This is a genomic window from Bacteroides sp. RTP21281st1_H5_RTP21281_210402 (assembly GCF_040918965.1).
Lineage (GTDB): Bacteria > Bacteroidota > Bacteroidia > Bacteroidales > Bacteroidaceae > Bacteroides > Bacteroides congonensis.
In genome coordinates, this window is sequence record NZ_JBCOWR010000002.1 from 242,835 (window position 1) to 356,797 (window position 113,963).

Genomic DNA, 113,963 nt, shown 5'->3' on the forward strand with positions numbered 1-113,963 from the left:
AGGCGGTTCAAATCTGTTATTTCATATTCTCCACGTGCCGAAGGGCAGAGAGCCGCCGCTTTTTCCGTCACACTGGCATCATAAAAGTAGAGTCCGGGCACGGCATAATTGCTTTTAGGCACTTCCGGCTTTTCTTCCAAAGAAATCACATTTCCCTGTCCGTCGAACTCCACGACACCATAAGCGCGCGGGTCTTTCACGTAATAACCGAAGATACAAGCCCCTTTCTCCGTACTGGCAGCCCGACGAAGCATAGCGGAAAATCCCTGTCCGTAGAACATATTATCACCCAGAATCAAGCATCCCGCTTCACCGTCCAGAAAGTCGGCCCCCAGGACGAAAGCCTGTGCCAGTCCGTTGGGCTGTTCCTGAATCTTATAAGAGAAGGACATTCCCAACTCCTCACCCGTTCCCAGCAAGTCGCGGAACATCGGCAAGTCACGCGGAGTCGAGATTATCAACACCTCACGTATTCCCGCCAACATCAATGTAGACAATGGATAATAAATCATCGGTTTGTCATACACAGGCATAATCTGTTTGGAAATCGCTTTAGAAAGCGGATAAAGACGGGTGGCACTTCCCCCGGCGAGAATTATTCCTTTCATGTTCGTCTGAGTTAAATCATTAACTGCGTGCAAAGGTCGGAAAGAAATCTGAAATGACAAAAATAATGAGCCAATATTTCAATCTGCCGACCTGCCTATTTACTGTCTTGTCGTTTAATCGGACAGCATCACATTGGTGAATTAACACATTATTTATCCGCCAGTTCGACAACTTCCAGGTCACTGAACGCCCCTTGGTCGATTACAAACCGCACCAACGTCCGCACCTTATGAAAGCCGGACATCCCTGCCGCCCCCGGATTGATATGCAACATGTCGAGCGTCTTGTCATACTTCACCTTTAATATATGCGAATGTCCGCTGATAAAAAGTTTTGGCGGACGCGCCATGAGACTGCCGATTATCGAAGGGTCATACTTCCCCGGATAACCGCCGATATGCTTTATCAGCACCTCCGCGCCATCCACCGTAAAACGGTTCACCTGTGGAAACAGCTTCCTGATTTCCTGCCCGTCTATATTTCCATATACCGCCCTGAACGTCCGGAACGCCGCCAACTTCTCCGCAACTTCCACTGAACCAATGTCTCCAGCATGCCAAATCTCGTCGCACGGCTCGAAATATTCCAGGTATTTCTCGTCCCAGTAAGCGTGAGTATCTGATAATAATCCAATTCTTGTCATAAAATTCTTTGTTTAATCCCACAAAGATACTATATTTGGAAAAATCTTAAAGCACATGGAAAGCAAATATAATTATTTTAAGCGAGATATCAGTTGGCTATCATTCAACTACCGCGTATTGATGGAGGCTTTGGACGAGCATCTCCCGCTCTACGAGCGCATTAATTTCATTTCCATCTACTCTTCCAATCTCGAAGAATTTTACAAAATCCGTGTGGCCGACCATAAAGCGGTCGCTTCGGGAGCTACGGAAAGCGACGAAGAAACCGTACAATCCGCCCGCGAACTCGTAGAAGAAATCAACCGGGAAGTCAATCGGCAACTGGACGACCGTGTGCTTATCTACGAGCAAAAGATACTGCCCGCCCTGCGCAAAAACCATATCATATTCTATCAGGACAGACATGTAGAACCGTTCCACCAGAAATTTATCAAAGACTTCTTCAAAGAAGAAATCTTCCCCTACCTGCAACCGGTACCCGTATCCAAAGATAAAATTGTTTCCTTCCTGCGAGACAACCGGCTTTATCTTGCCATTCGTGTCTATCTGAAAAACGATACCGACAAGGCAGACACCCCAAAAGAAAACGCCCAACGCATCCCCTACTACTTCGTCATGAAGCAACCGTACGCCAAAGTCCCCCGCTTCATCGAACTCCCGTCTCACGAGAAGAACCACTACTTGATGTTCACCGAAGACATCATCAAGGCGAACCTCAACCTCATCTTCCCCGGCTACGACATCGACTCGAGCTACTGCATCAAAATCTCCCGCGATGCCGACATCCTGATTGACGACACCGCCAGCAGTGCCGACCTCGTAGCCCAACTGAAGAAAAAAGTAAAGAAACGCAAGATAGGCGACGTATGCCGTTTTGTCTACGACCGTGCTATGCCGCAAGACTTCCTTGACTTCCTCGTAGATGCCTTCCACATCCACCGTGACGAACTCGTCCCCGGCGACAAGCACCTGAACCTGGAAGACCTGCGCCATCTCCCCAACCCGAACAAATCCCTGCACACGGTTGAGAAACCGAAGCCGATGAAGCTCACCATCCTTGACGAAAAGGAATCCATCTTCAACTATGTCGCCCAAAAGGATTTGCTCTTATATTACCCTTATCACTCTTTCGAGCACTTCATCCACTTCCTCTACGAAGCCGTTCACAACCCGGAAACCCGTGAAATCATGGTGACGCAATACCGCGTAGCCGAAAATTCCGCCGTCATCAACACCCTGATAGCCGCCGCCCAAAACGGCAAGAAAGTCACCGTATTCGTAGAACTGAAAGCCCGTTTCGACGAAGAGAACAACCTCGCCACCGCCGAAATGATGCAAGCCGCCGGCATCAAAATAATATACAGCATCCCCGGCCTGAAAGTCCACGCCAAGGTAGCCCTCATCCGCCGCCGCAGCCTGAACGGCGAAAAGCTCCCCAGCTACGCCTACATCAGTACCGGCAACTTCAACGAGAAGACCGCCACCCTCTACACCGACTGCGGACTCTTCACCTGCCGCAAGGAGATAGTGAACGACCTCTACAACCTCTTCCGCACGCTCCAAGGTAAGGAAAGCCCGAAGTTCACCACCCTTCTCGTCGCCCGCTTCAACCTCATCCCCGAGTTGAACCGCCTCATCGACCGTGAAATCTCCCTTGCCGACGAAGGCAAGCAGGGCCGTATCATCCTCAAAATGAACGCTCTCCAAGACCCCACCATGATAGACCGCCTCTACGAAGCATCCGAACACGGCGTACAAATCGACCTCATCGTCCGTGGCATCTGCTGCCTCATCCCCGGCCAGTCATACAGTCGTAACATCCGTGTCACCCGTATTGTAGACAGTTTCCTCGAGCACGCCCGCATCTGGTACTTCGGCAACAACGGCAACCCCAAAGTCTTCATGGGCTCGCCCGACTGGATGCGCCGCAACCTCTACCGCCGCATCGAAGCCATCACGCCCATCCTCGCCCCCGACCTGCGCGACAGCCTGATTGAAATGCTCAATATCCAACTCGCCGATAACCAAAAAGCCTGCTGGGTGGACGACCGCCTGCAAAACGTATTCAAAAAGAGAACACCCGGCACCCCCGCCGTCCGGGCGCAATATACCTTCTATGACTGGTTAAATAAAAAATAGCAAACACCCACATCCCCCATAACTAAAAAAATAATCTCCCCCGGAAGACCATCCCACCCGAATGGTCTCCCGGCCTACTTTTTTCTCCGTCAAGCGAGTACCCGTAACGAAGCGTTAAGAAGGGCAGACTGTTTGAGCGCAGCGAGTTTCTGCCCTTTAGCGTAGTGCAGGAAGCGAGCAGGAGAAAAAAGTAAGCCTTGAACTTTTCTTTGGTTCTTTCTTTTCTTTCAAGAGAAAAGAAAGAACACTCCCCATTGTAACACAAATGTAACACATATGACACCTCCCTGCAACCTGAAATCCCGTCCTTTGTCCCCGAATAAAGTAACATACACACATATATTATTTATGGAGACAATTTATTTATGCATTATCATCTTCCTCTTCGTCCTCGCCGTGTTCGACCTCATCGTCGGCGTGAGCAATGACGCAGTCAACTTTCTGAACTCCGCGGTGGGCGCCAAAGCAGCCTCGTTCAAAACCATCCTGTTCATAGCCGGCATCGGCATTTTCATCGGCGCCGCCCTGTCCAACGGAATGATGGACATCGCCCGTCACGGTATCTACCAACCCGAGCACTTCTACTTTGCCGAAATCATGTGTATCCTGCTCGCCGTCATGCTGACCGACGTAGTACTGCTCGACGTATTCAACTCCATGGGCATGCCCACTTCCACCACCGTCTCCCTCGTCTTCGAGCTTCTTGGCGGAACGTTCGCCCTCTCCCTCATCAAAGTACACAACAGCGACACCCTCGGCCTGGGCGACCTCATCAATACCGACAAAGCCCTCTCCGTCATCATGGCCATCTTCGTGTCCGTAGCCATCGCCTTCTTCTTCGGAATGCTCGTTCAGTGGATAGCCCGCGTCATCTTCACCTTTAACTATAAGAAAAAGATGAAATACAGCATCGCCCTCTTCGGCGGTATCGCTGCTACATCCATCATCTACTTCATGCTCATCAAAGGACTGAAAGACAGTTCCTTCATGACCCCCGACAACAAACTCTGGATACAAGAAAACACCTGGCTTCTCATTGCCACGTTCTTCGTATTCTTCACCATACTGATGCAAGTGCTCCACTGGCTCAAAGTCAACGTCTTCAAAGTCGTCGTCCTCATGGGCACGTTCGCCCTTGCCCTCGCCTTCGCCGGCAATGACCTCGTCAACTTCATCGGTGTACCCCTCGCAGGTTTCTCCTCCTTCATGGACTATACCGCCAACGGGGCAGGCAACGCCAACGGCTTCCTGATGACCTCACTGCTAGGCCCCGCCAAAACCCCGTGGTACTTCCTCATCGGCGCTGGTGCCGTCATGGTCTACGCCCTCTGCACCTCCAAGAAAGCCCACGCCGTCATCAAGACATCCGTCGACCTCTCCCGCCAGGATGAAGGCGAAGAAACCTTCGGAAGCACCCCGATAGCCCGCACCGTAGTGCGCATCAGCATGACAATGGCCAACAGTATCTCCCGCATCATGTCTTCAGGCACAAAAGAATGGTTCAACTCCCGCTTCCGCAAAGACGAAGCCATCATCGCCGACGGAGCCGCCTTCGACCTTGTCCGCGCATCGGTCAACCTCGTACTGGCAGGTCTGCTCATCGCCCTGGGAACTTCACTGAAACTTCCCCTCTCCACTACCTACGTCACCTTCATGGTAGCCATGGGTACCTCGCTTGCCGACCGTGCCTGGGGACGCGACTCCGCCGTCTACCGCATCACCGGCGTACTTAGTGTCATCGGTGGATGGTTCATCACCGCCGGAGCAGCCTTCACCATCTGTTTCTTCGTCGCCCTCGTGCTCCACTACGGTGGCAACATCTCCATTATCGCCCTTATCGCCCTCGCTGTATTCATCCTGATACGTAGCCAGGTGATGTACAAGAAACGCAAAGCGAAAGCCCAAGGCAACGAAACCCTGAAACAACTTATGCAGACCTCCAACTCCGAAGAAGCCCTCCAACTGATGCGCAAGCACACCCGCGAAGAGCTCGCCAAAGTACTGGAATATGCAGAAACGAACTTCGAACTCACCGTCACCTCCTTCCTGCACGAGAATCTCCGCGGACTGCGCCGTGCCATGGGTTCCACGAAGTTCGAGAAGCAACTCATCAAACAGATGAAACGCACAGGAACCGTAGCCATGTGCCGTCTCGACAACAACACCGTACTCGATAAAGGACTCTATTACTACCAAGGCAATGACTTCGCCAGCGAACTGGTGTACAGCATCTCCCGTCTCTGCGAACCGTGTCTGGAACATATCGACAACAATTTCAACCCCTTGGACGCTATTCAGAAAGGCGAATTCAGCGATGCCACCGAAGACATCACCTACCTGATACAGCAATGCCGCAAGAAGTTGGAAAACAACGAATACAACAATCTGGAAGAAGAAATCCGCCGTGCCAACGACCTCAACGGTCAACTCTCCCTATTGAAACGCAAGGAACTCCAACGTATCCAGAGCCAACCGGGAAGCATCCGCGTGAGCATGGTCTATCTGACAATGGTTCAGGAAGCGCAGAACGTAGTGACTTACACCATCAACCTGATGAAAGTAAGCCGCAAGTTCCAGATGGAAAACGAAATGCCATAGAGCCCACCGGCTATATCCTGAACAGACAGATACTAAAAAAAGTCATAGCGAACGAATCCTTGATTCGTTCGCTATGACCCAAAAACAAAAGAACATAATGTACGCTACATGAAGTAATATTTACTCCCCCTCTTGTTTTTCGCCAATTTATTTCGTATCTTTAGTGTTTCCCGTCTTTTCCAAACAATCAGTCCTTCTGCATAGTGACAAATAGCACCTTATAAAGTGACATTTATCACCTTATAAGATGACAATAGTCACATTGCAAGGTGACAACTTCCCGACTACATAAAAGATTATAGTTTACTGCACTGAAAATTCTTGTTCACTGCACTGAAAACGCTTAAACATAATTATGGGATTGTAGTACAGAAACAGATGAAACCATGTATCAGAATTACCTAAGTCTCCTACACCATTTACCTGAACGTAGTACTTGTCACCATCAAGTCTTCTACATATTGTTTCATAGTCAAGTAGGTGTTTTCCTCCTCAAGAAAAGCAATATTTTGCCCTTAGCCATTCCAACCAACCGGGTAGAATCTCAGCACCCGTCCACAAAAAGCAAAAAGGAGACAAGACTACTCATATCACAAGAGCATGAAGTGCCAGTTTCAGTAATAGAAAACAAGATGGAATGTTAAATTGCGGAATACGAAACAGAAAAGCTGATTAACAATAAGATAGAGAAAATCTGAAAGAAGAATAGAGAGAAAAAAGGCTAATAAGTCTTAGAAGAACTTGGTACATTGTTGATTGTAAACTTACCGTCAATATCAGTGATAGTGCCGAGGGTAGTGCCATTCACCAATACTGAAGCACCTACGACAGGCTGCCCATCTTCTTCAGAGGTTACCAAACCGGTAACTTTGGACGTTTGCGCTGTCATCAGACCTATGCCTATAAAAAGGAAGGTCATTAAGAACATCAATTTTCTTTTCATAAATTCTCTCTTAAATTTAACCTATAAACAGATTTATCGTCTCTAACAGGTTGCAAAGATAACACAAATTATGAAAAACCAAAAAAAGTGTTACGCTTTTAACTAAAAACTATCAGACTGTAAGCGCAAGAATACCGTAGAACGTCATTTTAAAACTAAACGTTTTTAATTTAGCAACTTTTAAAGCATCTTCACCAACATAGAGAAAGTATTAAAAAGAGGAATTTTAAAAACAAAAACAACAAAAAAGTCCCATTTGAATGACTTTTCGTCATTTTACGCTTGCAAATACACTAAAGGATTATTAATGATAGTGAAAGCGGAAAGTACGATTACCAAGTTCTTCTAAGACTTTGCGCGTTTCTTATGTAGGAATGGTTTCACAAGATGTGGCCATCAAACCGGGAATCATCAAAGTAGTATTAAAGAGTGACGCCAAAGCGCTGGACGAAGTGGTAGTCACCGCTCTGGGTATCAAGAGAAGTGAGAAAATACTGGGTTATGCAGCCTCTACGGTAAAGAGTGACGACCTCGTTGCCGCCAAATCCGGTTCGGTGATGTCGGGACTTTCGGGTAAGATAGCGGGCGTCAGCATCTCCAACTCGGGAACAGCAGGCAGTTCGCAGAAAGTTATCGTGCGTGGTTACTCATCTTTCGCAAGTAATCAGCCACTATACGTCATCGACGGTGTGCCCATGTCCAACAACACCAGTCTTTCCAATGACCTCGGCAACGGCGTAATCGACGCCAGTGACGCTGTCGACTTCGGTAACGGTGCCAATGACGTCAACCCGGACGACGTAGAATCTGTCACTGTACTGAAAGGCGCGTCGGCTACCGCCCTCTACGGTTCGAGAGCAGCCAACGGCGTAGTGATGATTACCACCAAGCGCGCCAAACAAGAAAAGCTGACCGTTTCTTACGACGGTTCATTCATGGCATCCAACGTACTGCGCGTGCCGCAGGAACAAGACAAGTTCGGACAGGGATGGGGCATCTGGGATAGCGCCGAGAATGGCTCATGGGGGCCTGCACTGGACGGCAGACTCCACGAATGGGGTTCTTACAACCTCAGCACTCCAATGAAGAAGAACTTCTCGGCAGTGAAAGACAACCTCCGCAATTTCTACACTACCGGATTCGAAATGAACAACAACGTCAGCATACGTACCGGTAACGAGAAGATGGGATTGATGCTCTCCTACGGTAATACCTCTTCCAATGGTGTATTGCCCGACAACGCCGACAAATACGAACGTAACACGTTCTCTTTCCGCGGAAACATGAACTTCGGCAAGTTCAGTGCCGACGCAAGCATCACCTACATCCGCAAGGATATGACGAAAGCAGCCGCCGGACAAGGTAAGGCCGGAGCAACCATGCAACAGGAACTCATCCAGCACCCGATAGACATCGACTACTCGGCCATGAAAGACTTCAACGACGAGCGCTATAACGCCGACAACTATTACACATGGTACGCGCAGAACCCGTACTGGGTACTCGCCAACAACAAGAACAACTATCAGGACGACCGTATCTACGGTAAACTGGAACTCTCATACGAAGTAATCCCCGGACTGAAAGCCGTGGGACGTCTCGGTGGCGACTTCACCAACTCACGCCAGAAACTGCGCACGGCAAAACTGACTTATGCCGACGACTCTTACAGCGCCGACGGCGGCAAGTCCGAAGAAAAAGGTACTTACACCGAACGTACGGACAACTACGACCAGATAGACGCCACGTTATTCGTGAACGCCAATTACAACATCGGTTCGGACATCACCTTGGGCGGTACTGCCGGATGGAACCTCAACCAACGGAAATCGTCGTACCTCAAGTCGTACCTCGAAGGGCTGTTCATGGAAGGATGGTACAACCTGCAGAACGGCATCGACAAACCAATCAGCACCAACTACAGAGACTTGCGCAGAACAATCGGCGCTTTCGCACAGGTAGAATTCGGGTACAAGAATTTCTGGTTTGTCAACCTCTCCGGACGTAACGACTGGTCATCGACCCTGCCTATCAACAACAACAGTTTCTTCTACGGCGGCATCAACACGTCCCTCATCCTGACCGACATGTTCCCCACACTGAAAAACAACGTGATGGACTTCCTCAAAGTGCGTGCCGCATGGGGACAGACCGGTAACGACGCCGACGTGTACAGAACATTGGCATACTACATCCCCGACCATATCTCCGGCGGATACGGCTATCTGGACACTCCCCTGAACGGAGCGCTGGGACTGACCGAATACAACCGTCAGCCCAACAACAACCTGAAACCGGAAAAGACTTCCGAATGGGAACTCGGATTGACAGCCAACTTCTTCAACAACCGCATCGGCATCGACGTGGCCTACTATGACAAGCTGACCAAAAACCAGATTATCTCGGCAGACGTCGCTCCGGAAACCCGCTACACGACAGCCGTGCGCAACGTAGGCGAGATTTCGAACAAGGGTATCGAACTGGCGCTCAACTTCACCCCGATTCGTACCAAAGAAGTGGAATGGGATTTAGGTGTAACATTCAGCAAGAACTGGAGCGAAGTGAAGAAGCTATGGAACGAAGGCGACAAGCCCGTGACAGAATACGTGCTGCAAACGGCATACAGCGTGAACTTCGTAGCCAAAGTGGGCGAACCTCTCGGTGTATTCCAAGTGCCCGCCATAGCAACCGTACAGGACAAGAACAGCCCGCACTACGGAAAAACGATTGTCGACGCCAACGGTATCCCGACTACCAGCAACAGCGAAATGAAAACCATCGGTTCTTCATCTCCGGACTTCACGATGGGCTTCAGCACAAGCCTCAAATACAAGGGATTCACCCTTTCGGCAGTGGCCGACTGGCGTAAAGGCGGCTATATGTACTCATACACCGCACAGTTGATGCACTTCGTGGGTAACACCACCCGCTCGGTATTCAACAACCGCGACCCGTTCGTTGTGCCCAACTCCGTTGTCTCTCTTCCCGGTGGCGGATATGCCGAAAACAACAATCCGGTGACAAGCGACAACATGAGCAGCTATTACAGCGACTCGTACTCAAGAAGCCAGTTTGAAAATTTCGTAATCCCCAAAGGTTACTTTAAACTGAGAGAACTGGTTCTTTCTTACTCACTGCCTAAAGTGTGGATTTCAAAACTCGGCATCCGCCAGTTGGACGTAAGTTTCATCGGACGCAACCTCTTCATGCTGACTCCGAAAGCCAACAACTACGTTGACCCTGAAATCACCAACTACGGTAATGACATTACCTCCGAGCTCGGAGAGTTTGCCGCTCTTCCCTCCACACGCAGTATAGGTGGTGGTATTAAAGTTGTATTCTAAAAGACGATTGAAGATGAAAAAGATTAAATACTTATACATAGGTGTATTAAGCACCATCCTGTCCGGTATGTTCACTTCCTGTGAGAACTATCTGGATGTCAACGAAAACCCGAACTATCCGGGTGAATCGCAAGTTACTGTATCATCCCTGCTTCCGTCCGCATTCACCGGTTCGGCAGCCGTGATGGGTTACCTTTACCAACTGTATGGCGGAATGTGGTCGCAGCACTACACGCAGAACCCTTCGTCAAGCCAATACATCACGCTGGTGAACTACGCCATGACTTCCTCCAGCGACCTCCGCCTTTGGAGAATCCCTTACGCTGACGTGTTGCCTGACCTCGACCTCGTGATAAAGAAATCCGAAGCCGAAGGTGCATGGAACTACTGGGTGGTAGGCAAAATCATGACTGCTTTCACCTATCATGTACTCACCGATGCCTACGGAGACATCCCGTTCACCGAAGCACTGCAAGGCCAGAACTGCAAATATGATGACAGCAAAACCGTTATATACCCGGGCATCCTCAAAATGCTGAATGACGCAATCGCCAAAGAAGCGGACGCATCCGAAACGGGACTCCGCGCCATGGGCGTAGAGGACTACGTGTTCGACGGTGACATCTCCAGTTGGATTAAATTTGCCAAGACGCTGAAGCTCAAATTACTGATGAGAGACTTCAACGCCAACAAGGCCGAAATTCAGACAATGCTTGCCGCAGGCGGATTCCTGACAGAAGAGGATGCGACAGTACATTGTTTCGAGGACATCGTGAACAAGTCGAATCCGTTCTACGAGAACGACCGTCGCCAGTTGAACACCACGAACAACGTGCGTGCTTGTACTACATTGGCTCTTTTCCTGTCTGAGAACGACGACCCCCGTATTCAGGACTTTTATGACAAAGCGGCTGCCGACGGTTCTTACAGAGCTATTCCTTACGGAAACAGGACGTCTACCGTCTACTCCATCCGTACAACTGCCCGCGCCACTATCGGTGCCCTCGACCCCGTTTATTATATGTCAGCTGCCGAAGCTGAATATTTGTTGGCAGAGTGTTACGCACGACTGGCTGACGCGGGGAATGCTAAAACTCATTATGACAACGCTGTGCTACTTTCATTTGAAAGATGGGGACGCGACGGAAGCTCATTCATAGCAGCCGGTGGCGCATACGAATTTGACAGCGACAATGAAAGCAGTATGTTGAAGTGCATCCTTACTCAGAAATGGGTTGCCAGCACACGTTGCCAGGCCTGGGACACATGGTTCGACATCAACCGTACGGGAATCCCCGCAGTGGGAACAGTGACTACGGACAATCCGGCTTATGTATTGGGAACGTTGGCATACAACGAGAACAGTTCTTTGGCCAGCGGACAATATGCTCACCGCTTCATCTACTCCAGAGAGTCATTGGACTACAACACCAACGCTCCTACGGTAATTCCAGGCATCACGGAAGCATTGTGGTGGCACAAATAAGCCAAGGATTTTTTGAACTTACAATAAAAAGAAAGGATATAATATGAAACCTATTAAATATTTATTTTTCATGATGTTCGCTCTGGTAGCTTTGGCTTCATGCGACACTTATGGAGATTATGATCAGGAGTTTTCCCCTACTTACCCGCTGGGCGGACAGTACTACGTGAAAGTGTACGACTCGAACAATCAGGAGATGCCCATGCATACAGCTTCAGGCAGCAACGTATACGGTACGTATCTGTATCTGTACAACACTGCAGACAATGACAAGGATAAACTCTGGATCAAGTTGCCAAGCGACATCTTGTTTGATGCCGGAATCCTTGGCAAAATAAGCTGTGATGTGAATGCCCGCACTTTCAGCGGAACAGCCGGCAATCTGGAAGCTGACGGCAATACGGCTGTGGGAGAGTTTACCGTCACTTCGGGACTCATGACGGAGCAAGGCGCGACAACACCGAGCAACGGTAAAGCCGATGCCATCGAAGTGAAGTACACACTGAACGGAAAAACGTACACCGTGAAAGGATTCCGTTGGACGGGATGGCCTGAAGACGAAGTATGGTAATTTCATTTGGTAATTTACACACCCTCAGACTTTACATCTCTCAAAGGAGAGACTTTACATAGCGTCGTTTCTGAACTCTAACAAATTAACAGAAGCGAACAAAAATAGGCCAACCGTGAGGTTCGCCTATTTTATTTTTGTGATACCGTTTTTCTACTATCCGATATTTTTTCCGCCCGTCTACCCTATTTATTTTTTTTAAATATCTATTCTACCATTGCAAGTCAGGCAGGTATTTACTCAGTGTAGTGCGGAGAATTCCCAAAGTAATCGGCTTCACCAGCACTTCCGTCGCTCCCGCGTTCATCGCGTTCTCCTTATCGGAGCTGAAAGCATAGGCTGTCTGCATGATAATGGGAATTTCCGTATTGGACTCACGGATTATTTTCGTTGCTTCCAGTCCGTTCATCACGGGCATCTTGATATCCATCAGCATAGCTTTGACTTTTTCGTGGTGCTGCTTGAACAACTGCACCATTTCTTCTCCGTTTCTAGCCCATTCAATATCACATTTTTTACCTATGATAGCCTTTATTAATTTGAAGTTGCTGTCATCATCCTCAGCCACCAGAATCAGTGGACGGAATTCATTAGTTTGTACGCCTTCCATATTGTTTTACTATTGTTATTTTATCTGTTTTTAAAGGTTGCATTCCTTTTCAGCCCGCAAGTTATAAAAAAGATTCATATATTTCGCTATCTTTGCGCTTCAATTTAAAAGAATAGTATGATTTCTGTTGACGGATTGGCCGTAGAATTTGGCGGCACTACTTTATTTAGTGACATTTCCTTCGTAATTAATGAGAAAGACCGCATCGCCCTGATGGGTAAGAACGGGGCCGGTAAAAGTACACTGCTGAAGATTCTGGCAGGTGCGCGGCAACCTACCCGCGGCAGGGTTTCGGCTCCCAAAGATTGCGTGGTGGCGTATCTGCCGCAGCACTTGATGACGGAAGACGGACGGACGGTGTTTGAAGAAACGGCACAGGCGTTCGCTCATCTGCACGAAATGGAGGCGCAAATCGAGAGGTTGAACAAGGAATTGGAGACGCGGACGGATTACGAGAGCGACAGTTACATGGCACTGATTGAGGAAGTCTCGACATTGAGTGAGAAGTTTTATTCGATTGATGCCACGAATTATGAGGAGGATGTGGAGAAGGCTTTGCTCGGACTGGGTTTCAAGCGGGCTGATTTCCAGCGTCAGACGAGTGATTTCAGCGGCGGATGGCGGATGCGTATCGAGCTGGCAAAGTTGCTGTTGCAGAAACCGGACGTGTTGTTGCTCGATGAGCCGACGAATCACTTGGATATCGAGTCTATCCAGTGGTTGGAGGATTTTCTGATAAATAACGGCAAGGCGGTGATTGTGATTAGTCATGACCGCAAGTTTGTGGATAATATCACGACGCGTACCATCGAGGTGACGATGGGGCGTATCTATGACTATAAAGTGAATTACTCGCAGTATCTGCAACTGCGCAAGGAACGCCGGGTGCAGCAACAGAAGGCGTATGACGAGCAGCAGAAGTTTATCGCCGAGACGACGGAGTTCATCGAACGGTTCAAGGGTACGTATTCGAAGACGTTGCAGGTGCAGAGCCGCGTGAAGATGCTGGAGAAGCTGGAGTTGCTGGAAGTGGACGAGGAGGATACTTCGGCATTGCGGTTGAAATTCCCGCCTTCGCCACGGTCGGGCAGTTATCCGGTGATAATGGAGAATGTCGGGAAGACGTATGGTGAGAAGACAGTGTTCCGTAACGCGAATCTGACGATTGAGCGCGGGGATAAGGTGGCTTTTGTAGGCAAGAACGGTGAGGGTAAGTCTACGCTCGTGAAGTGTATCATGCGGGAAATAGAGCATGACGGTACGCTGACGCTGGGACATAATGTGCAGATTGGATATTTCGCGCAGAATCAGGCTTCGCTGATGGATGAGAATCTGACGGTGTTTCAGACGATTGATGATGTGGCGAAGGGCGAGATTCGGAACAAGATTCGGGATTTGCTGGGTGCCTTCATGTTTGGCGGGCCGGAAGAGTCGATGAAGAAGGTGAAAGTGTTGTCCGGTGGCGAGCGCACGAGGTTGGCGATGATTAAGTTGCTGTTGGAGCCGGTTAATCTGCTGATTCTCGATGAGCCGACGAATCATCTCGACATGAAGACGAAGGATATTCTGAAACAGGCGCTGCTCGATTTTGACGGCACGCTGATTGTCGTTTCGCACGACCGTGACTTCCTCGACGGACTGGTGACGAAGGTGTATGAGTTTGGCAATCAGAAGGTGACGGAGCACCTTTGCGGCATCTACGAGTTCCTCGAAAAGAAGAAAATGGATTCGCTGCAAGAGCTGGAAAAGAAATAATATTTTTTCAGACAGAAGAACATAAGAACAAAAATTAAAACAGTAGTTAAATAAACAGCAGGAATAATTTTCTAAGCGCAACTCTTATGTTCTTTTGTTCTTATGTCCGAACTTATCAACTTTGAACACCCTAATAAATAATAAAAAGAGGGTGACGGCTAGAAGAGGAAAGAAAAGTATTTGTATATTTGTGCACATTAATATAGCAGGACTTGGAGAAAATGGATGAAGCAAAGCAGTTATACATTATAAGTGGATGTAACGGGGCTGGTAAAACCACCGCTTCTTATACTGTACTACCTGAGATTCTGCTATGTAAAGAGTTTGTCAATGCAGACGAGATTGCCAAAGGTTTATCTCCTTTTAACCCGGAAAGTATGGCGATAGAAGCTGGACGTCTAATGTTGAAACGCATTGATGAACTATTAGCCGCCAAAGTTAGTTTCTCTATTGAGACTACATTGGCAACGCGCTCATACACCCGGCTCATCAACAGAGCACAGAGTGACGGATACAAGGTCAGTTTGATTTATTTTTGGCTGAACTCACCGGAACTTGCTGTCAACCGTGTGTTGCAACGGGTCAATGAAGGAGGGCACAACGTGCCTATGGACGTTATCTACCGCCGTTATCAGGCAGGCATCAACAATCTGTTTCAGATATATATGCCACGTGTAGACTATTGGTTGCTAGTTGATAACAGCTTTCTTCCCCGAGTGATTGTAGCTGAAGGCTCCCGACACAGTGAGGAACGGATATATGAACTTGAACTTTTTAAACGCATTAAGAATTATGTCAAATAATGAAATGCAAGAATTGAGCGATAAATTACGACGTGGACTTGAAATTGCAGAAAGACGATTTCTGGAAAAAAGCGCACGTAACGGCAAACTCCTGAGTCAGGGGACACCGGATGGAAAAGTTATTTATGTCTCGGCAACCGAATTACTGGAACGCTTGCAGGAAAAGGAAAAAGAACCACTAAAAAAATAATTTCTCTAAAAGAAAGGATGAAAGGGAAGAAACGAATTATAGTAACTCTGCTGTTTTTTATCAACATTATCATGTTGGTGGCGGCAGTTATTCCCCATCATCACCACCCCAACGGAATGATTTGCATGAAACAGGACTTGCCGGTCGAACAGCAGTGTCCCATGCATAATCACCATCACCACCAAAACCATCAGCCCGGAAGCGATTCCTGCTGCAACAGCGAATGCCTGACAAGGTTTCAATCGCCTATCCCATCCATACACACTGACAGCGGCCCGGATTACGTATTCATCGCTACCTTGTTTACGGATGTAATCATAGAACATTTACTGCGACCGCAAGAGAGACGGGTCAAGAACTACTACGTCTACCGAGACTCTCTGCATGGTACGGATACTCCCCGTGCCACTTCCCTTCGCGCCCCTCCCTACTCTGTTTTTGCGTAAAAACGTGAATGCAAATCTGTTGCATCCGCGTTACTTTATCTTTGTAGCGTAAATCAAAAACAGTAAAATTTAGTAGGAAAATATCATTTATGAAGAAATTTATTTTTATCGGAGTCCTGGGACTGTTCGTCTTGGGGGCTTGTAATAGCACCGTCACACACACACACAACGAGCATGACCACGAAGCGGAGGGACATAATCATGCGACAGAGGGTCATAATCATGCGGCGGAAGGTCACAACCATGAAGCTGAAGGCCACGACCACAGCGCCCACGGCGGCGAATGTAGCGGCGATCACAGCCACGGAGCAACCGCCAGTCACAAGGAAGGCGCAGAAGCCCACAGTGATGAAATTATTCTTCCGAAAGCGAAAGCCGACGCAGCCGGAGTGAAGGTAAGTACCGTTGAGCCTGCCCCTTTCCAACAGGTGATTAAGACGAGCGGACAGGTACTGGCTGCCCAGGGAGACGAATCGGTTGCCGTAGCTACGGTAGCCGGAGTTGTTTCTTTCCGTGGAAAGGTTACGGAAGGAATGAGCGTCGGCAACGGTACTCCTCTCGTCACGATTTCTTCGCACAACATTGCCGACGGCGACCCGGTGCAGCGTGCACGTATCGCCTACGAAGTGTCGAAGAAGGAGTACGAACGCATGAAGGCGCTTGTCCAAAACAAGATTGTATCCGACAAGGATTTTGCGCAGGCTGAACAGAGTTACGAAAATGCACGCATCAGCTACGAAGCCCTCTCCAAGAACCATTCGGCTATCGGACAGAATATCACCGCTCCTATTGCCGGATACGTGAAAAGTATTCTCGTGAAAGAAGGAGATTACGTGACTATCGGCCAGCCGTTGGTAAGTGTGACGCAGAACCGTCGTCTGTTCCTTCGCGCGGAGGTATCGGAGAAGTATTACACGTATCTTCGTACAATTAGTTCGGCAAACTTTCAGACACCTTATAATAATCAGGTGTACGAACTGAAGGCATTGAACGGCAGACTGCTTTCTTTCGGAAAGGCTGCCGGAGATAATTCCTTTTACGTGCCTGTCACGTTCGAGTTTGACAATAAAGGAGAGGTGATTCCCGGTTCTTTTGTAGAAGTATTCCTGCTTTCTTCGCCGATGGAGAATGTGATTTCGCTTCCGCGCACTGCGCTGACAGAGGAACAGGGCATTTATTTCGTATATCTGCAACTGGACGAGGAGGGTTATAAAAAACAAGAAGTTACGATTGGTGCCGACAATGGCAAGAGTGTGCAAATTCTTACAGGTGTGAAGCCCGGCGACCGCGTGGTGACCGAAGGAGCTTATCAGGTGAGATTGGCAAGCGCAAGCAATGCGATTCCCGCACACAGCCACGAACATTAAGCGGCAACGTGCCGCAGCCGGATTTTCTTACGGCGCATCTATCCTTTTTTATAACTCAACGAATGAATTATCATGCTTAATAAAATTATACATTACTCCCTGCACAACCGGTTGGTCGTGCTCTGTGCGGCTATTCTCCTGCTCATCGCAGGGACATATACCGCCATACATACGGAAGTAGACGTATTCCCCGACCTCAACGCTCCCACAGTGGTCATCATGACCGAAGCGAACGGCATGGCGGCCGAGGAAGTTGAACAACTCGTCACTTTCCCTGTTGAAACTGCTGTAAACGGCGCTACCGGTGTACGCCGCGTGCGTTCTTCTTCTACCAATGGTTTTTCTGTTGTGTGGGTGGAGTTCGACTGGGGAACGGATATTTATCTTGCCCGCCAGATTGTGAGCGAAAAACTGGCGGTAGTCAGCGAATCGCTGCCTGTCAACGTCGGCAAACCGACTCTCGGCCCACAATCTTCTATCTTGGGCGAGATGCTTATCGTCGGGTTGACTGCCGATTCGACTTCGATGCTTGATCTCCGGACGATTGCCGACTGGACAATCCGTCCCCGTCTGCTGTCTACCGGTGGTGTGGCGCAGGTGGCTGTGCTCGGTGGAGATATTAAAGAATATCAGATTCAGCTAGACCCGGAACGGATGCGCCACTATGGCATCTCGATGGGCGAAGTCATGGCCGTGACGCAGGACATGAACCTGAACGCGAACGGTGGTGTGCTCTATGAGTTTGGAAATGAATATATTGTACGTGGCGTACTGTCCACCACGCAGACCGGACAGCTCGGTAAGGCGGTGGTTAAGACGGTGAACAGTTTCCCTGTCACGCTGGAAGATATTGCGAATGTGACCATCGGCCCGAAAGCCCCGAAACTGGGTACGGCTTCGGAACGTGGCAAACCGGCGGTGCTAATGACCGTTACCAAGCAGCCCGCCACCAGTACGCTGGAGTTGACGGATAAATTGGAGACTTCGTTGAAAGACCTTCAGAAGAATCTGCCGCCGGATGTAAAGGTATCAACGGACATTTTCCGTCAGAGCCGTTTTATCGAAAGTTCTATCGGCAATGTGAAGAAGTCGCTTTTGGAAGGAGGTATTTTTGTCGTTATCGTCCTGTTCCTGTTCCTGGCGAATGTGCGGACTACGCTGATTTCGTTGGTGACATTGCCGCTTTCGTTGTTGGTTTCCATATTGACGCTGCATTACATGGGTCTGACTATCAATACGATGAGCCTTGGCGGTATGGCGATAGCTATCGGTTCACTGGTGGATGACGCGATTGTCGATGTGGAAAATGTGTACAAGCGGCTACGCGAAAACCGATTGAAGGCGGAAGCGGAAAGGCTGAGTACAATCCAAGTGGTTTTCAATGCTTCGAAAGAGGTACGTATGCCGATTCTTAATTCGACGCTGATTATTGTGGTCAGCTTCGTGCCGTTGTTTTTCCTGAGTGGCATGGAGGGCAGGATGCTCGTGCCATTAGGGATTGCTTTTATCGTGGCGCTGTTTGCTTCTACAGTGGTTGCGCTGACGTTGACTCCGGTGCTTTGTTCGTATCTGTTGGGAAGCAACAAGACAAATAAGGAACTGAAAGAATCTTTTGTAGCGCGTTGGATGAAAGGTATTTACGGGAAGGCGCTGACTTGGGTGCTGGCACACAAGCGGGTGACATTGGGCGGAACGATTGCGCTCTTTCTCATCGCGTTAGGGGTGTTCTTTACGCTGGGACGCAGTTTCCTTCCTTCCTTCAATGAGGGTTCGTTTACTATTAATATCAGTTCTCTGCCGGGTATTTCACTGGAAGAGAGTAATAAAATGGGGCAACGTGCGGAAGAGTTGTTGATGACGATTCCTGAAATACAGACGGTGGCCCGCAAAACGGGGCGTGCCGAGTTGGATGAGCATGCGCTGGGCGTGAATGTGTCGGAGATAGAGGCTCCGTTTGAATTGAAAGACCGTCCGCGCGGTGAATTGGTGGCAGAGGTGCGCGAGAAGTTGGGGACGATTACGGGAGCGAATATTGAAATCGGTCAGCCTATCAGCCATCGTATCGACGCTATGCTGTCCGGGACGAAGGCGAATATCGCGATTAAGCTGTTCGGGGATGATTTGAACAAGATGTTCTCGTTGGGTAATCAGATAAAAGAGGCTATCAGTGATATTCCCGGTGTGGCGGATTTGAATGTGGAACAGCAGATTGAGCGTCCGCAGTTGAAAATTCAGCCGAAACGGGAGATGTTGGCCAAGTTCGGGATTACGTTGCCGGAGTTTTCGGAATATGTCAATGTGGCTTTGGCGGGAAAGGTGATTTCGCAAGTTTACGAGCAGGGGAAGAGTTTCGACCTGATTGTGAAGGTGAAGGATGATGCTCGTGATGAAATGGAGAAGATTCGCAATCTGATGGTGGATACGAATGATGGCCGCAAAGTTCCTTTGAGTTATGTGGCGGAAGTGGTATCGGCCATGGGCCCGAATACCATCAACCGCGAGAATGTGAAACGGAAAATCGTGATTTCTGCCAATGTAGCCGACCGTGACTTGCGCAGTGTGGTGAATGATATTCAGAAAGAGATTGATTCGTCGGTGCAGTTACCCGAAGGGTATCATATCGAGTATGGCGGACAGTTCGAGAGTGAACAGGCGGCCAGCCGGACGTTGGCGCTGACTTCGTTTATCAGTATTGCTGTCATTTTCTTATTGCTTTACCATGAGTTCCGCAGTGTCAAGGAGTCGGGAGTTATTTTGCTGAATCTGCCGCTCGCGTTGATTGGCGGTGTTTTCGCACTGGTGATTACGACAGGTGAGGTCAGTATCCCCGCCATCATCGGTTTTATCTCTCTCTTTGGTATCGCGACTCGTAACGGTATGTTGCTGATTAGTCATTACAACCATCTGCAACAGGAAGAGGGGCTGAATGTCTACGACAGTGTGATTCAAGGCTCTCTCGACCGTTTGAATCCGATTTTGATGACGGCTTTGTCTTCCGCGCTGGCATTGATTCCGTTGGCTTTGGGTGGTGATTTGCCGGGCAACGAAATACAGAGTCCGATGGCCAAAGTTATCTTGGGCGGACTGTTAACGTCTACATTCCTGAACGGTTTCATCGTCCCGATTGTTTACCTACTAATGCACCACCGGCGTAGCGCCGGAGCAAAGTTTCCTTGCGGCACCGATGGAGCCAGCGTAGTGCTGGAGCAAAGTTCCCCTGCGGCACCAAAGTAGTCAGCGTAACGCTGAAGCAAGATTTCCTTGCGGCATGAAGGCATTTCAGGCACGGATTACACGGTTGTTTTATAAACCGCATTTCCTAAAACCGTGAAATCCGCGTAATCCGTGCCTAAAAATTATCATTTAACGTGATATATAATAAAAAAACAAGAAAGTATGAAACGAATTATCATTATAGGCTCTTTCGCTGTCACTGTGTTCTTTGCCCTGACAGGCAATATGCAGGCGCAGAGCAGCATAGACCAAGTTTTAAAAAATATAGAAACAAATAATAAGGAGTTGCAGGCGAACGGGCAACTGATTCAGTCACAAAAACTGGAAGCTAAAACGGATAATAATCTGCCGGATCCTACACTTTCCTATGCGCATCTTTGGGGGGCGAAGGATAAGAGTGAGACAATCGGTGAACTGGTTGTTTCACAGAGCTTCGATTTTCCGAGTTTATACGTGACACGCAATAAGTTGAACCGCTTGAAAGCAGGGGCTTATGACAGTCAGGCAGATGTTTTCCGTCAGGAGAAGTTATTACTGGCAAAAGAACTTTGCTTGGATATTATTATGCTCCGTCAGCAAAAGAATATTCTGGAAGAACGTCTTCGCAATGCGGAAGAGCTTGCGAAGATGTATGCCAAACGTCTGCAAACAGGGGATGCGAATGCGCTCGAGACGAACAAGATTAATCTGGAATTGCTGAACGTCAAGACGGAAACGTCGCTGAACGAAACGGCACTTCGCAATAAATTGCAGGAGCTGAATACGTTGAACGGAAATATTCCGGTAGTTTTCGAGGAAAACCAATACCCGTCTGTACCTTTCCCGTCTGACTATCAGATTCTGAAGTCCGAAATGATGTCCGCAGACCGCACGTTGATGGCTCTCGGCAACGAAAGTTTGGTTGCCCGCAAACAGATTGCTGTCAATAAGTCTCAATGGTTACCGAAGTTGGAGTTGGGTTACCGACGGAATACGGAAACGGGAGTACCGTTCAATGGCGTGGTAGTCGGCTTTTCTTTCCCGCTTTTCGAGAACCGGAATAAGGTGAAGATTGCCAAAGCGCAGGCGCTGAATATCGACTTGCAAAAGGATAACGCAACATTGCAAGTGGAATCCGAACTGGCACAGCTTTACCGCGAAGCCAAGGCATTGCACGCTTCGATGGAAGAATACAGCAAGACTTTCCAGTCACAACAAGACCTGGCATTGTTGAAGCAGGCGTTGACCGGCGGACAAATCAGCATGATTGAGTACTTCGTAGAAGTATCTGTAATCTACCAAAGCCACCAGAACTATCTGCAACTGGAAAATCAGTACCAGAAGGCGATGGCACGGATTTACAAGAGTAAACTATAACGTTTTTATCTCATCCGGTAAATATCCGCTACGGATACGCCACTCTTGTGGATAAAGATTATTTGCACGGTTGCCGATATTCTTTACGAAGCCGAGAGGAATATTCCGATAGGTAAGTAAAACATAACCGCGAGGGGCTGTTGCCGATAAGGTAATGGCCTCTTTTCGTAAGTAGGCAATCGCTTGTTCGTAAGTTACTTCTTCGGTCGCAAAAGCTTCGCGGCGCAACAGTGTGGAACTCATTGCCAAAGCATGGCCGGGAATTAAATCTTTTCCTTTCACCTCTCCCACTCCGACACCTGCCGACACGATTTTCAGGCTTTGCTTCATGGCCGCCAGTTCGTCAGCGTATTGTTGCGGAAAGATTTGAATAGTTGTTCCTTCTGTGGATAACAGATAACCGGCGGATTTTTCTTCATCCAACCAGTTCTTAGCCATATTCAGATGTTCTTTGGTGACAAGTGACGGCGTTGCTCCGCCTTTCCTGTCCTTTTTCTTTGCAGTTTTGCCTTTAGTAAAAGAAAAGGCGGGTGTGGCGTCTTCTTCCGTTTCCGGTTTGCGAAGGGCGGCTAAGAAAAAGCCTTCGCCTTTTGTTTTATGAGGGAAAAAATGATAGACCGGTGCTTCTTGCGCAGAGTTCTCAGAATTGTTAGATTCGTCCCGCAAAAGATTTCCTGTAATATTCCAGTCCTTCCCTACCTCAAGAGCCAACGGTTCTGCCCCAAATTCTTGCTGAATCCAACGAACATTTTCTTCGTCTTCTTTTGTATTATAAGTACATGTACTATATATAAGGATTCCACCGGGCTTCAAGCTAGGCCAGATGTCTGCGATAATTCTCCGTTGTCGTTGCCAGCATATCGCTACATTTTCCGGACTCCATTCTTCAACCGCCACCGGGTCTTTGCGGAACATACCTTCGCCCGAACAGGGAACATCAGTCAAAATCACGTCAAAGAAAGAGGGCAAAGATGAAAAATCAGCAGGGTCATTATTAGTTACAACGACATCCGGGTGTCCCCACTTAGTCAGATTCTCCGCCAAAATCTGCGAACGGTTTCTGATAACTTCATTGGCAACCAGCAGACTTCCTTCAGGAAGCACACTGCGGGCATGAGTCGATTTTCCACCGGGAGCAGCGCATAAGTCCAGCATCACCACCGGTTCTGTGACGTATTGCCGAAGCACCTGTTCTACAAACATGGAAGAGGCTTCCTGAACATAATAGCAGCCTGCATGAAACAAAGGATCGAACGTAAAAGTAAGACGCTCATCGAGATAAAATCCCTCAGATGACCAGGGAACCGGGAGAAGTTGAGAGTCCATTCTCAACTTATTCAACCTTATGCTGACAGGCGGTTCCTGTTGCAAGGCAGCAGCCAGTTTGTCGTATTCTTCGTCGCCCAATAAAGAGCGGGTGTAATCTATGAAAGAAGCGGGTAAATTCATTTTCGTTTATTAATTTTCGCAAATATCAAAAATATTTCGTCTCTTTGCAACTTTCCTGGATATTAACTACGTCTAACAGACAAAGAAACAAATAAAAAAACTATTTATATGAAAAATTTTCTACTTGCATTGATGGTCGTACTGACCACTTGCACATTGGCTATCGCCCAAAATAATACGACTGTCGTACAAGATTCTGTTGGAAACGTGAAAATCAGTGTAAAGAAAAGCAGCAAAGCAAACGCGAATAACACTGCTGTAACAGTGGTCGGCGTAGACGCTATGGACGCTGATTCCACCGACATTGACGCCGACTCAAGCAGTGTGAGTCACGGTAGCGCCAGTTTCTCAATCAATACGGATGACGATGACTTTCCATTCTACGATTTCGAAAATGCCGTTAGCGGCCTTTTAATACCGATCATAGCTATAATCTCTGTATTCGGCTCGCCAGTATTAATCCTGTTCATAGTCTTCTTCTTCCGCTACAAGAACCGGAAGGCACGCTATCGCCTTGCCGAACAGGCACTTGCGACAGGACAACCGTTGCCGGCAGACTTTATCCGGGAAAACAAACCTGCCGACCCATGCTCACAAGGTATCAAAAACACATTTACCGGTATCGGACTTTTCATCTTCCTTTGGGCAATTACAGGAGAATTCGGAATCGGAACTATCGGACTGCTAGTTGCATTTATGGGCATCGGGCAATGGATTATAGGTTACAAGCAGAAGCAAAATCCGGAAGCATCCGATGCATGGATGCGCAATATCAATAAAAGCGAAAATCAAAACGACAACATCAAAACCGACAGTTCCAATATCTTCTCCCCCGAATCCGAAAACAAAGGTAATGGGCTGAATGAAGGAAAGAACGAAGAAGAAAAATGAGCCAACTCAATGACATATCGCTAGTCGCGCAGGTCGTGGTGTTCAAGAACACCAGGGCCTTCGACCAGTTGGTGGGGAAGTACCAGTCGCCTGTCCGGCGGTTCTTCCTGAATCTGACTTGCGGCGACAACGAATTGAGTGACGACTTGGCACAAGATACATTCATCAAGGCGTATACGAATATTGCTTCTTTCCGAAACTTATCAAGCTTCTCCACGTGGCTGTATCGTATTGCGTACAATGTTTTTTATGATTATATTCGCAGCCGGAAGGAGACGGCTGACTTGGATACAAGGGAAATAGACGCCATCAACAGTACCGAGCAGGAGAATGTCGGTCAGAAAATGGATGTCTACCAGTCGCTCAAGACGCTCAAAGAAGTGGAAAGAACCTGCATCACGTTGTTTTACATGGAAGATGTAAGCATCGACAAGATTGCGGGGATAACAGGAATACCGGCAGGGACGGTGAAAAGCCATCTGTCGCGTGGTAAAGAGAAATTGGCAACGTATTTAAAACAAAACGGTTATGAAAGAAGTAGACAATGATAAGCTCTTGCGCGATTTCTTCGCAGAAAACAAGCAGGAAATAGCGGACAACGGATTCAGTCGCCGTGTCATGCACCACTTGCCCGACCGCAGCTATCGGCTGGCACGTCTTTGGAGTGCTTTCGTAATGGCGATTGCAACTGTACTTTTCGTTTGGTTGGGCGGTTTGGAAGCTGCTTGGGGAACCATCAGGGAAGTGTTTATCGGTATGATTAATCATGGCGCTACAAGCCTTGACCTGAAATCAATTATTATCGCTACCGTCGTCCTGTTGTTTATGGCGACGCGTAAAGTGGCTTCGTTGGCATAAGCGCCATCAAAAGGATATATAATTACAATCCCGGAATTCTGTGTATCTCCGGGATTTTTTTATTCTTTAGACAAAGAAATTCTTATGAGCCGTTCCATCTGTTAAACAATAATAAATCTACCCTTTATTCCAAGTCGCCCCAAACTTAGATGTTGTATCTTTGTTGTTCTGTAAACTAAAATAGAGAGAAAAGTTTTGAAACTACGTATATTTATTTTATTTCTGTTTTTGTCTTTATTACGCGCCCAGGCGGATGTCATCGACAGTTTGATGACGCATCCACGGGACTCTATCGGACTAACAAGTGATTCTCTAGTATTACATTTCCTGCAAGAATCAGGTATTCCCATCTCCGATAACAATAAAGTCAAGCTGCTGAAAAGCGGACGGGAGAAGTTTATCGATTTATTTGAAGCCATACGGGAAGCCAAACACCATGTTCACCTTGAATATTTCAATTTCCGCAATGACTCCATCGCCAATGCTTTATTCGACCTCTTGGCCGAAAAGGTAAAAGAAGGCGTTGAAGTGCGGGCTATGTTCGACGCCTTCGGCAACTGGTCGAATAACAAGCCGCTCAAAAAGAAACATCTCAAGAAAATACGTGAACGGGGCATCGAAATTGTCAAGTTCGACCCGTTTACCTTCCCTTACATCAACCACGCCGCCCACCGCGACCACCGGAAGATTGCCGTCATTGACGGAAAAGTGGCTTATACGGGCGGAATGAATATCGCCGATTATTACATCAACGGTCTGCCCAAAATCGGAACCTGGCGGGATATGCACACGCGCATCGAAGGGGATGCCGTCAACGACCTGCAGGAAATATTTCTCACGATTTGGAACAAAGAGACGAAACAGAATATAGGCGGGGAAGCTTATTTTCCGCAACATGCGGGACAGACGGACAGCACCAATATTGTAGTCGCCATCGTAGACCGTACTCCGAAGAAGAACAGTCGTATGTTGAGCCACGCATATGCGATGAGTATTTATTCGGCGCAAAAGAATGTACACATCGTCAATCCTTATTTCGTGCCGACTTCTTCCATCAAGAAAGCACTGAACCGCTCCATTGACCGGGGAGTGGATGTGACGATTATGGTTTCTTCCGCTTCTGATATTCCGTTTACGCCGGATGCCGCGCTTTATAAGCTGCATAAGTTGATGAAAAGGGGAGCTACCGTTTATATGTACAACGGCGGATTTCATCACTCGAAAATCATGATGGTCGACGACCTGTTCTGCACAGTCGGCACTGCCAACCTAAACAGCCGGAGCCTCCGATACGACTACGAGACGAACGCTTTCATCTTTGACAAGAAAACGACAGCCGAACTGAATACGATGTTCCATGAAGATATCGAACACTGCACCCAACTGACACCTGAATTTTGGAAAAAGCGTTCACCTTGGAAGAAGTTCGTCGGATGGTTTGCTAATTTATTCACACCATTTTTGTAATTTTGCACAAGTGTGTAGTTCTCCGTGAATACACCAATGATTTGAAAATTTATTCATTATGAAACAATACCTGGATTTGCTCAACCGTGTACTGACGGAAGGCACGGAAAAAAGTGATCGCACCGGAACGGGAACCATCAGCGTTTTCGGCCATCAAATGCGTTTTAACCTCGAAGACGGTTTTCCCTGTCTGACAACGAAGAAGCTGCATCTGAAATCAATCATATACGAGTTGCTTTGGTTTCTGCAAGGAGACACTAACGTGAAATATCTGCAAGAGCACGGAGTGCGTATTTGGAATGAATGGGCGGACGAGAACGGTGACTTAGGTCATATCTACGGTTACCAGTGGCGTTCGTGGCCTGACTACAACGGTGGATTCATCGACCAAATCAGCGAAGTGGTAGAGACAATCAAGCATAACCCGGATTCACGCCGTATCATCGTGAGTGCCTGGAACGTGGCAGACCTGAACAAGATGAATCTCCCGCCCTGCCATGCTTTCTTCCAGTTCTACGTAGCGGACGGACGATTGAGCCTGCAACTTTACCAACGCAGTGCCGATATCTTCCTCGGCGTTCCTTTCAACATCGCTTCTTATGCATTGTTATTGCAAATGATGGCGCAAGTAACGGGATTGAAAGCAGGTGACTTTGTTCATACGTTCGGTGATGCCCACATCTACCTGAACCACCTGGAACAGGTGAAACTGCAACTGTCACGCGAACCTCGCCCGCTGCCACAAATGAAAATCAACCCGGATGTGAAAAGTATCTTCGATTTCAAATTTGAGGACTTTGAATTAGTAAATTATGACCCGCATCCGCATATCGCAGGAGTAGTAGCCGTATAATTCCTATGAGTAAAGTATCCATTATCGCCGCCATAGACCAGCATATGGCAATAGGCTTTCAGAATAAACTTCTTTTTTGGCTGCCCAACGACTTGAAGCGTTTCAAGGCGTTGACTACCGGAAACACCATTATAATGGGCCGCAAGACTTTCGAATCTCTTCCGAAAGGTGCATTGCCCAATCGCAGAAACGTTGTACTGTCTTCCAATCCGGCTACGGAATGTCCCGGCGCTGAAGTGTTCCCATCTCTTGAAGCGGCCTTGCAAAGCTGCAAAGAAGAGGAACATGTGTATATAATCGGCGGTGCAAGCATTTACCGGCAAGCACTTCCTTTTGCTGACGAACTCTGCCTGACAGAGATAGACAGCACTGCTCCCGAAGCCGACGTATATTTCCCTGAAGTTTCTCCGGAGATGTGGCAAGAAAAAAGCAGAGAAACTCACCCTGCGGATGAGAAACATCTCTGCTCCTATGCCTTTGTAGATTACGTAAGAAAGTGAGATAAATTAATCTTCCTCGTCCACCTCGACCATGATAGGCATCTGCCTCTTAATGGCTTCGTGGAAGGAGATTAACGTTTCTGTACGCGCCAATCCCAGTGGTTGCAATTTATCATGGATAACACTCAACAAGTGGTGGTTATTCTTTGCGTAAATCTTGATGAACATATCATATTTTCCGGTAGTGAAATGACATTCCACTACTTCGGGAATAGCTTCCAAAGCCTTTGTTACCGAATCAAAAGATTCGGGATCTTTCAGATAGATACCGATGTAAGCACAAGTTTCATATCCTATTTTTTCGGGGTCAATGACATATTCTGAACCTTTGAGTATCCCTAAGTTAGTTAGTTTTTGAATACGTTGATGAATCGCGGCACCGGAAACATTACAAGCTCTCGCCACTTCCAAAAAAGGAATACGTGCATTGCCGGCAATCAGTTTCAGTATTTGTTCATCCAGCGTATCTAATTGATGATGTCCCATTTCTTAAATCAAATTGTTTTAATCAGTGAATCTTTTGTGCAAAGTTAGCGATTTTCCGGCAACAAATGCTATAAACTATTACTTTTATTTATACGAAGCAGTTAAATCAACAATAGTTTGTATCTTTGCAAAAAACATAAATATACCATTTATATGAGACAAATTTGCTGTATTGTTCTATTTTTCTTCACTTTTGTGGAAGGTTATGCACAGAACTTTGCCGATTATTTTCAAGATAAAACATTGCGGGTGGACTACATCTTTACCGGAGATGCCAGGCAACAGGCCATCTATCTCGACGAACTGTCACAACTTCCTTCCTGGGCAGGCCGCCAGCATCATTTATCCGAACTCCCACTGGAAGGCAACGGTCAAATCATCGTGAAAGACCTTGCTACCAAACGGTGCATCTACAAGACTTCCTTCTCTTCCCTGTTTCAGGAATGGCTCACCACGGACGAAGCCAAAGAAACGGCAAAGGGATTCGAGAACAGTTTTCTTCTGCCCTATCCCAAACAACCGATAGAAGTGGAAATCGTCCTGTATTCTCCGCGCAGGGAAGTGATGGTCAACTACAAGCATATCGTCCGCCCTGACGATATCCTGATTCATAAACGGGGAGTGTCACACGTCACTCCGCATCGCTATATGCTCCAAAGTGGCAACGAGAAAGAATGTATCGACGTCGCCATCCTTGCTGAAGGATATACCGGGAAGGAAATGGACTTGTTCTATCAGGATGCGCAAAACGCTTGTGAAAGCCTGTTTTCACATGAACCGTTCCGCTCCATGAAAGATAAGTTCAATATCATTGCCGTTGCCAGTCCGTCTACGGACAGTGGCGTCAGTGTGCCCCGCGAAAACCAATGGAAACAAACGGCCGTACACTCTCATTTCGATACTTTCTATTCGGATCGTTACCTGACTACCAGCCGGGTAAAATCTATCCATAACGCCTTAGCCGGCATCCCTTACGAACACATTATTATTCTCGCCAACACTGACGTATACGGTGGTGGCGGTATTTATAATTCGTATACGCTGACTACTGCCCATCATCCGATGTTCAAGCCCGTAGTGGTACACGAGTTCGGGCACAGCTTTGCAGGATTAGCCGACGAGTATTTCTATGAGGACGACACAATGACAGATACCTATCCACTGGATATTGAACCATGGGAACAGAATATCTCGACACGCATAGATTTCGCTTCCAAGTGGGAAAATATGCTCACCAAAGGTACTCCCATCCCCACCCCTGCCACCGAAAGGAAAAAATATCCGGTAGGAGTCTATGAAGGAGGCGGATACTCAGCCAAAGGCATCTATCGTCCTGCCTATGACTGTCGTATGAGAACAAACGGTTACCCGGAATTCTGTCCGGTTTGCCAACGCGCCATCCGCCGCGTGATTGAATTCTATATCCCTTAAAGGTTATATGGATACAAAAGGGTACAAAATATAATATCAATATAAAGAATACACTATTAGTACAAACTTAAAGCCCAAACCGTATGATTAGATTTCAACCGATTAGCACATCGGATTTCCAACATTACAAGTTTATGGAAGAGTTACTTATCGATGCATTTCCACCGGAAGAATACCGTGAGTTAGACCAACTCCGTGAGTACACTGACCGCATAAGTAACTTTTACAATAATATCATCTTTGATGATGACTTGCCTATCGGCTTTATCACCTACTGGGACTTTGACAGCTTCTACTACGTAGAGCACTTCGCAACCAACCCTGCCCTGCGAAACGGCGGATATGGAAAACGCACCCTCGAATACTTATGCAACTACTTGAAGCAACCGATTGTACTCGAAGTGGAACGCCCGGTAGAGGAGATGGCAAAACGCCGTATCGGATTCTATCAACGCCAGGGTTTCGTTTTGTGGGAAAAAGACTATTACCAACCGCCTTACAAGCCGGGAGACGATTTCCTGCCTATGTATCTAATGGTACACGGCAACCTCAACCCGGATAAAGACTACGAAATGATAAGGAAGAAACTTCACACAATCGTTTATGGAGTAAAAGAATAAAAGAAAATAAAGGATATTATTAGCAGAGCAGCAGTAGTAAAAGCCTTATTAGTAGTAGAAACAGCTAAAATAGAGATATTCCTAAATAAAGAAAGGGCTTCCAAATCATTTTGGAAGCCCTTTCTTTAATATATTGAATTAACTAATTATTTCTCACCACGTTTAGTAGCAGAATAGTTAATCTTCAAAGCGTAAGATTTTCTAAGAGCATTTTTTACGTCAGTAACAATACCCATCTTAGTCTTTTGGTCAACTTTCAGAGACACAGTCATTTTCGCTGCATCTCCCTCACTCATACTAGCACGTTCCTGGAAAATGAAGTCTTGTACTTCACCAACTTCAGCATAGCTGTCGTTAAGCTGAATACGACTTTCAGTACCCATTTTCGCACGATATTCCTGAGTAGGTTCACCTACATAAATGAATGTCACCAATGATTTCTTCTCCAGTTTTTCGAGTTCAGTACCTTGCGGAAGTGTAAACTGTACCTTTAATGTTACCTCACGCATTGTTGTTACAATCATAAAGAAAAACAACAATGTAAAGATAAGGTCAGGCAACGAAGAAGTATTCAATGCCGGCATTTCACGTTTACCAGTCTTATTAAATTTTCCCATTACTTACTTCTTTTTTTCTCCGTATTTTTTAGGTTCTGCCTCAGAAATTCGTTGCGGATAGATTTCACGGACTGCTTTCTGCTGTTCATCAGTCAACTCCGCATATTTCACTCCGAACTTTTCTGTAGCTAGTTCATCTCTCAATTCATTGTATGCAGCAACCAACTCATTCTGCACACTAATATATGCCTGATAAGAAGATCCACGGTCATTCTGCAAAGAAACCACATGCTTGTCACTAACAAGAGTTGTACCAAAAAATTCCACATTCTTTTGCGTCTTTTCAGGCATATTCTCTGCATTATTAACATTAGCAATAAATTCTTTTGCTTTATCTCTCAACTGATCAACGCTAATATAATCATTTCCACACATCAAGGCATCATCTTTATTCAGATACACCTGCAGAATGTTACGTTCTTTGATTTTATCAGCATCATCTTTTCTTTCATCTTCGGGTGGCGGTGGCAAAAGTCTTGCCAAACCACGGTCCGTATCCATTGATGTCGTAATCAAGAAGAAGATCAGCAACAAGAAAGCGATATCCGCCGTAGAACTTGAGTTAATATCAGGAACTTTTCTTTTTCCTTTTGCCATTGTAATTACTTATTTAATTGAGTATCCTCAATTGATTACGATAATTTTTTCTTTATACCACTCACAATGATTGCAACGATAGTCACAAACAACAGAATGTAAATAGAATAAAGGAACATATCAGTCAACTTCAGCCAAAAAGGAACATTGTCTGTACCGTCATAACCTTGGATTTGCATTGGTGTACCATCACCCATAGCCCAAGCAACAACTAAAACAACAACCAAAAGAACCAAGCCAAGTAAAGACTTAATTGCATTTGCCGGATTATCTTTTAAAGCTGCACCAAATTGGAAAACAGCACCGATGACAGTAGCAGCAATAGCAACGCCAAACAAAGCATACATCAAATAGAGTAAGGCGTCTGTTTGAGCAGGCTGCCACATTTCGGGATCAACTCCCGGTATCACTGCATCGCCACTAGCATCTCCCCCAAAGAAGAAAAGCCCCATAACGATCAGGATGATGGCAAACATCGCATAAAGTGCGTAATACGATGCTTTATATGTTAACTTACTCATCTTTATTATTTTTTGTATTTCAAGTTATATTTGATTACCATGTCAAGCAAAGAGATAGAAGAATCTTCCATTTCGCTTGTAAGAGCTTCAATCTTAGCAAGTACGTAGTTGTAGAATACCTGAAGAATCAAAGCAACGATCAAACCGAAGATAGTTGTAATCAAGGCTACTTTCATACCACCTGCAACAACCGTCGGAGAGATATCACCTACCTGTTGGATTTTGTCAAATGCCTGCACCATACCGATTACAGTACCCAAGAATCCGAGTGACGGAGCCATTGCGATAAACAGTGTAATCCAAGAACATCCTTTTTCAAGGTAACCGGCTTGTACACCACCGTAAGAAACAACTGATTTTTCAACCACATCGATACCCTGGTCAATTCTCATCAAACCTTGGTAGTAGATAGAAGCAACAGGACCTCTCGTGTTACGAGCAATGTCTTTAGCAGCTTCAACATCACCTTTTTCCAAAGCAGCTTCGATAGATGCCATGAATTTCTTTGTGTTGATTTCAGCCAAGCTCAAATAGATGATACGTTCGATACAGAAAGCCAAACCGATCACCAAAGCGATAGCTACCAAACTCATGAAAGATGCAGTACCTTCAATGAATTTAACTTTGATTTCCTTGTGAATACCACCTTCTTCTGCAGCAGGAGCAGCAGCTGTAGTTTCAGCGGCAGGAGCAACAGCTTGTTGTTCAGTTTGTTCTGCTGCAGGAGCATCTTGAGCCTGAGCAAGTTGAATAGAGCCAAATGTAAAGGCACCAATCACAGCAACAATTGCGAATAACTTTTTCATTGTGTGTCTAATTTTTAAGATTAATTAATTGATTATTATTATTGTTTTTACTTCTCGTTCCGTTTTCAATTCTGCGGAGAGACGGGGATTCGAACCCCGGATACGCTTTAGGCGTATACACGCTTTCCAGGCGTGCCTCTTCAACCACTCGAGCATCTCTCCTTATGAGTTTTCCGCATTTTCAGCTACAAATGTATCCTTTTTTTTCTTTTCGTGAAGCATTATCCCTTTTTTATCTTGAATAAATACTGCAAATTAATATATTTTAAAACCTTGCGAACATTATTTGCGGATTCCAAACACTTTTAGTGCATTTCCTGAAGTGACCTGAGACACGTATTCAGAGGGCATTCGATAAATTTCCGCCACTTTCGCAAGGGTATCTTTCACATTGGCACTTTCATTCCGCTTGCCACGGTTCGGCGCCGGAGTCAAATATGGCGAGTCGGTTTCGAGCACGATACGTTCCAAAGGGACTGTGAGCAATGTCTCCGGCAGAGTCGATTTCTTAAAAGTGACAACCCCGTTAATGCCTAGCATAAAGCCCTCAAACTCCAACAATTTCGCCGCTTCTTCCGGCGTTCCGGTGAAACTATGAAAAATGCCGGTGAGAGGGGTGTTTTTATAGGCCGACATTACCTTATATATATACTCGAACGCATCCCTTGAATGAATGACTATCGGCAACCGGTATTCGAGCGCCCACTCAATCTGCTTTTCAAAGACCAGCAACTGCTCTTTCAGGAAAGTCTTGTCCCAGTAGAGGTCAAGTCCGATTTCACCGATGGCGACAAACTGATTGTTCCCTGCCAACTGCTCGCGTACCACCGCCAGTTCCTGTTCATATGTTTCATTGACCGAGGTAGGATGCAATCCGATCATCGGATAGCAAAAGCCCGGGTAATCAGCACATACGGACAACATCGAATCAATTGTCGTGCTGTCGATATTCGGCATAAAAATATAGGAGACGCCGGCTTCGCGTGCGCGTTCCATCACTTGTGGCAAATCCTCGGAAAATTCTTCTAAAAAAAGATGGGAATGAGTGTCTATCAACATGATATTTCGTTTTCTTCTTTTACTTTTTCATTGGAGCGATAATAATATATCAGGCCGTAGTCACGGCATTTGTCCAAGCGAGCTTCATTGGGAGTGACGTCCTGAAACTTGGCTTCCACCTGATTCCATATATCCAGTATCAACTCATCGGCACGGTCACGCATGGAAGCCAGTTCGTCAAGGCTCCGGCTGGTCAATGCCTGATAATTCTTCTGCCGTTCGTAGCTGTCAAGAAAAATATCATAGTGCACTTTCACGCGTGCAATCGTAGGATTATAAATCGGTATGCCGCCCTGTGACGTTCTCCGCTGCTCACCTTCAATAATCTTCTTCCCCCACTCCACCAATGCGGCTTCGCTTAACAAATCCGGCACGGTATTTGCATTGGGCAGACCATATAATTCTTTGTGGGCTACCTTTATTTCATCACGGAGTACCGCCAAGTTGAGCACCTGGATGAAATGGGAAATATACAGCCGGGCGGTTTTCACATTTGCCTGATGTTTCCTGCTTGCCCGCGACTGATTTTCATAACATTGCGTATAATAAATTTGTGCCGCTTCAAACCTTTGCAGGAAATTGCGCGCTTCAAACAATGTCTTTAGTGTAATTGCCAGGTCGCGCACATTATACAGTTCACCCTTTTCGACCGCTGTTTTCAACGCCCGAACTCTTGCCTGGTCTGTATTTGGTAGTCGTCTGTATGGCATATTATCAAGAACTTAGTTACATTTCACGATACATCAGTACTTTCACCAGGTTCTTCAGTTCTTTTTTTCTGTCCTCTGCCACCGCTACTGCCGAAAGGCTTTCCATGGCGAGTGTATAATATTCGCGCATCTTGTTTTCGCAGATATTGCGAATATTCAGTTGATTGTACAGTTCTGTCACCGCAGCTATTTTTTCGGCAGGCTGATAAGTATCAGCATTGAGCCAACGATCCAGTTTTTCTCTTTGCTTCTCGTCCGCACGGTGCAGCGCCTTGATAAGCATATATGTTTTTTTGTTGCAAAGGATGTCACCGCCTATTTTCTTACCGAACACTTCCGGGTCACCATAGACATCCAGCAAATCATCCTGCAACTGGAACGCGACTCCTATCTGCATTCCGAAATTATAAAGATTATCGGCATCCTCAGCAGTCGCTCCTGCCAGAATAGCACCGATTTTGAGACTGCCTGCCAGTAATACGGCTGTTTTCAGGCGAATCATTTCAATATATTCATCCTCAGTGACATCGCAACGGGATTCAAATTCCATATCCAGTTGCTGTCCTTCACAAATTTCGAGTGTAGTCAGGCTGAACAGTTCCATCACTTCCTTGAGATGCTCCGACGGGCACGCTGTCATGTACTGAAACGCCAGAATCAGCATAGCGTCTCCCGAGAGTACGGCAGTGTTGTCATTCCAGACCTTGTGTACGGTCGGCTTTCCTCTGCGCATATCGGAACGGTCCATCAAGTCATCATGTAGCAACGTATGGTTGTGGTAAACTTCGATAGCGGTGGCAGGGTCGTAGATAGACGCGACATCCTCGCGATACAAGTTATACGCCATCAACATTAATACGGGACGTATCCGCTTCCCCCCTAAAGAAAGGATATATTCAATCGGTTCATAGAGTCCTTTCGGTGTCCGGGTAAACTGAATTTCAGAAATATGAGTGTTTATTTTATCAAGTAATTGAGAAGCTGTGAACATGATGGATGAAAAATATAAATGAATGAAAAAAGAGGCTGCCGTGAAGCAGCCTCTTAAATTATTGTGTTACAAATTACTGCAGTCTGAACATTACAGGAACCGTAAATTTAACACGTACCGGTTTACCACGCTGCATACCTGGTTTCCACTTCGGCATGGTGTTTATCACACGGAGAGCCTCTTTATCCAGATACGGGTCAACGCTGCGTACAACTTTCGCGTCTACAATACTACCGTCTTTGTTGACAACGAACTGTACGATAACACGTCCTTGAGTTCCGTTTTCCTGAGCGATAGTCGGATATTTGATGTTCTTAGCCAGATACTGCATCAAAGCTGCTTGTCCGCCCGGGAAGTCCGGCATGTTTTCTACAACTTCGAAAATGGTCTGTTCTTCCGGCTCTTCTTCAACAACTTGTACCGGCACGTATTTTACTTCTACCGGAGCAGCATTATCTTCATTGATAATGGTTGTTGTTTCATCAATTTCGGCCTTATCGTCGACAATCTCCAACAATTCGGCCACTTTCGGGGCTTCGGGTGGTGGTGGAGCTTGTTGTTCAGGGGTTTCGGTAATAGGAATGATTTCCTCTTCAAACACAACGTCAGCTACTGCCTGGCTTGTATCAATTTTCACGTCACGCTGGGTCCATTCGAACGCCACGAACATGAAAGCCAACACTACCACGTAACCAACGAGCAACCATGTAGACTTCTTGCCTTCCAGGTCTGCTTTGGGTGATTTTTTAACTTCCATAAAATAATTAATATAATAGATTAATAAAAAAAGTGTCTTCCTATGTGTCTTCGGGCAAATATAGTACATTTTCAGTTAACCGTCTGTTTCTTCCGGTCTTTTTATCCGGCTTTTTAACTTTTTTAATTCTTTCGTACTTGCCTGCTTCCTTTTAACGGCAAACATATGGCTGATTTTCAAAATAAGCGTATCTTTGGCGGACAAATTAGATGAACTGAATATGAAAAAGATAGTAATAGCAATCGACGGTTTTTCCTCTTGTGGAAAAAGTACTATGGCCAAGGATCTTGCCCGTGAAGTGGGATACATTTACATTGACAGCGGAGCCATGTATCGGGCGGTCACCTTATATAGTATGGAGAACGGAATTTTCGACGGAGATGTCATCGACACAGAGAAACTAAGAAATGAAATCAAAAATATCCATATTTCTTTCCGTCTGAACCCTGAAACGGGGCGTCCGGACACTTACCTCAACGGGGTAAATGTGGAAAACAGAATCCGCACGATGGAAGTCTCGTCCAAAGTAAGTCCTATCAGCGCGCTCGACTTCGTACGTGAGGCAATGGTGGCCCAACAGCAGGCGATGGGAAAAGAAAAAGGCATTGTAATGGACGGAAGGGACATCGGAACCACGGTTTTCCCGGACGCCGAATTGAAGATTTTTGTAACTGCCACGCCTGAAGTCCGTGCCCAACGCCGTTACGACGAACTGAAAGCGAAAGGACAGGAAGCGAGTTTCGACGAAATCCTGGAGAATGTAAAGCGACGGGACTATATTGACCAGAACCGGGAAGTAAGTCCGCTGCGTAAGGCTGATGATGCTTTGTTACTGGACAATACGGACTTGACAATCGAGCAACAGAAAGGATGGCTGTTCGAGCATTTTAATAAGGTGGGAAAGTAGTTTTTCCGTATAGTTTTAAGGAGTTTCTTATCTAAATTGAGGAGTTTTCTTTATGATTAAGGTAGAGATAGATGAAGGGTCAGGCTTCTGCTTCGGGGTAGTGACAGCCATTCACAAGGCGGAAGAAGAGTTGGCAAAGGGAGAAACGCTTTATTGTCTCGGAGATATCGTGCACAACAGCCGGGAAGTGGACAGGCTGAAAACGATGGGATTAATCACCATCAACCGCGAAGAGTTCAAGCAGTTGCGAAACGCAAAGGTACTGCTGCGGGCACACGGGGAGCCGCCGGAAACTTACATGATTGCCCGCGAGAATAATATTGAAATCATAGACGCGACTTGTCCGGTAGTATTGCGCCTTCAGAAGCGTATCAAGCAGGAGTTCCTGCAAGACGGAAATAAAGAAAAGCAAATTATCATTTACGGTAAAACCGGTCACGCAGAAGTGTTGGGACTGGTGGGGCAGACAGACGGAAAAGCGATTGTCATCGAAAAAGCCGAAGAAGCGAAGAAGCTGGATTTAAACAAGGACATCCGTCTTTTTTCGCAGACAACCAAGTCACTCGACGAATTTCAGGAAATTGTAGAGTATATCAAGAAGAATATATCTCAGGACGCGACTTTCGAGTATTACGATACGATTTGCCGTCAGGTTGCCAATCGCATGCCTAAGTTAAGGGAGTTCGCGGCTACGCATGATTTGATATTCTTCGTCAGCGGGAAAAAGAGTTCGAACGGAAAAATGCTGTTTGAAGAATGCCTGAAAGTGAATCCTAATTCACATTTGATAGATAATGAAAAGGAGATAGATACTTCTTTGCTCCAAGACGTGCAGTCGATTGGCGTGTGCGGGGCAACTTCCACTCCTAAATGGCTGATGGAAAAGATATACAACCATATCCGGGCACTTATAAAGGAGTAACAGCGTATTGTAGAAGCGAGTAACAGCAAAGTAACAGATAAGAATAAAAAGAAAGCAAAAAGCGGACATTTGCACTTTTTTAATGTTTTCATCAAGTGAAAAAAAACTTCGTAAACATTGCTTTCAACTTTTTATTGTACATTTGCCACATCAAACTAATTAATGAAAAGATTGTGATATGGGAACAGTGAAATGTATCGGAATTTTAACTTCCGGGGGTGATGCTCCGGGAATGAATGCAGCTATACGTGCAGTGACACGTGCAGCCATCTATAACGGATTACAAGTTAAAGGTATATATAGAGGATACAAAGGCCTGGTGACAGGCGAAATCAAGGAATTCAAAAGCCAAAACGTAAGTAACATCATCCAACTGGGTGGAACAATCCTGAAAACAGCCCGCTGTAAGGAGTTCACGACTCCCGAAGGACGCCAACTAGCCTATGATAATATGAAGAAAGAAGGCATCGATGCCTTGGTTATCATCGGTGGTGACGGTTCGCTGACGGGCGCGCGTATTTTCGCGCAGGAATTTGATGTGCCCTGTGTCGGACTGCCGGGAACGATTGACAACGACCTCTACGGAACTGACACAACTATCGGCTACGACACAGCATTGAATACCATCCTGGATGCAGTGGATAAGATTCGCGACACAGCCACTTCGCACGAACGTTTGTTCTTTGTGGAAGTAATGGGACGTGATGCCGGTTTCCTCGCGCTGAACGGAGCGATTGCTTCGGGAGCTGAAGCAGCCATTATCCCGGAATTCAGCACGGAAGTCGACCAACTGGAAGAATTTATCAAGAACGGATTCCGTAAGTCAAAGAATAGCAGTATCGTACTGGTAGCCGAAAGTGAACTGACCGGCGGGGCCATGCATTACGCGGAACGTGTGAAAAACGAGTATCCGCAGTACGATGTACGTGTAACTATCCTCGGACACTTGCAGCGCGGTGGTAGTCCTACTGCTCACGACCGTATCCTGGCAAGTCGCCTGGGTGCTGCCGCTATCGATGCTATCATGGAAGACCAACGCAACGTAATGATTGGTATCGAACATGACGAAATCGTTTATGTACCGTTCAGCAAGGCTATCAAGAATGACAAGCCGATAAAGAGAGACCTTGTGAATGTATTGAAAGAACTTTCTATCTAAACGAAAGAAGTTTCATCCAATCATTAGAAAAAAGAAATAATGAGGGAATATCAAAACTCCCTTTTTAACAAAATCACCCGCGTTGCAAATAGATGTAGCGCGGGTGTTTTCTATTTTTATAAAGGCTTTGGATACACCTTCGTTTCTTATTTTTATTCCAACCATTGCGCTACCGTTCGCTCTGTACTTTCCCAAAGCCGCTCCTGTTGCACATGATGAGCATACTTGTCAGACAGTTTTTTCCGGCGATTGCTTGCATATAGCTGTCCCGTCACTCCCGCCTCTTTTTCGTCCAGCAGCAGTCCGATGGCCGTAGAAGCCCCTTTCTTCGGTTTGCGGATAAAAGGACGGAAAAAAATATCGGTCAATGGGTCAAACCATTGATGCATAGTAATAATATTTGTAGAAACAATCCCCGGGTCAGCCGCATTGACAGTGATACCCTTGTCACGGAGCTGTTCAGCCAGTTCGAGGGTAAACAATAATAAAGCCAGTTTCGTATTACTGTAGATAGGGATTCTCCAAAACTTTCCCACCTTTCCCCGATGGAAAAAGTCAGGCAGGTCGATATGCCCGATTGCGTAAGTACAAGAAACCATATTCACAATACGCGCGCCCCGCACCATTGCGGGAACCAATTTCCGCGTAAGCAGATAAGGCCCTACATAATTCACACTCACCGTCCGTTCAAATCCGTCGGCGGTAACATGAAACCCTGTTTCCATCGTCCCTGCATTATTCATCAACAGGGAAACCGGAATATTACGCTCCAGAATCTGTCCGGCAAAAGAAGCTACCGAGCGCATGGAAGACAAATCAATAGCCATCACTTCCAGGTTCGGATTTCCGGTTTCTTCGATTAAACGCTGACGGACAATTTCTGCTTTTGACGGATTATAACAAGCCATTATTATCCGATAACCGGCTTGGGCTACAGAACGTGTTATTTCCCGTCCCATTCCTCCGTCGGCACCGGTGATGATTGCCCATTTTACTTCATTCATCGCTTTTCAAGTTTTTCAATCTCCTTCTGCAAACAAGAAGGGATTGGTTCTTTTAAATGTTGATGACAAGCCATTTCTATGGTGTACATACGTCCGATGCAGTAATTACTGTGTCCGCAGTTACAACGAGCCTGCTCTTCCTGTGCCATCCGGTTGACAAATCCCGGTTCGTTGAGCAAAGCGCGCGCCATCTGCACAGCGTCAAAACCCGCATCCAGCACTTCATCTATCTTCTGACGGGCAACAAGGCCACCGACATAAATCAACGGAGCTCCCGGAAGAGCTTCCCGAAACTTCAACGCATCTTCGAGAAAATAAGCCTCTTTGAAAGGGACTGACGGAATCATCCATTTTCCAAACATCCTCACTCCATACTTCAGCCACCAGCAATTCATATAGTAAGACATCGAACGGATGGGCATCGCACCCCGCATCACATACATCGGCGTTTTGCTTACGAAACCGCCGCTCAACACCAATCCATGAGCGCCAAGTTCCAGCAAACGTTTGGCAACCTGGATGGATTCGTCTATTTCCATTCCGCCCTTGAAGCCGTCACGCATATTCATTTTCACAAAAACAGCCATGTCACTGCCTGCCGCTTTCATGACTTCTTCCATCACCAACTCCATAAAACGCATCCGGTTTTCCAGTGAACCGCCAAATTCATCTTTCCGGTGATTCGTGTAGGGAGACAGGAACTGGCTAATCAGATAACCATGTCCGGCATGGACTTCCACAGCATCAAATCCGGCTTCCCTTGCCAGATTGACAGCGTTTCCATAGGCTTGTGCCAGTTCCGGAAGCTCTTCTTTTTCCAGTCCGCGGACAAACGTGGGAGAATAGAGATTGAATCCCGAAGAAGCAGACACGGGGGTGACACCGCAAATATTTTTGTGGGACATATTTCCGCAATGTCCTATCTGTATGCCTACGGCAGCGCCTTCGTCGTGCACAGCTTTGGTCAATTCATGCAAACGGGGAATGATGGATGGACGCAGCCACAACTGGCGGTCGAAAGAAAGTCCGCTTTGTGTCACAGCAGCGTAGGCCACCGTCGTCATGCCTACCCCGCCCGCAGCTACCGAGCGGTGATAATCCAATAGCATTTGTGAAGGAGTATTCTCCGGACACATACTCTCGAAAGCCGCCGAACGAATCGTCCGATTCCGCAACGTCAAAGGCCCGAAAGTGACCGGAGTAAAAAGCTTAGATTTCATAGTAGTGAGAATTATTCAAGTCTTATTTAATTTGTGATAACAATCATTTTTAATAAAGGAAAGGAAATACCCGTTTCTTCTCTCCTACCGCGTCACCGAATTCTTCGCGGTAGCGACACCACAACGCATGGGCACGCGGAACAAGATTGGCAATCGTCCACCAAAGAAAGACAAGTCCGGAAAGCGAACAAGTGAGTATTGCCCAACCTGCCCATTCAATTATTTCACCGAAATAATTGGCGGACGTGACATAGCGATACATTCCCTTTTGCGGCAGATAATGGCGTGTGTCTCCCGGTTTGCGCAGGTGGCGGATGACATAATCCGAATGCCAGTTGACCAGCATACCCACAAAAAACAGCAGAGTACCCGCTATAAACCACGGAGACGTAAACCAGTCGGGCTGGTACATCGTTTCGGGAGCAAGGTAAAATATCCATTCACCTTGCATATAGCCATTCAGCAGATTAAAAAGAATCCCCATTGACATAATTGCCAGTGGCATTTTACTTTTTCCGGTCAATAACAGCGGGAAAATGAAGGCACGCTGGAAATAATGAATTTGAAAAAACAAAAAGAAAGTCAATATTACCGGCTCAAAACGACGTTCGGAATACATCCACATACCACACATCACCAAAAAGACCGGAGCTTCCATCAGTACCCAAGCTATTTTATTGGATATAGCTACTCCCCATGACGCCGTGCGAAAAATACCGTATCCGGCTTTCACAAAATAGAGTGCGATAAAAACCACCAGGGCAATCAAACTCATCACACCCAGGAACAGATTAAAGGCTGCCAAACTCATATTAAAAGTCTTTATGTAATGCGCAAAAATAACAAAAATGAAAGGAATAACAACAAAAAAATCCCTTTAAATAAAAAACTCACCACGGGCCGAATATTTTTTCATTACAAGTTCCAAGAAGAAACAGTTGATAGACGAATGAGTTATACATACTAGGTATAAAATTCGTTGAACGCAGAAAATAAATATATACCAATTAATTCATAACTGCACGATTATGAATCAAATCCGTACGGTTATGTTATGAACTAATTTCGAGCTTGTGCAGATTTATTTTTAATGCTTAATGAATTTATGGTTAATGATGCATGGCTTTATTCGTCTGACAACTGTTTCTTTTTCGTCTGACAGTTGTTAGACGAAAGAATAACAGTTGTCAGACGAAAGTTTAACAATTGTCAGACGAATAAAGTTATGTATAACGGGGATTAAATCATTGTATACTACCAATAAAGTTTTAGAAAAACTAAGTTTAGTTCATTTCTGTACCGTTTTGAACTGTTTCTTATTCATCACAACTCCCCGAACAAAGTTGAAATCCAATCTTCGTTCGGGGAGTACTTTTATATATTCAACAAAAGGATTTGTCTTTGTCAACGCTTCTTGATAGGTACATAAGCCAAATCTTCGAGCACATTCTTGTAAGCAGGACGGATGATACGCTTGCCTTCGAAAGTCAGTTCCTCATTGCGGTGTGCACACCAACCTACGATACGTGCCATGGCAAACAAAGGAGTGAAAATTTCCTGCGGCAATCCAATCATTTCATAGACGAAACCCGAATAGAAGTCGATGTTACTGGAAACGGTCTTTCCGTTGTTCTTGATACGGCCGAAAGTGGCGATGGCACGTTCTTCCAACAGTTCGAGGAAAGCAAATTCGCTTTCTCGGCCTTTCTCACGGGCAAGGTCGCGGGCAAGTTCTTTCAGCAAGAGCGCACGAGGGTCGGAAATGGTGTAGACAGCATGGCCGATACCATAAATCAATCCCGTTTTGTTGTACACTTCTTTGTTGAGCATACGGGTGAAGTAAGTGTCTATTTCGTCTACACTAGTCCAGTCCTTGATATTTTCTTTCAAGTGCTGGAACATGTCGGCAACCTGGATATTCGCGCCACCATGAAGCGGGCCTTTCAGCGAACCGATACCCGCGGCGATGGCCGAATACGTATCTGTTCCGGTAGAAGAAGTGACACGGACGGTGAATGTGGAGTTGTTACCACCACCATGTTCTGCCTGAAGAATCAACAGCAGGTCGAGGGTGCGGGCATCCAGTTCGGTGTAGTCCTTTTTCAGCATATACAGGAAGTTTTCGGCGATAGACAGTTTTTCCTGCGGATGGCGGATATGCAGGGAACGACCGAAAGTGGCGTGGCGAAGCATATTGTAAGCATAGGCGATGATGGTCGGAAACTTCGAGATAAGATCGATGCTCTGACGCATCAGGTTATCACGGGAAGTATCATCCGCGTTGGCATCAAAACGATACATTTCGAGTACGCTGCGCGAAAGGATATTCATAATGTTGTTTCCTTCCAATTCGATAATATTCATTTTCGTTTTCTGTTCCAACGGCATGTTGTCGTTAATCAGTTCACGGAAAGAGAGCAGTTCTTCCTTATCCGGCAGACGGCCAGAGAGCAGCAGGTAAGCCACTTCTTCGAAGCCGAAGCGTTTCTCCTTGATGATGGCGTGTGAAATATCTTCCACGTCATAGCCACGATAGAACAATTTGCCCGGTATGGGTTTCAGTCCGCCACCCGGAATACGTTCGTAGCCAACTACATTACCGATTTTAGTAAGGCCTACCAATACACCTGTGCCGTCTTCATTACGCAGTCCGCGTTTCACGTCAAACTTGGGGAACAATTCATTATCAATCCGGGTTGCTTCCTTCATATCTTCGGAAAGCTTGTAAATCAAGTACTCTTTCTTCATTTTTCTTTGTTTTTATTTGTTGCTTTTACTTTTCAATTCGTTCCACTATTTCGCGTGTGAAAGCGGAAGTTGAGAGGGAGGTTCCGTTCGGCATAAAACGTGCTAGATCATGTGTAGCGCGAGCTTCAAGGAAACTTTGTTCCAAGGCTTTCTCTATAAGAGCCGCCGCTTCTTTCCAGTCAAAATATTCGAGCATCATCACTGCCGAAAGCAGAATGGAGCAAGGGTTCACTACGTCTTTTCCCGCAATGTTCGGGGCAGTTCCGTGAGTGGCTTCAAAGATGGCGTGACCTGTCTTGTAGTTGATATTCGCTCCCGGAGCAATACCGATGCCGCCTACCATCGCTGCCAGTTGGTCGGAGACGTAGTCCCCGTTCAGGTTCAAGGTGGCTATTACGGAATATTCTTCGGGAATCAGTAAGGTATTTTGCAGGAAAGCGTCGGCGATGCAGTCCTTTATCACCAGTCTGCCATCTGCCAGGGCATCGGCAAATTCACGCTGCGCCAGTTCGTAGCCCCACTTCTTGAAACCACCTTCGGTGAATTTCATGATATTACCTTTGTGCACCAACGTCACGGAAGGCAGATGATGGTCGAGCGCATACTGGCAGGCTGCACGTACAAGACGTTCCGTACCTTCACGGGAGACAGGTTTCACGCCGAAAGAAGATGTTTCCGGGAAACGGACTTTCGTCACGCCCATCTCGTCTTTGAGGAATTTATAGAACTTTTCAGCTTCCGGAGTACCGGCTTCCCACTCGATACCGGCATAAATGTCTTCCGTATTTTCACGGAATACGCACATATCCACTTTCTCAGGCGCTTTCACAGGCGACTGCACTCCCTGATACCAACGGACGGGACGGAGACAAACGTATAAGTCGAGCGTTTGGCGCAGGGCTACATTCAACGAACGGATGCCGCCACCGACGGGAGTTGTCAACGGGCCTTTGATTCCTATCAGATATTCCTGAAAGGCCTTCATCGTTTCGTCTGGCAACCAGGAACCTGTCTCATTGAAGGCACGTTCACCTGCCAGCACTTCTTTCCATTCGATGCGGCGCTTGCCGCCATAGGCTTTCCGAACGGCCGCATTCACTACGGCCTGCATGGAAGGAGTCACTTCAGCTCCCACTCCGTCTCCGGTAATATAAGGTACGGTAGGCACATCGGGCACCAGCAGCGTACCATCTGCTTTCATGGTTATTTTATTCATGGTTATCTTGCATTTAAGGCAGAGCCGGCACGAAACCAGGCAATCTGCTGTTCATTGTATGTGTGCTGTACTTCAAAGCTCTCTTTCGTTCCGTCTTCGTGGTGGAGAACGATGGTGAGATTACGTCCCGGCGCGAAATGCACCAAACCAAGCACGGAGAGAACATCATGTTCGCGAATCTTGTCGTAGTCGGCTTTATCGACAAATGTCAGAGCAAGCATTCCTTGTTTCTTCAGATTCGTTTCATGGATACGGGCGAAGCTCTTGGCGAGAATCACACGGACATTCAGGAAACGGGGTTCCATAGCTGCGTGCTCGCGACTGGAGCCTTCACCGTAGTTTTCTTCGGCAACGACAATAGAAGAAATCCCCTGTGTCTTATACAACTTCGCTGTACCGGAAACTGTACCGTAGGTATTTGTCGAACGGTTCCAAACGCTGTTCGTTTCACCGTTGAAGGCATTGACAGCTCCCATCAACATGTTGTCGGAAATATTCTCCAAATGTCCCCGGAAACGAAGCCACGGGCCTGCCATAGAGATATGGTCGGTGGTACATTTGCCTTGCGCCTTGATGAGCAGGGGCATATTCAGCAAGTCCTGGCCGTCCCAGGCAGGGAAAGGAGTCAGCAGTTGCAAGCGTTGGGAATCCGGTTTCACTTTGATTTCCGTTTTTGCCCCGTGCGGGGCGATATAGCCTTCGTTGCCCTGTGTAAAGCCCTTCAAAGGAAGTTCGTCACCGACAGGTTCAGCCAATTTTACTCTTTCGCCATCGTGGTTCACTAATCTGTCTTTCAAGGGGTTGAAGCAGAGGTCGCCCGCGATGGTCAGTGCCATAGTCAGTTCGGGAGAAGCGACGAAAGCATAGGTGTTGGGATTGCCGTCGGCACGTTTCGCAAAGTTACGGTTGAAAGAGGTGACGATGGAGTTCTTCCGTGTCGGGTCGTCCGTCTCACGTTTCCACTGGCCGATACAAGGGCCGCAGGCGTTTGCCATAATGGTAGCTCCGATTTGCTCGAAAGCACCGATCATTCCGTCTCTCTCGGCAGTGGCGCGAATCTGTTCCGAACCCGGATTCACAATCAGCGGAGCGGCTACGCTCAAATTCTTTTCGGCTACCTGCTTCGCCAAAGAAGCGGCACGGCTCAAGTCCTGGTAAGAAGAGTTGGTGCACGAACCGATGAGTCCGACTTCCATTTTACGAGGATAGCCGTTCAATAATACTTTCTCCGCAAATTCGGAGATAGGCGTAGCAACGTCCGGCGTGAAAGGGCCGTTTATGTAAGGTTCGAGTTCCGACAAGTCAATATCAATGACGCGGTCGTAATATTTCGCAGGTTCATCCGTCACCACTTCGTCCGCCCGAAGGTCGGCGCCGACAGATTCCGCCCAGTCGACAACACAGTCTCTTCCTGTGGCTCTCAGGTAAGTAGCCATGCGCCCGTCAAACGGGAAAAGTGAGGTGGTAGCCCCTACTTCGGCCCCCATATTGCAGATGGTCGCTTTTCCGGTGGCGGAAAGAGATTCGGTGCCGGGACCGAAATATTCAATGATGGCGTTCGTTCCGCCTTTTACGGTGAGGATGCCCGCCAGTTTCAGAATCACGTCTTTCGGAGAGGCCCATCCGTTCAGTTTTCCGGTCAGGCGGACACCGATAATCTTCGGCATCTTCAATTCCCACTCCATGCCGGTCATCACGTCCACGGCATCCGCGCCACCGACACCGATAGCCACCATGCCAAGCCCACCTGCGTTCGGAGTATGCGAGTCCGTTCCCACCATCATTCCGCCGGGGAATGCGTAGTTTTCAAGCACTACCTGGTGGATGATGCCTGCGCCCGGTTTCCAAAAGCCGATACCGTAGCGGGAAGATACATCGCGAAGGAAATCATAAACTTCTTCGTTGGTCATTCTTGCGGTAGCGATGTCTTCCTTCGCTCCTTTGTAGGCTTGTATCAAGTGGTCACAATGTACCGTCGAAGGCACTGCTACCCGGTCTTTGCCTGCATTCATAAATTGGAGCAGCGCCATTTGGGCAGTCGCGTCCTGCATAGCCACCCGGTCGGGGCGGAAATTCACATAGTCCTCTCCTCGTTTGTAATCCTTTACATCGGCTACATCATACAGATGAGCATACAAAATTTTCTCGGCCAACGTCAAAGGACGCTTCAATACAGCCCGCACGTGTTCTACCTTTCCTTTATAAGCAGTGTAGAAGGCTTCTAACATAGTCACATCGTATACCATATCGCTTTTAGTTTTTTTAGTCTATCTATAAAAATAACGAACGACGTTCGAGTAATGTTTAACAAAATGAAATATTTTTTCCACCCGGAGAGAAGAATTGTTACCTTTGCATCTATTATGAATAATAATTCGAAAAGTCCGATAGCCGATCTTCAGCAACAACAACTCCTCTTACGGATGGAGTACGAATACGAGAAAGAAGAATTCAAGCGGCAGACCGAAACGATGGGCGTTGCCCGGAAAGTGAAACGCGGTCTCTGCTGGTATCCCGTCTCTCTCGGCCGAAGTTACTACAATTCGCTGAATCAGCTTGTAATAGATATTACACGTACCGAAAATAAAGAGATAGAGCACTCTTTCGAGTTCGGACGTCCCGTCTGCTTTTTCCATCAGTCGCTCGAGGGGAAGATGAAGTATATGAATTTCATTGCTACCGTCAGTTATGCGGATGAGGAACGGATGGTGGTCGTGTTGCCCGGAGCAGGTGCTTTGATGGAACTGCAAATTCCCAATATACTGCTTGGCGTGCAGCTTTATTTTGACGAAACGTCTTACCGGGCGATGTTCGAAGCACTGGAAGATGTAGTCCGCGCCAAAGGCAACCGGTTGGCAGAACTGCGCGACACGCTGCTCGGAACGCTGAAACCGGGATTTCGTGAGTTGTATCCGGTACGCTTTCCGTGGCTGAACAGTACGCAGGAGACGGCTGTCAACAAAGTGCTCTGCACGCGCGATGTCTCCATCGTCCACGGCCCGCCGGGAACGGGAAAGACGACGACACTGGTTGAAGCAATTTACGAGACGTTGCACCGCGAGCCGCAAGTGCTGGTCTGCGCGCAGAGTAATACGGCTGTCGACTGGATTTGCGAGAAGCTTGTAGACCGGGGCGTGCCGGTGCTGCGTATCGGAAATCCTACGCGGGTAAATGACAAGATGCTGTCTTTCACTTACGAACGGCGGTTCGAGAGTCATCCGGCCTATCCGGAGCTATGGGGCATCCGCAAGTCTATCCGCGAAATGAACGGCCGGATGCGCCGGGGAAGTTACGCCGAACGGGAGGGTATGCGCAGCCGCATGAGCCGCTTGCGCGACCGTGCCACGGAACTGGAGATACTCATCAATGCCGACCTTTTCGACAGTGCCCGTGTGATTGCCTCTACTTTAGTGAGCAGTAATCACCGCCTGCTCAACGGACGGCGGTTTCCTACCTTATTTATTGACGAAGCCGCCCAGGCACTCGAAGCGGCATGCTGGATTGCCATCCGCAAAGCCGACCGGGTTATTCTTGCCGGAGACCATTGTCAGCTTCCGCCTACTATTAAATGTATAGAGGCAGCCCGTGGCGGACTAGACCACACGTTGATGGAAAAAGTAGTCCAACAAAAGCCATCTGCCGTTTCGTTGCTAAAAGTACAGTACCGGATGCACGAAGCTATCATGCAGTTTCCTTCGGACTGGTTCTACCACGGCGAACTGGAAGCTGCCCCCGAAGTACGTTACCGGGGGATTCTCGATTTCGATACGCCCATGAACTGGATAGACACTTCGGAAATGGATTTCCGCGAAGAATTTGTAGGTGAGAGTTTCGGGAGAATCAACAAACAGGAAGCAAATCTGCTTTTGCAAGAACTGGAAGCATATATCAACAGAATCGGCAAAGACCGGATATTGGATGAAAGGATTGATTTCGGCCTGATTTCTCCATATAAAGCACAGGTACAATATTTGAGAAGCGAAATCAAGGGGAGCAGCTTTCTCCGCCCTTTCCGCAGCCTCATCACCGTGAATACGGTAGACGGCTTTCAGGGACAGGAACGGGATGTAATCTTTATCAGTCTTGTCCGCGCCAATGAGGACAGGCAAATAGGATTCCTGAATGATTTGCGAAGAATGAACGTAGCAATTACCCGGGCACGGATGAAACTAGTCATATTGGGAGACGCGGCCACGCTGACAAAACATCCTTTCTATAAAAGGTTGATGTTATTCATTAAAAAAGAGGATTAACTCATTAATCCTCTTTTTTGTTTTATAAAGCCTACTTTCTCACGAAACCAGACTTTCATTTTTAACACAAACAAAACAAACAATATTTATTATTTTAAGTACTATCTTTTATACTTCCTCAATTTACCACCGGAGCAAATTAAAGACAGAATTTGTATCGAAACGATCCGTCATCTTACGGATATTTCTTTTAAAAGCATCAAACTAAAAGGGGAAATCACTGTTAAAAAGAATCCTGCGAATATGCAGTCAAAAATCTAAATATACATCAAATACTTCTCATACGGTATTATTTGCTTCAGTTTGATGCTGCAAATATAAACATAAAGTTGCATTATTTGTCCATAATAGTAATATATTTTTCAAAAAACATTCATCAGTTTTACGGAACTGATTTCCAACCAATTTGCAGACAAAAGAAAAGGAAGAGCTTTTCAGCTCTCCCTTCCTATAAAACTTGTATAATTCAGTCTGATTAATTGTTTTCAGGACGAAGTTTGCGTACTGTAACAGCAGTCTGCCACATTTCGCTTTCGCGCAATGCTTTCAGTTCTTCTTCCAGTTTCTCACGATAGTCCACTTTTGAGTTGCTGTCGATAGAAATCTGTGCTTCGTTACCAGTCTTAACGCTGTGATACAACTTTTCAACTACCGGTTTGATAGCATCGTGGAAGGGGCCCATCCAGTCAAGAGCACCACGTTGAGCAGTAGTAGAACAGTTTGCGTACATCCAGTCCATACCGTTCTTTGCGAACAACGGCATCAGTGACTGAGTCAGTTCTTCTACTGTTTCGTTGAATGCTTCGGAAGGAGTGTGGCCGTTTTCACGCAACACTTCGTATTGTGCGAGCAACAGACCTTGGATAGCACCCATCAATGAACCGCGTTCACCTGTCAGGTCGGAAGTAGCTTCACGCTGGAAAGTGGTTTCGAACAGATAACCTGAACCGATACCGATACCCAAAGCGATTGTTTTTTCGTAAGCCTTGCCCGTAGCATCCTGATAGATAGCGTAAGAAGAGTTCAAGCCACGACCTTCGAGGAACATGGTACGCAATGAAGTACCCGAACCTTTAGGAGCAACCATGATAACGTCGATGTCAGCAGGAGGAACTACGCCTGTACGGTCGTTCCATGTGATAGCAAAACCGTGAGAGAAATAAAGAGCTTTTCCGGCAGTCAGGTAAGGCTTGATAGTAGGCCATACGGACATTACCGCCGCGTCAGACAAGAGGCACATAACGATAGTACCTTTCTCGCAAGCTTCTTCGATTCCGAACAACGTTTCACCCGGAACCCATCCGTCTGCTACTGCCTTATCGTATGTTTTTCCTTCACGCTGGCCAACGATTACATTGAAACCGTTATCACGCAAGTTCAGTGCCTGTCCCGGGCCCTGTACGCCATAACCGATTACTGCAATTGTTTCATTTTTCAATACTTCACGAGCTTTTTCTAATGGAAATTCGTCACGGATTACTACTGTCTCAACAGTTCCGCCAAAATTCAACTGTGCCATTTTCTTTTTTGTTTTTAGTTTTGATGGCTTACGCCATCCGTTATTAATTGATTTTATATTCTATATTATTCAAATACTATTTCCGAGTTATTCAAATACTACTTCAAGCTATTCAAATACCACCTTCGAGCGGCAGACTACTTCGCTGCCGTTCTTCTTCACTTCGACATGGAATTCGTTATCATTGACTTCGTCACAGAAGAACGAAAGTTCGTCTCCGAAATAACTTTCGGCTACGTATGCCATTTCAAAACGGCGGATACGCTTGGTCTTGTACAACTCTATCGGGAACAAATCAAGAATGTGTTCTATGTAACGGATGCTGTTCACATGACCGTTGATGTCAATGTCGCTATACTTGGCCGTCAGCGTAGCCAATGGCTGGTCGCTGGTCACCTTGATGCGTGAGGGCTTTTCTATCGGGCAGGGTTCATCGCATACATAGTCTACGATGCTTCCGCCATGCAGCGTCAGGAGGTCGGCAGGTTTGCGAGTGTTCAGGTTAATCATGGCCCATACCGAACGGGCATAACCTATCTTCTTGCCGTCTTTGTCGATAACAGCAAAGTTACGGTCAGTAAACAGGCGATACACATTTTCCACCCATGTCTGAACCGAGAAGTCCTCGTATTGGTAGGGCATTTCGTCCAGTTCGACAGCCAGTCGGGAAAGCACCCAGGTGTAGTTGTCCTCGTTCAGCGTCGCGATGCCGAAACCACGGTCACTGGCATGGAAACCTGCGCAATTCAGCAGATGGTTGCCCAGTACTCCCATTGTCAGACGTCCGTTGAAGTCCACGTGAAAGGGTTCTGCCACAAACTTGTAAGTTCCTATTTTATTTGATTCACTCATTATTCTTGCTTGATTCACTCATTATTCTTGCTCTTTTTTACTTTGGTTATAGCCGGCTTCCCGTCCGTCGAGAAACTCATTCACCCGTTCAAAACAACTGGTAGTAATGGCTACACGTCCCGAACGGACAAATTGCAAAACACAATTCAAAGCCTTCAGTTCACCGTAGAGCGAAGTTATATCCTCACTCATGCCGTTCTTCTCGACAATGGAGAATACGGGATTCACTTCTACCACACGGGCATTGTATCTGCGTATCACCTTGGATGCTTCCGGTGTCTCCTGAAATTCGGGAGTGGACACCTTATATAATGCAATCTCATGGAAGTAGATTTCATCTTCTGTGAAGTAGTGCGCCTGAATGACGTCAATCTTCTTTTCAATCTGCTTCACGACCTTTTCTATCGTATCTTTATCCGTCCAAGCCGTGATGGTATATTTATGTACGCCTTTGATGGAAGACGCGGATACATTCAAGCTCTCGATATTAATCTGCCGGCGGGTAAATACAGCCGTTACCTGATTCAGCAATCCGGCGATATTCTCCGAATGAACGATGATGGTATATAATGTCTTATCACTCATAATTCTAATTTTAAATTGTGAACTCTCAACTCTCCATTCTCAACTCTCAACTTCTCCTAGCACTCCAACAACATTTGATTCACTGAGCCACCCGGAGGAGTCATCGGCAGGACATTACCTTCTTCCACCACACAGGCTTCGAGCAGGAACGGGCCGTCCGTAGCGAGCATTTCCTTGATGGCTTCCTTCAGTTCTTCACGGGTGAAGACGCGTTTGGAAGGGATGTCGTAGGCCGAAGCTATTTTCATGTAGTCCGGGTTCAGCATCGGCGTAAATGAATAGCGGCGGTTGAAGAACATGGCTTGCCATTGGCGCACGTTGCCGAGGTAATTGTTGTTCAGGCAGATAATTTTCACCGGAGCTTTCTGTTCCATGATGGTTCCCAGCTCCTGTATGTTCATTTGGAGTCCGCCGTCGCCCATGAATACACATACGGTACGTTCCGGCGCGCCGAAAGTGGCGCCGATAGCGGCGGGAAGTCCGAAGCCCATCGTCCCGAGTCCGCCGGAAGTGATGATGCTGCGTTCTTTTGAATATTTAAAGTAGCGGGCGGAAATCATCTGATTCTGTCCTACGTCCGTCACCAAAACGGCTTCGTGACGGGTAGCGTCGCTTACCGCACGTGCTACTTCGCCCATACTCAATGAGTCCGTAGCGGGATGAAGTTCGGGGCGGATTACTTTTTCTTCTTCTACCTTTTCGTATTCCTTGAAGCTGTCTATCCATTCGGTATGCGTGTTCTTTTTCAGAAGTTCCGTAACAGATGCCAGTGTATGCTTGCAGTCGCCCAGGACGGCGATATCTACTTTCACATTCTTGTTTACTTCGGCAGGGTCGATGTCGAAGTGGATTACTTTCGCTTGCTTGGCGTAAGTGGCGAGGTTGCCTGTCACACGGTCGTCGAAACGCATGCCGACAGCAATCAGGACATCGCATTTGTTGGTGTTGATGTTCGGGCCCAAGTTGCCGTGCATACCCAACATGCCCTTATTCAACGGATGCTCCGTCGGCAAGGCCGAAAGTCCGAGCAATGTACAGCCGGCCGGCATATCCGCCTTTTCGATAAAGGCACGCAGTTCGCTTTGCGCATTCCCCAACTCAACGCCCTGTCCTACCAGTACAAGCGGACGTTCGGCATTGTTAATCAGTTCGGCAGCCGCCTTTACAGAGTCCGCGTCCGTATCGGGTACGGGAACATAACTGCGTATGAAATCGACTTTCGTCGGTTCATATTTCGTTTTCTCGACTTGAGCATTCTTGGCAAAGTCCAGCACTACCGGGCCGGGACGACCGCTACGAGCAATATAGAAAGCGCGTGCTACCGCCCAGGCCACATCTTCGGCACGACGAATCTGATAACTCCATTTGGCGATTGGCTGGGTGATGCCCACCAAATCAACTTCCTGAAAAGCGTCTGTCCCGAGGAAAGCCGTTCCTACCTGTCCGGCAATCACAACGATAGGCGTACTGTCTATCATGGCATCGGCGATACCGGTAATCGTGTTTGTAGCACCGGGGCCGCTTGTCACCAGGCAAACACCGACTTCACCCGATACGCGGGCATATCCTTGTGCTGCATGGGCAGCTCCCTGTTCATGGCGAACCAAGATGTGGTTCAATGTATCTTGATGGTCGAATAAGGCATCGAATACCGGCATGATAGAACCGCCGGGGTATCCGAAGATGGTATTTACTCCCTGATGTTCCAGAGCACGCATCAACGCCTCTCCACCTGTTATTAAGTCTTTACTCATTCTTTTTTAGTATTGAAGGATGTGTATCAATCGATTATTCTCACTGCTCCCTTATCGGCGGAACTTACCATGCTGGCATATGCCTTCAGACTCTTCGGCACGTAACGGTCACGGGTGACGGGTGTCATCGGGCGGGCAGCCAGTTCTTCATCCGTTAGTCGCACGTTAATCGTCCGGGCCGGAATATCGATTTCGATAATATCTCCATCAACAATTTTCCCGATATTGCCTCCTGCCGCCGCTTCGGGAGAAATATGTCCTATACTCAATCCGGAAGTTCCACCACTGAAACGTCCGTCGGTAATCAAAGCACATTCTTTTCCGAGATGACGGGATTTAATATAAGAGGTAGGATAAAGCATTTCCTGCATACCGGGGCCACCCTTCGGACCTTCGTGCGTGATGACGACGACGTCGCCACTGACGACTCGGCCTCCGAGGATGCCTTCGCAGGCTGCTTCTTGCGAATCAAAGACTTTGGCAGGACCGGTAAACTTCCAGATACTTTCGTCTACACCTGCCGTTTTTACTACACAACCGTCCTGGGCGATGTTACCTTTCAGTACGGCCAGTCCGCCGTCCTTGCTGTATGCGTGTTCAAAATCACGGATACATCCGGTGGCACGGTCTTTGTCCAGTTCTTTATAATACATGCCTTGCGAACCGAGTACGAGATTGAAACGGTTGGCGGCTGCACTGGAATATTTCTTGATAGCTTTCTCGCTGACATTCGGGCTGGTGATTGAGTATTCGTTGATAGCTTCTGCCAGGGACATTCCGTCTACACGGCGAACAGAAGTGTCTATCAGTCCGGCTTTTGCCAGTTCGTCCATGATGGCGATGATGCCACCGGCACGGTTTACGTCCTGGATATGATATTTCTGTGTATTCGGGGCAACTTTGCAGAGACAGGGAGCTTTGCGGGAAAGCAGATCGATGTCGTCCATCTTGAAGTCTACTTCCGCTTCGTGGGCAACGGCCAGCAAGTGCAGAACCGTATTGGTAGAACCACCCATTGCAATATCGAGTGTCATTGCGTTCAAGAAAGCTGCGCGGGTAGCGATGCTGCGCGGCAATACGCTTTCGTCTCCTTCGTTGTAATATTTCATGGCATTCCCGACAATCAGTTTGGCAGCGTCCTTGAAGAGTTGCGTACGATTTTCGTGAGTAGCTACGATGGTTCCGTTTCCGGGAAGAGCCAGTCCGATAGCTTCGTTCAGGCAGTTCATAGAGTTGGCTGTGAACATGCCGGAGCAGCATCCGCAGGTAGGACAAGCGTTCTGCTCGATATTGGCCACTTCTTCGTCGCTTACGCTTTGGTCGGCAGACTTAATCATTGCGTCAATCAGGTCGAGGTGCTGCCCGTTCCACTCTCCGGCTTCCATCGGTCCGCCCGATACAAATACGGTAGGGATATTCAGGCGCATGGATGCCATCAACATTCCCGGAGTGATTTTGTCGCAGTTGCTGATACATACCATCGCGTCTGCCTTGTGTGCGTTGACCATGTATTCTACACTGTCGGCAATGATGTCACGGGATGGAAGCGAGTAGAGCATTCCGTCATGTCCCATGGCTATACCGTCGTCGATGGCTATGGTGTTGAATTCCGCAGCGAAGCATCCCAGCTTTTCAATCTCCGCCTTCACCAGTTGACCGATTTCATGTAGGTGTACATGCCCCGGCACAAACTGCGTGAACGAATTGACGATAGCGATAATGGGCTTGCCCATCTGTTCTTTCTTCATGCCGTTGGCTGCCCACAATGCACGGGCTCCCGCCATCCGACGGCCTTGTGTACTAAACGAACTGCGTAATTGCTTTTTCATTTCAATCTGTCTTTTAATTAAAGAGCCTCTCTCACAAGTGAGAAAGGCTCTAAATTTTATCTTTTATGGTACGAACACATACAACACAAAAACCTTCCTCACGCTCTTGATGGAATCACCACGACGCGAATAATATGCAGGACTGCCAAGTTTAGAGATGTATGTAACATATTCATATCTTCTTTTCTTTATTTTCGTGTTGCAAAGGTAAGGGCTTTTTTATTATCTCCAAACAAATCGAAGAAAAAAATCACATAAAAACTAATAATTGTAAGATAACAGCGGTATTATTTCTCTATTTTATCACTTAAAGGTTGAATTTACAACTATTATACAAGTATCGTCCCCACCGAACCTTTCTAACAAAAGCACTTAATAATCTGAAATTTACATTCCCTATGTCCGTGCACAAGCAAATAATTCGTATCTTTGTCAACCCGTATCCCGGGATTTATTAATTTAGAAATATAAAATATCAGATGGAAACAGTAGAAAACAAGTACATTACCGTTGCATACAAACTATATACAATGGAAGATGGTAAAAAAGAGTTGTTCGAGGAAGCAAAAGCTGAACACCCTTTTCAATTCATTTCAGGTTTAGGAACAACACTCGAGGATTTCGAAAATCAAATAACCGCTCTTTCTAAAGGTGATAAATTTGAGTTTACCATCGAAGCAGATAAAGCATACGGTCAATATGACGAACAACACGTAATTGACCTCCCGAAAAATATCTTCGAAATCGATGGTAAGTTCGACAGCGAACGTATCAAAGAAGGTAATATCGTTCCTTTGATGACCGGTGACGGCCAGCGCGTGAACGCAAGCGTAGTGGAAATCAAACCGGACGTGGTAGTAGTTGACCTCAACCACCCGTTGGCAGGCGCTGACCTTATCTTTGAAGGCGAAGTGATCGAAAGCCGTCCTGCTACTAACGAAGAAATTCAAGAATTAGTAAAAATGATGAGTGGCGAAGGTGGATGCGGTTGCGGATGCGGCAGTTGTGGCGACGGTGAATGCGGCGACGATTGCGGTTGCGAAGGCGGGCACTGCCATTAATTAAGAAATATGGCTGTCGTTGATAACGGTAGCCAATAAAAATAAAATGGATAATGAGCTTCTTGGTTTCATTATCCATTTTTTATTTGGTTATTTTTTAGCTTGACTGTTCTTTAATGCAGATGCTCCTTAATTCAACTATTCTTGTTTCAGCATCCTTTGTGCGTCATAATATCGAGCACCATTTTATCCGTCTCATTCATGGCTTGTGAGCCGATTCTTGTCAGGTTACGGATGCTTTGGTCCACGTCTTCATCAATAATACCTTCTACGGAAGTCACGCAGCGGTCTTCCATCGCCATCATGGCAGATAGGACGGCTGTTGACACTCCGGTAGTTACCTTCAGGGCACAACTCGGCTTGGCACCGTCACAAATCATTCCCGTCAGATTGGCGATCATATTTTGAACGGCAAAGGCAACTTGGTCATAGTTGCCACCCATCAACCAGGTGATTCCGCAACTGGAACCTGTGGCGGCTACCACACAACCGCACAGGGCGGACAATCGTCCCAAGCTTTGCTTGATATAGATAACTGTAAGATGGCTCAACATCAGGGCACGAATCATTTCTTCTTCGCTCTTGTTGTTTTCTTCGGCAAAGACTACTACCGGAAGTGTAGCGGATATTCCCTGATTACCACTGCCGGAGTTGCTCATGACCGGAATCATGGCTCCTGCCATTCGGGCATCACAGGCGGCTGAAGTATACGAGAGGATATGGCAAAATACGCTATCGCCCATCACTTTATGTTCGTAAGTGCCACGGAGCATTTTCCCCAAACAATGTCCGTAGTTACCTTTGAAGGCTTGTTCGGCGGCGGCTTTGTTTAAGCGGGCGGTGTCGAGGATGAAACGGATTTCATCCAGTGGAGCGGTCAGGGCGAAGTCGTAGACTTTACGCAGGTTCAGTTCGGGAGAAGCGCCTTCTTCCTCTTCACTGGCTGTATGTTGCTTGTCGAGCAATACTTGCCCGTCTTTGGCTATATATATAAAGGTAGTGTGTCCGCCGGCAATAATGGTTTTTGCGGTTTTGCCTGCGGCTTTGCAAATGACTTCGATGTAGAGCTTTTCGGTGATATCCTCTTTCAGGGAGATGCAGATTCTCTTTTCCGCGATGAACTGTTCCCCTTGCGCTACGGCTTCGGGCGTACAGTCTCTCAACACTTCCAGTTGATAATCAGACTTACCGATTAACGCGCCCAAGGCAACAGCTATCGGAAGCCCTACCATACCCGTGCCGGGGATTCCTACTCCCATAGCATTCTTGAGTATATTGGCACTTAACAATACTTCAATTTTCTCCGGTTTCTCACCCAGCGTTTCGGCTGCTTTCGCAACACAAAGTGCCACTGCAATAGGCTCCGTGCATCCAATGGCAGGAATCACCTCTCTTTTAACCAGCTCTATAATTTGCCTTCTTTCTGACTCAGTCATGAACATAATAAGTTTTGTTTCTATGAATGTTTCCACAAAAATAGAAAATTCTTTTCTATCCTACACAACTTAGTGAACAAATAAAATCGCATTTTGTTATAAATTCTTGTGATAACCCAACTTTAACAGCAAGAATAAAGAAAAATGAAAGCAAAACACGTGATTTTCTATTTGCTATTAGCTATTATTTCGTCTTCTTGTATTCGCGACGAAGCTCCCAATGCAGAGGCAGATATTCTCAGTTGCATACTGCCTGATGTGGTAATGACTACTAGTCCTATCATCAACAATAATTCAGTAACTCTCTTTGTCGGACCGGGAACGGATGTTTCGGCACTTGCGCCGGAATTTGTCCTGACACAGGGGGCAACAATCAGCCCGCAAAGCGGGACGGTACATGATTTTAATTCTCCTCAGAAATATATCGTCACAGCCGCCGATGGCGTTTGGAGAAAGACATATACGGTGTCCGTCATTGATACGGAGCTTGCCACCAATTATCAATTCGAGGATACTTTGGGCGGAAAGAAGTATTACATCTTCGTGGAGCGTGAGGGTGATAAAGTAGTAATGGAATGGGCAAGCGGAAATGCCGGCTATGCCATGACCGGAGTACCCAAGACGGCTGATGACTACCCCACTTTCCAGGTGACGGAAGGTAAAGAAGGAAAATGCCTTTCTTTGGTGACACGCAGTACGGGATTCTTTGGGAGTTTGATGGGTATGCCTATTGCTGCCGGGAATTTGTTTATCGGTTCTTTTGATGTGGGCAATGCAATGAGCAATCCGTTGCAAGCTACGAAGTTCGGACTTCCTTTCCGGTATGTGCCGACTTATCTGGCCGGGTATTATAAATACAAGGCGGGAGATAAATTCACGGAAGGGGGTAAGGAAGTAGATGGAAAACGTGACATATGCGATATATATGCCATTATGTACGAAACGACTGAATCTGTCCCTACACTTGACGGAAGCAACGCGTTCACCAGTCCGAATCTGGTTTCAATAGCTCGTATTGACAACGCTAAGGAGACAGATGAATGGACATATTTCAAACTTCCCTTCACTACCCTGCCCGGTAAGTTCATTGATAAGGAAAAGTTGAAGAATGGAAAATATAATGTTGCCATCGTATTTACATCAAGTCTGGAAGGGGCATACTTCAACGGAGCTATCGGAAGTACTTTACTGATTGATGAAGTCGAATTAATCTATCACTCGGAGAATTAATCCATTACCCGGAAAAATTAATTTTATAATAGACAGAAAGATGAAAATTTATCCTTATATATTCAGTTTTCTCGCTTGCATGGGAATAGCCTTGCCGGGGTATTCACAAGTGGACAGAAATGAAACTCTTATCCGTTCCGCCCTTCGCGGACTGGAATATGAAATAAAAGCAGGATTCAGCATCGGTGGCACAGCACCGCTTCCCTTGCCGGTGGAAATCCGTTCAATCGACGGTTATAACCCGACGCTTGCCATTACTATCGGCGGCGAAGTCACCAAATGGGTGGCTGTTCAAAACAAACTGGGCATCATCGTCGGGTTGCGTCTTGAAAACAAAGCGATGACGACCGAAGCTACCGTAAAGAATTACAATATGGAGATTCTCGGACAAGGCGGTGAAAGAATCAGCGGCGTATGGACGGGCGGAGTGAAAACCAAAGTACATACCGCGGGGCTGACTATTCCTTTAATGGCGACTTACAAACTGACTGACCGATGGAATATAAAGGCAGGCCCTTACTTCTCCTATATTCTTTCAAGAGAGTTTTCGGGACATGTGTACGAAGGGTATTTGCGTGAGGACGACCCTACCGGGCCTAAAGTGGAATTTACGGACGGAAAGATTGCGACTTATGATTTCTCCGACGACTTACGACATTTCCAGTGGGGATTGCAGGTAGGAGCCGGATGGAGAGCGTTCAAGCATCTCAATGTGTATGCAGACCTCACTTGGGGACTGAATAATATTTTCAAAGATGATTTTCACACGATTACTTTCGCCATGTATCCTATCTATTTGAATATTGGTTTCGGATATGCATTCTAAGGAAATGTATATGTTTTAAATTAAAAAGGGGGGGCTGCCTGAACGATATTTCTTCTTCAGGCAGCCCCGCTTTTATTTCTACAAGATCAGTTTTTATCAGGGTTCTCCACCTGTTTCACACCCAGGAAAGTAACTTTCACTGTCTGTTGCAATGCAGGCACTTTCACGTTGATAGTCATATTCGCATCCATATCTTCCACCGTTCCCGCTACGGTAGCGTTGCAAGTCCCCAGAGCAGCGGCATCTCCTTGGAAGGTAAGGTCTTGTTGTCCCGTAAAACCGGAGACGCCTTCTTCCTTCTTCACCGTACATTTATCTATCACAATATCCCCGAATTTCAATATCTGCCCGTTCAGGAACAATTCAAAGTCCTTCAGTTCTATTTTTATTTCCGTATCGCTGACCTGCGAGAATGTGATAAACTTAGGCAGTCCGTCAGCAATGACAGTCTCTTGGTCGGAACCATCCGCTATCATGGAAATATTCAGGTTTCCCCAGTAAGTCCCTACTACATCGGGAGCTGTTATTACCGCTTCCTCACCGGGTTCGTTACCGTTGTTGTTCTTGCTATCGTCGTCGTCATCGCTGCTACAAGCAGAAAAGAGAGTGACGGAACATACAAATGCCAATAAATACAATAGATTCTTTTTCATACGTCTTCAGTTAAGTTATTATATAAAATCGTCATTTATAAACCGAATTGAAGAAAAAAGGTTCAATATGCTTCCTTTTTTGAAGATATTTTGAGTTCACAACAATCTTACCGAAAACTTTGTTATATTTGCATACAGTAATTTTAAAAAAGCCACGACTATGTTTAATTCATTTGGCAATATCTTTCGGCTCACAAGTTTCGGTGAGTCTCATGGAAAAGGAGTTGGGGGAGTGATTGACGGTTTTCCTGCAGGAATCACCATCGACGAAGAATTTGTACAGCAAGAACTGAATCGCCGCCGTCCGGGACAATCTATCCTTACCACACCACGTAAAGAAGCTGATAAAGTTGAGTTTCTCTCCGGTATTTTCGAAGGCAAATCCACCGGATGCCCTATCGGTTTTATCGTATGGAACGAGAATCAGCACTCTAGTGACTACAACAATCTGAAAAATGTATATCGTCCTTCACACGCTGACTATACTTACACCGTGAAGTATGGAATCCGCGACCACCGCGGTGGCGGACGTTCTTCGGCACGCGAGACAATTTCGCGCGTTGTAGCCGGTGCTTTGGCCAAATTGGCACTCCGCCAGTTGGGAGTCAGCATCACCGCTTATACCTCGCAGGTAGGCGCTATCAAACTGGAAGGCAGCTATTCCGATTATGACCTTGACCTGATAGAAAGCAACGACGTACGTTGCCCGGACCCGGAAAAGGCGAAGGAAATGGCAGACCTTATCTACAAGGTGAAAGGGGAAGGCGACACCATCGGCGGCACGCTGACCTGTGTCATCAAAGGATGCCCCATCGGACTGGGACAACCTGTTTTCGGCAAACTTCATGCTGCCCTGGGCAATGCCATGCTAAGTATCAACGCTGCCAAAGCATTCGAATACGGCGAAGGATTCAAGGGACTGAAGATGAAAGGTTCGGAACAGAACGATGTTTTCTTCAACAACAACGGACGAATCGAAACGCATACCAACCACTCCGGTGGTATCCAGGGCGGGCTGAGCAACGGACAGGATATTTACTTCCGGGTAGTTTTCAAACCGATTGCTACTATATTAATGGAACAGGAGACGGTCAACATCGACGGTGTGGACACGACGCTGAAAGCCCGCGGACGTCATGATGCCTGTGTACTGCCGCGTGCCGTGCCTATCGTGGAAGCGATGGCTGCCATGACGATACTTGATTATTACCTGCTGGATAAGACCACGCAGCTTTAATATCAGCAAACGATTCAATATGAACGAAATTCAGAAATATATTACAGCGAACGAGCCAAAGATAATGGAAGACTTGTTCAGCCTTATCCGTATTCCGAGTATCAGCGCACTGCCCGAACATCATGACGATATGTTGGCATGCGCAGAGCGTTGGGCACAACTATTACTGGAAGCCGGAGTGGATGAAGCATTGGTAATGCCCTCCAAAGGCAATCCGATTGTCTTTGCACAGAAAATAGTAGACCCGGATGCCAAGACTGTTTTAGTCTACGCCCACTACGACGTAATGCCTGCCGAACCATTGGAACTCTGGAAAAGCCAGCCATTCGAACCGGAAATACGTGACGGACATATTTGGGCACGTGGCGCGGATGATGATAAAGGACAATCTTTCATTCAGGTGAAGGCTTTCGAATATCTTCTCAAAAACGAGTTATTAAAGAATAATGTGAAGTTTATCTTTGAGGGGGAAGAGGAAATCGGTTCTCCGAGTTTGGAATCCTTCTGCGAAGAACACAAAGAACTGTTGAAAGCAGACGTAATCCTCGTCTCGGACACGAGTATGCTGGGAGCGGAGCTTCCTTCGCTGACCACAGGGCTGCGCGGACTGGCTTACTGGGAAATAGAAGTGACCGGCCCGAATCGTGACTTACATTCAGGACACTTCGGCGGCGCGGTAGCCAACCCCATCAATACGCTTTGCCAGATTATCAGCAAAGTGACGGATGCCGACGGACGGATTGCCGTTCCCGGCTTCTATGACGATGTGGAAGAAGTTCCGCAAGCCGAACGGGAAATGATTGCACATATTCCTTTCGATGAAAAGAAATATAAAGAGGCAATCGGTGTGAAGGAAGTTTTCGGGGAGAAAGGATACAGTACATTGGAACGCAACAGTTGCCGTCCGTCTTTTGATGTGTGCGGCATATGGGGCGGATATACGGGAGAAGGCTCGAAGACGGTTCTTCCTTCGAAGGCTTACGCCAAAGTTTCCTGCCGGTTAGTTCCGCATCAGGATCACCATAAGATTTCTCAAATGTTTGCGGATTATATTCTTGGTATTGCTCCCGATACGGTGCAGGTGAAAGTTACCCCGATGCATGGCGGACAGGGATATGTCTGTCCTATCTCTCTTCCTGCTTATCAGGCGGCAGAGAAAGGTTTCGAAATTGCTTTCGGAAAGAAACCGTTGGCAGTGCGTCGCGGTGGCAGTATTCCTATCATCTCCACTTTTGAACAAGTCTTGGGTATCAAAACCGTATTGATGGGATTCGGACTTGAATCGGATGCTATTCATTCGCCGAACGAGAACTTTTCACTGGATATTTTCCGCAAGGGAATAGAAGCGGTGGTTGAGTTCCACAAGGAATACGCGAGACTCTAAAAATATAATATACAGCCAATAGAAAGAATAAAAAAAGAACGGTGGACAAGTGCTTGAATGTAAGCCTGTCCACCGTTCTTCTTTATTTTACAGATAACCCTTACATCGAACTGACGTTATTTACATCACCGGAGTCTGAAAAAGGAAAGTAAACGACTTGCTGTCTTTCAAATCCTTCACAGCGTCACCTGCATAAATCTCACCATTTGCCAATGACAGTTTCTTGATACTTGCTTTCGGGCTGAAATCAATCTTCTTCAAATCCAGCCAAAACAAATTCGGAGTTAAAGTCGATTCAAAATAATAGACCTTATTCTTTTGGTCGGAAACGGTACGCCAACGGGTAGAAGAAATATGAGGTTTATCGGGAGTAGAGATTCCGAACGGGACGGAGACATTGCGCATTACACTCAATACACTCGGGATGGCGATTTTAGCATCCGAGGTTTGGGGAATGGCATGAATATAGAAAGAAGCACGTACAAAGCGGTCGCTTGAACGGTTTGTACCCGGAAGCATTTGCAGGCCACCCACCTCTTTCCAGTAGTCGTTGATAGCTAACTGATATTCGTAGCGGGGAGAGTTTGTCATCACCTGGTATTCTTTTCCTTCATGGATGCTTAGTTTTCCGTCCAAATATTCCAATATGGCAGTATTTCCTGTTTCATCGGTAATAGCGAGGTGCAGAGTCGATTCCGAACCATTCGGCAGACGGGGAGCGTCGATACGGAAGGTTTCCTTTTTCAGTTCGTCTACAGCTTCACGCACTGTCGCGAAATTATCAAGCACATACTGCGTCCAAATACTTATTCCCATCGCCGGACGGGTATCCCCCGGCAGTGAATAAATCGTTTCCGGCAGGAACAGCAGACTTGCTACCAGACCTTTCTCATTCATTCCGTCACAAGTTCCTATATCATAGCCAGTTGCAATGACACTTCCATACTTGGACGTCCAGTTCAACGTTTTCTCCTTATTGTGTCCCGTACGCTGAATGCCACGTGGAAACACGTAAAGGTTTGAGTGAAGATCTTCCTTCCAGTCCATCGTACGACCGGTTATCACCATTTGCTCCGGGCCTATATATACTGCACGCGTACACGCTTCTACCTGCTGCGTGCTCCCCAGGGAGACAGCAGCCAACAATAATGCAACTCCTGTTAATTTCGTATTCATTTTCTTTTCGGTTTAAATAATTGATACTCTTATCTATAAATAACAACTGCCTGGTGAATATTGCCTGAAAGAAAGACGAATTTAATGAAAATAAAGGATTTATCCGAGGACTTCTTTGGTTATTCCAAGGTTCATCAAGTTAAAAAAACTTGTCGTTGGAAGGAAATGCTGTTTACTATTTGTTATTCCACTCTCCTTTCGTTATTTTTGTGGGTAGAAGAATTTACTAAACTATAAGGAGAGGACAAATGCGTATGAAACAAAAGATTAGCATTTCACGGTTTCCAATTTTCCTGGGTTTGCTCCTTCTGCTGTCTTCCATTCCGCAGTTGCTCTCTGCACAGGAAGGGATTGACAGTACCCGCATTATTCGTAATGATTTGCTAAAACAACCGGAAGGTATATTGTTTCAACATGCTACACCTGATTTGTTTCAATATGCCACGCCTGATTTGTTCCCGCCTTCAAAGTTCAAGGACACTTCTTCTCCGAATTTGTCCAAACAGCTGTTTTACTTTCCACCCGATTTTTCACATAAAGGAGAAATCTATCTGCCTTATCAGATAAATCCTTCTCCACTCTTCAAAGGTGATTACAATACAAGCGGCATATTAATGCAATTCCCTCACGGAGCAGTATTCGGCTCGGGCAAGCAAACGAGTGTGCCGGGCATCGGACTTTTCAACAATGCTTCGTTGGGTTATCAGCACATCTTCAATGACAGGTTTGAATTACAACTTCAGGCTAATGCAATGAAAATAAACATGATGCATTTCACCGGACAGGCATTCAGCACTTCGGGCGCTCTGCTCTATCACGCTTCCGACCGTGTTGCTTTCAAGGTATTCGGCTCATATGACATCGGCAATTCTTACGGAATGAGTACTCACAGTTATGGAGCTACCATGTCCATCGATATGTCCGACCGCTTCAATATGGAGATGGGAGTACAACGTTATTACGATGCTATGAGAGGACGTTGGGAGACAGTTCCTGTTGTTATTCCCACCTATCGCTTCAAGAATAATTTCAAACTTGGTCTGGATGTAGGCGGAGTTCTGTACGAAGTACTACGCAATGTCATATTTGACAAACACGGTGGTGGTGATTACAGCGGTGGCCCTACCATTGCTCCACCTCGTTCTTTTTTGCCAATACGCCCGAGATAAGGAGTTAATTTCAAGAGCCTTGATGATAATGTCCGTTTCTCATAAGGAAACGCCAGTATCCTCGTAGAGAAACGACTGTATCCCCGTAGGGAAACGGGCGTTCCCTCGTAGAGAAACGAGCGTTTCCTGTAATGGAAACTACAGGAAACTATAAGAAACTGACATCTAAGTATATGGATAAAATTGGCAGAGAAAGGAGCAACCGAATTTTATTCAAAATTCTTCCGGTAAGCACATCCGTTCCTCCATTCCGAACATCCGTAAGCTGTCTTGCCTTTTATGATTGTTCCTTTGCCGCAAAGCGGGCAAGGTTGTCCTACTAATGCATCCGGATTATCAACCGAAGAGGCTATCGAAGCAGATACAGTAGCCAACGGTGTTTCAACTTTTGTACTTTCTGTCACCTTTGTTTCGGACTTCGGTTTCTTTTCTTTTGGAGCACTTGGTTTCCGTTCACGTTTCTTCGGTTCTTTCTTTGCTTTCTCTTCAGCCTGGGCAGCTACTGCGTCTTGAATAGTAATACGACGATTCGTATTATCAGACAGTACACTCATCACAACTTCCGAAACCATTTGCTTCAGCTCTTCCAGGAACTGGCGGGCATCATAGGTTTTCTTTTCTATCTCGCGGAGCTTCTTTTCCCAAATACCTGTCAGTTCGGCAGATTTCAAGAGTTCTTCGTGGATAATTTGTACCAGTTCCACTCCTGTCGGGGTGGCAATCAGGTTCTTTCTCTCCTTGCGGATATAATTCCGTTTGAACAAGGTTTCTATAATAGCGGCACGGGTAGACGGTCGCCCGATACCGTTCTCTTTCAAGGCATCACGAAGTTCGTCATTATCCACCAGTTTTCCGGCGGTTTCCATTGCACGGAGCAAAGTCGCTTCCGTGAAAGGTCTTGGCGGTTGCGTCCATTTCTCGTTCAAGTCAGGGATGTGAGGGCCGCTCTCCCCTTTCACAAAGGCAGGAAGAACATTTTCATCCTCATCCTCTTTCTCTTCGGTGGAGTCCTTCACGTCTTTGGCGAATACGACACGCCAGCCCGGTTCCAAGATTTGTTTACCGGTTACTTTAAATTCTATTTTGTCTACTTCTCCCATCACGGTGGTGGTAGAAATCTTACAATCAGGGTAGAACACGGCTATAAAACGGCGGGCTATCAGGTCGTAGACACGGCGTTCCATATCGGTCAGGTTTTGAGCGTACACTCCGGTAGGGATGATGGCATGGTGGTCTGTCACTTTCGAGTTATCGAATACTTTCTTCGATTTAGGCAGTGTAGAGCCGTTCAAAGGGGCAGTCAATATTTCGTAGTCACGGAGTCCTTTCAATATGCCGGGGCATTTCGGATAAATATCGTCGCTCAGGAAAGTTGTATCGACACGCGGATAAGTAGCGACTTTCTTTTCGTAGAGAGACTGGATAAGTTTCAGTGTCTCATCGGCAGAGTAGGCAAATTTCTTGTTACATTCTACCTGAAGGGAAGTCAAGTCGAACAAACGCGGAGCGTATTCCTTTCCGTCTTTCTTGCCGACACTGGTGACTACAAACGGCAGGTCTTTGATACGTTCTACCAAGGCTTCGCCTTCCTCACGATTGGCGATGGGGTCGATGCCCGGATTGTCTATTTTCTTTTTTCCACCGTTTTTCTCTTCTTCCGCCGCTATTTCTTCATCACTTTTGCGGATAAGGGCAGAGAAGGTAGTGTCGCGATAGTTTGTCTTCAATTCCCAATATTGCTTGGGTTGGAAATTGGCGATTTCCAACTGGCGGTTGACAATCAATGCCAAAGTAGGCGTTTGCACACGACCGATAGAGAGCACCTGCTTGTTTTGACCGTACTTAATCGTATAAAGACGGGTAGCGTTCATTCCCAACAACCAGTCACCTATTGCACGAGAAAGTCCCGCCTCATACAACGACTGAAAATCAGACTGGTCTTTCAACTTGGAAAAACCTTCACGAATAGCTTCTTCCGTCAAAGAAGAAATCCACAGTCGCTTCACCGGACAGCGTGCTCCAGCCTTCTGCATCACCCAACGCTGAATCAATTCTCCTTCCTGACCGGCATCACCGCAATTGATAATCTCATCCGCATTCTGCATCAACTGCTCGATAATATGAAACTGTTTCTCAATACCCGGGTCATGCCCAATCAGCTTGATACCGAAACGCGGGGGAATCATCGGTAAGCTGCCCAAACTCCACGATTTCCAATTAGGCGTGTATTCATGGGGCTCTTTCAAAGTACATAGATGCCCGAATGTCCAGGTCACCTGGTATCCGTTTCCTTCTATATATCCTTCTTTTCTTGTATGAGCACCGAGTACTTCGGCTATATCACGTGCTACAGATGGTTTTTCGGCTATGCAAACTATCATTCTTTCTCCTCTTGTTTTTATACTATCAGTTTGCAAAGTTACACGAATATTTGTCTAAAAGAACAATATTCTGCAGAATATGTTACTCCTACCAAAGTAAAGCACTCATAATGAGGATACGAGCAAAATAACATCCCGTTTCTTCATTCTATCTGGAGTGAAAAAACGGGATTATTACATTTTAGTCAATTAGTATCCATATAGCATTCCGCACCTAATCATTTTATTTCAAACCTGTGAAGTCACAGAAGAGAGGATAGTGTGAAGAAGCGGTCGCAACGTCGGCTCCGGTCAGATATTCCATCACGTCGGCTTGCGTCACAGTAACGCCATGGTCTTTCAAAGATACAATAAAGTCCAGACGACGCTGTTTTCCACCGTTTTCAGTCGACTTGTCCGCACTAAGAAGATTCCAGTCTTCCTTTACTTTCTTGAAGAAGTCGCTTTCCAAATTGCCTTCATTGAAATAGCCAGCCAAGAATGCCGGCTTGTTATAAGCGGACAACTTCGTATGCAATGTCTGAAGCGCCTCGATACGTTTAGCCATATCCGTATCAAAATTCGTACTGGCTACCACAAATTTCTCATATTCCACTACCATTGCCGCACGCATCTCACTCTTTCCCGGCATCTGATATCTGTCCACACTGATTGGTTCGTCTTTCGTCAATATACCTACGCCAAACTCCCCGCCCTTGTAATCAATCGCTTTAGCAAAATAATCATGCATATTACTCTTTTGCGCCAATGTATTCAACTGGTCTATGCCACTTGAGCGCTCCGTCTCCTTATCCAGTCCCTGCAAGCAGATAATATCGGAATTCATTTTATTTATAACAGCAGCGATGCGATCATAGTCAATAATTCCGTCCGTACCGGCACAGTTTTTCGTGAAGTAATTAGCTATGCGTAAATCTCCCGCGGCTTTCGGAAATTCTTCGAGTGCCGTCACCTTACGGAAATCACAATAAAGAGGATAATGGTCGGAAGCCATCGAAACGTTAACACCGTCCAGATTATACACGACATTCGATTTCACCACACTCGTTGCAGGACTCTTCAATGCCACAACAAAGTCGATGCGCTTGGTAGATTGCCCCGTAGGGAAAGTATTTTCCGTAGAACTAACTACATTCCATTCCTTTTTCAACTCCGTAAAAAATGCCCCGTTCATCAAGTCTTCATTAAAGTCGCCTGCCATATACACTACCTTTTTGTATTCTTTGGCAAGCTGTGTCAATAACTTCGCAGACTCTACTCTATTATTTTCTTCCAGAGCCAGGTGCGTGGAGATGACTACATAGTTCTCAAATTCGGCTATGGCAGCAGAACGAAGTTCGGCACCGGGAAGCGGGTAAGTCCGCGTACTGACCGGTGTTCCTTTAAATAAAAGACCGTTTCCGTATTCACCTCCCTGATAGGTGATTGACTTGCTGAAATAGTGGTTCATTCCTGTTTTATCCGCCAAAGTTTTCAACTGGTCGACTTTATTACTGCGGGTAGTCATATAGTCCACTTCCTGCAAGCAAACAATATCAGGCTCCATCCCATTGATAATAGCTGCAGTTCTGTCATAATTAATCACATCATCGCTACCGGCGCAATGCCTTATGTTAAAAGTCAGTACTCTGAGATTATCCTCTCCTTTCGGGTAAGTATAAGAAACCTCCTGCTTACCATAGGGTATCATATTATCAAACTTGGAGTTGTCCATGTCATCGGCACAGGACAAGTTGGCAAACACTGCTGCCAGAAGACATATATAAGAAATCATATTTTTCATAAGAATTTATATTTCTGAATCTAATTAAAGTTCAATCCGTCATTCCAACCGGGATTCTGTGTTACCACACCATTGGACAAAGTACGTTCGCTGATAGGAACAGGGTATAAATAATCTCTGTCTTCATTCCATTTTTTAGTAATGAGACTGTGACAAATGATATAACCACTCTCGCCGTTCGACAAGCGAATCTGTTCACCAATCTCCAAATACAAAGGTACATTTCCGGCAGGTTTCGTTCCAACATAGAAACAGACATCATCCGTACCGTCCTGATCCAAATCGTAAGTGCCCGGACCGGGGATATAGATTCCCAGCAAGTCGTTCTCGAATAATTTCCCTTCTTTCCAACGCATGATGTCGTAATAGCGGAAACCTTCCATCGCCAGTTCGATAGTCCGTTCACGACGAATTTCAAGAATTACCCCCTGGTTGGCTCCTTTCACATTCGGATAACCTGTGGCAGCACTCATCAGGTACGGATCCGGTTTTGAATTAGCCAGTTCCATATCCAGATTCCCCATCCCTACCCTGTCTCTGAGTAACTTGATGGATTTATTAATATCCGCCTGCTTCAAAGTTCCCAATTCGGCTTTTGCTTCTGCAAAATTCAAGTACACCTCTGCCGTACGGAACAGTGGAATATCATTGCATGACTTATTATATTCATCATAATTAGCCGTCATCGAATATTTTATCAGGTGATACCCCGTCATTGTGTAGGCAAGGTTCGGAGCCTCTTTCTTTGTACTTCCTATTCTCGTATATCCGGGAGTACGGATAGTTTGTGCCAGTCGCGGGTCCCGATTCTGACATTCCTGGTCGAAAGTCATTGTTTCATAACCGGCTTTATCCGTGAAACGGCTTCCGTCCGCCATCAGATAAGAATTCACAATCTTCTTATTTAACCCCGGACGCCCCATCGTGGTGGCATTCTCATAATTCTGCACATTATGAAGCACGGAAAGAGAGGCTTCATAGTCGCGACCGAAAATGATTTCATCCGCTTGCAAATTCATGGAAGCGAATAAATCCCTATAAGGTGTGCTACCCGATTTATAGAGCGTATATCCGCTTTCATTCATAAATGTTTCGGATGCCGAGACACAAGCGTCCAAATATTTCTCATAATCCTCTAATCCATGATATTTACGGAAAGTCCCCTCGAACAGACAGACACGGGATTTCAGTGCCAGGGCTGTCCACCGGGTCAGTATATATGCATTTTTTGTTTTCGGAAGATGGGTAATCGCAAAATCCAGGTCGGCCAACATTTTCTGCATGACGAATTCCCGTGAATCCCGGGCTTTATATAAATCCGGGTCGTCCGAATCAAGTGCTTTGTCATACCAGGGAATGTCACCGTACCTCTTCACTTTCTCAAAATAGAAATAAGCTCTGAAAAAACGGGCGACACCATCATAGCGGTTACGGGCATTCACATCCGTGCAGTTGTGGGAATACTGTAAATAGAAATTAATATCCCGAAGTGCAGTAAAATTCCAGCCGTTTCCCTCGTCGGGGATGATACGCTGCCCGGACATTTCGAGCATCAAATCGGACTTGACAATTAAATCGGATGATTCGGAATAGATATCGGCGGCAGCCGGAATCAAGTTATTATAAAACTGGTTCGTAAACAACCGCAACTCATCCTCAGTCTTGAAATATACATCCGGATAGAGACGGTCTTTGGGCGTCTTATCCAACCAATCGTCGCAAGAAACGAAAGATACCGCCAATGCGAGCAACCAAGATACTATATAAACAGGTTTCATAATTCAGAATATTATTTAGTTTAAAAAGTTACGTTCACTCCGAAAGAATAGGTTTTCGACCAAGGATACAGTTTAGCGTTACCATTCGCAGATTTAATGGAGTTCTCCGCCGAAGCTTGTTCCGGGTCAATGTAATCGCTCTTTAGCGGAGAGAAGGTAAACAGGTTCTCGCCACTGAAATAGATATGCAGGCGTTCTATCTTCACTTTCTTTGTCCATACGGCGGGAATCGTATAGCCTACTGTTATATTCTTCACCCTGCAATAAGCCAGGTTCTGCAAATAACGGTCGTTCACCACTCCCAAGGAACGGTTGTTGCCCAAAGCAAGATAACCTATCGGACGCGGGAAATAAGCATCCGGATTTTCCGGGCTCCACACATTACTCAAGAAATCACGGGGAATGAATGATGAATACGGACGTGCATACGGTCCCCAGAAGAATACGGAATTCGTGCCCGGATACCAATCCTGATGCCCTACCCCCTGAAGATAGATGGAGAAGTCGAAGCCGTACCAGTCGAAACCACCTTGAATGCTATATGTATAGCGCGGCAATGAGTTTCCGATTATTTTCCGGTCGCCGGGGTCATCCGCCGTATTCGAACCGGAAGAAATTTTATGGTCGCCGTCCAAATCGACGAATTTCATGTCACCGGCATGAAGTCCCGGATTCACCTGTGCCGTGTTGATGACGAAGTTCACAGCCGACTGGTCGACATTATAGCTTGCCGCTTCTTCATCTGTTCTGAAAAGTCCGTCTACCACATATCCCCAAATATCACCCAGTTTCTGACCGACATAATAATCACTCAATATCTTGGACGGATTATCGAATTTTGTTATTTCCGATGTGTTGTCTGCCAGACCTACGGACAGGTTATAGCGGAAAGGCTTGTTTGCCAGTTTGAAGGCATCGTTCCAGGTCAACATCAATTCCCAGCCTTTAGTACGCAGATTGGCTGCATTTTGCTTGGGCTCATTAGCCCCATAAGCACCGGGCAATTTCTTGCCGGAAGTTTGCATCCCTTTGGTATCTCTGATATAGGCATCGGCAGTCAGATTCAAACGGTTATTGAAGAAACCGAGATCCAGTCCCACATTCCAGGTTGAGACAGTTTCCCAAGTCAAGTCTGCAGAGTTCGGGTCGGAAACACTGGCATAGGAACCTTTCTTCTGGTCGCCAAAGATATAGTTCATGGTGCCGTTGGTGTTAATGGTCTGGATATAATCATAATATCCTACCTGCTGGTTTCCCAACGAACCGTACGACAGACGCAATTTCACATTATCAATATTCTTCTTCAAGTCTCCGAAAAACGGCTCTTCACTGATTCTCCATCCTACGGAAGCCGAGGGGAAGAAACCGAATCGGTGTCCGCTTCTGAATCGGGAACTTCCGTCATAACGCCCGCTCGTCTCGAATAAGTAACGACCACCCTTGTAGGAGTAATTAAGACGATAAAATGCTCCTAAAAGTGCGTATTCATTCTGTCCGCCGGACATAGTCATCGCATCACCTACTGCCAGGTTCAAGTCATTCAGGTCATCGGAAAGCAAGCCTTGGCGGGAGACTTTAACGTCTTTCAAACGTTTGGTTTCATAGTTATAACCAGCCATAATCTTGAATTGGTGGTCGGCAATATCCAACATGTAGTCACCATAAACATTGAAAGCCTGGTACCAATGATTGGTTTGTGTTTCTTTCAACTGGTTCACGCCGTTTCCGGTAGTCAGATAAGATATTTCACCCGGATATTTGGAATAGGGCACATTCACCGTCCTGTTCATGGTCTGGTAGTTGTAATGCAGGTAACTGTAATTGGCACGGACATTCAGGTTCTTCATCACGTTGAAGCTTGCCTCAAAAGTGGTGGAGAACTCATAGCGTTGGTCTTCATTCTTATGCTTGCCATAAGCAAGGATAGCACCCATCCCATCCAAAACAGCAGAATTGCTCAATGAAGTCAGATACACGACACTACCGTCAGGATTGACAGGAACGAAGCTGGCCAACGCATGATTCACTGCGGTATTGAAGTTGTTATTGATACCCGATAATCCCGGATAAGAGTAACTATTGTAATGGTACTTCGTATTATTGCTGATAGTCAGTCTCGGGGTTATTTTAGCCGAGATTTTGCTTCTGAAGTTATACACCTTATACTTGTCCGGGTTCTGCCTGAAAATACCAGTCTGGTCGACTGTATTTCCTGACAAGTAATAGTTCAGTTTGTCATTTCCCCCGCTGACACTGATATTATGTTCCCACATCGGCCTGTTTTTACGATAGAGATAATTATACCAGTCAAAGTTACCGTAATAGACGTATGTGTCTCTTCCGTCGCGTTGGTCGGTCACTACCCAGGGACGTTCCGGATTCTCCGTTTTATCATTCCGGCGCAGCCAGAGCTGGCGGTAGTCTTCTTCTGTGTAGTTAGTATAAGGTTTTCCATTATAGTTGGTATAAAACAAGTCATTGATACCTGCCGAATAATAGCCTCTGGTTTCAAAATCGGTAGAAGTCGTCTGATTGCTCCATGAATATCTTCCATCATACGATACGGTAGTCTTACGGGCAGAACCTTCTTTAGTAGTCACAAGGATAACACCATAAGAGGCACGCGCACCGTAAATGGTAGCCGAAGAAGCATCTTTCAGCACTGAAATGGATGCGATGTCATTCGGGTTCAAGCGGTCGATGTCTCCCTCTATACCGTCAATCAGAACCAGCGGCGACGCGTTGCCGCTAATAGAATTGACACCACGGATATTGATGGTTGCCGAAGCCCCCGGATAACCTGAACCGAAGGTTACATTCATATTAGGTACTGTTCCTTGCAGCATCTGCGAAGCTCTCGGTACAGGCCTGTCTTCCATCGTTTTACTATCTACTACAGCAACAGCCCCCGTCAGGTTGATTTTCTTTTGAGTGCCATAACCAACGACTACCACTTCTTCCAACGTCGCTGTATCCTCACGGAGCATCACTCTCGAAGATTTCTGCAACTCGGAGACTTTGATTTCCTTCTTCTCAAATCCGATATAGGACACTACTACTACCGCATTGACCGGAACGGACGACAATGTAAATTCACCATCCAAATTCGTAATCGTTCCCATAGACTGTCCTATCACCTGTACACTGGCACCGATTACCGGCTCACCATTCACATCGACTACTTTCCCCGTAACCCGGTGTAAAGACTGTGACGGGGCGGCAGCGATATTTCGTACCGTCTTCTTCGTGATGATAATCATCCGGTTTTGCAGCTTGTATTCTACATCTTTATCCAAAACAGCGGCAAGCACATTGTTAACGGTTGCCTGTTGAAAGGAAGCCGTTATTTTCTTGTTTTCGTTAACCTCGTCCGTTTTATAGATAATGGAGTACTTTGTCTGCCGCTCAACTTCTTTCAATACCGCCTTTAGCGGCTCATTTTTAAAGACCTTCGTTACCGTCTGCGCCCCAAGTGACTGGACGCCCATACATAACAGAATCAGGAGAAACAGCCTAAAAAATGAGTTTCTTCGGTCATTCATAATTTTATCAATTAAGTTGTTACAATTTAAAGTGATTTATATTTAAGGATATATATATTCGATTGTAGTGTTTCTCAGAACCGCTTCTATAAGATAAAACAACTCATCATCCATCTGCCCAACCCCTATAAATACAAAAAAGCAGAAATAATCTGCTTTTTTGTATCGACCGGTGCTCATTTCTCAGCCCACTGGAATGCCGGGTAACCGTCCGTTCCTTTTTTCCAAAGATTCGGATTCCAAGCTACGATAATATTTCCCAGTTCATCGACAGTCTTTGCAACTCCGTGAAATGTCGTTCCTGTGGCTGATGATTCATCTGACGCGGTAATCGTACCTCCGTTCACTTTCAGTATGATGCTTTCACAAGCATAACAGTTCTCATAGCTGCCCAAAGAAGCAGAGACACCGACAATACGCCCTACGGTTGACGAAGTATCTGTTCCGGTCAGATTACTCCACGCTACACAGTTCTTGATAGCAATATCACAATTCTTGTCGATTTGTCCCAAAATACCGCCTATGCCCCCTTTGGTTGCACTGACTGCTCCGTGTGCATAGCAGTTCTCAATAAAGCCACCCACACCAACTTTCCGTCCGGCAATACCACCTGCTTTTCCGCCGCTTGCCGCTTGGTCGTTGACGGTTGCACTTGAATAACAGTTCTTTATATAACTTTCCTGTCCATCATAGCTATTTGCCAATACGCCGGCTATTCCACCTGCCGCACCTGAACCTGTCACTTCCCCGGTCGTAAAGCAATTCACAATTCTTCCCGTCTTACTGCCATTTCCCTTGTCTTTAAGTCCGAGATAACCGGTGATAATTCCAATGCCTTGCCGAGTAGACGATACAGAAGCGTCAACAAAGCCTACATTACGACAATCACCGCACAATACTCCGAAGAAACTCGGATAATCACCGGCAGAGCATTTAAAGTTTTTAATGACATGGCTGTCTCCGTCAAAATCTATCTCATAAGGAAAATCCCCTGAGCCATTCAGCGATTGCCAGTCATCAATACCTGCCATATCAATGTCAGCACCCAATTGGAAATAAACTTTTATTCCCGATTTCAGCACACTGCGCATATTCTTAATCTGCGTCCCATTCATAATCACATAAGGTTTGCTGTCCGTTCCGTTTCCTTTCTCGAACAAACCGCCGGCACCGTCTCCGTCACCATCATTATTTCCGTCATCCGTTTCCGTCTTTTCAAATGGAACACGAGTATAAGAATCTAAAGGATTAGGATCAGAACACGAGATTGCAACAGATGCCATCATCAACAGCATCCCCAATCTGCCTATTTGAGTAATATTCATACTTGATTTCTTTACAATTAAACATTGAGTTCTTATCTTATATATATATCCTTTTCCTTATATTCTACTTTGATAGGTATGATTTCTTTAAGCGCGTCCATTACATCCACGATTGTCTCTTTATTGCGTAATGAAACACGGAACTTCATGTCACCTAACTTCTCCGACCCCAACTGAATACGCACATCGTACTGACGGGAAAGTTTCTTCACCATCTCCCCCAATGTGATGTCATCATATTCGATTCTGTCTTCCGCCCATGCCATCGCCTGCCATGCATTGACTTTCTTTCCCTTCAACTGTCCTGTCTGCAAATCCAAAGAAATGGATTCTCCCGGCGACATCCGTATTTGTTCTTCCTTATAATTCAACTCTACCACTCCTTCTTGCAAGGTAGTCGTTATATAAGAATCATCCGGGTAGGCGGATACATTAAACTTTGTACCTTTCACCACCACATCATATTCCTGTGTTTTTACCGTAAAATTCTTTCCATTCTGCCTGGTTACTTCAAAATATCCCTCTCCTTCCAGTTCCACAACCCGGTCGGCGGTATTGAAATGATTCGAATATCTCAATACGGAACCTGAATTCAACCATACGATAGTACCATCCGAGAGCTGTACTTTACTTTTATCCCCCAACGGAGCCTCGCAAACAAAGAAGGTTTTCGGTGCAAACAGGTAAACAGCCTGCCGGATACCCAGTGTAGTACCGACAATCAATGCTACCACAGCAGCAATACGGGCTATCTTCCATATATTCAGTTTCGGTTTCTTCAATAATGGGACAATAGCTTCCTGCGTGTATATCTTATGCTTCAATGCTTCCCATTCGGCATTGGTCTGCGAATCGGACACCCGGTTGTTCATCCATTCTTTCTCCCACTGACGGAATCTGCCATAGCCGTCTTCCGCCTGTTCGAGACTTTCAAACAGGGTTCTTTCGTCAGCTCTTGATATACGTCCTTCAAAGTACTGAATAGCCAATTCCCGGATATTTTCTTCTTGCTTCATTATATTCACTTTCTATAAGATGTAACAACCCATATTTCATTTACCCAACCCCCGAAACAAAAAAAGCAGAAAAAACTTTCCTGCTTCTTATTCTTTATATGCTTAAAGAGCGTCTTAATCACTTATGCTCCATCATCAGCCATGCCAATATCACTATATATAGGTCTACCGGATAATGTTCGCTAAAATGCCGGGAAAAATACTGCAAAGCTCTTGCAATATGTTTTTCGACCGCCGTAGTGGATATTTGTAGTTTTTCCGCGATTTCCCTGTTCTTCAATCCCCTGAAACGACTTAACAAAAAAATCTCACGCGACCTGTCCGGCAACTGATTGAGCACAAGAGCAATCTGTTCCTGCAATTCATTGTATAATAATTTATGTTCCGCATCCTGCATAAAGTCTGCGTAGTAGAGCCTTTCTTCTCCGTCCAGCTTTGCCAGATACTCCACCCGGTACTTTTCAACAATCGAGCGATGTTTCAAATAATTCAGGCATCCGTTACGGACCATAGAAAAAAGAAGAGAAGTGAGTGAAACAGCAGATAACATTTCGCGACGTTCCCAAAATCGCAAGAAACACTCCTGAATAATATCGCGAATTGTTTCTTCATCTTCAATAAAACGAATAGCATACCCTCGCAAACGAGGATAATAACTCTTGAACAGAAACTCAAAAGCTGCATTATTGCCTCTTTTCAGTTCTCCCAATAATTGTTTATCATCCATGAAATCTACCATAGTTTAGAATTTTACGCGCAAAGGTACGGCCATATAGTTAACAAAGTGATGACAATATTATGAATATTTTTTCAATAAATCAAATTTGAGGTACTTTTTATAAAATCCCCAAAAGGAGATATTTCAATAATAAAATACAAAAAAAGGGTCAGCAACTGACCCTTTTTAAAATCTCATTTTACGGCTTATACAACCTGTTGATTGCTTTATTCTTCGTCCATCAGGATTTCCAAAATCTGACAAGCAGCTTTCGCCACCGGAGTGCCCGGGCCGAAGATAGCGGCTACACCTGCCTTATACAAGAAATCATAATCTTGTGCAGGGATAACACCACCGGCAATCACAACAATGTCTTCACGACCCAGTTTCTTCAACTCTTCAATAATCTGCGGAACCAATGTCTTGTGTCCGGCAGCCAGTGAAGAAACACCTACTACGTGAACGTCGTTTTCTACCGCTTCGCGAGCAGCTTCCGCAGGAGTCTGGAACAAAGGTCCCATATCCACGTCGAAACCACAATCCGCATAACCGGTCGCTACCACTTTAGCACCGCGGTCGTGACCGTCCTGTCCCATTTTGGCAACCATGATACGAGGTTGACGTCCCTCTTTCTTCGCAAACTTCTCAGCCAGTTCACAAGCACGTTTGAAGTCGCTGTCGTTTTTACTTTCTGATGAATACACGCCTGATATAGTTCTAATTATTGCTTTATAACGTCCTACAATCTGTTCGCAAGCAGATGAAATCTCACCCAATGTAGCGCGGACATGAGCCGCTTCCACAGCCAGTTCCAACAAGTTACCCTTGCCGGTCTTCACACATTCGGTAATAGCAGCCAATGCCTTGTCCACCTCTGCCTGATTGCGTCCTTCTTTCAAACGGTTCAGGTTTTCAATCTGTTCAAGACGAACCGCTGTATTATCAATCTCAAGAATGTCAATCGGAGCTTCTTTTTCCAAACGATACTTGTTCACGCCGACAATAGTCTGCTGACCGCTGTCGATACGGGCCTGTGTACGTGCGGCAGCTTCTTCGATACGCATCTTAGGAATACCGGTTTCGATAGCTTTCGCCATACCACCCAGTTTTTCTACTTCCTCGATAAGTTCCCAAGCCTTGTGTGCCAGTTCGTTAGTCAGAGATTCTACATAATAAGAACCACCCCATGGGTCAACGTTCTTGCAAATGTAAGTTTCCTCCTGGATATAAATCTGAGTATTACGTGCAATACGTGCGGAGAAGTCCGTCGGCAGGGCGATAGCCTCATCCAGTGCATTGGTATGCAGGGATTGTGTATGTCCCAAAGCGGCGGCCATTGCTTCGATACAAGTACGTCCCACATTGTTGAACGGGTCTTGTTCGGTCAGTGACCAGCCGGAAGTCTGTGAGTGAGTACGCAATGCCAGTGATTTCGGGTTCTTCGGATTGAATTGTTTCACAATCTTTGCCCACAACATACGTGCGGCACGCATCTTGGCGATTTCCATAAAGTGATTTGTACCGATTGCCCAGAAGAAAGACAGACGCGGAGCAAACGCATCAATATCAATGCCTGCGGCAGTTCCGGCACGAAGATATTCGAGACCGTCAGCCAGTGTGTAAGCCAACTCGATGTCTGCCGTAGCACCTGCTTCCTGCATGTGGTAACCGGAGATAGAGATAGAGTTAAACTTCGGCATCTTCTGTGAAGTATATTCAAAGATGTCGGAAATAATCTTCATTGAGAATGCAGGCGGATAAATATAGGTGTTACGCACCATGAATTCTTTCAGAATATCGTTTTGGATTGTACCTGCCATTTCTTCCAGTTTAGCACCTTGTTCCAGTCCGGCATTGATATAGAATGCCATAATCGGAAGCACCGCACCGTTCATTGTCATAGACACGGACATCTTGTTCAAAGGAATACCGTCGAACAGTACTTTCATGTTTTCCAAGGAACAGATAGATACACCTGCCTTACCTACATCACCCACAACACGTTCGTGGTCGGGGTCATAACCGCGGTGAGTAGCCAGGTCGAATGCTACCGACAGACCTTTCTGACCGGAAGCGAGGTTACGGCGATAGAAAGCATTTGATTCTTCGGCAGTGGAGAATCCGGCATACTGGCGAATAGTCCAGGGACGGAGCGTGTACATTACTGAATACGGGCCACGCAGATAAGGCGGAAGTCCGGCAGCATAGCCGAGGTGTTCCATTCCTTCGAGGTCTTCTTTTGTATAAACAGGCTTCACTTCAATGTGTTCCGGTGTTTTCCAGTCAGCGGAGATACCGTTAGCCTTTTGCCATTCAGCACCGTTGGCAGGCTGAAATGCGGCATATATATCTAAGTTTTTAAAATCTTTTCTCATCTTACTTCAATAGTTTGGCGTTAAACTCTTTCAAGGTATCCAGTACGTTGACACGGACATGGATGAAGTTTTCGATACCTGCTGCCTTCAGTTCGTCCATGCAGGCAGGAGCACCGGCAACGATAAACATGGCACGACCATTCAATGCCTTGAATGCAGGAATTGCATATTCTGCATATTCATCGTCGCTGGAACAGATAACGACAATGTCAGCTTTCGCAGCCATAGCAGCTTCCACTCCGGCTTCCACTGTTTCAAATCCGAGGTTATCAACCACTTCATAGTCGGCACAAGCCAAGAAGTTGCAAGAATATTGTGCACGTGCCTGACGCATTGCCAGGTTACCGATAGTCAACATGAATGCTTTCGGACGTTTACCGGATGCTTCCGTTTCAAGACGGAGTGCTTCAAATTCGCTGGCAGCACGGTCGAATACTAATGTATCCACATCTTTTTCGCAAGTATGAGAATCACCGCCACAGCAGCATTTCGCTTCTGCCGGTTGCTTGTCTCCTGCTTTCTCGTTGAAGTTCGGGAACTGGTTGGTACCCAACAACACTTCACGACGCTGAGCCACCGCTTTATGACGAGCCTTATTACTTTCGTTCACGGCAGCCTGAACGGTTCCCGCTTTCAATGCAGCATAGAAACCACCAGCTTCTTCTACTGACAAGAACAATTCCCAGGCTTGCTTAGCGATAGATACAGTCAAGTTTTCAATATAATATGAACCGGCAGCCGGGTCGATCACTTTATCAAAATGAGACTCTTCTTTCAACAGCAGTTGTTGGTTACGGGCAAGACGTTCGGAGAATTCATCCGGAGTCTCGTATGTCTTGTCAAACGGAGTCACTGTCATAGAATCTACACCACCTAATGCGGCACTCATCGCTTCCGTTTGTGTACGAAGCAAGTTCACGTGTGCATCAAACAAAGTCAGATTGAAAGTAGAAGTTTCGGCATGAACCGCCATTTTAGCTGCGCAACGGCATTCACCGTTAGCACCTTTGTTATCGCAATCGCGCACACATTCAGGGTTGTAGGAAGCTACGATATTCGCCCAAAGCAGGCGTGCGGCACGGAATTTTGCAATTTCAAGGAAGTAGTTGGAACTGATACCGAAGTTGAATTTGATTTTCTTGGCTACGATAGCGGCAGGAACACCGGCCTCGGTCAGTTGGTTCATGTATTCATTACCCCAAGCCAATGCATACCCCAGTTCCTGGGAAATATAAGCACCTGCGTTATTCAGGGATAAAGCGTTTACATTCAATACGCGATAGAAAGGAAGCGGTTGGATAGCTTCAATCAGAGCTTTGGCAGTTTGCACCATATCGCCCTTTTCCTTACCGCGGGTCAGCATCTTGTTGAAGAAATCATAGTTGATGGAACCTTTCAGTTTCTTCACATCATAATCTTTCTTCTGGAAATAAGCTACCAGCAGATTAGCCAGTTCAACAACATGTCCCTGGCAAGTAGAGAAGTTAAGCTCTACACACTCAGCCTGAATATCATTCAACAGAGTCTCAAGATATTCCGCACTGAGTTCTTTCGCCTTCACATGGAAAGAAAGTGAGTCAACACCCTTGTTCAGAATATCCAGTGCTTTCGCATTGGCTTCTTTAGGGCATTCCACCTTGATTTCCTGGCGAACCAGCCACTCATTGTTGTCTTTTTTAGTTCCTCTCAGATAAGGGAATTCTCCGGGAAGTGCATCAGTAGTTTTCAAACCTTCCAAGTCTTCCATCCGGTAGAAAGGTTTCACTTTGAACCCTTCGTTTGTTTTCCAAACGAGCTTCTTCTCAAAATCAGCACCTTTCAAGTCGGCTGTAACCTTCTCCATCCATTGTTCGGTGGAGACAGGAGAAAAGTCTGAGAAGAGTTTTTCTTTTTTGTCTGCCATAGTTTATCTAAAATTAAAACAAGAATTAATATTGTCTTTATTTTTATCTGTCTCTTTCCAAATGTCTGTTGTTCGACTTGCAAATATAATTAATAAGTTCAAACAAAACTTCTTTTTATAGAAAATTCGCACACCTCTCCGTCCTGTATAGAATCCGTATGGAAATTCTTCTTTCGTGCAATTTTTAGTTCTCCTTTTATTTGATTAGCTCCAATGTTATGACTAATTTTGCACCCGTTTTTAAAAAGACATTATAAAAACTACTATAGTTATGGATTGGTTACAAAGTTTATTGTGGGACCCCAGTTCCGTGGCGCATATCGTATTCCTCTACGCATTTGTAGTGGCAACAGGCGTGTACCTCGGCAAGATAAAGATATTCGGAGTATCGCTGGGCGTCACTTTTGTTTTGTTTGCCGGCATCCTGATGGGACATTTCGGCTTCACAGCCGATACACACATCCTACATTTCATCCGTGAGTTCGGATTGATTTTGTTCGTATTCTGTATCGGTCTTCAGGTGGGGCCGTCTTTCTTCTCTTCTTTCAAAAAGGGAGGAATGACATTAAACCTGTTGGCTGTAGGCATCGTAGTGTTAAATATTGCCGTTGCACTGGGGCTTTATTACTTGTGGAACGGTCGCATAGAACTGCCGATGATGGTAGGTATCCTCTACGGAGCTGTGACAAATACTCCGGGACTCGGTGCTGCCAATGAAGCTCTGAACCAGTTGAGCTACAACGGTCCGCAGATTGCGCTGGGTTATGCCTGCGCATATCCGCTCGGTGTAGTGGGTATCATCGGTTCTATCATCGCTATCCGCTATATTTTCCGTGTCAACATGACGAAGGAAGAAGAAAGCCTGAAAACACAGAGCGGAGATGCACATTTAATGCCTCATATGCTTAGTTTGGAAGTACGTAATGAATCTATCAACGGAAAGACACTGCTGGAAGTTAAGGATTTCTTAGGACGCCAGTTTGTTTGCTCCCGCATCCGTCACGAAGGACACGTAAGTATTCCAAATCATGAAACCATTTTTAATGTTGGTGACCAGTTATTCATTGTCTGCTCTGAAGATGATGCTGCAGCCATCACAGTATTTATAGGTAAAGAGGTGAATATAGACTGGGAGAAACAAGACCTTCCGATGGTATCCCGCCGTATCTTGGTTACCAAGCCGGAAATCAACGGAAAGACGCTGGGGTCTATGCACTTCCGCAGTATGTACGGGGTCAACGTAACTCGCGTCAACCGTTCAGGTATGGATTTGTTTGCCGACCCTAATCTCGTATTACAAGTGGGTGACCGCGTGATGGTAGTAGGTCAGCAGGATGCGGTAGAACGTGTTGCAGGAGTATTGGGTAATCAGTTGAAACGCCTAGACACACCGAATATCATCACTATTTTCGTCGGTATTTTCTTAGGTATCCTTTTGGGTAGCCTTCCTATCGCATTCCCCGGTATGCCGACACCATTGAAACTTGGGTTGGCTGGCGGTCCGCTGGTAGTTGCCATCCTTATCGGACGTTTCGGTCATAAACTCCACCTGGTGACTTATACGACAATGAGCGCCAACCTGATGCTTCGTGAAATCGGTATCGTGCTCTTTCTTGCCAGTGTCGGCATAGATGCCGGTGCCAATTTCGTACAAACGGTAGTCGAAGGTGACGGTTTGTTATATGTAGGTTGTGGTTTCCTAATCACAGTCATCCCGTTGCTTATCATCGGGGCGATTGCGAGATTATATTATAAGGTAAACTACTTCACACTCATGGGATTGATAGCCGGTAGCAACACCGACCCGCCTGCGTTGGCTTATTCCAACCAGGTAACTTCAAGCGACGCTCCCGCAGTAGGATATTCTACTGTTTATCCATTATCCATGTTCCTTCGTATTTTAACAGGGCAGATGATATTATTGGCGATGATGTAAATCGAGCTTAGCATATAAACAGTAAAGCCGGCTATATCCTTCAACAGAATATGCCGGCTTTATTTATTTTACTTATGCCCGTTTTATACTATCAACTTCAACTTCTTCACCACAAACTTTTCCACAAACCGTACGGTTTCTTCCACACCCAAAGAAGAGGAATCCACGCACAGATGGTAAGTGGCTGCTGCTCCCCACGTCTTATAACTATAATAATTATAATATTCCGAACGTCTCTTGTCCGCTTTTTCGATAATCTCTTCCGCAGCCTCTTCATTCACCTGATGAATCCGGCAGACCCTTTCAATACGGTCTTCCTTGGAAGCTGAAATAAAGATATTCACGCAACGGGGATGCTCGCGCAAGATATAATCCGCACAACGCCCCACAAACACACAGGACTTCTCTGCCGCCAAACGACGAATCACATCACTCTGCACCTTAAACAAAGCATCATTGCTCAAACAATTCGTGCATGGCATCGCCCCTTCACTGATAAACGGGAAACGCATACCGAACAATCCGCCGATAATACCTTGTGAAGCTTTCTCGTCCGCTTTTTCAAAGAATTCCTTACACAGGCCGCTTTCCTCGGAAGCCAGATTAATCAGTTCCTTATCGTAGAAGTCGATTCCCAAACGAGCTGCCAACTTCTCTCCGATTTCTCTGCCGCCGCTACCCAATTGTCGACCGATGTTAATTACATAATTACCGCTCATAGTACATTTTGTTTTATGGTTTGGTAGCAAACATACGACTTTTTTCTAAAACTCACATCATCAGACGAAAGTTATATTTGAAAGTAACAATGAAATATCCCTTAATCTCCTGCGTACGATATTCATAAAAACCGTCGGAAGTAGCCGTACGCCCGTAACTTTTCCTTTTACCTAAAATATCCGACCAATGGGCTGACAGCTCCGCTTTCTTCTCTTTCAGAAACCGCCAGGTAGCAGTCGCGTTCCACACAATCTCGTCTTCTTCTCCCTTTTGGATATTCGTACCGCTACGCAACATATAAGCGGCATCCGTACGCAACTGCAAACCGAAAGGGAAATCCACATAACCGTCAAAACGGAAATTATAATAACGCGTATAGTTATCATTGTCATTCAGGGAATTGAGCGAATACTGATAATCCCAGGAAGTGGAAAGTTCCAGTCCGCCCCAGGCAGGCTGATAGGATGCCTGCACTTCACAGTTCAGTCCCGTATCACGCGTCGTACTCTTTTCCAGCTGCACACTTCTGTCCTCGTTAATCATACTGACACGGTTGCTATGGTTGCCCGATGTATTCAGCCTCAAAGAAAAATGACCCAGACGCTTCCACCAGTTCACGTTTCCATACGTATTCCAGTTGCCGTTGATATTTATCGGATACGTTTCCCGTCCGCCGGTCTGCACATCATAAAGCACAACTTGCGTCACGCTGTTCTGCTCTGTCTGCCATCCGAAATTTGCCGATATGCCTTTGGAAGGATACTGGTAACTCAAGCGGATATTATGGATAAACATCTGTTTCAAGTCCGGATTTCCACGAGTGATATACAACGGGTTACTATTATCCGTCAACGGCATCAAGTCCGACAAGGAAGGCTGCCGTGTCCTGCCGTCATAACTCAGGTTGACACGCATCTCCTTCTTCCGCCATCCCAGCCAGAGCATAGGCTGATAGTCAATGATATGCATGGCAGTATCCGCATGAAGCTTCCCCACCTTCCGGTCGATGGTACGTTTTTGCGGAGTGACACCCAGTGACGCATTGGCCATCCAGACATCATCCGAATAATTGAACCCTATATTCAAGTCGTGTCCGTTGCTACGGCTGTGGCTCCGGTTGCTCAGGCTATCCACATATCCGGCTTCATAACCGGAAGGCAATTCCCCGAAAGCATCCGGATGAGCCAACGAAGACAACTCGTATGTAGAGCGGTTATCCCGTTCATACTGGGTACTCCAGTTATATGCCGCCCGGAAATGCATCTTTTTACCGACAGGCTGCGTGAAACTCACCCCTACCCTCCATGAGTTATTCCGTCGGGGAGATTTCAAATATTGGTTACGATAAAGTACCGAATCATTACCGAGCTTGTCTTTCAACTTGAAATACGTAGTCTGCGACAGTGAGAAACTCTCTCCATCCCCCCACGAATCCGAGTTCATTATATTCAGCCCCAAAGTAGTTCCTTTCTTATTCAGACGCCGCATAATCCCCATTCCCCAGTTATAGCGGGTTGATTTATTGTCCGAAAACGAACGGTTCTCACTACGGTTCACTTTTATATCTCCGGGGATAGATTCAAAATCATCAAACAACCTTTCATGGTTCACATCGGGCGGGGCATCAAAAGAAGCGCTCCGGCTATTACTTTCACTCTCGTTGGGAGAGAGTCCGAAACTGCCATTAAAATGTATACGTGTGCGTTTATCCACTTCCCAATCTCCCATCAGACTCGAATTCATAGACTTCCCTTTGGAGTTACCCTCATTAGCGGACGCAGAATACTGGTTACCAGTCTTCAAATACTGTTCCTGATACATGGAAGTGATATTTCCGTTCCGGTTGAGATTATAATTCACGTTTCCGTTCAGAGTAAACTTCTTCCCGAATTTGTGCGTCATATTCATTCCGACGGAATTATTGATATTGTCCTTGTATGTACTGTTCTGATAACGGTTGGTAGACCGTGCGATAAAAGAAAGGTTCTGTCCGTCCTTGCTGAAATAGTTCACCTGTCCTTCCAAATCCTTCTTCTTATGATTTCCATATCCTACCGTCGCATTTGTCAGCCAAGTCTTGTTTAATTCCTCTTTCGTTTGCAAGTCGAGCACATATTTCTTTTCTCCCGAACTGATACCTGTAAATTCCTCTTCTTTTGATTTCTTGTCATATACTTTCAGTTTGCTGATTAAATCTGCCGGCAGATTTTCGAGTGCAGTCTTTTTATCTCCCGAAAAGAACGACTCTCCATTCACATTGATTTCACTGATAGGCTGACCATTGTATGTCAGCGACTGGTCTTTCTTGTTATAGACCAGTCCCGGAATACGTTTCACCAAATCTTCCAGATAAGCTCCTTCAGGTGTTTTATAAGCAGAAGCATTGATAACGGTCGTATCCCCTTCCATGACCACTTCTTTCAGTTTCCCGGTCACCACCACTTCGCCAATTTGAAGGTCATCATCCTTCAACACGATAGTGCCCGTATTTATAGAAGCAGAATCTCCCAATGCACGATAGCAAGGCTGCATTCCCATAAACGAAACTCTCAACAGATATTCTTTCTTTTTCTGTGGCTGATAAGTCAAAGTAAAGCGACCATTCTTGTCACTTGCCGTGCCTTTTACAAAAGTAGAGTCCGCCTTTTCCAAGACGACAATACTGGCAGAAGGCAAAGGTTGCTTCTTTTCACTTCCGGTTTCTTGCATTTGAACTCTTCCCCTGACAGTCCTCGCCTGTTGTGCATACATTATTGTATGTACACAAAACAACAGTAAAAATAATCCGCCTAGTCTGCAAGTTTTCATGTCAATAGCAGTATAAGTCTATATTTTAGTTTGGGCCTCAATAATGCATGTAAAATTAAGAAGTTTATTTAGAAAACTTACTACTTTCTTCGTTTTATTAAAACAAATTACATTCCAATCACACAAAGCATAGATACGTACATCTGAAAATCACTTTTGAAAAAAGCAAGACGAAAGTATCATTTCCAAAAAACTGAAGAGTATAAAAAAGCGGCTAAAAGCAAGAATAAACCATTCTTGTTTTTAGCCGCTTTTTTAGTGGTCAATAATTATTTATTTAAACCTACATCCACACGTACTTTTTTCTCAACTCTCTTTCCATTTGAAATAGCAGTTATCTTACACTCTGTACTGCCAATGTGCTCTTTAGCGGTCACAGTCAATATTCCAGCCGCCAAAGAATAATTCACTAGTTTATTTCCAGCAAATTCCACCTGACGAATGATAGAAACAGAAGTATCATCCGCATCAACTATTTTTTCATTCAAATCAATAGCCTTGGTTTCTCCCGGAGACAATAATATCTGATTAATTAAGATTTCCGGTTTGTTAGCATCTTCAAAGAAAGGTACTGCAGGGAACCAGTAATAGCCACTTTCTCCGGAATCTCCCCCACCTTTCACTTCTATTTCTTTTTCCAAAGTTCCACTTGGGCTGATAATATAAACCCAGTTATAACTTTCATATCCACGAGCTACTGTAGCAATTACACAATCTGTAATAGGGTCTACACGAATACCGGCCCCATAAAAAGTCAGTTGGCTATTTTCATGCTTTCCTAAAGTATAAAAAGCCGGATTAAATGCCTGAGTATCTATATCATATTTCACAACTACGGTACTGCTCCAACCACCACTTGACCAATAAAGGGTATTACTTTGAGTACCTGCGCAAAGACTTCCCGCATTCCAAGCAAACCAAGGACTACCTACTTTTACTCCCCCGGGATATTCCATAGTTTCTTCTTCCAATGTAACTGGATTTACTTTTAAGAAGTTATCAGCCGTAGCAATCCATATTGTCCCATCTTTGCTTCTCGTTAAAGTATTAAATGAACCCTCCAATGTTTTTTCAACTTTATTGGTCGTTACATCAATGATATAGACTTTTTTATTTGCCAAAGCAAAAACACGTCCTTCCGCAAAACACATTGCTCCCATCTGGTCGGAAATTCCCTCCACCGGATTTCCCAGTTGCAGATTAGTTATATCAAACTGACGGATACCACCACTGTAACCAATATACCCCAATTTATCATCCACTCCAACGAAAGAACGTCCGTCTCCACCTATATCCGTAAATACCGCTTTCTTCTTCAATGTGTTCGCATCTGCTACAACAAAGCGGTTTCCTTGTTTAGAAAGCAAATAGATATTATCCCCCCATGTTGTTCCAAATTGAGTCGTAACACCTAATGTTTCATCCTCATTAGCTGCCCGATAAGCCCGATACACTACATCGTACCCGTCTCCATTCACTTTAAAATAGTTTACGGTACCATTATCATGTCCGAACCAATCTTCATTAGCCACATAAAACCCCTTTGCCGGAACTACAGCAGACGGCTGTGAATCCTCTATAACTTCAACATATTCCAATTTTTCATCATCATCACAAGCCGTGAAGCCAATGCCAAGCGCAACAAACGCGAATAAAAAATACTTTTTCATTTCTTTCTGTTTTTTATATTAAAAAATTATTGATTTGCTAACACATGAAGGTCCTCAATTTTACCAACCTCGGTAGAAGTCTCTCCCAACCAGCCACAATACTGATTAACACCTGTATATATCTTTATAAAATCAACTCCCGGCAACTTTACGGCCTGTCCTTTTGAATCGACAGCCCAACCAATATCAAATACATCTCCACCTTCCGTATTATCGGCATATCCCCAATCATAAGCATCCAACGTCCAACGTGCATAGGCGTCAGGTCCATTATCAACCCCATTATTAGCCAATAATGTACCTTTGAATACAATCTGGTTATCAGTAATCCATTTCGGGAAATAATCTTGGTCATGGAACGTGTTCTTATACACATGGCCACTTCTATCCTGATTATCAGTCCAAGGGCAATACGTGTCATCCGACAAGTAGTTTTCAAGATCCGGAGTAGGTACGTGGTCTTTTTCATTTCTGAAATAAGTAATCTCATACCCTTTAATTGTAGTATTTTTACCATACTCGCTGCCAGCTAATTCATACCATTCATCAGCGTCCGGTTTACCATCCTGGTTTTTATCATAAGCCACCATTATAATGCCCGGTTCACTACTACCGGTAAATGCATTTCCAACTATCCGGAAATCCTTTTCTCCTTCCACATTCTGAATGGTATGGTCGAAACCAACTATTACATAACCTCCATAAGCTCCTAAAGTAATCATACCTTTCTTTCCGTTTCCGATAGCTTCCAGTACTTTCGCATTCATAGTCTCCTGTGTATCACCTTCCTCGTAGGACGGCATCGTATTGACAAACTGTCCCGGTGCCGGGCGATAGTCAATGACTTGGGTGACATAGGGACTACCATCAAAATTCAATTCAGGATCGGGAGCCGGTTCAGTTCCTCCTTCTTCTTTTCCTCCTTCATTACCATTATTATCCTCGTCAGAACAGGCTGTTAACAAACTTCCACTTAACAAAACAGCTCCAAAGAGAGCAAACATTAAAAATAAACTCTTCTTTTTCATATAAATAAAGTATTAAACATGTTTCTATTCACTTCACCAATCCTTCTGTTACAAAAGCAAAGTGCCCGGGGATATTTCCTCCCTGAGTTTTCCATCTCAACCTTCCTTCCGGTGAAAAGCAGTATACAAAACCAGTCACTACATAATTTTGGGCGTCAGACATCAATATTTCCTTCGTTTCCGGATTGATGGCTAATCCATAGGGAATCATAATTTCCTTATCCGTTCCATCAGTGATAATCCTGTCGGTTATTTCCTTTTTAGTCCGGGTATCCAGAATGCCATATGTCACCCGGTTTCCACCCGAACTCATACTATATGCCACGCTGTAATAATAAAGTGAGTCTCCACTCATACACATTCCTCCTACGGGAATATCCAAGCATTGTTTCACTTCATCAGTCCGGCTATCTATCACATACAGGTTAGGAGAAGTATTTTTATAATCTCCCCGCGAACTGACATAAATATCACCACGTTTGTCAATAGCCATCCGGTACAGGTTGATAGCGACATCTATTTTCTTTTTCTCTACAAATGTCTCCAAATCCACAACAGACACCGTACGGTCATAATTCGGTGCCCGATATCCTCCTGAGTTAGCCACATATAATTTACCTTCATGCACTATCATTTCTTCCGGCTGATAACCTACCGTAACCTTCCTCGTCAGTTTCAAAGTGACCGTATCAATTTCAGCCACCAATCCTTTCTCCGCATTCGGGTCAATCTGGACAGGTCCTGCATATGAACTCACATAAGCTTTTCCATCGTGGAAAGCCAGATAACGGCAATTAGGTATTTCTATTTCCTTGAGTTTCCGTGCAGTACGCACATCAAAGACAACCACCAAATTGGACACATTTATAATCGCATATACCTTCTGCCCATATACCTGAATATCATTTCCCACATCACCCAACTCTTTTACAATGTCAGGATTCCGTTCCGAAAAAATATCCCGGGTATAGTAACCCGTAGTATAATCAAAGTAGTCGAGCGAAGCACCATTCGTTCCCATATTTCCCTCATTCAGTTGGTAGAACCCTTTAATACGCGTACCTACCAATGGTAGCGTCACTTGCACACTACCCGAAAGGAATATTTGCTCATCTTCCCTACATGCCGAAAAGAATAAAAGAAACAGTAGCAGGGGGATTAAATATAATTTTCTCATAAACTCAAACTTATTACAAACCGGAAATTTCGTCCGGGCATCGGATAATTAAGTACTACATCATAATATTGATTGAATGCATTATTCATCTCCACAGAGGCTTTCAACAAATAGCGGTCACAGAACCGGAATTCTTTTTGCAGAGAGAAGTCATGCGTATACCAAGGTTCTACGTAATTGCGAGGAATGTTATTTACAGAACCGTTATAGCGTTCACCTACATAGATAAAACTGTAATTCAATGTCCAGGTATCATATTCCGCACCGGCAATCACCGAACCGCTATGCCAGGGTGTATAAGGAATCTGGTTGCTATATGAAGACAGTTTCTTACCGTTTATTTTCGTAAAGTCCTGTGCTTTCGTAAAAGAGTAGGTAAGATTCGTATGCAGTTTGACCGGTCCGGCATGTCCCGACACAGCAGCCGAAACATCTACACCTTTACTTTCCACTTTTCCCATATTCGTCATCATCCAACGAAAACTGCTACCGGTAGGAGCAGCTATAATTTTATCAGTAATTGCGGCATAATAAGCATCAGCTTGCACAGAAACCTGGTCAATCCATCCTGATTTGAACGCCTTCTGATAACTTCCTCCAATATTGAACTGATCTGTAAACTCCGGTTTTAATTGGCTAAATCCGATTTGCGCATAATAAAGGTCATTGAAAGTAGGCAAACGGAAAATTCGTTTATAAAACGCACGCAGGTTGAGGTCATGATTACCAAAAGGCTTATAGCCGATGATGAGTGCCGGAGAAAACTCCGACTTGTCCGGTGCTTTTACGTTATTCCTCACCTTCTCTATTACGAATGTCCCCAACACATCAGCTTGCAGTTTCCACTTTCCCAAATTCAAGGCCGTAGCAAATGCTGCCCAAGTGGTATATCGCTGTGGAAAAGTAAAAGGAGTCCCTACTCCACGCATTACAGCATTCAGTTTATTATATTGGAAATCAACAGAAAGGGAGATATCCCACACAGGAAGGATGCTATACATGTTCACCATAGATATATACCAGTCCTGCTGATAATAAGTATTGTCGAACTGCATCTTTTTAGTCACATTTTCCTGCAAAAACCGAACCGTATCCCTCGAAAGATAATGCGTGTAATCATAGGCAAACTTTCCGTTCAACTGTATTTTATACCCGGGAGTTATGTCTTTCACAAAGGTGGCTTGGGCAAAGAAGTTCTTATCTCCCTGCCTCTCCCCATTCTGCCATACATTCTTTACGATAGCTCCGGGCAGCCCCCGGTCCGAATTATAATAGTACAACTTGGCCTGCCAATAGCCGTTATGCACCGTCCCATATACACCCGCCTCCATACGATAAGCCTCTATGTCGCTATTCCAGCGGGTAGCAGTCGTGTCATAAGCCACTTCTCCTGTCTGGTTCAGACGTCTGTAACGGAACTTATACTGTCCGTCGGATTTCATATATTCTCCACTCAGACTAAGACTTAACTTATCATTCAGTTTTTGCTCCAAACGTATGGAAGGATTGATTAACTGAATACTCCCCGCCTTGTATCTCACCAGCAAGTTCGTTTTCTTCCCTCCCTCAAATCTGGATTTCCTTGTTTTCAGATACACCGCCGAAGCAGAAGCGAAGTCTTTTGCAGACTGGAAGATTTCACTTTTCTGCCCATTATACAAAGATAGTTCTTCCAAATCATCCAAAGAGAAACGCCCCAAGTCGACCACCCCGTTTTGTGCATTTCCTATCTGGATACCATCATAGAAAACTCCGACATGATGCGAACCCATATTACGCACGTCCACCGTTTTCAGTCCACCCATTCCACCATAATCCTTAATCTGCACACCGGAAAAATAACGTAACGCATCGGCTACATTATGTGTGTTCAACCGTTCCAACTGCAACCCATTGAGTCTTTGGGCGGGAATCACTTCTTTATATGGCTTTGCCGTAATCACAACCTCATTCAAGTGCTGCAAACTATCCAGCCGGCTTTGTGCCACCACCAATGAAGGAAGCCCCAGGCAACCTGCCACTACACATGCCATTTTCCAAACTACTTGTCTTATCATTCCGTCCGTTTATTTTTCGACAACAATAAACTTCCCGGGGAAAGGCCATCCAAAGATAGAAAAGGGCAGTCTGCTCCCATTCAACAGAGCATAGATCGGTATTCTGCACAAGCAGACACCACGCATGTCGCACGTCTTTACAACAGCTACTACAATGTGATTGAATTAAAAACTGCACTCTTCAAACTCTAATCCCGGAAAGTTTCAAGAATTCAACTTTGGCAGGTCTTCTGACTTACTCCATTTTCCTAACGCCCTTCCCATTCCTCCAAAGCGGAACAGTGGATTTGAGTATTGTAGGAAAACTTTTGGCGGAGCTTACAGCAGCGGGTCTGTTCAGGATTTACACCTGATTCCCTTTTCACCACTCTTTCCGTAGAATCGGAAAAGTGACACCAAAATTTCTGGGGACAAAGATACACAAATAGAAACAAATCAGAAGAAAAATCCAACTAAAATAAAAACAAACTAATAATTAAGTCCTATCTTTGCCATTCGAAAGGATCCACTATTATTTTTTTCTAATTAAAATTCTTATAAAAGTGAAATCTCCTATTTTGACTGTCGCGCTACTTTGCCTTCTCTTTTTGGCAAGCTGCATCACCCGTAATAAGACATCCATTGAAACATTCAATCAGGATGTATATATCCCTGAATATGCTTCGGGATTTAAGATTCTAGGCGCAGAAAATTCCGCCAGCACCCTTATACAGATAACGAATCCATGGCAAGGAGCAAAAGACGTCACAATGTCCTATTTCGTTTCACGCAACGGCGAGCAGGCGCCTGCCGGATTCAATGGGCCCGCCATTCCTGCCGGAGCGAAACAAATCATATGTATGTCCTCTTCTTATATTGCCATGCTCGATGAACTGGGAGAAATCAACAGGATTGCCGGAGTGTCAGGAATCGATTATATTGCAAACCCTTATATTCTCGCTCATAAAGATTCAATCAAGGACATAGGGCCGGAAATGAACTACGAGCTGCTGATAGGGCTAAAGCCTGATGTAGTATTATTATATGGTATAGGTGATGCCCAAACCGCTGTAACGGATAAACTAAAAGAACTCTCCATACCTTATCTATATATGGGAGAATACCTGGAAGAATCACCGCTCGGCAAAGCCGAATGGATGGTCGTCCTTTCGGAACTGACAGATAATCGGAAGAAAGGTATAGAAATATTCCGGGAAATCCCTGAACGCTATTACGCATTGAAAGCGCTTACCGACTCAGTCAAACAACGCCCTACTGTCATGTTCAATACTCCGTGGAACGACAGTTGGGTAATGCCTTCCACCCAAAGCTACATGGCACGGCTGATTGCCGACGCGGGGGCTGATTATATTTATAAAGAAAACAATTCAAACAGCTCCACTCCTATCGGACTGGAAACGGCTTACGGACTGATACAAAAAGCAGACTATTGGATTAATGTAGGTTCAGTAAACACATTAGATGAGCTGAAATCCGTCAATCCCAAATTCGCAGACGCAAAAGCAGTACATGAAAAGAGGGTCTATAATAACAACTTACGGTCGACGCCCGCAGGTGGTAATGATTACTGGGAATCGGCAGTGGTACGTCCTGACGTCGTACTGCGCGACCTGATTCATATCTTCCACCCGGAACTTGTATCCGATTCACTTTATTATTACAGACACCTGCAATGAAACAGCCCCGTAAACGTACCCCCCTTTTATTTATTGCATTAGGCATCGTTGCCGTGCTATTATTACTGGTAGACATGGCAACAGGGGATACCTATATTCCGGTTTCAAAGGTATGGGCGGTACTCACCGGCGGCGAATGTGACGAAATGACGCGTAATATCCTCCTATCCATTCGGTTCATACGGGTAGTAGTAGCGGCATTAATAGGCGTGGCACTCTCCGTAAGCGGACTACAAATGCAAACGGTTTTTCAGAATCCATTGGCAGACCCTTATCTACTGGGAGTCAGTTCCGGCGCAGGATTAGGGGTAGCTCTGTTTATACTGGGTGCTCCGCTACTTGGATGGTCAGATTTTCCGCTGCTTCAATCATTGGGTATTGTCGGCTCGGGATGGATAGGAACGGCTGTCATTTTATTGGGGGTAGCCATCATCAGCCGGAAAGTGAAAAATATTCTCGGTGTACTGATTATGGGAGTTATGATAGGTTATGTGGCAGGTGCCATTATCCAAATCCTGCAATATCTAAGTTCTGCCGAACAACTGAAAATGTTCACACTTTGGTCGATGGGTTCGCTCGGTCATATCACAGCTACACAACTGGGAATCATGATTCCCATGCTATGCATAGGTCTGCTGATTTCCGTAGCCTGCATCAAACCACTGAATCTGCTGCTACTCGGCGAGAACTACGCACGGACAATGGGAATGAACATCAAGCGTTCACGCACTTTTATCTTTATTTCTACCGCACTGCTGACAGGAACAGTCACTGCTTTCTGTGGTCCGGTAGGATTTATCGGTCTGGCAGTTCCGCACGTCACACGATTGCTGTTCAACAACGCCGACCACCGGATACTCGTTCCCGGTACTATGCTGACGGGGCTTATCAGTATGCTTATCTGTGACATCATCGCCAAGAAGTTCCTGCTCCCGGTCAACTGTATCACCGCCTTATTGGGGGTTCCGGTTATTTTATGGGTAATAGTTAAAAACTTGCGTATATTCAAATGATCGAGCTTAAAGAACTGACACTGGGATACGGACAGCGCACGCTGTTGAAAACGGTAAACGCCCGAATCGCAGGCGGGCAACTCGTTGCCTTGCTGGGACGTAACGGAACAGGAAAAAGTACCTTACTGCGTGCCATGATGGGACTGGAACATCCACAGTCGGGAGAAATCATCCTGCAAGGTAAGAAGATAGCTTCGCTGAAACCGGAAAAGCTTGCCCGCAGCATCAGCTTTGTAACGACGGACAAAGTACGCATCGCCAATCTCCGTTGTAAGGATGTAGTGGCTATGGGACGTGCCCCTTACACGAACTGGCTCGGTCAGCTACAACCGGAAGACGAGAAACGCGTGGATGATGCCATGCGACTGGTTGGAATGTCCGGCTATGCGGAAAAAACAATGGATAAGATGTCCGATGGTGAATGTCAACGAATCATGATTGCCCGTGCCCTTGCACAAGACACGCCCGTCATTCTGCTCGACGAACCGACTGCTTTTCTCGACCTCCCCAACCGTTACGAGCTCTGCCTGCTCCTGAAAAGACTGGCGCAGGAAGAAGGCAAATGTATCTTGTTCTCCACACACGACCTCGACATCGCCCTGTCACTCTGCAATTCCATCATGCTGATAGACAATCCGCATATGTACACCCTTCCCACCCCGGAAATGGTAGGCAGCGGACATATCGAAAGGTTGTTTCGGAATGAGTCGGTGACATTCGACGCGCAGGAGATGAGGGTGCGTATCAAATAAGTACAATTCCTTTTATCTATATTTGCACCTAAGTGTACAATCCAAATCGGAGTATTTAATGTCCAACAAATAATAAATGTACATTTTTGGACAAAAGGATACAGTTTAAATTTCTCTCCGGATAAACCAAAATAAACGTGATGGATAAAAATTACCAAATGGTAATTTTTATCTCCTTTCATACTTTTACCTTTGCAACCGTTTTCTAAGATTTTAAAGATTAAAGGTATGAAAGATAGTATTGATTTCAGCAGCATGGAGATTTCCACATTGTTCCGTAAGCTATTAATTCCTACGGTACTAGGAATGGTTTTCTCGGCTATATTCGTTATTACGGACGGTATATTTGTCGGAAAAGGGATTGGAAGTGATGCATTGGCAGCCGTTAACATCACGGCTCCGCTTTTTATGATTACCGCCGGCATCGGCCTGATGTTCGGAGTCGGTTCTTCGGTAGTCGCTTCCATTCATTTATCACAGGGAAAACGCAGAGTGGCAAGTATTAATATTACTCAAGCGCTTGTGTTTTCCACTCTTCTTATACTTATTATGTCCGCCTTGTGTTTTTATTATATAGAGCCATTGGCCAAATTATTAGGAAGTTCGGACAGATTATTGCCCTTGGCGGTTGAGTATATGGCATGGTATCTCCCTTTTCTTGTATTCTATGAGATATTAAATATAGGCATGTTCTGTATTCGCCTGGATGGTTCGCCCACTTATGCGATGATGTGCAATGCTATTGCGGCCATACTCAATATTATCCTAGACTATATATTCATTTTTGAATTTGGCTGGGGAATAATGGGAGCAGCGTTCGCTACCAGTTTGGGAACTGTCGTAGGCGGATTGATGACACTGATTTATCTCCTCAAATTCTCCCGTTCCCTTCATCTGTGCCGGATTAAGTTAAGTATCAAAAGTATGATGCTGACTCTTCGCAATGTCGGTTATATGATAAAGTTGGGAAGTTCCGCCTTTATCAGCGAAGCATCCATCGCCTGTATGATGTTTTTGGGAAATTATGTTTTCATCCATTATCTCGGTGAAGACGGAGTAGCTGCATTCAGTATTGCCTGCTACTTCTTCCCGATTATCTTCATGGTTTACAATGCCATTGCGCAATCCGCACAACCGATTATCAGCTATAATTTCGGAGCCGGACAGCCCGACCGTGTCAGGAAAGCCCTGCATCTCGCCATTCGGACGGCATTGATTTGTGGAATCAGCTTTTTCATTATCACCGTCCTATGCCGGCAGAATATCGTTTCGTTGTTTATCGACCGGAACTATGCGGCATTCGACATAGCCGTGAATGGTATCCCTTATTTTGGTATCGGATTTATATTCTTTGCTTTCAACATGATAGGAATCGGTTATTATCAAAGCGTCGAACGGGGGCAGAGAGCTATGATTATCACTCTCCTTCGAGGGGTGGTATTTATGCTGATCGGTTTTCTTGTGCTTCCTAAAATACTAGGAGTGCCGGGTATATGGCTAGCCGTACCGTTTGCAGAATTGTTAACAATGCTCTATATCATCGGAATTTATTTCAAAGATCGCTTAATCGTCCGCCGACGATGAGTATCTTTGCAACATGAAGGCATTCATTGAAAAACTTTGTAATAAGTATAAGGTGTCAGAAACGGATATACAGGCTTTATTGGACTGTATGGAAGAAGTACATTTCAAAAAGAAATCATTGATTGTACGCGAAGGAGCAAAGAATAGTAACCTTTATTTTATCATAGAAGGCATTTGGCGGGCATACTACCATAAAGACGGAGTGGATTCAACGATTTGGTTTGCGTCCGAGGGAGAAGCCGCTTTCTCCGTTTGGGGATATGTGGAAAATGGTTACTCATTAATAAATATTGAAGCGATGTGTGACAGCGTAGCTTATTGCATTTCCCGTACAGCCCTGAATCATTTGTTCGCTTCTTCCATCGGACTTGCTAACCTGGGAATTAGTCTTATGAATCACCAGATGCTCTTACAAGAAAATTGGCTTATCAGTTCGGGAAGCCCGCGAGCCAAAGAGCGTTATCTTACTCTTATCAAGGATACACCGGAATTACTGCAATATGTCCCACTGAAACATATCGCGTCTTACTTGTGGATAACGCCACAATCACTAAGCAGGATTCGGGCGGAAATAGCCAATACACATACGGAAGAATAGGGATTATTCATGTGAACACTTGGAAAGGATTTTGTCCAAACTTTCATCGACTACTCCCAGCATCTGAAGCTTGGATAACAAACGGTAATACGAAGTTTTTCCGACGCCTTCTATGCCTAATATACTTTTCCATCCCCCTAATGATACGATTTCAAACAGCTCCTTTACCGTCCGTATCTCATTGTTCTGCAACACATTTGCCAACCGGGTATCGGCAACTTTCCGGAGTGACAGATTAAGTATCTTTTCATCCTGCTCCAGATTTACCTTCTTCCTGTCCTCGGCCAAAGACAGGAAACGGGCATCCATGGAACGTTTCCGATAAGTAGCCAACATGTCCTTCCGTAGTTTCAAGCCTTTAAGATGAGAATTATAAATCTGTAATGCACGGTCGTAGGTGATTCGATGTCGGCAGGCAACTTTCGCTATGGGTTCTCCTATGGAAATGGAATAGAAAATATCACGACCTTCGGGATGAATTATCAATTGAGCCAGTTCGCGGATAATGATTGTATATAAAGGCTTACATGTCTTTTGGGTTCTCAAGACATAAAGCAAATCATCATATCTGGAAATGATAAAGTCACGTTCCAACTTCTTTTCTTCTACGATTCTTGATAAATAATCTGCTTCCAAACCAAGTCTCTTGTGGGTTTCCAGATAAGCAAGAAGGCTATCTTCATCCAGAAATAGCTGTTCCTCTATTCGTGAACTTGTAATATAACCAAGATTCGCCCAATTCCTGAGAATGGGTTCATTAATGCCGTGCTTTTCGGACATTTGTTTTGTTGTGAGCCACTTTGACATAAAAAACGGAACTAAGTTAGTAATTAACTTGTTCCGTACCTTTTATTATAAAAGAGTACGGAGCTGTCTAATCCCGCCAGCAGGAGGTAGTAACGGCTACCCTTCAGATACGGGCAGACAGCCCGTACTCTATGAAAAGTCATAGAAGTACAGGCGTCTTCCCGGCATCTGAAAAAAATCCGTTACAATTTCCTGCTAGCCGAGGAAACGCACAATCGCATACCATAAAAGCGGCATGCTACGTTCCGATGACAAAGGTACAAATACTTTTCGGAAAATAACAAGAGAGAGTTATAAATGTTTAGGAAAAATCAAGAACAAAGGATTCTTTACCCCTTATCACTATTTTCTAACATACTACAAATCAGCACAAGTTATAGTCTCCAACTTTTCTTTATATCAAAATAATTGCTACCTTTGTTCCTATAAATAGAATAGAAAATGAAAACAACCGCTGAAATACTTGATATATTACGCGATTTCAAAGCACACTATGCTGAGAAATACGGAATAATCACTTTGGGGTTGTTTGGTTCCGCCGCCAGAGGAGAGCATGATGAAACAAGTGATATTGATATTTGCATAAAGTTACAAGAGCCTGACTATTTTACAATACAGGATATAAAGGAAGATTTAGAAAAAATATTCCGTACAAAAGTGGACATCATCTCACTAGGAGCTATCATGCGCAATTTTTTCAAAAAAAGTCTAGAAGAAGATGCGATCTATATCTAAAGAAAAAATAGTAGGCATGCTACATTTCGTTGAAGAACAAAGTTCTTTTATAGAAAGAACAACGAAACATCTAAATTCATACCATGACTTTTTAACCTCTGACTCTGCTATGGTACTATTTAATTCTACTTGCATGTGTCTTCAAACAATAGGAGAAACAGTGAGACAAATAGACAACCTTACAGAAGAAGCATTACTAGTTGAAAATTATAAAGAGATTCCTTGGAAACGAATTATAGGTTTACGCAATATATTATCCCATGAATACGCCGCTATCGACCCCGAAGCAATATTCAATACCATAAAAAGAGGAATTCCACCTCTATTAATCACTATAAATAGCATTATTACAGACATAGAAAACGGTAAGCATAACTCTTTATTTTAAAACAATAAGACGTTAATTTATCTATCAAGTCTGTCCTACTCACTTGTTCTCTTTAGTATTCATCAATTGTTTGATATGCTTTACAATTAAATTTTATTTCGTATACAGAATAAAATACACATCATTTTGTTTCGTATACAAAACAAGTAGATTTATACTCTACATATACCTAGCATGGAGTGCAGTATTCCTTTTCTTCCATTTTCTTTCGATTATTCCAGCGTTTTTGTGTAAGTTTGCCACCTGTAAACAGAATATGAAAACAACAGCAAACTATAAAAGCATTGAGAATCATGGACCCAAAAATTGACTTTAACGACATCCCTAAAAAATATTTATACTGCACCCACAGCAAATGCCCGCGCCGCAATAAATGCCTACGCCATCAAGCTACGCTCTGCATACCGCAAAACGTTACTGATTTCCGAACAGTCAACCCAAGCCACATAGCAGGAAATGAGAACAACTGCAACTTTTTCAAACCATACTGCACTTCACGCTTTGCTTGCGGAATGGACCATATATTGGATAACATTCCATATACTACAGCCGTGACCATCCGCAAAGAATTATATTCCTTAATGGGACGCAGCATGTTTTACCGCATCCGTAACAAAGAACGGATGCTGCATCCTGACGAACAAGAACAGATTATCGCCGTCTTTCTAAAACATGGCATCAAAACCAAACCTGAATTCGACAAATACATAAATTTATTCGACTGGTAAAGCCCTTATCATAAACGCTAAGAAAATGCCGTTTCAGAGCATTCTAGCAGGGGGAAATACTCATGCCTATGAGAAAAAATTCTCAGTTCAATGAGAATATATTCTCATATGTATGAGTATTTTTTCTCATAGGCATGAGTATCGTTGAGAAAAACTTGCTCTATAAACAAAATTGTTGTACTCTCGAAAAGTATTGCAGCAAACCAGTCGTCAGACAGGCTTCTTCCGGAATTGGCGGAACTGCCACCAAAGCATTGTTCCCGCTATCAGACTGGCTGTCAGGTCGGAAATCGGCATACTTATCCAGACTCCTAATTGCCCATAATAACGAGGGAGAATCAACAGGCAGGGAATCAGGATAAGAACCTGACGGGATATCGAAAGGAAGATTGCCTTGCTTGCCATACCGATGCTCTGGAAGAAATTGGACGTCACCATCTGAAAACCGACAATGGGAAAGAACATCACTACGATACGCAATCCTTTGGCAGAAATATCCACCAGTTCCTGATGCGTAGTAAAGATAGAAACCGCCAATTTGGGAATCAACATTCCCATCAGAAATCCGGCAGTGGTTACGATAGTAGCAGCATAAATCGTTATTTTCAAGACTTTTGTCACACGCGGATATTGCTTGGCCCCATAGTTATAGCCGGCAATCGGCTGCATACCCTGATTCAGTCCCATTACAATCATGACAAAGAGGAATACCAATCGGTTGACAATGCCGAACGCTCCGATAGCCAAGTCACCGCCGTGATGTTGCAAGCCTTGATTGATAAGAATGACGATGAAACAGGCTGCCAAGTTCATAAGGAAAGGCGCCATGCCGATAGCCAGGGAATCGGCCACGATTTTCCTCTTCAACCGGAAGATACCTTTGTGGAAGTGCAACAGTTCTTCTTTATTAGAAAATAGTTTGAACTGCCATGCTAACGCGATGACCTGTGCCGTAATGGTAGCGATAGCCGCTCCCTGTATTCCCCAGCCGAAGCCATAAATAAAAACAGGGTCAAGTATCGTGTTAATCACCACCGTAGCAATCGTGGCATACATCGCCTTCTGCGGATGTCCTGCCGAACGAAGTACGGCATTCAGACCTAAATAAAGGTGGGTGACGACATTACCCGATAAGATAACGACCATATAATCGCGGGCATACCCTACCGTGGCATCACTACCGCCGAAGAAATAAAGAATAGGGTCGAGAAATATCAATGTGACAACCGTAAAGGCAAGTCCGATGATAATATTCAGTACCAGCACATTGCCGAGTACCCGTTGTGCGGTGTCGTAATCTTTCTGTCCCAGTTTCACCGAAACCAGTGTAGCTGCTCCCACACCGACCAGCGATCCGAAAGCGGCGGCGAGATTCATCAGCGGAAAGGTTAGCGCCAATCCGGAGATAGCCATTGCTCCTACCCCGTGACCGATGAAAATACTATCTACCATATTATATAGAGAAGACGCCGTCATGGCGATAATTGCCGGAATGGCATACTGCATTAAAAGCTTCCCAATCTTTTCTGTTCCCAACGCAGTGGGTGTCTTTTGTCCTGTCATACCTATTAGTTTGAGGGCGCAAAGATACAAAAAAGAGACAGATTACGGGATATATGAGAAAAGTTTCGTATTTTTGCCCACAAAATTGAGTTAATACGTAACGAAATGAATATACTAGAACTAAGTGAACAGGAAATCATTCGACGCAACAGCCTGAATGAGCTTCGTGCAATGGGTATCGACCCATACCCTGCAGCAGAGTATGTAACCAATGCTTTCTCTACAGATATTAAAGCTGAATTCAAGGATGAGGACGAACCGCGCCAGGTTTCCGTAGCCGGACGTATTATGAGCCGCCGCGTAATGGGTAAGGCTTCTTTCATCGAATTGCAGGACTCTAAAGGCCGCATCCAGGTGTACATCACCCGTGATGACATCTGTCCGGGAGAAGACAAGGAACTGTACAACGCTGTATTCAAACGCCTGCTCGACTTAGGTGATTTTGTAGGTATCGAAGGCTTCGTGTTCCGCACACAGATGGGTGAAATCAGTATCCATGCCAAGAAACTGACTGTACTCGCCAAGTCTCTCAAACCGCTGCCTATCGTAAAATATAAGGATGGCGTAGCTTACGACTCTTTTGAAGACCCCGAACTCCGTTATCGCCAACGGTATGTTGACCTGGTGGTAAACGACGGTGTAAAAGAAACATTCCTGAAGCGTGCCACCGTAGTGAAAACAATGCGCAGCGTTCTCGATGAAGCCGGATACACGGAAGTGGAAACTCCTATCCTGCAATCTATTGCCGGCGGAGCAAGCGCACGTCCGTTCATCACGCACCACAACTCACTGGATATTGACCTTTATCTGCGCATCGCAACAGAGCTTTATCTGAAGAGACTGATTGTAGGTGGTTTTGAAGGTGTATATGAAATAGGTAAGAACTTCCGTAACGAAGGTATGGACAAAACCCATAATCCGGAATTTACTTGTATGGAACTTTATGTTCAGTACAAGGATTACAACTGGATGATGAACTTCACCGAGAAGCTGTTGGAACGTATCTGTATCGCTGTGAACGGCTGTACGGAAAGCGTTGTTGACGGAAAGACCATCAGTTTCAAGGCTCCTTACCGCCGTCTGCCTATCCTCGATGCTATCAAGGAAAAGACAGGATACGACCTGAACGGCAAGAGCGAAGAAGAAATCCGCCAGGTGTGCAAGGAACTGAAGATGGAAGAAATCGACGACACGATGGGTAAAGGCAAGCTGATTGATGAAATCTTCGGAGAATTCTGCGAAGGTACTTATATACAGCCGACTTTCATCACCGATTATCCGGTGGAAATGTCTCCGCTAACCAAGATGCACCGTTCCAAGCCGGGACTGACCGAACGTTTTGAGTTGATGGTGAACGGTAAGGAGCTGGCGAACGCTTACTCGGAATTGAATGACCCGCTCGACCAGGAAGAACGCTTCAAAGAACAGATGCGTCTGGCTGACAAGGGTGACGACGAAGCAATGATTATCGACCAGGACTTCCTGCGTTCTTTGCAATATGGTATGCCTCCTACATCGGGTATCGGCATCGGTATCGACCGTCTGGTTATGTTAATGACCGGACAGACTACCATCCAGGAAGTATTGTTCTTCCCGCAAATGCGCCCGGAAAAGGTGGTAAAGAAAGACGCAGCCGCCAAATACGTGGAACTGGGAATCGCTGAAGACTGGGTTCCGGTTATTCAGAAAGCCGGCTACAATACGGTAGAGGATATGAAAGATGTCAACGCGCAGAAGCTACACCAGGATATCTGCGGCATCAACAAGAAATACAAATTAGAGCTGACCAATCCGTCGGTAAACGACGTAACTGAATGGATACAGAAAATTAAATAAGTTCTTCATCCAAAACCATACAAATGAAATTACCCGGTAAGATAGCGATAATGGGCGGTGGAAGTTGGGCCACGGCTATTGCGAAGATGTGTCTGGCTCAAGAAGACTCTATCAATTGGTATATGCGACGCGACGACCGCATCGCTGATTTCAAGAGATTGGGACACAATCCGGCTTATCTGACAGGAGTGAAATTCGATACCAAGCGTATCTCTTTCAGTTCCAACATCAATGATGTTGTGAAAGAATCGGATACGCTGATTTTCGTCACTCCTTCCCCTTATCTGAAGGCTCACTTGAAAAAGCTGAAAACGAAGATAAAGGATAAGTTCATCATCACCGCTATCAAAGGAATCGTACCCGACGATAATATTATTGTATCAGAATACTTCACAAAGGAATATGGCGTACCACCCGAGAACATAGCTGTGCTGGCAGGCCCCTGCCACGCGGAAGAAGTAGCCCTGGAACGCCTCTCTTATCTGACCATCGCCTGCCCCGACAAAGACAAAGCACGCATCTTCGCGCGCCGGTTGGGAAGCAGTTTTATCAAGACCTCTGTTAGTGACGACGTATCGGGTATCGAATATAGTTCGGTACTCAAAAACGTGTATGCCATCGCCGCCGGTATTTGCAGCGGACTGAAATACGGCGATAACTTCCAGGCTGTACTGATTTCCAACGCTATCCAGGAGATGAACCGTTTCCTGAATACGGTACACCCGCTGAACAGAAACGTAGATGAATCTGTTTATCTCGGTGACTTGCTGGTGACGGGATACTCCAACTTCAGCCGTAACCGGACATTCGGCTCGATGATAGGGAAAGGATATTCCGTAAAGAGTGCGCAGATTGAAATGGAGATGATTGCCGAAGGTTACTATGGTACGAAATGTATCAAGGAAATCAACAAGCATCATCACGTCAATATGCCGATACTGGACGCTGTGTACAACATCCTGTATGAACGTATCTCACCTATGATTGAGATTAAATTACTAACTGATTCTTTTAGATAACCTTTAAACAAGAAAGATATGATTAGCTTGAACATTGAAAAGACTTTTGGATTTATCTCCAAAGAAAAGGTTTCTGCCTACGAAGCAGAGGTGAAAGCCGCACAGGAAATGCTTGAAAAAGGAACAGGCAAAGGAAATGACTTCTTAGGATGGTTACACCTGCCTTCTTCCATCACCAAAGAACATCTGGCTGATTTGAACGCTACCGCAAAAGTATTGAGAGATAATTGCGAAGTGGTAATCGTTGCCGGTATCGGTGGTAGCTACCTGGGTGCACGTGCTGTAATCGAAGCTTTGTCTAACAGCTTCACTTGGTTGCAGGAAAAGAAAACGGCTCCTGTCATGATTTATGCCGGACACAATATCAGCGAAGATTATCTGTATGAGCTTACTGAATATCTGAAAGATAAGAAATTCGGTGTTATCAATATCTCTAAATCGGGAACTACAACTGAAACCGCGCTTGCTTTCCGTCTGTTGAAGAAGCAATGTGAAGACCAACGCGGCAAGGAAACTGCAAAACAAGTAATCGTTGCCGTTACAGACGCCAAGAAAGGTGCTGCACGTGTTACTGCCGACAAGGAAGGTTACAAAACATTCATCATCCCTGATAATGTAGGCGGACGTTTCTCTGTACTGACTCCGGTTGGTTTGCTGCCGATTGCTGTTGCCGGATTCGATATTGAGCAACTGGTTGCCGGTGCTGCCGACATGGAAAAAGCATGTGGCGCAGACGTTCCGTTTGCCGAAAACCCTGCTGCTATCTACGCTGCTACCCGTAATGAACTGTACAGAAACGGAAAGAAGATCGAAATCCTCGTCAACTTCTGCCCGAAACTGCATTATGTAAGCGAATGGTGGAAACAGCTTTACGGAGAATCAGAAGGTAAGGACAACAAGGGTATTTTCCCCGCATCAGTAGACTTCTCTACCGACCTTCACTCTATGGGACAATGGATTCAGGAAGGTGAACGTACTATCTTCGAAACTGTCATCTCACTGGATAAGGTAGACCATAAACTGGAAGTTCCTTCTGACGAAGCCAACCTCGACGGTCTGAATTTCTTAGCCGGCAAGCGTGTAGACGAAGTGAACAAGATGGCTGAACTGGGAACTCAACTGGCTCACGTAGACGGTGGCGTACCTAATATGCGTATCGTTCTCCCTTCATTGAGTGAATACAATATCGGCGGCTTGCTTTATTTCTTCGAAAAGGCTTGCGGTATCAGCGGTTATCTGCTGGGCGTGAATCCGTTCAACCAACCGGGCGTAGAAGCATACAAGAAGAATATGTTTGCTTTGCTTGACAAACCGGGTTATGAAGAAGAGTCTAAAGCGATTCGTGCTAAATTGTAATAGAATAAAGTCTATATATAAAAAAGAAGCGGTTTTCTGTAAACCGCTTCTTTTTTATATCCTGTACCAAAGTTGTTTTTATGCTTTTTCGTTACCTTTATTCTTCTTTTTCATCATCGACTTTTGTTTTTAAGCCGATTTCTTCTTGTGCTCCTTCACATTCAGCTTTAGAGGAAAGATAGAATTCCAGTCTTACATCACCGTTCTTATCCACATGTGCAATGGTAGCCCGCACCATAATCCGGGTCTGCGTCACACCGTCTTTAAAACGAAGCTGCCCATTCTCTTCATCCGTGAGGTTTCCTTCGGTAGACACTTCAGTTTTCTCATAGACGAGCTTGGTAGCCAATGCCTCATCATTATCTTTCTGAAGCTTGAAAGTTTTCAGTTCCGCTCCGTTTCCGTCCAAAAATAAAAACGCATCGACCTTATCTCCCACCTTCAAAGCCGGCAGCTCATCCATCTTATTAGCATAGTCCTCTCCTTTTTCACTGTCCGGTTCAGCCTTCACATATAGCTTTTCGATCTTAATCACAGGACTTTCCCCACTATTGGAACAAGCGCCTAAAAACAATGGTAGCAACAATAATACTCTCTTTTTCATGCTATCGTCGAGTTTATAACGCTACAAAAATACACATAATCTTCTAAACAGCAAATATTTGTGTTGTTAATCACATAACAGCCTTGTTTACAACTATCTTGCCATTCTACTTTATCTCTCATTTTTTATCGTTATCTTTGCCTCGTATATGGGGATGATTTAAAACGACTCAACTTAAAAAAAATAATAGAATGGAACGAAATCTACTAAAGAAATCCTACGGGTTCGTGCTACTATGTAGCTTGTTATTATTGATGGTATCAATCAGCAGTTGCCAGGAAAGTAAACTCAAAGCAGTAGTTGCTATTGCAAACAAACAATGCCCAATGGATATGGGAGAAGTCGGTACGATTACCAGCATCACCTATGACGGGAGCAATGTAGTGTACACGCTCAACATGAATGAGAGTATTACCGATATAGCCATCTTGAAGGACAACCCCGAAAGCATGAAAGAGTCTATCAAGATTATGTTCCGGAATCCGGCGAAGGATGTCAAAGAGATGCTTAAACTGGTAGCTGAATGTAACGCAGGACTTCAAATGAAGTTTGTAGGGAAAGACTCCGGTGAAGAGGCGGTCTGCGAACTCACTCCCGAGGAAGTAAAAGAAGTTCTCAAAGCAGAATCCGACCCGTCACAAAGCGAGCGTGCCAAGCTTGAAGCGCAACTGAAAATGGCAAACCTGCAATTCCCGATGCAGGCAAGTGAAGAGATTCTTATAGAGAAGATTGAACTCAGCGACGAATCGGTTGTTTATATCTGCAAAGTAGACGAAGACGCATGTCCCGTCAGTCAGATTGAAACGAATGCGGAAGAGGTGAAAAAAGGAATCGTTGCCAACCTGGCAGGACAAGGCGACCCGGCAACCCAGCTATTCCTGCAAACTTGCATCAATAATGACAAAAGCATAGCTTACAGATATATCGGTACGGAATCCGGCAATCACTATGATATAGTCATCACCCTGCCCGAACTGAAGAAAATGATAATAAAAAAATAAGTATTACGAAAAAGATTCTACGACGTACCAAGTATGAAAAAGAAACTGAAAGCCGTCCTGTTCGACATGGATGGCGTACTTTTCAACTCTATGCCCTACCATTCCGAAGCCTGGCATAAAGTAATGAAATCTCACGGGCTCACTCTCAGCCGCGAAGAAGCGTATATGCACGAAGGACGGACGGGAGCTGCCACTATCAATATCGTATTCCAACGTGAACTGGGCAGGGAAGCTACCCAAGAAGAAATAGAAAGTATCTATCAGGAGAAAAGCGTCCTGTTCAACTCGTATGCGGAAGCGGAACGTATGCCCGGCGCATGGGAGTTATTGCAAAAAATAAAGAGTGAAGGACTGGTTCCGATGGTCGTGACCGGTTCGGGACAGCTTTCGCTGCTTGAACGGTTGGAGCACAACTTTCCGGGAATGTTCAAAAAGGAGTTGATGGTTACGGCTTTCGACGTGAAATACGGAAAGCCGCATCCTGAACCTTATCTGATGGCGCTTAAAAAAGGCGGATTGAGCGCAGACGAAGCCGTTGTCATAGAAAATGCCCCGTTGGGAGTGGAAGCCGGACATAAGGCGGGTATCTTCACAATTGCCGTAAACACAGGGCCGCTGGACGGACAGGTTTTACTGGATGCGGGAGCTGATTTACTGTTCCCTTCCATGCAAGCGCTTTGCGAAGCTTGGGACAATCTGGATATATAAGCATCTGTTTCATTCATTAATACGTTTATCTTTAAAAACAATGATTCTACTATGCAAAAGTTATTATCCTTACCCCCTAACTTAATCCATTGTTTTCACGAACTGGAAGAAGTGAATCATGCCGACTGGTTTTGTACGTCAGACCCTATTGGAAGCAAGTTGGGTTCCGGCGGTGGAACTACCTGGCTGCTGCAAGCCTGCCATCAGGAATTCGCACCTCAAGATACTTTTAGCTATTGGATAGGACGCGAAAAAAGAATATTGCTCCATGCGGGCGGACAAAGCCGCCGTCTGCCAAGCTACGGTCCTTCCGGCAAGATATTGACTCCCATTCCCATTTTTAGTTGGGAACGGGGGCAAAAGCTGGGACAGAATCTGCTGTCATTACAGCTTCCGCTATACGAAAGAATCATGAAGCAGGCGCCTGCCGGACTGAATACCCTGATAGCCAGCGGAGACGTGTATATCCGTTCGGAAAAGCCGTTGCAGGATATTCCCAATGTAGACGTCGTATGCTACGGTCTGTGGGTGAACCCTTCGTTGGCAACACACCACGGCGTATTTGTATCCGACCGGAAGAGCCCGGAAGTTCTCGACTTCATGTTGCAGAAACCTTCGCTTGAAGAATTGGAGAGTTTATCCAAGACGCATCTTTTCCTGATGGACATCGGCATTTGGATTCTGAGTGACCGCGCCGTGGAAGTATTGATGAAGCGTTCATTAAAAGAAGGGACAGACGATATTAATTATTATGATTTATATTCGGACTATGGGCTGGCTTTGGGAGAGCATCCTAAAACTAAAGATGAAGAAATCAACCGATTGTCCGTAGCTATATTGCCTTTGCCCGGTGGAGAATTTTATCATTATGGTACAAGCCATGAACTGATTTCTTCTACACTGTCTATACAAGACAAGGTACGTGACCAAAGAAAAATCATGCACCGGAAAGTAAAACCGAATCCGGCTATTTTTATTCAAAACTCCATCACTCAGGTGACTCTTTCTGCCGATAATGCAAATCTTTGGATAGAAAACAGTTATATAGGAAAAGGCTGGAAACTGGGTTCCCGTCAAATCATAACAGGAGTTCCTGAAAATCATTGGAACATCTGTGTGCCGGATGGTATCTGTGTTGATATTATTCCTGTCGGCGAAAATGATTTTATAGCTCGTCCGTATGGATTGGATGATGTATTCAAAGGAACATTGGAAAAAGTTACGACTACTTATCTCAATATCCCGTTCCCGCAATGGATGGAAGAAAGAGGAATTACGTGGGACGACATAAAAGGTTGCACGGACGATTTGCAGGCTGCTTCTATTTTCCCTAAAACTGCTTCAATAGAAGAACTGGGGATATTAGTACGTTGGATGACATCGGAACCGCAATTGGAGAAAGGAAAAGAACTTTGGCTGAAAGCGGAGAAAGTTTCTGCTGATGAAATCTCGGCGGGTGCTAATCTTAAACGTCTTTATGCACAGCGCAGCTGTTTCCGCAAGGAAAACTGGAAAGGATTGGCTGCCAACTACGAAAAGAGTGTATTCTATCAATTAGATTTGCAGGATGCAGCTAATGAATTCGTACGTTTGGGCTTAGAGACTCCCGACGCCCTGAAAGAGGATGCCGCTCCAATGGTTCGGATACATAACCGTATGCTTCGTGCACGGATTATGAAGTTACGCGGAGAGGATGCTTGCCAAAAAGAAGAACAGGCAGCATTCCATTTGCTTCGCGACGGTTTGCTGGGAGCTATGGCAGAACATAAAAATCGTCCTGTACTCAGCGTCTATTCCGACCAAATCGTATGGGGTCGCAGTCCTGTACGGATTGATGTGGCCGGGGGATGGACAGATACTCCACCCTACTCTCTTTATTCAGGCGGAAGTGTCGTTAATCTCGCTATCGAATTGAATGGTCAGCCACCATTACAGGTATATGTGAAGCCCTGCAAAGAATATCACATCGTGCTCCGCTCTATCGACATGGGCGCCATGGAGATTATCAGGAACTATGAAGAACTGCAAGACTATAAGAAAGTCGGTTCTCCGTTCTCCATTCCTAAAGCAGCACTCTCCCTTGCCGGCTTTGCACCGTCATTCTCCGCCGAATCTTACGCTTCACTGGAAGAGCATTTGAAAGCTTTCGGTTCGGGACTGGAGCTTACATTATTGGCTGCTATTCCGGCAGGTTCCGGCTTGGGTACCAGTTCTATTTTAGCATCTACCGTTCTCGGAGCTATCAATGACTTCTGCGGACTGGCTTGGGACAAGAATGATATTTGCAGCTACACATTAGTACTGGAACAGCTTCTGACTACCGGCGGCGGTTGGCAAGACCAATACGGTGGTGTATTCTCGGGCGTTAAGTTACTTCAATCCGAAGCAGGCTTTGAACAAAACCCTTTAGTACGCTGGCTACCCGACCAACTCTTTGTTCATCCTGACTATCGCGACTGCCACTTGCTATATTATACGGGAATCACCCGTACAGCCAAAGGTATATTAGCTGAAATTGTCAGCTCTATGT

General features: G+C 45.6%; 90 protein-coding genes, 1 tRNA gene, 1 pseudogene and 1 riboswitch. Of the genes and pseudogenes, 45 read left to right on the forward strand and 47 right to left on the reverse strand.

Annotated features, from left to right (window positions below):
• Both AB5443_RS04565 and AB5443_RS04570 read right to left on the reverse strand, forming a co-directional pair.
• A partial coding sequence (locus AB5443_RS04565; protein WP_368119592.1) for a sugar nucleotidyltransferase occupies nucleotides 1-608 on the reverse strand: 608 nt, incomplete at its 3' end.
• 149 nt (nucleotides 609-757) lie between these two features.
• The gene (locus AB5443_RS04570; protein ID WP_044654112.1) at nucleotides 758-1,252 is read right to left on the reverse strand and encodes a metallophosphoesterase; all 495 of its coding nucleotides are present in this window, start codon (nucleotides 1,250-1,252) and stop codon (nucleotides 758-760) included.
• 55 nt (nucleotides 1,253-1,307) lie between these two features.
• Here AB5443_RS04570 and AB5443_RS04575 point away from each other — a divergent pair, with 55 nt between their 5' ends.
• Together AB5443_RS04575 and AB5443_RS04580 are read left to right on the forward strand one after the other, a co-directional pair.
• On the forward strand, nucleotides 1,308-3,392 hold the full coding sequence (locus tag AB5443_RS04575) for an RNA degradosome polyphosphate kinase (protein WP_277133917.1): 2,085 nt from the start codon (nucleotides 1,308-1,310) through the stop codon (nucleotides 3,390-3,392).
• 348 nt (nucleotides 3,393-3,740) lie between these two features.
• A complete protein-coding gene (locus tag AB5443_RS04580) occupies nucleotides 3,741-5,990 on the forward strand; it encodes an inorganic phosphate transporter (RefSeq protein WP_277133915.1) in 2,250 nt (749 codons plus the stop codon).
• Between the two features lie 721 nt (nucleotides 5,991-6,711).
• Here AB5443_RS04580 and AB5443_RS04585 read toward each other — a convergent pair.
• Nucleotides 6,712-6,933: a carboxypeptidase-like regulatory domain-containing protein gene (locus AB5443_RS04585; protein WP_277133913.1), complete on the reverse strand. Its 222-nt coding sequence runs from the start codon at nucleotides 6,931-6,933 to the stop codon at nucleotides 6,712-6,714.
• Nucleotides 6,934-7,265: 332 nt separating this feature from the next.
• On the opposite strand from AB5443_RS04585, the pseudogene AB5443_RS04590 reads away from it, so the two are divergent.
• From AB5443_RS04590 to AB5443_RS04600, 3 genes and pseudogenes are all read left to right on the forward strand, one after another.
• A pseudogene (locus AB5443_RS04590) lies at nucleotides 7,266-10,277 on the forward strand (SusC/RagA family TonB-linked outer membrane protein); the annotation flags it as partial.
• A gap of 13 nt (nucleotides 10,278-10,290) precedes the next feature.
• Nucleotides 10,291-11,763 carry a SusD/RagB family nutrient-binding outer membrane lipoprotein gene (locus tag AB5443_RS04595; RefSeq protein ID WP_277133911.1) on the forward strand — a complete coding sequence of 491 codons (1,473 nt, stop codon included), beginning with the start codon at nucleotides 10,291-10,293 and terminating at the stop codon, nucleotides 11,761-11,763.
• Nucleotides 11,764-11,806: 43 nt separating this feature from the next.
• The gene (locus AB5443_RS04600) at nucleotides 11,807-12,334 is read left to right on the forward strand and encodes a lipid-binding protein (RefSeq protein ID WP_277133909.1); all 528 of its coding nucleotides are present in this window, start codon (nucleotides 11,807-11,809) and stop codon (nucleotides 12,332-12,334) included.
• A 211-nt stretch (nucleotides 12,335-12,545) separates the two neighbouring features.
• On the opposite strand, the gene AB5443_RS04605 is transcribed toward AB5443_RS04600, so the two are convergent.
• A complete protein-coding gene (locus tag AB5443_RS04605; RefSeq protein WP_022139358.1) occupies nucleotides 12,546-12,944 on the reverse strand; it encodes a response regulator in 399 nt (132 codons plus the stop codon).
• Nucleotides 12,945-13,061: 117 nt separating this feature from the next.
• On the opposite strand from AB5443_RS04605, the gene AB5443_RS04610 reads away from it, so the two are divergent.
• The 7 genes from AB5443_RS04610 to AB5443_RS04640 all read left to right on the forward strand — a co-directional run bounded on the left by AB5443_RS04610 (nucleotide 13,062) and on the right by AB5443_RS04640 (nucleotide 22,095).
• Nucleotides 13,062-14,699, forward strand: coding sequence for an ABC-F family ATP-binding cassette domain-containing protein (locus AB5443_RS04610; protein ID WP_044653381.1), 1,638 nt, complete (start codon nucleotides 13,062-13,064; stop codon nucleotides 14,697-14,699).
• Between the two features lie 221 nt (nucleotides 14,700-14,920).
• A complete protein-coding gene (locus AB5443_RS04615) occupies nucleotides 14,921-15,502 on the forward strand; it encodes a zeta toxin family protein (RefSeq protein WP_277133906.1) in 582 nt (193 codons plus the stop codon).
• Nucleotides 15,492-15,692 (forward strand): hypothetical protein, encoded by a 201-nt coding sequence (locus AB5443_RS04620; protein WP_277133903.1) that lies wholly within the window; start codon nucleotides 15,492-15,494, stop codon nucleotides 15,690-15,692. Before AB5443_RS04615 ends, AB5443_RS04620 begins: the two co-directional genes overlap by 11 nt.
• A gap of 17 nt (nucleotides 15,693-15,709) precedes the next feature.
• Nucleotides 15,710-16,138, forward strand: a complete 429-nt coding sequence (locus tag AB5443_RS04625; RefSeq protein WP_022139356.1) for a DUF6769 family protein — start codon at nucleotides 15,710-15,712, stop codon at nucleotides 16,136-16,138.
• 89 nt (nucleotides 16,139-16,227) lie between these two features.
• On the forward strand, nucleotides 16,228-17,505 hold the full coding sequence (locus tag AB5443_RS04630) for an efflux RND transporter periplasmic adaptor subunit (RefSeq protein WP_195407667.1): 1,278 nt from the start codon (nucleotides 16,228-16,230) through the stop codon (nucleotides 17,503-17,505).
• Nucleotides 17,506-17,577: 72 nt separating this feature from the next.
• The gene (locus AB5443_RS04635) at nucleotides 17,578-20,739 is read left to right on the forward strand and encodes an efflux RND transporter permease subunit (RefSeq protein WP_277133900.1); all 3,162 of its coding nucleotides are present in this window, start codon (nucleotides 17,578-17,580) and stop codon (nucleotides 20,737-20,739) included.
• Nucleotides 20,740-20,901: 162 nt separating this feature from the next.
• Nucleotides 20,902-22,095 (forward strand): TolC family protein, encoded by a 1,194-nt coding sequence (locus AB5443_RS04640; protein ID WP_307995893.1) that lies wholly within the window; start codon nucleotides 20,902-20,904, stop codon nucleotides 22,093-22,095.
• Here the strand turns inward: AB5443_RS04640 and AB5443_RS04645 are convergent.
• A complete protein-coding gene (locus AB5443_RS04645) occupies nucleotides 22,090-23,544 on the reverse strand; it encodes an rRNA cytosine-C5-methyltransferase (protein ID WP_368114109.1) in 1,455 nt (484 codons plus the stop codon). The genes AB5443_RS04640 and AB5443_RS04645 overlap by 6 nt on opposite strands.
• Before the next feature lie 108 nt (nucleotides 23,545-23,652).
• Between AB5443_RS04645 and AB5443_RS04650 the strand changes: the two genes are divergently transcribed.
• The 6 genes from AB5443_RS04650 to AB5443_RS04675 all read left to right on the forward strand — a co-directional run bounded on the left by AB5443_RS04650 (nucleotide 23,653) and on the right by AB5443_RS04675 (nucleotide 28,113).
• Nucleotides 23,653-24,435, forward strand: a complete 783-nt coding sequence (locus AB5443_RS04650) for a DUF6249 domain-containing protein (protein ID WP_368114110.1) — start codon at nucleotides 23,653-23,655, stop codon at nucleotides 24,433-24,435.
• The gene (locus tag AB5443_RS04655) at nucleotides 24,432-24,983 is read left to right on the forward strand and encodes an RNA polymerase sigma factor (protein WP_022139350.1); all 552 of its coding nucleotides are present in this window, start codon (nucleotides 24,432-24,434) and stop codon (nucleotides 24,981-24,983) included. The genes AB5443_RS04650 and AB5443_RS04655 overlap by 4 nt, the downstream gene beginning before the upstream one ends.
• Nucleotides 24,964-25,293 carry a DUF5056 domain-containing protein gene (locus AB5443_RS04660; protein WP_368114111.1) on the forward strand — a complete coding sequence of 110 codons (330 nt, stop codon included), beginning with the start codon at nucleotides 24,964-24,966 and terminating at the stop codon, nucleotides 25,291-25,293. The genes AB5443_RS04655 and AB5443_RS04660 overlap by 20 nt, the downstream gene beginning before the upstream one ends.
• Nucleotides 25,294-25,488: 195 nt before the next feature.
• Complete coding sequence (gene cls / locus AB5443_RS04665; protein ID WP_022139348.1) at nucleotides 25,489-26,760, forward strand: cardiolipin synthase; 1,272 nt, start codon at nucleotides 25,489-25,491, stop codon at nucleotides 26,758-26,760.
• A gap of 58 nt (nucleotides 26,761-26,818) precedes the next feature.
• Nucleotides 26,819-27,613, forward strand: coding sequence for a thymidylate synthase (locus AB5443_RS04670; protein ID WP_022139347.1), 795 nt, complete (start codon nucleotides 26,819-26,821; stop codon nucleotides 27,611-27,613).
• 5 nt (nucleotides 27,614-27,618) lie between these two features.
• Nucleotides 27,619-28,113 (forward strand): dihydrofolate reductase, encoded by a 495-nt coding sequence (locus tag AB5443_RS04675; protein ID WP_368114112.1) that lies wholly within the window; start codon nucleotides 27,619-27,621, stop codon nucleotides 28,111-28,113.
• A 6-nt stretch (nucleotides 28,114-28,119) separates the two neighbouring features.
• Here AB5443_RS04675 and AB5443_RS04680 read toward each other — a convergent pair whose 3' ends face one another.
• Nucleotides 28,120-28,599 (reverse strand): Lrp/AsnC family transcriptional regulator, encoded by a 480-nt coding sequence (locus tag AB5443_RS04680; RefSeq protein WP_022139345.1) that lies wholly within the window; start codon nucleotides 28,597-28,599, stop codon nucleotides 28,120-28,122.
• 153 nt (nucleotides 28,600-28,752) lie between these two features.
• Here AB5443_RS04680 and AB5443_RS04685 point away from each other — a divergent pair, with 153 nt between their 5' ends.
• Together AB5443_RS04685 and AB5443_RS04690 are read left to right on the forward strand one after the other, a co-directional pair.
• Nucleotides 28,753-30,030: an IgA Peptidase M64 gene (locus AB5443_RS04685; RefSeq protein WP_368114113.1), complete on the forward strand. Its 1,278-nt coding sequence runs from the start codon at nucleotides 28,753-28,755 to the stop codon at nucleotides 30,028-30,030.
• A gap of 83 nt (nucleotides 30,031-30,113) precedes the next feature.
• A complete protein-coding gene (locus tag AB5443_RS04690) occupies nucleotides 30,114-30,650 on the forward strand; it encodes a GNAT family N-acetyltransferase (protein ID WP_368114114.1) in 537 nt (178 codons plus the stop codon).
• Between the two features lie 146 nt (nucleotides 30,651-30,796).
• Here the strand turns inward: AB5443_RS04690 and AB5443_RS04695 are convergent, their stop codons facing one another.
• The 9 genes from AB5443_RS04695 to AB5443_RS04735 all read right to left on the reverse strand — a co-directional run bounded on the left by AB5443_RS04695 (nucleotide 30,797) and on the right by AB5443_RS04735 (nucleotide 36,708).
• Nucleotides 30,797-31,267, reverse strand: coding sequence for a biopolymer transporter ExbD (locus AB5443_RS04695; RefSeq protein WP_005678886.1), 471 nt, complete (start codon nucleotides 31,265-31,267; stop codon nucleotides 30,797-30,799).
• 3 nt (nucleotides 31,268-31,270) lie between these two features.
• Nucleotides 31,271-31,864, reverse strand: coding sequence for a biopolymer transporter ExbD (locus AB5443_RS04700; protein ID WP_195407661.1), 594 nt, complete (start codon nucleotides 31,862-31,864; stop codon nucleotides 31,271-31,273).
• Between the two features lie 35 nt (nucleotides 31,865-31,899).
• Nucleotides 31,900-32,385 carry a hypothetical protein gene (locus AB5443_RS04705; protein WP_022139341.1) on the reverse strand — a complete coding sequence of 162 codons (486 nt, stop codon included), beginning with the start codon at nucleotides 32,383-32,385 and terminating at the stop codon, nucleotides 31,900-31,902.
• A 5-nt stretch (nucleotides 32,386-32,390) separates the two neighbouring features.
• Nucleotides 32,391-33,191: a MotA/TolQ/ExbB proton channel family protein gene (locus tag AB5443_RS04710; protein WP_167966962.1), complete on the reverse strand. Its 801-nt coding sequence runs from the start codon at nucleotides 33,189-33,191 to the stop codon at nucleotides 32,391-32,393.
• Nucleotides 33,192-33,265: 74 nt separating this feature from the next.
• Nucleotides 33,266-33,353 (reverse strand) — tRNA-Ser (locus AB5443_RS04715).
• A gap of 120 nt (nucleotides 33,354-33,473) precedes the next feature.
• Nucleotides 33,474-34,250: a TatD family hydrolase gene (locus tag AB5443_RS04720; RefSeq protein ID WP_333698202.1), complete on the reverse strand. Its 777-nt coding sequence runs from the start codon at nucleotides 34,248-34,250 to the stop codon at nucleotides 33,474-33,476.
• Nucleotides 34,244-34,960: a hypothetical protein gene (locus tag AB5443_RS04725; protein ID WP_022136553.1), complete on the reverse strand. Its 717-nt coding sequence runs from the start codon at nucleotides 34,958-34,960 to the stop codon at nucleotides 34,244-34,246. Before AB5443_RS04725 ends, AB5443_RS04720 begins: the two co-directional genes overlap by 7 nt.
• 16 nt (nucleotides 34,961-34,976) lie before the next feature.
• Complete coding sequence (locus tag AB5443_RS04730; RefSeq protein WP_195407659.1) at nucleotides 34,977-35,951, reverse strand: polyprenyl synthetase family protein; 975 nt, start codon at nucleotides 35,949-35,951, stop codon at nucleotides 34,977-34,979.
• Between the two features lie 73 nt (nucleotides 35,952-36,024).
• A complete protein-coding gene (locus AB5443_RS04735) occupies nucleotides 36,025-36,708 on the reverse strand; it encodes an energy transducer TonB (protein ID WP_022136555.1) in 684 nt (227 codons plus the stop codon).
• A 220-nt stretch (nucleotides 36,709-36,928) separates the two neighbouring features.
• Between AB5443_RS04735 and cmk the strand changes: the two genes are divergently transcribed.
• From cmk to pfkA, 3 genes are all read left to right on the forward strand, one after another.
• Complete coding sequence (cmk, locus tag AB5443_RS04740) at nucleotides 36,929-37,615, forward strand: (d)CMP kinase (protein WP_368114115.1); 687 nt, start codon at nucleotides 36,929-36,931, stop codon at nucleotides 37,613-37,615.
• A 52-nt stretch (nucleotides 37,616-37,667) separates the two neighbouring features.
• On the forward strand, nucleotides 37,668-38,537 hold the full coding sequence (locus AB5443_RS04745; protein WP_277133855.1) for a 4-hydroxy-3-methylbut-2-enyl diphosphate reductase: 870 nt from the start codon (nucleotides 37,668-37,670) through the stop codon (nucleotides 38,535-38,537).
• 178 nt (nucleotides 38,538-38,715) lie between these two features.
• Complete coding sequence (gene pfkA, locus AB5443_RS04750) at nucleotides 38,716-39,696, forward strand: 6-phosphofructokinase (protein WP_022136558.1); 981 nt, start codon at nucleotides 38,716-38,718, stop codon at nucleotides 39,694-39,696.
• Between the two features lie 152 nt (nucleotides 39,697-39,848).
• Here the strand turns inward: pfkA and AB5443_RS04755 are convergent, their stop codons facing one another.
• From AB5443_RS04755 to AB5443_RS04780, 6 genes are all read right to left on the reverse strand, one after another.
• On the reverse strand, nucleotides 39,849-40,700 hold the full coding sequence (locus tag AB5443_RS04755; RefSeq protein ID WP_368114116.1) for an SDR family oxidoreductase: 852 nt from the start codon (nucleotides 40,698-40,700) through the stop codon (nucleotides 39,849-39,851).
• Nucleotides 40,697-41,920 (reverse strand): NADH:flavin oxidoreductase, encoded by a 1,224-nt coding sequence (locus AB5443_RS04760; RefSeq protein WP_368114117.1) that lies wholly within the window; start codon nucleotides 41,918-41,920, stop codon nucleotides 40,697-40,699. Before AB5443_RS04760 ends, AB5443_RS04755 begins: the two co-directional genes overlap by 4 nt.
• Nucleotides 41,921-41,969: 49 nt before the next feature.
• Nucleotides 41,970-42,731 carry a DUF1295 domain-containing protein gene (locus AB5443_RS04765; RefSeq protein ID WP_022136562.1) on the reverse strand — a complete coding sequence of 254 codons (762 nt, stop codon included), beginning with the start codon at nucleotides 42,729-42,731 and terminating at the stop codon, nucleotides 41,970-41,972.
• Between the two features lie 593 nt (nucleotides 42,732-43,324).
• A complete protein-coding gene (locus AB5443_RS04770; protein WP_044655774.1) occupies nucleotides 43,325-44,668 on the reverse strand; it encodes a citrate/2-methylcitrate synthase in 1,344 nt (447 codons plus the stop codon).
• Between the two features lie 25 nt (nucleotides 44,669-44,693).
• On the reverse strand, nucleotides 44,694-45,884 hold the full coding sequence (gene icd / locus AB5443_RS04775) for an NADP-dependent isocitrate dehydrogenase (protein WP_307996818.1): 1,191 nt from the start codon (nucleotides 45,882-45,884) through the stop codon (nucleotides 44,694-44,696).
• Nucleotides 45,885-45,886: 2 nt separating this feature from the next.
• The gene (locus AB5443_RS04780; RefSeq protein WP_368113278.1) at nucleotides 45,887-48,130 is read right to left on the reverse strand and encodes an aconitate hydratase; all 2,244 of its coding nucleotides are present in this window, start codon (nucleotides 48,128-48,130) and stop codon (nucleotides 45,887-45,889) included.
• 66 nt (nucleotides 48,131-48,196) lie between these two features.
• On the opposite strand from AB5443_RS04780, the gene AB5443_RS04785 reads away from it, so the two are divergent.
• Complete coding sequence (locus tag AB5443_RS04785) at nucleotides 48,197-50,137, forward strand: AAA domain-containing protein (RefSeq protein ID WP_368113279.1); 1,941 nt, start codon at nucleotides 48,197-48,199, stop codon at nucleotides 50,135-50,137.
• A gap of 475 nt (nucleotides 50,138-50,612) precedes the next feature.
• Here AB5443_RS04785 and ilvC read toward each other — a convergent pair whose 3' ends face one another.
• From ilvC to ilvD, 5 genes are all read right to left on the reverse strand, one after another.
• Nucleotides 50,613-51,656 carry a ketol-acid reductoisomerase gene (gene ilvC, locus AB5443_RS04790; protein ID WP_022138575.1) on the reverse strand — a complete coding sequence of 348 codons (1,044 nt, stop codon included), beginning with the start codon at nucleotides 51,654-51,656 and terminating at the stop codon, nucleotides 50,613-50,615.
• A 108-nt stretch (nucleotides 51,657-51,764) separates the two neighbouring features.
• A complete protein-coding gene (locus tag AB5443_RS04795) occupies nucleotides 51,765-52,508 on the reverse strand; it encodes an acyl-[acyl-carrier-protein] thioesterase (RefSeq protein ID WP_022138574.1) in 744 nt (247 codons plus the stop codon).
• Between the two features lie 21 nt (nucleotides 52,509-52,529).
• Nucleotides 52,530-53,093 (reverse strand): acetolactate synthase small subunit, encoded by a 564-nt coding sequence (gene ilvN, locus AB5443_RS04800; RefSeq protein WP_022138573.1) that lies wholly within the window; start codon nucleotides 53,091-53,093, stop codon nucleotides 52,530-52,532.
• A 56-nt stretch (nucleotides 53,094-53,149) separates the two neighbouring features.
• Nucleotides 53,150-54,847: a biosynthetic-type acetolactate synthase large subunit gene (gene ilvB, locus AB5443_RS04805; RefSeq protein WP_195663648.1), complete on the reverse strand. Its 1,698-nt coding sequence runs from the start codon at nucleotides 54,845-54,847 to the stop codon at nucleotides 53,150-53,152.
• A gap of 26 nt (nucleotides 54,848-54,873) precedes the next feature.
• Entirely contained in the window at nucleotides 54,874-56,676 is a 1,803-nt protein-coding gene (gene ilvD / locus AB5443_RS04810) for a dihydroxy-acid dehydratase (protein ID WP_073344395.1), read from the reverse strand.
• 479 nt (nucleotides 56,677-57,155) lie between these two features.
• Here ilvD and AB5443_RS04815 point away from each other — a divergent pair, with 479 nt between their 5' ends.
• Entirely contained in the window at nucleotides 57,156-57,737 is a 582-nt protein-coding gene (locus tag AB5443_RS04815) for a peptidylprolyl isomerase (RefSeq protein WP_022138570.1), read from the forward strand.
• 149 nt (nucleotides 57,738-57,886) lie between these two features.
• Here the strand turns inward: AB5443_RS04815 and AB5443_RS04820 are convergent, their stop codons facing one another.
• The gene (locus tag AB5443_RS04820; protein WP_303003620.1) at nucleotides 57,887-59,173 is read right to left on the reverse strand and encodes a serine dehydratase subunit alpha family protein; all 1,287 of its coding nucleotides are present in this window, start codon (nucleotides 59,171-59,173) and stop codon (nucleotides 57,887-57,889) included.
• A gap of 144 nt (nucleotides 59,174-59,317) precedes the next feature.
• On the opposite strand from AB5443_RS04820, the gene AB5443_RS04825 reads away from it, so the two are divergent.
• Nucleotides 59,318-60,403 (forward strand): PCMD domain-containing protein, encoded by a 1,086-nt coding sequence (locus AB5443_RS04825; RefSeq protein ID WP_195407647.1) that lies wholly within the window; start codon nucleotides 59,318-59,320, stop codon nucleotides 60,401-60,403.
• A gap of 40 nt (nucleotides 60,404-60,443) precedes the next feature.
• A complete protein-coding gene (locus AB5443_RS04830; protein ID WP_022138567.1) occupies nucleotides 60,444-61,229 on the forward strand; it encodes a porin family protein in 786 nt (261 codons plus the stop codon).
• 86 nt (nucleotides 61,230-61,315) lie between these two features.
• On the opposite strand, the gene AB5443_RS04835 is transcribed toward AB5443_RS04830, so the two are convergent.
• Nucleotides 61,316-61,882, reverse strand: coding sequence for a calycin-like domain-containing protein (locus tag AB5443_RS04835; RefSeq protein WP_022138566.1), 567 nt, complete (start codon nucleotides 61,880-61,882; stop codon nucleotides 61,316-61,318).
• A gap of 160 nt (nucleotides 61,883-62,042) precedes the next feature.
• On the opposite strand from AB5443_RS04835, the gene aroC reads away from it, so the two are divergent.
• Together aroC and AB5443_RS04845 are read left to right on the forward strand one after the other, a co-directional pair.
• A complete protein-coding gene (aroC, locus tag AB5443_RS04840; RefSeq protein ID WP_195407646.1) occupies nucleotides 62,043-63,119 on the forward strand; it encodes a chorismate synthase in 1,077 nt (358 codons plus the stop codon).
• A gap of 19 nt (nucleotides 63,120-63,138) precedes the next feature.
• Nucleotides 63,139-64,503 (forward strand): dipeptidase, encoded by a 1,365-nt coding sequence (locus AB5443_RS04845; RefSeq protein ID WP_277134544.1) that lies wholly within the window; start codon nucleotides 63,139-63,141, stop codon nucleotides 64,501-64,503.
• A 120-nt stretch (nucleotides 64,504-64,623) separates the two neighbouring features.
• On the opposite strand, the gene AB5443_RS04850 is transcribed toward AB5443_RS04845, so the two are convergent.
• Nucleotides 64,624-65,679 (reverse strand): linear amide C-N hydrolase, encoded by a 1,056-nt coding sequence (locus tag AB5443_RS04850; RefSeq protein ID WP_307996975.1) that lies wholly within the window; start codon nucleotides 65,677-65,679, stop codon nucleotides 64,624-64,626.
• A 248-nt stretch (nucleotides 65,680-65,927) separates the two neighbouring features.
• On the opposite strand from AB5443_RS04850, the gene AB5443_RS04855 reads away from it, so the two are divergent.
• Nucleotides 65,928-66,848 (forward strand): hypothetical protein, encoded by a 921-nt coding sequence (locus tag AB5443_RS04855; RefSeq protein WP_097677746.1) that lies wholly within the window; start codon nucleotides 65,928-65,930, stop codon nucleotides 66,846-66,848.
• Nucleotides 66,849-67,057: 209 nt separating this feature from the next.
• On the opposite strand, the gene AB5443_RS04860 is transcribed toward AB5443_RS04855, so the two are convergent.
• The 9 genes from AB5443_RS04860 to mutA all read right to left on the reverse strand — a co-directional run bounded on the left by AB5443_RS04860 (nucleotide 67,058) and on the right by mutA (nucleotide 83,669).
• Nucleotides 67,058-69,229: a DNA topoisomerase 3 gene (locus AB5443_RS04860; RefSeq protein ID WP_368113280.1), complete on the reverse strand. Its 2,172-nt coding sequence runs from the start codon at nucleotides 69,227-69,229 to the stop codon at nucleotides 67,058-67,060.
• Between the two features lie 223 nt (nucleotides 69,230-69,452).
• On the reverse strand, nucleotides 69,453-71,012 hold the full coding sequence (locus AB5443_RS04865) for an endonuclease/exonuclease/phosphatase family protein (RefSeq protein ID WP_044655160.1): 1,560 nt from the start codon (nucleotides 71,010-71,012) through the stop codon (nucleotides 69,453-69,455).
• A 20-nt stretch (nucleotides 71,013-71,032) separates the two neighbouring features.
• Nucleotides 71,033-72,790, reverse strand: a complete 1,758-nt coding sequence (locus AB5443_RS04870) for a RagB/SusD family nutrient uptake outer membrane protein (RefSeq protein ID WP_073344377.1) — start codon at nucleotides 72,788-72,790, stop codon at nucleotides 71,033-71,035.
• Between the two features lie 20 nt (nucleotides 72,791-72,810).
• Nucleotides 72,811-76,332: a SusC/RagA family TonB-linked outer membrane protein gene (locus AB5443_RS04875; protein ID WP_368113281.1), complete on the reverse strand. Its 3,522-nt coding sequence runs from the start codon at nucleotides 76,330-76,332 to the stop codon at nucleotides 72,811-72,813.
• A gap of 176 nt (nucleotides 76,333-76,508) precedes the next feature.
• Nucleotides 76,509-77,657, reverse strand: coding sequence for a peptidase M26 (locus AB5443_RS04880; protein WP_368113282.1), 1,149 nt, complete (start codon nucleotides 77,655-77,657; stop codon nucleotides 76,509-76,511).
• 32 nt (nucleotides 77,658-77,689) lie between these two features.
• Complete coding sequence (locus AB5443_RS04885; RefSeq protein ID WP_288361164.1) at nucleotides 77,690-78,673, reverse strand: FecR family protein; 984 nt, start codon at nucleotides 78,671-78,673, stop codon at nucleotides 77,690-77,692.
• A 118-nt stretch (nucleotides 78,674-78,791) separates the two neighbouring features.
• Nucleotides 78,792-79,412: an RNA polymerase sigma-70 factor gene (locus AB5443_RS04890; RefSeq protein ID WP_073344365.1), complete on the reverse strand. Its 621-nt coding sequence runs from the start codon at nucleotides 79,410-79,412 to the stop codon at nucleotides 78,792-78,794.
• Nucleotides 79,413-79,618: 206 nt separating this feature from the next.
• Entirely contained in the window at nucleotides 79,619-81,766 is a 2,148-nt protein-coding gene (gene scpA, locus AB5443_RS04895; RefSeq protein WP_073344362.1) for a methylmalonyl-CoA mutase, read from the reverse strand.
• A 1-nt stretch (nucleotide 81,767) separates the two neighbouring features.
• Nucleotides 81,768-83,669: a methylmalonyl-CoA mutase small subunit gene (gene mutA, locus AB5443_RS04900; protein ID WP_368113283.1), complete on the reverse strand. Its 1,902-nt coding sequence runs from the start codon at nucleotides 83,667-83,669 to the stop codon at nucleotides 81,768-81,770.
• A 271-nt stretch (nucleotides 83,670-83,940) separates the two neighbouring features.
• Between mutA and AB5443_RS04905 the strand changes: the two genes are divergently transcribed.
• Nucleotides 83,941-85,605, forward strand: coding sequence for a putative transporter (locus AB5443_RS04905; protein WP_022139704.1), 1,665 nt, complete (start codon nucleotides 83,941-83,943; stop codon nucleotides 85,603-85,605).
• An 83-nt stretch (nucleotides 85,606-85,688) separates the two neighbouring features.
• Here the strand turns inward: AB5443_RS04905 and AB5443_RS04910 are convergent, their stop codons facing one another.
• The 6 genes from AB5443_RS04910 to AB5443_RS04935 form a co-directional block, all read right to left on the reverse strand.
• Nucleotides 85,689-86,324, reverse strand: a complete 636-nt coding sequence (locus tag AB5443_RS04910; protein WP_195407635.1) for an AAA family ATPase — start codon at nucleotides 86,322-86,324, stop codon at nucleotides 85,689-85,691.
• A gap of 52 nt (nucleotides 86,325-86,376) precedes the next feature.
• Complete coding sequence (locus AB5443_RS04915) at nucleotides 86,377-89,133, reverse strand: outer membrane beta-barrel protein (protein ID WP_368113284.1); 2,757 nt, start codon at nucleotides 89,131-89,133, stop codon at nucleotides 86,377-86,379.
• Nucleotides 89,134-89,402: 269 nt separating this feature from the next.
• On the reverse strand, nucleotides 89,403-90,803 hold the full coding sequence (locus AB5443_RS04920; RefSeq protein WP_368113285.1) for a DUF5074 domain-containing protein: 1,401 nt from the start codon (nucleotides 90,801-90,803) through the stop codon (nucleotides 89,403-89,405).
• A gap of 26 nt (nucleotides 90,804-90,829) precedes the next feature.
• Complete coding sequence (locus AB5443_RS04925; protein ID WP_368113286.1) at nucleotides 90,830-91,831, reverse strand: PKD domain-containing protein; 1,002 nt, start codon at nucleotides 91,829-91,831, stop codon at nucleotides 90,830-90,832.
• A gap of 28 nt (nucleotides 91,832-91,859) precedes the next feature.
• Nucleotides 91,860-93,008 carry a YncE family protein gene (locus tag AB5443_RS04930; RefSeq protein ID WP_044656037.1) on the reverse strand — a complete coding sequence of 383 codons (1,149 nt, stop codon included), beginning with the start codon at nucleotides 93,006-93,008 and terminating at the stop codon, nucleotides 91,860-91,862.
• Nucleotides 93,005-95,065 carry a TonB-dependent receptor gene (locus AB5443_RS04935; protein ID WP_368113287.1) on the reverse strand — a complete coding sequence of 687 codons (2,061 nt, stop codon included), beginning with the start codon at nucleotides 95,063-95,065 and terminating at the stop codon, nucleotides 93,005-93,007. Before AB5443_RS04935 ends, AB5443_RS04930 begins: the two co-directional genes overlap by 4 nt.
• Before the next feature lie 202 nt (nucleotides 95,066-95,267).
• A riboswitch (cobalamin riboswitch) is annotated at nucleotides 95,268-95,480 on the reverse strand.
• A 127-nt stretch (nucleotides 95,481-95,607) separates the two neighbouring features.
• Here AB5443_RS04935 and AB5443_RS04940 point away from each other — a divergent pair.
• The 5 genes from AB5443_RS04940 to AB5443_RS04960 all read left to right on the forward strand — a co-directional run bounded on the left by AB5443_RS04940 (nucleotide 95,608) and on the right by AB5443_RS04960 (nucleotide 100,688).
• Nucleotides 95,608-96,741 (forward strand): ABC transporter substrate-binding protein, encoded by a 1,134-nt coding sequence (locus AB5443_RS04940; RefSeq protein ID WP_277134574.1) that lies wholly within the window; start codon nucleotides 95,608-95,610, stop codon nucleotides 96,739-96,741.
• A complete protein-coding gene (locus AB5443_RS04945) occupies nucleotides 96,738-97,754 on the forward strand; it encodes an iron ABC transporter permease (RefSeq protein WP_022139696.1) in 1,017 nt (338 codons plus the stop codon). The genes AB5443_RS04940 and AB5443_RS04945 overlap by 4 nt, the downstream gene beginning before the upstream one ends.
• The gene (locus AB5443_RS04950) at nucleotides 97,751-98,506 is read left to right on the forward strand and encodes an ABC transporter ATP-binding protein (RefSeq protein ID WP_368113288.1); all 756 of its coding nucleotides are present in this window, start codon (nucleotides 97,751-97,753) and stop codon (nucleotides 98,504-98,506) included. Before AB5443_RS04945 ends, AB5443_RS04950 begins: the two co-directional genes overlap by 4 nt.
• A 228-nt stretch (nucleotides 98,507-98,734) precedes the next feature.
• Nucleotides 98,735-100,090, forward strand: coding sequence for an MATE family efflux transporter (locus AB5443_RS04955; RefSeq protein ID WP_368113289.1), 1,356 nt, complete (start codon nucleotides 98,735-98,737; stop codon nucleotides 100,088-100,090).
• Nucleotides 100,091-100,103: 13 nt separating this feature from the next.
• The gene (locus AB5443_RS04960) at nucleotides 100,104-100,688 is read left to right on the forward strand and encodes a Crp/Fnr family transcriptional regulator (RefSeq protein WP_022139693.1); all 585 of its coding nucleotides are present in this window, start codon (nucleotides 100,104-100,106) and stop codon (nucleotides 100,686-100,688) included.
• A gap of 3 nt (nucleotides 100,689-100,691) precedes the next feature.
• Here the strand turns inward: AB5443_RS04960 and AB5443_RS04965 are convergent, their stop codons facing one another.
• On the reverse strand, nucleotides 100,692-101,468 hold the full coding sequence (locus AB5443_RS04965) for a hypothetical protein (RefSeq protein ID WP_307996585.1): 777 nt from the start codon (nucleotides 101,466-101,468) through the stop codon (nucleotides 100,692-100,694).
• Between the two features lie 468 nt (nucleotides 101,469-101,936).
• On the opposite strand from AB5443_RS04965, the gene AB5443_RS04970 reads away from it, so the two are divergent.
• From AB5443_RS04970 to AB5443_RS04980, 3 genes are all read left to right on the forward strand, one after another.
• The gene (locus AB5443_RS04970; protein WP_073344298.1) at nucleotides 101,937-102,230 is read left to right on the forward strand and encodes a nucleotidyltransferase family protein; all 294 of its coding nucleotides are present in this window, start codon (nucleotides 101,937-101,939) and stop codon (nucleotides 102,228-102,230) included.
• Entirely contained in the window at nucleotides 102,214-102,618 is a 405-nt protein-coding gene (locus tag AB5443_RS04975; protein ID WP_073344295.1) for a DUF86 domain-containing protein, read from the forward strand. The genes AB5443_RS04970 and AB5443_RS04975 overlap by 17 nt, the downstream gene beginning before the upstream one ends.
• A gap of 293 nt (nucleotides 102,619-102,911) precedes the next feature.
• A complete protein-coding gene (locus AB5443_RS04980) occupies nucleotides 102,912-103,346 on the forward strand; it encodes a DUF6078 family protein (protein ID WP_022139689.1) in 435 nt (144 codons plus the stop codon).
• A gap of 210 nt (nucleotides 103,347-103,556) precedes the next feature.
• Here AB5443_RS04980 and AB5443_RS04985 read toward each other — a convergent pair whose 3' ends face one another.
• A complete protein-coding gene (locus AB5443_RS04985) occupies nucleotides 103,557-104,939 on the reverse strand; it encodes an MATE family efflux transporter (protein WP_368113290.1) in 1,383 nt (460 codons plus the stop codon).
• A gap of 75 nt (nucleotides 104,940-105,014) precedes the next feature.
• Between AB5443_RS04985 and lysS the strand changes: the two genes are divergently transcribed.
• The 3 genes from lysS to AB5443_RS05000 are packed head-to-tail and all read left to right on the forward strand — an operon-like array spanning nucleotide 105,015 to nucleotide 109,120.
• Nucleotides 105,015-106,745: a lysine--tRNA ligase gene (gene lysS / locus AB5443_RS04990; protein WP_195407623.1), complete on the forward strand. Its 1,731-nt coding sequence runs from the start codon at nucleotides 105,015-105,017 to the stop codon at nucleotides 106,743-106,745.
• A 23-nt stretch (nucleotides 106,746-106,768) separates the two neighbouring features.
• Nucleotides 106,769-107,764 carry an NAD(P)H-dependent glycerol-3-phosphate dehydrogenase gene (locus tag AB5443_RS04995; RefSeq protein ID WP_022139686.1) on the forward strand — a complete coding sequence of 332 codons (996 nt, stop codon included), beginning with the start codon at nucleotides 106,769-106,771 and terminating at the stop codon, nucleotides 107,762-107,764.
• Between the two features lie 18 nt (nucleotides 107,765-107,782).
• On the forward strand, nucleotides 107,783-109,120 hold the full coding sequence (locus tag AB5443_RS05000; protein ID WP_195663612.1) for a glucose-6-phosphate isomerase: 1,338 nt from the start codon (nucleotides 107,783-107,785) through the stop codon (nucleotides 109,118-109,120).
• Nucleotides 109,121-109,217: 97 nt separating this feature from the next.
• On the opposite strand, the gene AB5443_RS05005 is transcribed toward AB5443_RS05000, so the two are convergent.
• Complete coding sequence (locus AB5443_RS05005) at nucleotides 109,218-109,724, reverse strand: DUF5035 domain-containing protein (protein ID WP_073344290.1); 507 nt, start codon at nucleotides 109,722-109,724, stop codon at nucleotides 109,218-109,220.
• A gap of 191 nt (nucleotides 109,725-109,915) precedes the next feature.
• On the opposite strand from AB5443_RS05005, the gene AB5443_RS05010 reads away from it, so the two are divergent.
• From AB5443_RS05010 to AB5443_RS05020, 3 genes are all read left to right on the forward strand, one after another.
• The gene (locus AB5443_RS05010; protein ID WP_368113293.1) at nucleotides 109,916-110,725 is read left to right on the forward strand and encodes a hypothetical protein; all 810 of its coding nucleotides are present in this window, start codon (nucleotides 109,916-109,918) and stop codon (nucleotides 110,723-110,725) included.
• Between the two features lie 33 nt (nucleotides 110,726-110,758).
• Nucleotides 110,759-111,433 carry an HAD family hydrolase gene (locus tag AB5443_RS05015; protein WP_195664185.1) on the forward strand — a complete coding sequence of 225 codons (675 nt, stop codon included), beginning with the start codon at nucleotides 110,759-110,761 and terminating at the stop codon, nucleotides 111,431-111,433.
• A 51-nt stretch (nucleotides 111,434-111,484) separates the two neighbouring features.
• A partial coding sequence (locus tag AB5443_RS05020) for a bifunctional fucokinase/fucose-1-phosphate guanylyltransferase (RefSeq protein WP_368119593.1) occupies nucleotides 111,485-113,963 on the forward strand: 2,479 nt, incomplete at its 3' end.

What these genes read in the sequence shown, in the direction of transcription:
- AB5443_RS04570 (WP_044654112.1), bottom strand. Translation starts at nt 1,252, where the DNA reads ATGACAAGAATTGGATTATTATCAGATACTCACGCTTACTGGGACGAG.
- AB5443_RS04575 (WP_277133917.1), top strand. Translation starts at nt 1,308, where the DNA reads ATGGAAAGCAAATATAATTATTTTAAGCGAGATATCAGTTGGCTATCA.
- AB5443_RS04580 (WP_277133915.1), top strand. Translation starts at nt 3,741, where the DNA reads ATGGAGACAATTTATTTATGCATTATCATCTTCCTCTTCGTCCTCGCC.
- AB5443_RS04585 (WP_277133913.1), bottom strand. Translation starts at nt 6,933, where the DNA reads ATGAAAAGAAAATTGATGTTCTTAATGACCTTCCTTTTTATAGGCATA.
- AB5443_RS04595 (WP_277133911.1), top strand. Translation starts at nt 10,291, where the DNA reads ATGAAAAAGATTAAATACTTATACATAGGTGTATTAAGCACCATCCTG.
- AB5443_RS04600 (WP_277133909.1), top strand. Translation starts at nt 11,807, where the DNA reads ATGAAACCTATTAAATATTTATTTTTCATGATGTTCGCTCTGGTAGCT.
- AB5443_RS04605 (WP_022139358.1), bottom strand. Translation starts at nt 12,944, where the DNA reads ATGGAAGGCGTACAAACTAATGAATTCCGTCCACTGATTCTGGTGGCT.
- AB5443_RS04610 (WP_044653381.1), top strand. Translation starts at nt 13,062, where the DNA reads ATGATTTCTGTTGACGGATTGGCCGTAGAATTTGGCGGCACTACTTTA.
- AB5443_RS04615 (WP_277133906.1), top strand. Translation starts at nt 14,921, where the DNA reads ATGGATGAAGCAAAGCAGTTATACATTATAAGTGGATGTAACGGGGCT.
- AB5443_RS04620 (WP_277133903.1), top strand. Translation starts at nt 15,492, where the DNA reads ATGTCAAATAATGAAATGCAAGAATTGAGCGATAAATTACGACGTGGA.
- AB5443_RS04625 (WP_022139356.1), top strand. Translation starts at nt 15,710, where the DNA reads ATGAAAGGGAAGAAACGAATTATAGTAACTCTGCTGTTTTTTATCAAC.
- AB5443_RS04630 (WP_195407667.1), top strand. Translation starts at nt 16,228, where the DNA reads ATGAAGAAATTTATTTTTATCGGAGTCCTGGGACTGTTCGTCTTGGGG.
- AB5443_RS04635 (WP_277133900.1), top strand. Translation starts at nt 17,578, where the DNA reads ATGCTTAATAAAATTATACATTACTCCCTGCACAACCGGTTGGTCGTG.
- AB5443_RS04640 (WP_307995893.1), top strand. Translation starts at nt 20,902, where the DNA reads ATGAAACGAATTATCATTATAGGCTCTTTCGCTGTCACTGTGTTCTTT.
- AB5443_RS04645 (WP_368114109.1), bottom strand. Translation starts at nt 23,544, where the DNA reads ATGAATTTACCCGCTTCTTTCATAGATTACACCCGCTCTTTATTGGGC.
- AB5443_RS04650 (WP_368114110.1), top strand. Translation starts at nt 23,653, where the DNA reads ATGAAAAATTTTCTACTTGCATTGATGGTCGTACTGACCACTTGCACA.
- AB5443_RS04655 (WP_022139350.1), top strand. Translation starts at nt 24,432, where the DNA reads ATGAGCCAACTCAATGACATATCGCTAGTCGCGCAGGTCGTGGTGTTC.
- AB5443_RS04660 (WP_368114111.1), top strand. Translation starts at nt 24,964, where the DNA reads ATGAAAGAAGTAGACAATGATAAGCTCTTGCGCGATTTCTTCGCAGAA.
- AB5443_RS04670 (WP_022139347.1), top strand. Translation starts at nt 26,819, where the DNA reads ATGAAACAATACCTGGATTTGCTCAACCGTGTACTGACGGAAGGCACG.
- AB5443_RS04675 (WP_368114112.1), top strand. Translation starts at nt 27,619, where the DNA reads ATGAGTAAAGTATCCATTATCGCCGCCATAGACCAGCATATGGCAATA.
- AB5443_RS04680 (WP_022139345.1), bottom strand. Translation starts at nt 28,599, where the DNA reads ATGGGACATCATCAATTAGATACGCTGGATGAACAAATACTGAAACTG.
- AB5443_RS04685 (WP_368114113.1), top strand. Translation starts at nt 28,753, where the DNA reads ATGAGACAAATTTGCTGTATTGTTCTATTTTTCTTCACTTTTGTGGAA.
- AB5443_RS04690 (WP_368114114.1), top strand. Translation starts at nt 30,114, where the DNA reads ATGATTAGATTTCAACCGATTAGCACATCGGATTTCCAACATTACAAG.
- AB5443_RS04695 (WP_005678886.1), bottom strand. Translation starts at nt 31,267, where the DNA reads ATGGGAAAATTTAATAAGACTGGTAAACGTGAAATGCCGGCATTGAAT.
- AB5443_RS04700 (WP_195407661.1), bottom strand. Translation starts at nt 31,864, where the DNA reads ATGGCAAAAGGAAAAAGAAAAGTTCCTGATATTAACTCAAGTTCTACG.
- AB5443_RS04705 (WP_022139341.1), bottom strand. Translation starts at nt 32,385, where the DNA reads ATGAGTAAGTTAACATATAAAGCATCGTATTACGCACTTTATGCGATG.
- AB5443_RS04710 (WP_167966962.1), bottom strand. Translation starts at nt 33,191, where the DNA reads ATGAAAAAGTTATTCGCAATTGTTGCTGTGATTGGTGCCTTTACATTT.
- AB5443_RS04720 (WP_333698202.1), bottom strand. Translation starts at nt 34,250, where the DNA reads ATGTTGATAGACACTCATTCCCATCTTTTTTTAGAAGAATTTTCCGAG.
- AB5443_RS04725 (WP_022136553.1), bottom strand. Translation starts at nt 34,960, where the DNA reads ATGCCATACAGACGACTACCAAATACAGACCAGGCAAGAGTTCGGGCG.
- AB5443_RS04730 (WP_195407659.1), bottom strand. Translation starts at nt 35,951, where the DNA reads ATGTTCACAGCTTCTCAATTACTTGATAAAATAAACACTCATATTTCT.
- AB5443_RS04735 (WP_022136555.1), bottom strand. Translation starts at nt 36,708, where the DNA reads ATGGAAGTTAAAAAATCACCCAAAGCAGACCTGGAAGGCAAGAAGTCT.
- cmk (WP_368114115.1), top strand. Translation starts at nt 36,929, where the DNA reads ATGAAAAAGATAGTAATAGCAATCGACGGTTTTTCCTCTTGTGGAAAA.
- AB5443_RS04745 (WP_277133855.1), top strand. Translation starts at nt 37,668, where the DNA reads ATGATTAAGGTAGAGATAGATGAAGGGTCAGGCTTCTGCTTCGGGGTA.
- pfkA (WP_022136558.1), top strand. Translation starts at nt 38,716, where the DNA reads ATGGGAACAGTGAAATGTATCGGAATTTTAACTTCCGGGGGTGATGCT.
- AB5443_RS04755 (WP_368114116.1), bottom strand. Translation starts at nt 40,700, where the DNA reads ATGAATGAAGTAAAATGGGCAATCATCACCGGTGCCGACGGAGGAATG.
- AB5443_RS04760 (WP_368114117.1), bottom strand. Translation starts at nt 41,920, where the DNA reads ATGAAATCTAAGCTTTTTACTCCGGTCACTTTCGGGCCTTTGACGTTG.
- AB5443_RS04765 (WP_022136562.1), bottom strand. Translation starts at nt 42,731, where the DNA reads ATGAGTTTGGCAGCCTTTAATCTGTTCCTGGGTGTGATGAGTTTGATT.
- AB5443_RS04770 (WP_044655774.1), bottom strand. Translation starts at nt 44,668, where the DNA reads ATGAAGAAAGAGTACTTGATTTACAAGCTTTCCGAAGATATGAAGGAA.
- icd (WP_307996818.1), bottom strand. Translation starts at nt 45,884, where the DNA reads ATGAATAAAATAACCATGAAAGCAGATGGTACGCTGCTGGTGCCCGAT.
- AB5443_RS04780 (WP_368113278.1), bottom strand. Translation starts at nt 48,130, where the DNA reads ATGGTATACGATGTGACTATGTTAGAAGCCTTCTACACTGCTTATAAA.
- AB5443_RS04785 (WP_368113279.1), top strand. Translation starts at nt 48,197, where the DNA reads ATGAAATATTTTTTCCACCCGGAGAGAAGAATTGTTACCTTTGCATCT.
- ilvC (WP_022138575.1), bottom strand. Translation starts at nt 51,656, where the DNA reads ATGGCACAGTTGAATTTTGGCGGAACTGTTGAGACAGTAGTAATCCGT.
- AB5443_RS04795 (WP_022138574.1), bottom strand. Translation starts at nt 52,508, where the DNA reads ATGAGTGAATCAAATAAAATAGGAACTTACAAGTTTGTGGCAGAACCC.
- ilvN (WP_022138573.1), bottom strand. Translation starts at nt 53,093, where the DNA reads ATGAGTGATAAGACATTATATACCATCATCGTTCATTCGGAGAATATC.
- ilvB (WP_195663648.1), bottom strand. Translation starts at nt 54,847, where the DNA reads ATGAGTAAAGACTTAATAACAGGTGGAGAGGCGTTGATGCGTGCTCTG.
- ilvD (WP_073344395.1), bottom strand. Translation starts at nt 56,676, where the DNA reads ATGAAAAAGCAATTACGCAGTTCGTTTAGTACACAAGGCCGTCGGATG.
- AB5443_RS04815 (WP_022138570.1), top strand. Translation starts at nt 57,156, where the DNA reads ATGGAAACAGTAGAAAACAAGTACATTACCGTTGCATACAAACTATAT.
- AB5443_RS04820 (WP_303003620.1), bottom strand. Translation starts at nt 59,173, where the DNA reads ATGACTGAGTCAGAAAGAAGGCAAATTATAGAGCTGGTTAAAAGAGAG.
- AB5443_RS04825 (WP_195407647.1), top strand. Translation starts at nt 59,318, where the DNA reads ATGAAAGCAAAACACGTGATTTTCTATTTGCTATTAGCTATTATTTCG.
- AB5443_RS04830 (WP_022138567.1), top strand. Translation starts at nt 60,444, where the DNA reads ATGAAAATTTATCCTTATATATTCAGTTTTCTCGCTTGCATGGGAATA.
- AB5443_RS04835 (WP_022138566.1), bottom strand. Translation starts at nt 61,882, where the DNA reads ATGAAAAAGAATCTATTGTATTTATTGGCATTTGTATGTTCCGTCACT.
- aroC (WP_195407646.1), top strand. Translation starts at nt 62,043, where the DNA reads ATGTTTAATTCATTTGGCAATATCTTTCGGCTCACAAGTTTCGGTGAG.
- AB5443_RS04845 (WP_277134544.1), top strand. Translation starts at nt 63,139, where the DNA reads ATGAACGAAATTCAGAAATATATTACAGCGAACGAGCCAAAGATAATG.
- AB5443_RS04850 (WP_307996975.1), bottom strand. Translation starts at nt 65,679, where the DNA reads ATGAATACGAAATTAACAGGAGTTGCATTATTGTTGGCTGCTGTCTCC.
- AB5443_RS04855 (WP_097677746.1), top strand. Translation starts at nt 65,928, where the DNA reads ATGCGTATGAAACAAAAGATTAGCATTTCACGGTTTCCAATTTTCCTG.
- AB5443_RS04860 (WP_368113280.1), bottom strand. Translation starts at nt 69,229, where the DNA reads ATGATAGTTTGCATAGCCGAAAAACCATCTGTAGCACGTGATATAGCC.
- AB5443_RS04865 (WP_044655160.1), bottom strand. Translation starts at nt 71,012, where the DNA reads ATGAAAAATATGATTTCTTATATATGTCTTCTGGCAGCAGTGTTTGCC.
- AB5443_RS04870 (WP_073344377.1), bottom strand. Translation starts at nt 72,790, where the DNA reads ATGAAACCTGTTTATATAGTATCTTGGTTGCTCGCATTGGCGGTATCT.
- AB5443_RS04875 (WP_368113281.1), bottom strand. Translation starts at nt 76,332, where the DNA reads ATGAATGACCGAAGAAACTCATTTTTTAGGCTGTTTCTCCTGATTCTG.
- AB5443_RS04880 (WP_368113282.1), bottom strand. Translation starts at nt 77,657, where the DNA reads ATGAATATTACTCAAATAGGCAGATTGGGGATGCTGTTGATGATGGCA.
- AB5443_RS04885 (WP_288361164.1), bottom strand. Translation starts at nt 78,673, where the DNA reads ATGAAGCAAGAAGAAAATATCCGGGAATTGGCTATTCAGTACTTTGAA.
- AB5443_RS04890 (WP_073344365.1), bottom strand. Translation starts at nt 79,412, where the DNA reads ATGGTAGATTTCATGGATGATAAACAATTATTGGGAGAACTGAAAAGA.
- scpA (WP_073344362.1), bottom strand. Translation starts at nt 81,766, where the DNA reads ATGAGAAAAGATTTTAAAAACTTAGATATATATGCCGCATTTCAGCCT.
- mutA (WP_368113283.1), bottom strand. Translation starts at nt 83,669, where the DNA reads ATGGCAGACAAAAAAGAAAAACTCTTCTCAGACTTTTCTCCTGTCTCC.
- AB5443_RS04905 (WP_022139704.1), top strand. Translation starts at nt 83,941, where the DNA reads ATGGATTGGTTACAAAGTTTATTGTGGGACCCCAGTTCCGTGGCGCAT.
- AB5443_RS04910 (WP_195407635.1), bottom strand. Translation starts at nt 86,324, where the DNA reads ATGAGCGGTAATTATGTAATTAACATCGGTCGACAATTGGGTAGCGGC.
- AB5443_RS04915 (WP_368113284.1), bottom strand. Translation starts at nt 89,133, where the DNA reads ATGAAAACTTGCAGACTAGGCGGATTATTTTTACTGTTGTTTTGTGTA.
- AB5443_RS04920 (WP_368113285.1), bottom strand. Translation starts at nt 90,803, where the DNA reads ATGAAAAAGTATTTTTTATTCGCGTTTGTTGCGCTTGGCATTGGCTTC.
- AB5443_RS04925 (WP_368113286.1), bottom strand. Translation starts at nt 91,831, where the DNA reads ATGAAAAAGAAGAGTTTATTTTTAATGTTTGCTCTCTTTGGAGCTGTT.
- AB5443_RS04930 (WP_044656037.1), bottom strand. Translation starts at nt 93,008, where the DNA reads ATGAGAAAATTATATTTAATCCCCCTGCTACTGTTTCTTTTATTCTTT.
- AB5443_RS04935 (WP_368113287.1), bottom strand. Translation starts at nt 95,065, where the DNA reads ATGATAAGACAAGTAGTTTGGAAAATGGCATGTGTAGTGGCAGGTTGC.
- AB5443_RS04945 (WP_022139696.1), top strand. Translation starts at nt 96,738, where the DNA reads ATGAAACAGCCCCGTAAACGTACCCCCCTTTTATTTATTGCATTAGGC.
- AB5443_RS04950 (WP_368113288.1), top strand. Translation starts at nt 97,751, where the DNA reads ATGATCGAGCTTAAAGAACTGACACTGGGATACGGACAGCGCACGCTG.
- AB5443_RS04955 (WP_368113289.1), top strand. Translation starts at nt 98,735, where the DNA reads ATGAAAGATAGTATTGATTTCAGCAGCATGGAGATTTCCACATTGTTC.
- AB5443_RS04960 (WP_022139693.1), top strand. Translation starts at nt 100,104, where the DNA reads ATGAAGGCATTCATTGAAAAACTTTGTAATAAGTATAAGGTGTCAGAA.
- AB5443_RS04965 (WP_307996585.1), bottom strand. Translation starts at nt 101,468, where the DNA reads ATGTCCGAAAAGCACGGCATTAATGAACCCATTCTCAGGAATTGGGCG.
- AB5443_RS04970 (WP_073344298.1), top strand. Translation starts at nt 101,937, where the DNA reads ATGAAAACAACCGCTGAAATACTTGATATATTACGCGATTTCAAAGCA.
- AB5443_RS04975 (WP_073344295.1), top strand. Translation starts at nt 102,214, where the DNA reads ATGCGATCTATATCTAAAGAAAAAATAGTAGGCATGCTACATTTCGTT.
- AB5443_RS04980 (WP_022139689.1), top strand. Translation starts at nt 102,912, where the DNA reads ATGGACCCAAAAATTGACTTTAACGACATCCCTAAAAAATATTTATAC.
- lysS (WP_195407623.1), top strand. Translation starts at nt 105,015, where the DNA reads ATGAATATACTAGAACTAAGTGAACAGGAAATCATTCGACGCAACAGC.
- AB5443_RS04995 (WP_022139686.1), top strand. Translation starts at nt 106,769, where the DNA reads ATGAAATTACCCGGTAAGATAGCGATAATGGGCGGTGGAAGTTGGGCC.
- AB5443_RS05000 (WP_195663612.1), top strand. Translation starts at nt 107,783, where the DNA reads ATGATTAGCTTGAACATTGAAAAGACTTTTGGATTTATCTCCAAAGAA.
- AB5443_RS05005 (WP_073344290.1), bottom strand. Translation starts at nt 109,724, where the DNA reads ATGAAAAAGAGAGTATTATTGTTGCTACCATTGTTTTTAGGCGCTTGT.
- AB5443_RS05010 (WP_368113293.1), top strand. Translation starts at nt 109,916, where the DNA reads ATGGAACGAAATCTACTAAAGAAATCCTACGGGTTCGTGCTACTATGT.
- AB5443_RS05015 (WP_195664185.1), top strand. Translation starts at nt 110,759, where the DNA reads ATGAAAAAGAAACTGAAAGCCGTCCTGTTCGACATGGATGGCGTACTT.